The following is a 111403-nucleotide window of genomic DNA, read 5'->3' as shown; positions in this document are numbered from 1 at the left end:
TGGACGGGGTAGTAGCCGGCGGTGCCGAGGCCGACCTGGCCGCCGCTGTAGCTGCTGTCGGTGACCGTGCCGACCGTTGTGCCGTCGATTTTCGCGGTGATGGTGCTGTCCTGGAAGGTCAGGGCCAGGTTGTGCCAGGTGTTGGTGCCGGGCGCGGTCACTGTGCCGCTCGCCAGGGTGGTCCACGTCCAGGAGCTGTTCGACTTCAGCAGCGACCAGGCGCCGGTGTCGGAGAGCCGCAGGTGGTAGGCGTTGAGCCCGCCGTTGTTGGTGGCTTGGGTGCCGACGCGTCCGAGGATCTCTGCGGCGCTGCCGCTCTTCTCCAGCAGCACGTCGGAGCTGACGGTGTAGTTGCTCCAGCCCAGGTCGCCCATGACGGTGTAGGGCTGGGGGCCGGGCTGGTCGACCCAGCTGATCGGCGTGGTGGTGGCCATCTGGCGCAGGCACTGGCCGCTGCGGCCGCCGGCGCAGGCTGCGGCCTGGAAGGCGCCGTTCATGGTGGCGAGGTACTTCGCCTCCTGGCCGGTGCTGTAACTGGCGAAGGAATCCGAGTACGGCAGCGCCAGTTGGGAACGCTGCGGCGGCGTGGTGCTGCCGGCGCCCTGACCGGTGGTGGTGGTCACCGTGTAGACGTGGCCGGGGGCGAGGGTGAGGGTGTAGGTGCCGCCACTGGCTGTCAGGTCGGCGTTCTGCACCATGCGCGGGTTGTCCGCGCTGGGCTGCGAGAGGTCGGTGGACCACACGTGCAGGGTGCCGCTGGGCAGACCGCCCGCGACGTTCAGGGTGACCGTCTGCGACGCGGACGCGTCCATCGTCTCGAAGACCGTGCTCCAGGCGCTCTTGTCGGCCGAGGCGTAGCTGACGTAGCTGCCGTTCGCCCGGTCGCCCCCGAGGTAGCCGCTGGCCGTGTCGAGGTACTGCCAGCCGGGCGACGTGAACTGGGTGGTCTGGGCGATGCCCCACGCGGTGCGGCCCACGCTGTAGTTGCCGGACCACGGCTGGTTCGCGCTGAGCAGACCGGTGGAGTTGAAGGAGAGGTTGTTGTAGATCGACGCGGCGATGGGCCAGTTGACGTAGGCGGTCATCTTGGCGTCGATGTAGCCGCGGTTCAGGGCGCGGGCGACCGGGGCCGCACCGATCTCGGCGCCCTGCGAGCCGTTCTCACTGGCCCAGATCGGCTTGCCGAGGGTTTGGGCGTCGCTGGTGGAGGTGCAGGTGGTCATCGCGGAGATTCCGCCGCACGGGTAGTGGGCGCCGGCGACGTCCACGGCGTCGTAGAGGGCGCTGTCGCTCTTCATGGCGGTGGCGACGGTCCAGGCGTTGGTGCCCCAGTTGTCGCCGCCGACCAGCTTCGTGGAGGTGTAGCCGTTGGAGATCAGGGCGGACTTCAGGCTCTCGTACCAGGAGGCGTTGTAGACGTGCTCGTTCCAGCCGCCGACGTAGTCGATGGTCAGCCCGTGCTGCTTGGCGCAGCCCAGCCAGGATATGTAGTAGTCGACCATGTCCTGGCTGTAGAAGCTGCCGCTGCCGACCCAGCCGGGGGCGCCCCAGGGCATGGCGTAGAGCTTGATGCTGGGGTTGCGGGCCTTGGCCTGCTCCATCAGCCACCACTCGTAACCGGCGTTGCAGTCGATCGTGCCCTTGGTGTGCTGGAAGCTGGCCTCGGCGCCGTCGGTCGAGTTGGTGTCGCCGCCCATCTCCACCTTGAAGATCTGCAGGGACGCGCCGTAGCCGGGCTTGAACAGGTAGTCCAGGATCTCGCTGCGCTGAGTGGCCGGGTAGTCGTACAGCAGGCGGCTGTTGCCGCCCCCGCCGCTGATCGCTCCGATGCCGTCGAAGGTACGACCGCTGCTGGCGCCGTCCACCGTGATCGCGGTGTTGGTGGCGGCGTACGCGGTGGACGGGAACCGCCCGCAGAGCATGGCGAGCACGAGGAACACAGCGGCGGCGGCCGCCATCCGTCTGATGTGTCTGTCGGGCAGACGCAGGATGTCAGGCATGGGTCGGTCCTCCTGGGCGTGGCTCCATCGCCACGGCTTCGGCGCACGAGCGGGTTGGTTGGTGTGAGCGGTGTGGCGGAGATGCGAGGTGCCAGGTGCCGGCAGGCCCGCTCCGCCGCCGGGTACCGGGCGGCAAGCGGTACGGCTGGACGTGTCTTCCGTACGGGACGGCGCCTGGCCGAAGTGGGTCGGGGAACGAGCCGGAGAAGGAGCTGGGGGCCGTGCGCACCGGACGGGCATGGATGGGCCGCGCTTCGGTGCCACGTAGGGCGGGGGGCCTAGGAGCGTTCCACGATGTCGTGTTTTGTTGACAACCTGTCACATTCCTGCCCCCAAAAGGCCGTTCGAGATATAGAACGACACAAAAACGAACGCCTCTGAACGTTTCCGCGCAACATATAGCCACCGGACAGGCGCGACAAGGATCTAGAAAGGTAAAGAACTCCCAAGTCGGCCTCACAGGGCTGACTTGGGGGCGGAGGCCGGCCGGGAGAGCCTCGCCGGCCGGTTCCCGAGGGTGGCCGCTTCATCGCGCCGAACCTGTCCGGCGTCTCGTTCTGCGACTCGGCGGCGGAGCTGAACGTGCCGCTCGGAGCGCGAGACAGGCGGAGGCGGGTGGCACGGTGCTGGTACTGGTGCGTGCGCCGGCGCAGTGGCGGCGGGCGCTTGAGCAGCCGACCAGGGCAGGTGGGTTCGGCGGGTCTATGACCCCGTGGCCGACACAGAAGCCGTCTGAGGTTGAGGATGTACAGGTTGCCCCATTCGTCCCGCCCTCGGTGCAGGTAGCCGGCGCGTTCCGATCTGGGGAATGCGCGTTAGCAGCTGGGTCTGAGCCGCGCATGACAGTGGTGGCGACGCTTCAGTGCAGGTCATGGACATATCGGAGCTCGTTCCCTCGGATCCGAGTAGCGCTCTGCTGAAAGAGGTCGCGTGTCCGTACGTGCAGGTGACCGGCCAGGGGGTATGCGGGCGGTGTCGCGGGCAGGAGCGTGGTGAGTTCATATCGGCTCTTCTGCGCGACGCGGCATGACGCCATGTTGCCCACACGGTGCAGGAGTTCAAGGTGCGTCAGTCCGTCCCCGGCGAAGGTGGTGAAGGCCCAGTCCGTCAGCGCTTGCAGTGCTCGGGGAGCCACTCCCCGGCCACGCGCATGCCCGGCTGTCCAGTAACCGACCTCAGCCGCCGAGACGCCCGGGCGACGTTCTTGAGGACCACGTGGCCCGCCAACCGCCCCTCGATACCAGGAGATTGGGCCTCCACGATGGCGAATCCGAAGCGGTTTCCCGCCTCCCGTCCCCGTTGCTGGTCGTGAACCCGCCGCGCGGCGCCAGCCTCGTCGTTCACGGCTGCTCTCGTCCAGTGGCGTAGCGCTTCATCCTGGTACAGCTCGACCAGGTCGGCAGCGTACGCCCGGCTCCAGGGGCGCAGTATGAGAGATGGGCCTGACGGCGTGGCGTCTGCCTCCAGTCGTGCAGTGATCTTGTCCATCGGGTGAGAGCATGTGCCGACAGTTACTGTTGGCGCCTTGTCTGGCCGTCCGGCGAGGCTGTGAGGCTGCGGCGTCATCGAATCCCACGTATTTGCAGAGCTGCGACGGACCAGTCGATCAGCGGATTCAGGTGTCCCGGGGCCGGCCAGCCGTTGATCCGTGCGAGCAGTCGCAAGTACTGGTCCCAGCGCGGATCGCTGGCGGCTTCCAGGCGGTGAAGCAACCACCGGTGCAGTTCGGGCGTCGGGGTGGCCGTAGGCGAGCGCACACCGGGCGGCGAGCGCCGTGACGACAGGACCGGCCTGCGGCGATTCCGGGCTGATGCCGCACGCAACGGCTTCTCCCACGACATCGCGGGCGATGGCGACCATGTCCGGGCGAGGTCGCGCGCCGACGGTCAGGTCGGATACGTGATCTTCGGCCAGGCGCCGCACACTGGCGTGGAAGTCCGGGTCCAGGGACAGTTTGGCCAGCTCTATTCATGCCCCCGACCTGCTCGTCTGTGGGATCGTCCGGGAGTTCGGGCGTCATGGTGCGCCGGGCTGCGGCATGGTAGGCGCCGCCGTGGGGGCCTTCGAAGACTGCGTCGAGGAAGTCGTCGATCAGGCGTCGGCGTTCTACTTCGGAGAGCGTGGCCAGCTGGTGCATGAGTTCCAACTCCTTGGGCGTGGGCTCGCGTTGCGCGGCGGCCGTCAGCACCGCCCGTCGCAGGCGCGGAATGCTGATCTGTACGTCCAGCGCCGTGGCGTGCTCCGCGGCGACTTCGCTGAGTGTGAGTTCCTGATCCACGACCGGCCGGACGGTGTCGAGGCCGAGTCCCGTGACCCGTGAAAAGAGGATGTGACACAGCTTCTTAAGGAATACCGGAAATCCTCATCCGCCAAGTCCCGGGAACTGCGTCATACGCAACACGCACCGCCCCCCCTCGCCCCGACCCCTCCCACCTCCGCGGCCGACGATCAGCGACCCACTTCGCCGCCCCCACGGCGATCCTTCACGCCCCGGCCCCCTCACGCCCCTCCGCCCGGATGAGCCGCTCGTCCGGGATCACCGCGACCCCCAGGATCTCGATCATCGCCTCCGGCTGCCACAGCGCGGTGGTGCCGATCCCCGCCATCGCTGGATAGACCGGCCCCGCGAGCTCGCGCCAGACCTTCCCGATCTCCTTGCCGTGTGCCTGGTAGTCGGGGATGTCGGTGAGGTAGATGGTCAGGCTCACCAGGTCATCGGGGATACCGCCGGCCGCCCGCAGCGTCGTGAGCACGTTGCCGAACGCCTGCCGGAACTGCTCGACGATGCCGCCGGGGACGATCCGCATGTCCGCGTCCAGGGCCGTCTGTCCGCCCAGGTAGAGCGTGTTGCCGCTCAGGGTGCCGTGCGAGTAGCCGCTCGGTGCGGGGAGCGAGGGCGGGTTCACCGGGATCGGAGTCATTGCTGGTTGCTCCTCGGATGGGTCGGACGGGCGGGACTGGACTGGACTGGCTGACTCAAGCAGCGTAGCCCATCTATTGACTGTTTTCGACGGTCGTGAAAATCTCGCTATACCGAAGTCCGGTCACCGGCCGCCGTCCGACCGCCGCCCCACCCCGAGGGAGTAAGCCCATGAAGCTCGCCACCGTGGCCCACGGAGGCCGCACCACGGCCGCCGTGCTCGACGGCGATCGTTGGCGGGAGCTGCCGGCCTACGACCTCTCCGTGCTCCTGGCGACCACGGCAGCCGACCGCATCGCGAGCCTCGCCGGGGCCGAACTGCCTGGCGCCACCCCCGTGTTGCCCCTGCCGTCGCCGGGCAAAGTCGTCTGCTGCGGTCTCAATTACGCCGACCACATCACCGAGATGGGCCGCGACCTGCCCGCCCACCCCACGCTCTTCGCCAAGTACGCCGACACGCTCACCGGCCCCGAGGACGACCTGGTCCTGCCGCCCGGGCTCGACCTGGACTGGGAGGCGGAGCTCGCCGTCGTCGTGGGGGCGGAGCTCAGCCGCGTGGACCGGGACACGGCCGGGCGAGCCATCGCCGGATACACGGTCGCCAACGACATCAGCGTGCGGGACTGGCAGAAGCGCACGCTGCAGTGGTTCCAGGGCAAGGCATGGGACCGCACCACCCCGCTGGGGCCGGTGGTCGTCACGCCCGACGAGCTCGACCCGGTCGCGGGCGTCGAGGTGATCTGCCGGGTCAACGGCGTCGAGCGGCAGCGCGGAAACACGAGCACGCTGGTGTTCGACGCCGCCGAGCTTCTCGCCTACATCTCCACTTTCACGGTCCTGCGCCCCGGCGACATCGTGCTCACCGGTACCCCCGGTGGCGTGGGGTCGGGCATGAATCCGCCGGTCTTCCTCGCCGACGGCGATCTCGTCGAGACGGAGATCCCCGGTATCGGCACCCTGCGCAACCGCTTCCGCCTCACGGACTCCCCTCCCACCGGCTTTCCCCTCACCGACTCCCGCCTCACCGACTCCAGGAGCTGATCATGGAACCCGATTTCTCCAAGTACGTCCTAGAGGGCGACAACGCGTCGTACGCCAACGAGTCCGGCCTGGTCGTACCGGTCGTGACGCGCGGCGGTCTGGAGGTCGGCGCGACCGGCCAGTCCGCCGGGGCGACCCGGATCTCCGGTGTCTCCGTGCAGCACACGCCGGCCACCAAGCTGTGGTTCGGGAAGGTGAGCAACGAGTCGGGTTATCGCTCGGTGCCGCACCACCACGGTGAGGCGGAGACCGGCGGATATGTCCTCTCGGGACGGGCCCGGATCTATTTCGGCGAACGGTTCGAGGACTACCTCGACCTCGCGGAGGGCGACTGGGTCTTCGTCCCACCCTTCATGCCGCACGTCGAGTGCAACCTCGACCGCAACAACCCGCTGACCTGGATGACGACCCGTACCCCGGAGAACATCGTGGTCAACCTGGACGAGGTGGCCGACGCCGACCTGCGCGACTGGCTGGACCGGCCGTGACCGACTCCCGCGCCACCGGCGCCCGCGTCCGCTCCGTCCCGACCTCGGCGGTCTTCACCGCCGCGATCGCCCTGACCCCCGTGGAGCCCGAGCACTTCGACCTCGCCTTCACCGCGACCACCCAGCCCTGCCCGTGGCCGAAGGCGTACGGCGGTGACATGGTCGCCCAGGCCACGGCCGCCGCGATGCGCTCGGTCGAGGGCAAGACGCTGCACTCGATGCACTCCTACTTCCTGCGGCCGGTCGACATCGGCGCCGAAGTCCGTTACGAGGTCGAGCTGTTGCGCGACGGCCGCGGCTACGCCACCCGGCAGGTCCGCGGCTTCCAGAACGGCAAGCCCGTCTACACCTGCCTCGCCAACTTCGCCGCGGGCGAGCCGGGCGCGACCTTCGCCGCCGAGCCCCCTGTCGGCGTACCGGATCCCACCGAACTGCCCAGCTCCGCCTCGTACTTGCGCGACACCACCGCGCCCCGGGGCACGATGACCGACACCTCCGAGGAGTACTGGAGCGGCGGCCGCAGCTTCGACATGCGACACGTACCCGGACCCGTCTACCTCACGGTCGAGGGTGAGCGCGTGCCCCAACAGGCCGTGTGGGTAAGGCCGTTCGACACCCTGCGTCCCGTCGACGGCCTGACCGACCAGCAGCGCGACCTCGCCGCGCTCGCCTACGTCTGCGACTACACGATCCTCGAACCCGTCCTCCGCGTGCTGGACCTGCCGTGGGCCCTGCCGGGACTCATCACCGCGAGCCTCGACCACGCGATGTGGTTCCACCGGTCCGCCCCCATGGACGGCTGGCTCCTCTACGCCCAGGAAGCCGTCGCCGCCGACGCCGGTCGCGGCCTCGCCGTCGGCCGCTTCTTCACCCCTACCGGTACCCACCTGGCCACCGTCGTCCAGGAAGGCCTGATCCGCAGCTCTTGATTCCCACGCAGCTCCTGATCCCTGCACGGCCCGCCCCCGGCCTGCGGAAAGGACCCTCCCGATGGACCAGTTGGACCAGATGGGCCTCTCGCCCTCCGCCTATCCGGACACGTTCGCCCGTGACCATCTCCCGCCGCGCGCCCAGTGGCCGGTCCTTGAGTTCACCACCGCCGAACTCCAGTACCCGCAGCGCCTCAACGCGGGCACCGAGCTCATCGACGTACCCACCGCCCGCTTCGGCCCCGACCGCCCGGCCCTGCGCACACCGGAGGGCGAGGTGTGGACCTACGGCGAACTGCTGCTCCGCGCCAATCAGATCGCCCACGTCCTCACCGACGACCTCGGCCTGGTCCCCGGCAACCGGGTGCTCCTGCGCTCCCCCAACAACCCCTGGGCCGTGGCCTGTTGGCTCGGCGTCCTCAAGGCCGGCGGCATCGTCGTCACCACCATGGCGGCCCTGCGCGCCCGCGAACTCACCCCCGTCGTCGAGAAGACCCGCCCGGCCGTCGCCCTGGTCGACCACCGCTTCACGGCGGACGTCGAGGCCGTACGCGACACCGTCCTGCCGGACCTCACGATCGTGGCCTACGGCGGCGACGCACCCGACGACCTGACGCGCCAAGTGGCCGCGAAACCAGCCGAGTTCACCGCGGTCGACACCGCCGCCGACGACGTCGCCCTCTTCGGACCCACCTCGGGCAGTACCGGCGTACCGAAGATCACGACCCACTTCCACCGGGACATCCTGTCGATCGACAACACCTTCGGCCAGCACACGCTCCGCCTGCGGCCCGACGATCTGGTGTCGTGCACGGCCCCGCTCGCGTTCACGTTCGGGCTCGGCATCCTGGTCGTCTGTGCCCTGCGGGCCGGTGCGTGCGCGCTGCTGACGGAGGCCGTAGCACCGGAACCGCTTGCCGAGTTGGTCGCCGAGGCGGGGGTCACCGTGCTGGCCACCGCGCCGACGGCGTACCGGCAGATCCTCAAGGCCGGGAAGGCGGACCGGCTGCACGGTCTGCGCAGTGCGGTCAGCGCCGGGGAGCACATACCCGAGGAAGTGTGGGAGCAGCTCCGCGCGGAGACCGGGATCAAGGTCATCGACGGCATCGGCGCCACCGAGATGATCCACATCTTCATCTCCGCCGCCGGTGACGACATCCGGCCCGGTTCGACGGGACGGCCGGTCCCCGGATACCGCGCCACGGTCCTCGACCTGGACGGCGAGGAGGTCGGCCCCGGTGTCGAGGGGCGGCTGGCCGTGATCGGCCCGGTCGGCTGCCGATACCTCGACGACCAGCGCCAGGAGAACTACGTGGTGAACGGCTGGAACGTCACCGGCGACACCTTCGTGCGCGACGAGGACGGCTACTTCTACTACCGCACCCGCACGGACAACATGATCGTGTCCTCCGGCTACAACATCGGTGGTCCCGAGGTGGAGTCCGCGATCAACACCCACCCGGACGTCGTCGAATCGGCCGTGGTCGCCAAGCCCGATCCCGAACGCGGCTCTGTCGTCTGCGCGTTCGTCGTCCTGGTCGAGGGCGTCGTCGGCGACGAGGCCAAGGTCAAGGACATCCAGGACCACGTCAAAGCGCACCTGGCGCCGTACAAGTACCCACGGGCGGTGCGGTTTTGCGACGCGCTGCCCCGCAACACCAGCGGAAAGCTTCAGCACTTCCTGCTGCGTCGGATCGTCGAGAAGGAGAACCAGGCATGAGGATCGCGATCGTGGGCGGCGGGCCTGGTGGGCTGTACCTCGCCGCGCTGATGAAGCAGCTCGACCCCACTCATGAGATCACCGTGTGGGAGCGCAACGCCCCCGACGACACCTTCGGCTTCGGCGTGGTCTTCTCCGACGAGACGCTCGGCGGCATCGAGAACGCGGACACCGTCGTGCACGACGCGATGGAGAGCCGCTTCGCCCGCTGGACCGACATCGACATCGAGTTCGACGGACACCCTTTCACGGTCGGCGGCCAGGGTTTCGCGGCGATGGCCCGCAAGGACCTGCTGCACATCCTCCAGGAGCGGGCCGCCGAACTCGGCGTCACCGTGCACTACCGCACCCTCGCCCCGGAAATAGACGAACTCCGCGGCTCCTACGACCTCGTGGTCGCGGCCGACGGCATCAACTCGGCCGTGCGCACCAAGTACGCCGACGCCTTCGTCCCCTCGCTGGACCAGCGGACGAACAAGTACATGTGGCTGGGCACCGACCGGGTCTTCGAAGCATTCCAATTCCTCGTCAAGCAGACCGAGTTCGGGACCATGCAGATCCACGGCTACCCCTACTCCGACTCCGGCTCGACCTTCATCGTCGAGATGGCCGAGGACGTGTGGCGCAAGGCCGGCCTCGACGCGACGGAGGGCACGCAGTTCCCGCCGGGCGTGAGCGACGAGCGGTCGGTGGACCGGATCCGCGAGATCTTCGCCGACGAGCTCGCCGGGCACAACCTCCTTACCAACAACTCCCGTTGGCTGAACTTCACGACGGTCCGCAACGAGCGCTGGCACCACCACAACGTGGTCCTGCTCGGCGACGCCGCCCACACCGCGCACTTCTCCATCGGCTCCGGTACGAAGCTCGCCATGGAGGACGCCCTCGCGCTCGCCGCATGTCTGCACGAACACCCCACCGTGGACGAGGCGTTGACGGCGTACGAGACCGAGCGCCGCCCGGTGGTGGAGTCCACCCAGCGAGCCGCCCAGGCCTCCCTGGAATGGTTCGAGAACATCGGCCGGTACGCCGACCAGGACCCCGCGCAGTTCTGCTTCAACCTGCTCACCCGGTCCCGCCGGATCACCTTCGACAACCTCAAGGACCGCGACCCGGCCTTCGCCGACCTCATCGAGCGCGGCTTCGCGGAAGCCCAGGGACTCCCCGAGTCGGTCCCGGCGATGTTCCAGCCGTTCGCCATCGGCGGCCTGGAGCTGAAGAACCGGATCATCGTCTCGCCGATGGACATGTATTCCGCGATCGACGGAGTACCGGACGACTTCCACGTCGTCCACCTCGGTTCCAAGGCGCTCGGCGGCGCCGGCCTGGTCATGACCGAGATGGTCTGCGTCTCCCCCGATGGCCGCATCACCCCGGGCTGCACGGGCCTGTGGAACGACACCCAGCGCGACGCGTGGTCCCGGGTCACCGACTTCGTGCACGCCCGCAGCACCGCGAAGATCGGTCTCCAGCTTGGCCATTCGGGCCGCAAGGGCTCAACTCGGTTGATGTGGGAGGGCATTGACGAGCCGCTGACCGAGGGCAACTGGGAGGTCATGGGCCCGTCCCCGCTGCCCTACGGCACGGGCTGCCACACACCGCGCGAGATGACCCGGGCCGACATGGACGCGGTCGTAGCCGACTTCGTGTCCGCCGCCCGCCGGGGCGCCGACGCGGGATTCGACCTGCTCGAAGTACACGCCGCCCACGGCTACTTGCTCTCCTCCTTCCTCTCCCCCATCGCCAACCACCGCACCGACGAGTACGGCGGCGACCTCACGAACCGGCTGCGCTTCCCGCTGGAGGTCTTCGACGCCGTACGGTCCGCGTTCCCCGCCGACCGCCCGGTGACGGTGCGGATCTCCGCCACCGACTGGACCCCCGACGGCAACACCGAGCACGACGCGGTCGAGATCGCGCGGGCGTTCGTCGCGCACGGCGCGGCTGCCGTCGACGTGTCGTCCGGTCAGGTCACCCAGGACGAGAAGCCGGCGTACGGGCGCTCGTACCAGACCCCGTTCGCCGACCGCATCCGGCACGAGGTCGCCGCTCCCGCGGGGGCTGCCGTGATCGCCGTAGGAGCGATCTCGTCGTACGACGACGTCAACTCGATCCTGCTCGCCGGGCGTGCCGACCTGTGCGCGCTCGGCCGTACTCACCTCTACAACCCGCAGTGGACGCTGCAGGCGGCCGCCGAGCAGGAGTACCGCGGCCCGGGTGCCGACTGGCCGACGCAGTTCGCGGCCGGTCGTCGCAAGCCCCCCACCTCACGGACCGACGCGGTCCGCCCGCGCCTCGCGCTGCTGCGCGAGACCCCGCCGGACGCCGTGCACCTGCGCTGGACCCCGGGAAGGGCGGCGGAATGAGCGGCCCCTTCGGTGTTCACCGTGCCCGGGTGGAGTGGATCGACACCGACGCGGCCGGGATCTACCACAACACGACCGTCGTCCGGTTCGCCGAGGCGGCGGAGGCGGAGCTGATGCGCGCGTACGACATCCCGGACTACTTCCCGGTGGCGCCGAGGGTCCGCTACGAAGTGGAGTTCGAGGCGTCGATCCGGTTCGGCGAGGAGGTCGAGACGCGGGTCGAGCTGATCCGCCTCGGCCGGTCCTCGATGACCTTCGGCTTCGAAGTGTGGCGGACCACCGTGGACGGCAAGCCGAACTGCCGTGCCGCCCGGGGCAGTTATGTCACCGTGCACGTCCCCGACAAGGCGACCGGCGGCAGCGCGCCCTGGCCGGCCGCCTGGCGTGCCGCGCTGGGCGGCCGGGCGGAATCCGACGCCGTACGGGCGCACTGAAATACTACGATCGTGACGGCAAGCGATCTCGAAGACGACAGCCCGGGCCAGCCCGCACCGCCGCGATCCCTGATCGTGACGGTGTACGGGCTCTACGCGCGCGAGGTCGGCGGCTGGGTCAGTGTGAGCACTCTGATCCGCCTGCTCGCCGAACTCGACGTCGACGCTCAAGCGGTCCGGTCGTCGATCTCCCGGCTCAAGCGCCGCGAGATCCTGGTGGCCGAGCGCCGGGACGGCCGTGCGGGCTACGCGCTCTCGCCGTACGCCCGTTCCGTCCTGGAGACCGGTGACCGCCGTATCTTCGAACGCCATGCTGTCACCGACGACGGCTGGGTCATCGCCGTCTTCTCGGTGCCGGAGAGCGAGCGCCAGCACCGGCACCAACTCCGGTCCCGGCTGGCCTGGTTGGGCTTCGGCACGGTTTCGTCCGGGATCTGGATCGCCCCGGCCCACGCCCTCGACGACACCCGCGACCACCTGCTCCGGCACGGCCTGGACCAGTATGTCGACCTCTTCCGCGGCGACTACGTGGCCTTCGGTGACCCCGCCGAACAGGTGGGCCGCTGGTGGGACTTGGAGGCACTCCAGAAGCTCTACGACGATTTCGTCGCCGAGTTCACCCCGATGGCCGGACGTTGGTCCGGGCCCGGCAGGAACGGGCTGTCGGACCAGGCCGCGTTCATCGACTACGTCCATGTCCTCACGGCCTGGCGCCGGTTGCCCTATCTCGACCCGGGTCTGCCCAGTTCCCTCCTTCCCGCCACGTGGTCCGGCACAACGGCGGCGGACCTCTTCGCCGCGCTCCGGCACACCCTGGCGGACCCGGCGCACGAGTTCGCCCGGAGCCTGCTGGACGACCCCTCGTGATCGGGCGGGGTCAACTCCCGAACGCCTGGCGGAACTTGGCGATGTCCTCGGGCGAGGCCTCGATCGCGGCGCACATCGGGACGAAGCCGTCCTTGGCGCCCACGATGTAGTGCCCGCCTTCCGTGTACGTCAGCGTCTCCGAGACCTCGGTGTCGCTGGTGAGGACGACCGTCTCCGCATCGCCGCCCTTGAACCACCGGTCCACGCGGAAAGTCGCCGTCGAGCCCTTGACGGACGTGGCCGTTCCTTCGAAGAGGGTCGGGTACTTGCCCAGGGTGTCGACGCCGGGCGGCATGCACTTGCCGGAGCCACCCTCGGCGGTGAGCCGCAGCGCGCCGGCCGGGACCGCGGACTTGGCCGAGGCCGAATGACCGTTGCTGCTGCCGCTGTTGGCCATGATCCCTCCGGCGACACCGCCAAGTACCAGGAGTCCGGCCGCCGCGAGTCCGAAGAGATGGCGGCGTCCCCATCCCGCGGTCGCGATGCCGGCGGCGGTGGTCGCGGACTGAAGCGCGGTGTCGGTGTTCAAGGTGTCCTCCACAAGGCGGTCGATGTCGGGCGGCGGAGCAATTCCGGTCAGCGCCGGGTCCGCGGACTTCAGCCGGGCCAGCAACTCGTCGTCATTCATTGACTGCTCCTTCCTTCATCCCTCTTGTGTCCGGTCGGTTCGGCATCCTTTCGCCCCAGCCGGTCGGCGAGTCTCGCCTTCGCCCGATGGAGCCGGATACTCACCGCGTTGGACGTCATCCCGGTCGCCTCCGCGATCTGCCGCGGCGCCAGCCCCTCCCACGCCCACAGCCGCACCACCTCGCGGTCCAGCGCCCCGAGGGCATCGAGCGCGGCATGCAGCTCGCTGTGATCAGCGGCCCCCGCCGGAGTCTCCTCCTGGCTGCGGACCAGCCGCTCCACGAGCCGGAGCCTGCGCCCGTCGGCCCGGCGGGCGTTGGCCAGGCACCCGCGTGCCACCCCGTAGCACCAGGGCAGCACGTCACCGGGATCGGCCTCGGAGCCCGCCCCCAGCCCGGGGACATCGTCGAGCCGGCGCCACAGCACGAGCATCGTCTCCGACAGGACGTCCTCGACCATGTCGGCGCCCGTCCTCCGCAGCAGATACCGGTGCAGCGGTTCCACCACCAGATGCGCCAGTCCTTCGAAGCGCGCCCGCCGCATCCGGCGCGCCTCCTGTTCCGTCATGGATTCCACAACCCGTACTGTCCGGCAGCCGCCGGTTCCTTTCACCCCGCATCAGCACGCGTCACCCCGCGCATCTTGTTTCAAGCTACACGTAAGTGCATAATGTCGTTATGTATAAGCGGGTTATGGATCCAGCGATGCCAGCGGTCCCCGAAGCCTCACCCGAGGACCTGATCATCGCCGTCGAGCGGATGGTCCGCTACGTCCGGCAGAGCGCCGTCACCGGCGGTCTGAGCATGGCCGCCTCCGCCGTACTCGGACGCCTGGGCCGTGAGGGCCCGTGCCGGCTGACCGATCTGGCCCGGGCAGAGGGCGCGACCCAGCCGAACATGACGCAGCTCGTCACCCGGCTGGAGCGCGCGGACCTGGTACGGCGCACCGCGGACCGCAGTGACGGCCGGGGCGTACTCGTGGAGGTCACCGACACGGGCCTGGAGGTCTCCCGACAGCGGCGCGCCGAACGCGCCCACGCCCTGAACCTGCTCATCGCGGAGTTGAGCGAGCCGGAACAGCAGGCCGTGCGGATCGCCCTACCGGCACTGGCCCGCGCGATCCAGGACCGCCAGGACCGTTCCTGACGTCTCCTCATCCCCCTTCAACTCCTTGGAGGACAAGCACACATGAGCGCACCACACGGAAATGCCGCCAGCCCGTTCCGGCAGCCCAGGGCCGTCTGGGCCGTCGCGTTCGCCTGCGTCATCTCCTTCATGGGCATCGGTCTCGTCGACCCGATCCTGCCCGCGCTGGCCGACAGCCTGCACGCCACGCCGAGCCAGGTCTCCCTGCTGTTCAGCAGCTACCTGATCGTGACGGCGGTGGCGATGCTGTTCGTGGGCTGGTTCTCCAGCCGCTTCGGCGCCAAGCGCACCCTCGTCATAGGCCTGGCGGTCATCGTGGTCTTCGCCGCCCTGGCCGGCACCTCCGGTTCCATCAACGGCATCGTCGGCTTCCGCGCAGGCTGGGGGCTGGGCAACGCCCTGTTCATCGCCACGTCCCTGGCCGTCATCGTGGCCTCGGCCAGCGGCGGCTTCGGTGGCGCGATCATCCTCTACGAGACGGCGCTGGGCCTCGGCATCGCCGTAGGGCCGCTGCTCGGGGGCGAGTTGGGCGGCATCAGCTGGCGCGGCCCGTTCTTCGGCGTCGCCGTCCTCATGGCCATCGCACTCGTCGCCACAGCCGTGTTCGTGCCGGACCTGCCCAAGCCGGAGCGGGTCACCTCGCCGCTCGCGCCGTTGAAGGCGCTGCGTCACCGCGGTCTGCTGACGATGGGCATCATGGCGCTGCTGTACAACTGGGGCTTCTTCACCATGCTGGGCTACGCCCCCTACCCCATGGAACTCAGCGCCCATCAGCTCGGTCTCGTGTTCACCGGGTGGGGACTGCTCGTGGCCGCGTTCAGCGTCTTCTTCGCCCCACGCCTCCAGGCGCGCTACGGCACCGCGCCCGTCCTGTACGTCAATCTGGCCGGTCTCTCCGTGGTGATGGCCGTGATCGCCGCCGGGGTCGCCACGCCGACCGTCGTCATCGTGGCGGTCATCGTCAGCGGCGCCTTCATCGGCATCAACAACACCCTGACCACCCAGGCCGTCATGCTGGTCTCGCCGGTGGAACGGCCGGTCGCCTCGTCCGCGTACGGTTTCCTGCGCTTCATCGGCGGCGGCCTGGCGCCGTACGTGGCGGGCAAGCTCGCCGACGCCACCGATCTGAGCGTCCCGTTCTATCTGGGCGCCGCCACTTTCCTCCTGGCCATTCCGGTCCTGGCCAGCGGCCACAACCTGCTCCACGAGGCCGAACAGCACGCCGCCGAGGGCGAGTCGGTCGCGCCTGCCCTCATCCCGGTCGGCAAGCCCGCGAGCGCGAGCACGCCTCGGGTCGTCGTCGCCGTCTCCGCCCATGACCAGGCCTCCGCCATCGTCGACGCGGCGGCCCGGCTCGCCCGCGACACGCACAGCCCGCTGGAGGTCGTCCACGTCCAACTGACCGCCGTGGTAGAGGAATTGGCCGCCGACACGGAGACGTCCGACCAGGCCCGCGCCGCCGTGACCGCCCACCTCGACCGCCTTGCCGAGCAGGGCGTCCCGGCGACCGGCCAGATCCTGACCAGCGTCGGCGACCACTCCGCGGCCGGCCGTGTACTGGCCCGGCACGCCGCCGACACGGGCGCCCGCGCCATCGCCGTCGGCCGCTCGCCGCACGGCCCCCTGACCCAGTTCGCGGAAGGCAGCTTCACCACCGCCCTCACCCACGCGGCCACCTGCACCGTCGTCCTCGTCGAACCCGACAACGCGCCACGGCAACTGACCTCGGCCGCCCTGCCGGCCCTGCGCGACGGGGCGGCCTGACCGCGACCGCACACCGACGACGCCATGTGGCGGGCCCGACGACCGACGGGCCCGCCACAGTCGCATGCCCTGCTATGCGGTGCGGCCCTGCGTCCTCGTGACAAGCCCTCGAAAGCGCTCGGGACGCGAAGCCGAGGTCAGGTCGCACATTCGCGATTTCTCTGACGGTTCGTCATGAAATAACCGTGTTAACTCGGCGCGCGAACCCTTGCCAAGCAGAGATAGTACGTGCTCGGATTATCTCTGTCGGGCGGTACCCCACCGTCCCGAATCCGCTGCTCAACCATGCACCGCGGGGCCTGTTCACCCTGCCTCCGCGCCCCGTCCCTCCCCCTCGTCCCCTCCCCCTCTCCCTCTCTTCGCTCCCCCTTCCGTCACCGCGCCCGGAGCGTGTCCGCGGCATGCCCGCAGCCCGCCGAAGAGCGCGATCGGTACCCCTCGGCGATACCTGGAGAAGCCCGTGTTCGATCTTTCGTCCGTCGATCTGCTCGACGCCTTCACCCGTGAGCTGCGGCTGTGCAAGCTGCGCAACGACGAGCACGTCGTGGTGCTGTCCGAGCCCGGCAGCCGAGGTGACTACGTCGCCGCCGCCTTCGGCGCCGCCAAGGCGTGCGGAGCGCACGTCATCTCCGCGACCGTGCCGGGCGGCAGTCCCGCGCCGATGCCGAGCACCCACACCGGTGCGGGTCCCGGGCTGGTCTCCGTCCTCAACGACAGCACCGCGCAGGACCTGTTGAAGTCGGCCGACCTGGTCGTCGACCTGACCCGCGAGGGCTTCATCCACGCACCGGTCCAGCAGGAGATCCTGCGTGCCGGCACCCGCATCATCTTCGTCTGCGACGCCCCCGACGTGCTGATCCGCAACCTGCCCAAGGAGGACGACAAAGCGGAGGTGCTGGAGGGCGTCGACCTGCTGAAGCGGTCGTCCGTCATGCGGGTCACCTCGGACGCGGGCACCGACCTCACCGTCCAACTCGCCGGTTCCAAGCCGGAGTTCCAGTGCGGCTTCGCCGACGATCCCGGCCGCTGGGACCACTGGCCCAGCACGATGGTGCTGTGCTGGCCCGAGATCTCCGACGGCCAGATCGTGCTCGCCGAGGGCGACATCCTGCTGCCCTTCAAGGAGTACGTCCGCTCCCCCGTCACCCTGCAGATCGCGGGCGGACACATCGAGAAGGTGTCCGGCGGCGCCGAGGCCGAACTGCTGTCGACGTTCTTCGAGGACGCCCGGGACCAGTGGGCGCGCAGCCTCTCCCACATGGGGTGGGGTCTGATGCGCACGGCCGACTGGTTCGCCACGGCGATGTACGGCAAGGACGACCTGATGGGCATGGACGCCCGCGCCTTCGCCGGCAACTTCCTCTGGTCGACTGGCCCGCACCCGGTCCTCGGACGTGAGTCGTACGCCCATCTCGACATCGCGATGCGCGGCTGCACCGTCACGGTCGACGACGTCGAGGTCGTCACCGCCGGGAAGCTCACCGACGGCTGACCGCGCCGGTCGTCACCCGTGAACCACCCGTACCCGCACGCGAGTTGGAGGAAGTGTGGCGCCCAGCCAGTCGTACGAAGTCACCGTCGTCGGAGGAGGTCTCGGCGGGCTCACCACCGCTTTGGCACTGCGGCAGCGCGGTCTGCGGGTCACCGTCCTGGAGCAGGCGTCCGAACTCGGCGAGGCCGGCGCGGGCATCCAGACAGCGCCCAACGCGAGCCGCGTCCTGATGGGGCTCGGGCTGCGCCCGCAGATGGAGGCCATCCACACCGAGCCGCTCGACCAGGTGCGGCGGCGGTGGAAGGACGGCCGGATCGTCGGGCTGACCTCGCTGGGACAGCGCTGCAAGGACCAGTTCAACGCCCCGTACTGGCACTACCACCGCGCCGATCTCCACCGTGTCCTCCTGGACGCGTGCGTCGACCCCGCCGGCCCCGGCCCCGTCGTGGACGTCCACACCGCGAGCAAGGTCGTCGAACTGGACCGCACCGACCCCGAACGTCCCGTGGCGATCACCGAGGACGGGCGCCGGTACCCCGGTGACGTGCTCGTCGGGGCCGACGGCATCCGCTCGCGGACCCGCGACCTGATGGGCGCACCCGACACCCTGATGTTCTCCGGCGAGATGGCCTACCGGGCGTTGATCCCAGGGGAGTTGATCGCCGCCGACCCAGCGACGCGCTGGCTCGTGGACCGCTTCCAGAGCACCATCTGGTACGGCCCCGACCGGCACCTCGTGCACTACATGATCCGCGGCGGCGAGTACCTCAACGTCGTGGCCTGCGTGCCCTGCACGGACGAGGTCGCCGAGAAGTGGAGCGTCTCCGCGACCGCACAGGACCTCGTGGACGCCTTCCCCGGCTGGGACGACCGCGTACCGGCCATGCTGTCCAAGGCCAAAGAGGACGTCTCCGTCTTCGCTCTCCACCACCGACGCCGCGACCCGGTGTGGACCGACGGCCGGGTCGCCCTCCTCGGCGACGCCTGCCACGCGATGCTCCCCTACCAGGCCCAGGGCGCCTCGCAGGCCATGGAGGACGCCGCCGTACTGGCCGAGGAACTCGGCGCGGTCACGTCCGCCGGAGTCGAGGGAGCCCTGCGCCGCTACGTCGACCGGCGCGCCAAGCACGCCGGCATGGTCCAGGACGCATCGCTGCGCAACAAGACCTTCTACCACCTGCCCGACGGCCCCGAACAGCGGGCCAGGGACGAGAAGTTGAGGAACTTCGACGGGGAGTCCGACCTCTCCTACGACTGGCTGTGGTCGGGCACACCGCTCAACGACCCGGATCTCGGCGCGTTCTCGTACCCGTTCGCCCGCTGAGCCCCTCCCCTTTCAGGAGTGCCCCATCCGGTCCGCACGCCGGAGCCCCGCGAAAAAGCGCGCCCGCAATCGTGCGGCACGTACCAGACACGCAACACCGTGGAGCGAACGTGAAAACAGGCGATCAGATAGTTCAGGAACTTCCATGGAAATGGCCCGTCCAGGGAAAGATCTTCATCATCGGCGGCCTCGGCTACCTCTTCGACGCCTACGACATCGCCCTGAACGGCTTCCTCATGCCGCTGGTGGGTGAGCACTTCGACCTCTCGCTGAGCGATCGCGGGTATGTCGCAACCGCCAACCTCGTCGGCATGGCCGTGGGCGCCGTCGTCTGGGGCTCGGTCGCTGACCGGATCGGCCGGAAGAAGGCCTTCAGCGTCACGCTGCTGATCTTCGCCGTGTTCTCCGTCCTCGGTGCGCTGTCGCCGACGTACCCCGTCTTCCTCGCGCTGCGCTTCCTCGCGGGCATCGGCCTCGGCGGCTGTATCCCCGTGGACTACGCGCTGGTCAGCGAGTTCTCGCCGCGCAAGTACCGGGGCCGGGTGCTGACCGGGCTCGATGTGTGGTGGCCGGTGGGCGTGACGCTGTGCGGGTTCGTGTCGACGGCGCTGCTGTCCGTCGACGGAAACTGGCGCTGGATGCTGACGACGATGGTCGTGCCCGCGCTGCTGCTGTTCTGGGCCCGTCGAGGCATCCCGGAGTCGCCGATCTACCTGGCGAAGAAGGGCCGTGAGGCGGAGGCCAGGCAGGTCATCGACGACCTGGTCGCCCGCACCGGCGCGCCCACCGTGCTGTACACGATCCCGGAGCCCGTCGCCGAGACCGGCCCGCGCGGAGTGGCCGCCGCGGCCGAACAGCTGCGCCGCGTATGGAAGTTCAGCCCGCGCGTCACCTCCGCCGCCTGGCTGCTGTTCGCCACGATCATGCTGGTCTACTACGCGGCGCTGAGCTGGATGCCGACCATCCTCAAGGACGAGGGCCTCGGTGACACGGCGGCCTTCATGAAGACCACCCTGATGAGCGGGGTCGGCATCATCGGTGTGCTGGCGTCCACGGCCCTCGTCGACATCGTCGGCCGCAAGTGGCTCATCGGGATCTCGGCACCGGTCGCCTCCGCCGCGCTCGTCGTGTTCGCGCTGGTGATGAAGATGCCGACCGGATCCGTCGTGGCGATCGCCGTCTTCGGCTTCCTGATCCAGCTCACCATCCCCGCCCTGTACGCGTACGCCTCCGAGCTGTACCCCACCGAACTGCGGGCCAGCGGCTTCGGCTGGGCCTCGTCGGTCAGCCGGGCGCTCACCGGATTCGCCCCGATGCTGTTCGGCTCGCTGATGTGGCCCGCGCTGGGACTGGCGACGACCTTCGCGGTACTCGGGGTCGCGGTCCTGCTGGCCGTCGTATGGATGGCGTTCGCGGCACCGGAGACGAAGGGCCGGGTCCTCGACGCCGACGAGGAGGAGCCGTCGGCCCTCCCGCGGCTGAGCGTCGCGAAGCCGGCTGCCCTCTGAGGCACAGCCTCCCGGACCGCCCTGCACCTTACGGAGGACCATGAAGCCCGCCCCCTTCCAGTACCACCGGGCCCGCGATGTCGACGGCGCCGCACGGCTGCTGGCCGAACTCGGCGACGACGCCAAGGTCATCGCCGGCGGCCAGAGCCTCGTCGCGATGATGAACTACCGGCTGGCCCGGCCGCGCCACCTCGTCGACATAGGCGGTCTGCGCGAACTGGACCGGATGCACCGGGACGCCGACGGCGGACTGCGCATCGGGGCGCTCACCACCCACCACACGGTGGAGACCGACCCGGCCGGGGTGCTGGGGGCGGGCTTCGAGGTCCTGCGGAGGGCCATGACCTGGATCGGACACCTCCCGATCCGCACCCGTGGCACGGTCGGCGGCAGCATGGCGCACGGCGACGCCACCGCCGAGTGGTGCCTGCTCGCGGTGACACTCGGCGCGGAGTTCGTGGCACGCCGGCCGCACGGTGAACGGACCATCCCTGCCGGGGACTTCTTCCACGGCTACTACACGACCGCCCTCGACCCGGACGAGATCCTCGTCGAGATCGTCTTCCCTCGTCCCGCACCGCACGCCGCACTCACCGAATTCGCCGAGCGGCGCGGGGACTTCGCCCTGGTGGCCGCTGCTGTGGACCTGGATGTGGAGGACGGCGAGGTGCGCGGGGGCCGGGTGGCGCTCGGCGGGGTGGCGTCCGCCGCCGTCCAAGTGCCGGAGGCCGAGGCGGTGTTGGCGGGCGGCGGCTCCTTCGAGGCGTGCGCGTCGGCTGCGGCGGAGGCCGTGGAGCCGCCCGCCGACGCGTCGGGCAGCACGCACTACCGCAAGCAACTCGTACGGACCCTGGTCCGGCGCGCCTGCGAGGAGGCGGTGTCCCGATGAGCAACACCTCTTTGCGCGAAGGGAAGTTGGTGGGCAAGGCGGTCCGCCGTCGCGAGGATCCCCGCCTGCTGGCCGGGCGCGGCCGATTCGTCGACGACATCGCACTGCCCGGCATGCTGCACGCCCAGTTCGTACGCAGCACGGTCGCGCACGCGGAGCTGGCCTCGGTGGACGTGTCGGCGGTGCGCGAAGTCCCGGGCGTCGTCGCGGTGTTCACGGCCGAGGACCTGGAACTGGGTGACATTGTCGCTCAACTGGGGCGCCCGCCCTCGGAGTTCGTCCCGACCGCGATGCCGGTCCTGGCGCGCGACAAGGTCCGCTACGTCGGCGAGCCCATCGCGATCGTCGTGGCCCGGGACGCGTACGCGGCGGAGGACGGCCTGGAGGCGGCGAAGATCTCGTACGCCACGCTTCCGCCGGTCATGTCCGAGGAGGCGGCGTTCGCGGCGGACGCCCCGCTCGTCCACGCCGAGGCCGCGCGCAACACCCTGGTGGACGTCTCCCTGTTCGCGACGGAGGGCATCGACGGGATCTTCGACTCGGCACCCTGTGTCGTCGAGGTCGACACCAGGACCGGTCGCCAGAACGCGCTGCCGCTGGAGACCCGGGGCGCCGTGGCGCACTGGGACGACCGCGAGGAACAGCTCGTCGTGCACACCTGCACCCAAATCCCGCACCAGGTAAGGACGGTGGCGTCCCGCTGTCTGCGTCTCGACGAGCGGGCCGTGCGGGTCGTGGTGCCCGACATGGGCGGCGGGTTCGGCCAGAAGTGCGTCGTCGGCCGCGAGGAGATCGCCGCGGCGGCGGCAGCCCTACGGCTCCGGCGGCCGGTGAAGTGGATCGAGGACCGCAAGGACGCCCTGTCCGCGTCGTTCCTCGCCCGCGAGCAGCACTACCGGGCGCGCGCGGCCTTCGACGCCGGGGGTAGGATCCTCGCACTCGACGCTGACGTGGTCTGCGACATGGGTGCCTACTCCTGCTACCCCTTCACGGCCGGCATCGAGCCGCTGATGGCGTCCGCCGAGATGCCCGGCGTCTACCAGCTCCCCGCGTACCGGGTGCGGGGCCGCGCGGTCACCACCAACAAGGCGCCCACCGGGCCGTATCGCGGGGTGAGCCGACCGCAGTACGTCATGGTCATGGAGCGGCTCTTCGAGCGCGCCGCCCGCCAACTCGCCCTGGGTCCGGTCGAGATCCGCCGCCGCAACGTCATCACCGAGTTCCCGTACAAGGGCGTCAACAACATCACCTACGACCCGGGCTCCTACCTGGAGTCGCTCGACCTCTGCGAGCGGCTCGTCCGGGAGGAAGGCTGGTACGAGAAGCAGGCAGCGGCGGCGGCCGAGGGCCGGCACATCGGCATCGGCTACTCGTGCTTCAGCGAGCGCACCGGGTACGGCTCGGCGGCCTTCGCGCAGCGCAAGATGAAGGTGGTGCCCGGCTTCGACATCTCCGAGGTACGGATGGACACCAGCGGCGCGGTCACCTTCACCACCGGCACCATGAACCACGGCCAGAGCCACGAGACGACGATGGCACAGATCGTCGCCGACGAACTCGGCCTGGACATCGCCAAGGTGAGGCTCCATCAGGGCGACACCGACCGCATCACCTACGGCTTCGGCACCTTCGCCAGCCGTTCCATCACCATCGGCGGCAGCGCGGTTCGTCTGGCTGCCGCGAAGCTCGGGGACAAGCTGCGGGCAATAGCCGCCTCCCGTTGGGGAGTTGCTCCGGACGAGGTGGAGTTGGCGGAGGGCGCCGCGCGCCGCCGTAGCGCCCAAGATGTTCTCCCCTACGAGGAGATCGCCGACATCGCCTATCTCCAGGCCCACTTGCTGCCGAAGGACATCGAGCCGGGTCTGTCGGTCACCGCCACCTTCGACGTGTTCAACGACGGGACCTTCTCCAACGCCACTCACGCCTGCGTCGTCGAACTCCACGCGGGCACAGGGCAGGTGCAGATCCTGCGGTACGTGTGCGTCGAGGACTGCGGGGTCGCCATCAACCCGCAGGTCGTGGAGGGGCAGTGCCGGGGCGGTATCGCGCAGGGCATCGCGGGCGCCCTGTTCGAGCAGGTGACGTACGACGCCCAGGGCGAGCCGTCGGCGACCGGCTTCATGGACTACAAGGTGCCCACCGCGCACGAGATCCCCGACGTGCTGATCCACCACCTGGAGACACCCTGCGCGTTCACCGAGACCGGCGCGAAGGGCGCCGGCGAGGGCGGCACGATCGGGGCGCCCGCCGCCGTGCTCAACGCTGTCAACGACGCCCTGCGCCCGACCGGCGTCGAGCTCGACCACACGCCGATCACCCCCGAGACCGTGCACCGCGCGCTGAACGGCGCCCCGAGCCTGGAGTCGTCCTCATGAACACCGACCCCGTGGTGGCCCACCCGGACCTCCAGCTCATCACCCTCGACGTCAACGGCGAGCGGCACGACGTGATCACCGAACCCCGCCGCACCCTCGTCGACGTACTCCGCCACGAACTGCGCCTGACCGGCACTCACGTCGGGTGCGAGCACGGGATCTGCGGCGCCTGCACGGTCCTGGTCGACGAGCGGCCCGTCCGCGCCTGCCTGATGTTCGCGGCGCAGGCCGAGGGGGCGCGGATCCGCACGGTCGAGTCGCTGTCAGAGTCTGGCGGCGGTGAACTCAACGATCTGCAAAGGGCGTTCAGCGAACACCACGCGCTGCAGTGCGGGTTCTGCACGCCCGGGTTCCTGATGCTCGCCGAAGGGTTCCTCGCCGAGCGGCCGGACGCGACGAAGGAGGAGATCCGCGAGGTGGTCGCCTCGAACCTGTGCCGGTGCACCGGCTACCAGACCATCGTCGAGGCGATCGACGCCTGCGCGACGACTCGGCGCCGCACGTGCGCCGGCCCCTGCGACAGCCCCGCCGGCAAGGAGCACTGACGCATGCGACTCACCAACTCCGTGCCGGTCAAGGCCTCCCCCGACGAGGTCTTCGCCCTGATGAACGACGTCGAACGGGTCGCGTCCTGCATGCCGGGTGCCGCGCTCGACGGGCAGGACGGCGACACCTGGCGGGGCCGGGTGAAGATCCGGGTGGGTCCCATCAGCGCCTCCTACGCGGGTACCGTCCGCTTCCTGGAGATCGACGCCGAGCGGCGGCGGCTGCGGGTGCACGCGCGAGGTACGGACACCCACGGCAGCGGGGACGCGGAGGCGGAGGTCACTCTCGACATCCTCGCGGCGCCCGAGGGAGCGCTGCTCCAGCTCTCCACGGACCTGGTGATCCGCGGCAAGATCGTCCAGTTCGGCAAGGGCGCGATCGTCACGGTGTCGGACCGGATCATCCAGCAGTTCGCGCGGAACCTGGGGAGCCTGCTGGATCAGGACCGGGCGACCGGGCCCTCCTCGATCGCGACCACTCCGACCGCTCCCACTGCCCCGCAGCCGGCCATGGCGCCGGACTCGGACCTCGACGGCCTCGCACTGCTGCTGGGCCCGCGGGCCGCCAAGTACGGCCTGGTGGCAGGGGCATTCGCCGTCGGTGTCCTGGAGGGCTGGCTGCTCGGTCGACTCGGCGCCCAGGCACGGGAGTTGCGAGCCCAGCGGAGGACATCATGAGCGACGTTCAATACGGGCGGGAAACGGAACTCACCTACCAGCGGGCCGGGTTCGGCGCGCCCGTGCGCCGTGGCAGCCGCCCCGCGATCGTCGTGGTCGACCTCACCCGCGGCTTCACCGAACCAGGCCTCCCCTCGGGGGCCGACCTCACCGAAGTCGTCGCGGCCACCGGCGAGTTGATCGCGGCTGCGCGGCCGGCCGCCGTACCGGTGGTGTTCACCGCGATCGCCTACACACCGGCCGAGGCGACGGGCGACGCGGTCACCTGGCTGCAGAAGGCGCAGGGCATGCGGAGCCTGGTCGAGGGCAGCGAGGAGGTCGCGCTCGACCCGCGATTGCCTCGGACGCCGCAGGACCATCTGATCGTCAAGAAGGGCGCGTCCGCGTTCTTCGGGACGTCCCTGGCCGCCCTGTTGACCGGACTCGGCCGCGACACGGTACTGGTGTGCGGCGCGACGACGAGCGGTTGTGTACGGGCCACCACCGTGGACGCCGTGCAGTCCGGCTTCTCGGTGCTGGTGCCGAGGGAGTGCGTCGGCGACCGCGCGCCGGGTCCGCACGAGGCGAACCTCTTCGACATCCAGGCCAAGTACGGCGACGTGACCGACCTCAAGGACGCGGTCCGCTATCTCGACGGACTGCCCAGGACAGCGCCGTAACCCCAACTGCCGCTCTGCGTAATTGGAGAACCCCATGCCCCCACCCACGCGCCTGCTCGACCAGTCCGCGCTCGCCGATCTCGCCGACGTCCCCGCCACCAGCCGCTGGATCCGCTCCGGCGGCACGCGCCTGCACGTCCTGGACTACGGCGGTGACGGCGTCCCGCTGGTCGTGCTCCCCGGCATCACCGGTCCGGCCGTCGCGATGGACTTCGTGGCCCGTGAACTGACGCCTCTTGTACGGCCGTTGGTGGTCGACGTCCGTGGGCGCGGGCTGTCCGACGGCGGTGGTTCGTACGGGCTGGAGGAGTACGCCGAGGACACCGAGGCCGTCGTCGCGGGGCTCGGGCTGCACCGGCCGGTGCTCTTCGGGCACTCCATGGGTGCGCGGATCGCGGCCGTGACCGCTGTCCGGGCCAAGGTGGCACTGCGGGGCACCGTGCTCGGCGATCCGCCGATGAGCGGCCCCGGACGCGGGCCGTATCCCACACCCCTGGACGTCTTCCTCGACCAGCTGGCGCAGGCGCGGCGCGGTACCGACGCGGGCGAGGTGGCCCGGGCCTGGCCGCGCTGGCCGCGCCGTGAGCAGGAGCTGCGGGCCCGCTGGCTGGCGAGCTGCGACACGGAGGCCGTCACGGCCACGCATCGCGGCTTCGAGAGCGAGGACTTCTTCGACTGGTGGCCCTCCGTTCCCGGCCCGACGGCACTCCTCTATGGCGCGGACAGCCCGGTCGTCACCGCGGAGGGCGCGGCGGAGGCGGCCCGGCTGCTGCCGTCGGCCGTCATGTCCCTGATCCCGGACGCCGGTCACATGCTGTTCTGGGACAACCCGTCCGCCGCGCTCGCGGCCCTGCGCCAGGTGCTGCGGCCGATGCTGGTGTGACGCCGACGCGCGGGTTCCCGAAGATCGCAGGTCCGGCTGCCGACTCGGTCAAGTGCCGTGCTTAAGTGGGCTCCATGGGTGACGAAACCGCAACCCCGACGTCCACGCCGGCCGGGCCTCCCCCGGCGCTCACCGCCGCGCCCGGCTACCAGGTCCGCCGCCTGTACCAGGCGTATCTCGCGGCCTGGATCCGTGCGGTCGACCCGACGCTCACCGGGCCCCAGTTCGCGGTGCTCCAGGCTGTGGAAGCGGCGCCCGGGAGCGACCAGCGGTCGATGGCGGCCGCTGTCTCCCTGGACACGTCGACGATGGCGGACGTCGCCCGGCGGCTGGAGAACCGGGGACTGATCGTGCGCAGGACGGCCGCGGACGACGGCCGGCGCAAGCTGCTCCACCTCACGGAGGAGGGCGAGCGGACCCTCCACGAAGCGAACCTCCGCGCCCGCCGGCTCGACGAGCGCCTCCTCGCGCCGTTCGGACCGGAGCGGCGCGAGGAAATCATGCATCTGCTCACGTCCCTCGCCGACCACTGGGAGGGACTGGCCGAGGACTCCTGACCGCGAGGCGGCGGTCGGCGGGTCCCCGGTCGCCGACGACCGTACGCAGCCTCGTACGCAGGACACCCGGAGGATCCCGTGACCGATCACCACATCGGCATGATCGTGCCCAGCTCGAATCTGACCATGGAGACGGAGCTGCCGCGCATGATGCGGCAGCGCGAGTCCCTGGTTCCGGAGGACCGGTTCGTCTTCCACAGCAGCCGTATGCGCATGCGGCACGTGACGCCCGAGGAGTTGCGCGCCATGAACGCGCAGACCGGGCGCGCGGCACTCGAACTCGCCGACGCCCGGCCCGACGTGGTCGTCACCGCCTGCCTCGTGGCGATCATGGCGCAGGGCCCGGGGTTCCACTGCACCGCCGAGGACGAGATCACCGGCGTGCTGCGCGCCGAGGGCTCCCGGGCCCCTGTGGCGTCGAGCGCGGGCGCCCTGCTCGACGGCATCAAGGCCCTGGGTGCCCGGCGGGTCGCGATCGTCACGCCGTACATGAAGCCGCTCACGCGGCTGGTGGCGGACTACATCGAGGACGCGGGCGTCGAGGTGGTGGACGCGCTGAGTCTGGAGGTGGCGGACAACCTGGCCGTCGCCCGCCTCGACCCGGCCGACCTGCGCGAGCACTGGCGGCGCCTGGACCTGTCACGGGCCGACGCGCTCGTTCTGTCCGCCTGCGTCCAGATGCCCTCGCTGCCGTCGATCCAGGCGGTGGAGGAGGCGTCGGGCCTGCCGGTGCTCTCGGCGGCGACCGCCACGGCCTACCGCATCCTCGTCGAGCTGGGCCTGCCCGCCGTCGTTCCCGGCGCGGGCAGCCTGCTCAGCGGCCGGATCGAGGCCGGTGGACGGAGAGGGGAAGACCTGGGGCTGCCGCGAGGGACGACAGGACGTCCGTGAACTGCTCGCACATCTCCCGGACTTCAGCCTCGCGGAGTTACCTGCGGGACTGTGCCGCGCCCCCGGGCAGTCACCTGGTCTTCGTCGGCGACCAGCCGGACCGGCGGACGTTCGGAGAGCAGGCTCAGAGGGGTGCCATCTCCAGCTCCCCGAAGACCCGCAGGCCAACCTGTGCCGCCAGCCAAGGAGCCCGTTCGGCCTCGATCTGCTTCACGTGGACGTACACCGTGTGGTTCGGTGCGGGCTCCTCAAGGTCGAGATCGCGGGCGTTCACGCACACTGTCACGTACGCGCCTCTGGGGCGCCCGCAGCCGAGGCCCACTTCGGGAGCCTCGGGCCAACCGCTGAAGTCCCAGCGGACCATGGCCGGGACGTTCCCCACCGCGGCCACGAACTCCTCCACCGCTTCCGGGGCCATGCACCATCTGCGCGAGGAGATCGGAAGGCACTCCGCCGGAGCGCCGCCATCCTCTGAGGAGCCGTGCCGGTCGGCTCCGAAGGGGAACCACTCGGCATCCGGCATCACGCCGCTCAACCGCTCCAGCTCTCCGGGCGTGGAAACCCTTGCCTCGAAGTCGACTTCGAGTTCCGTGGTGTCGGCGAGTTCGAGCAGTCGTCCGACGGCTCGCAGTGTCTCGGCAAGATCCGTCGTCCTCAGCACTGCCTGCGCGTACGAGTTGGCCATGACGAGCAGTCTCCCAAGTCAGGCACCCTCCCTGCCGACCATTAATCGCCGGACTCCGTCGCCCGAAAGACAACGCCAGAGCAACGCCAACCTGTGCGCAGCCTGAGAATTTGTGTGATCCGCGCAGGCGTGGGCAGACGCCGCCGTTATGAGCACCCTGCAGCGGAGCACCGCAGACGAGGCCACGGAGCAGAGCCCTGATGTGCGGGCGGCGGCGCCGCTCGTGCCCGCGGCCGCGGAAGGAGGCAGAGGTGGCGGGCGGGGATTTTCGTCGGCGCTGCGTGGTGGTGGGCGGGTCGCGGGGCTGGACGGACTGCGGACGGTCGCGGTGGTGCTGGTGATCGTCTACCACGTGGAGCCGGACCTGGTGCCGGGCGGTTCGGTGGGCGTGGACGTGTTCTTCACGATCAGTGGTTTCGTCATCACGCGGGTGCTGGTCGGCGAGTACGCCCGTACCGGTGGCATCGGGCTGTGGCCGTTCTACCGGCGTCGGTGGGTGCGCCTGATGCCGGCCCTGCTGGTGATGTGCGCGGTCACCGCCCTGCTGTCCGTGACGTTCGCGCTGCCGCTCTTCCGCGGTGCGTGGGCGGCCGCCGCCCTGGCCGCGGGGTCGGTGGTCAATCTCGTACGGGCCGGGAACGACGGCGCGTACTCCGATCTCACCGCGCCCCTCAGCCACACCTGGTCCCTGGGCGTGGAGGAGCAGTTCTATCTCGCCTGGCCGCTCCTTCTGCTCGTCCTGCTGCGGCACGCGACCGCACGCGCGGTGCTGGCCTGCGTCGCGGTGCTGTGCGTGCTTCCGGTGCTCTGGCGGACGGTGCTCTGGGACCCGACAGCGGCGCACCGTATCTACAACGGCCCCGACACCCGCGCCGACCAGCTCCTCATCGGCGCCCTGCTCGCCCTCGTCCTGGCCCGGCTGCGCGCCGACGACCCACGCCTGGCGTCGCTGCGCTGCTGGGCGGGCCGCCTCTGCTGGCCCGCGCTCGCGGTGCTCGGGCTGATCGCCTGGCAGATCCCGATCACCGAGGTGAGCGGCTGGAATCCCGTCTGGTACACGGTCGGTTTCCTGGCCGCCGCCCTGCTGACGGCCTGCGTGGTCGCCGCGCTGGCACTGTGCCCCCGCTCTTGGCCCACCCGCCTGCTGTCGCTGTCCACGATGGTCTGGATCGGGCGCAACCTCAGTTACGGGATGTACCTGTGGCACTACCCCGTCATCCGGCTGCTGCACGACCTCGGCGTGCGCGGTGACGCCCTGCTCCAGACCGGCCTCGCGGCCACGTTCGCCGCGGCCCTCGCCTCGTACGCCCTCGTCGAACGGCCTCTGCTACGACGGGGCCGGCCCCGCGTGCGCCGGCTTGAGCCGGTTGTCGCCGCGGAACCACGGTCACCGGTCCCGTGACCGACGACCGGCCGCCCCCTGCACGCGCCGCCGGCGCTACACCGGATCCGCCGCCGCGGTGCTCGGCGCCTGCGTGCCCGTGCTGCCGAACCTGATCCCCTTGGCCTCCTTGCCGACGGCGCTCAGCACAATCACCAGGAGCAGGGCGGGAGTCACGGTCCATGCCATCGCCGTCGGATAGCCGTGGTGCTCGGCGATGGCCTCCTGGATCGGCAGGTTGAGGGCGGCGATCAGGTTGCCGAGCTGGTAGGTGACACCGGGGTAGAAACCCCGGATCGTGTCCGGGCTCATCTCCGTGAGGTGGGCGGGGATGACGCCCCAGGCTCCCTGTACGCACAGTTGCATCAGGAAGGAGGACAGCATCAGCCAGCCCACGGCGGTGGACAGCACGAAGAAGGGCACCACGACCAGACCCGCGGCCGCCGCGATCATGATCGTGCGACGGCGCCCCAGCCGCTCGGAGTACGCCCCGAGGACCATGCCGCCGATGATGGCGCCGATGTTGTAGACCACGGCGATGGCGATCGCGGTGTCCGGGGACAGGCCCAGGCCCTTCTTGACGAAGGTCGGATAGATGTCCTGGGTGCCGTGCGACATCCAGTTGAAGGCGGTCATCAGCGCGACCAGGTACACGAACCGCCGTAGGACAGCAGGGTTCTTGAAGACCTGGTAGGCAGGCGTGCGGTTGAGTTTGACGCTCTTCTCCCACACCTGGCTCTCCTCCACCCGGGCGCGCACCCACAGCGAGACGAGGGCGGGTACGAGGCTGAAGGCGAACAACCCCCGCCAGCCGAAGGCGGGTTCGATGACGAAGAACGCCACCGCGGCGAGCAGATAGCCGAGCGAGTAGCCGCTCTGCAGCAGGCCCGACCAGAAACCGCGCCGCTCGGCCGGGATCTTCTCCATGGCGAGCGCGGCGCCCAGGCCCCACTCGCCGCCCATGCCGATGCCGTACAGCAGGCGCAGTACCAGCAGCACGGTGTAGTTCGGTGCGAAGGCGCAGGCGAATCCGACGACCGAGTAGAAGGCCACGTCGACCATGAGCGGGGTGCGGCGGCCTTTGCGGTCCGCCCAGAGGCCGAAGAGGAGGGCGCCGACCGGTCGCATCACCAGGGTGGCCGTGGTGAGGAAGGCCATGTCGGTGAGGGAGACATCGAAGTCGTCGGCGATCTCGCTGTAGACAAGTACGACGAGGAAGTAGTCGAAGGCGTCCATCGCCCAGCCCAAGTAGGCGGCGACGAAGGCGTTGCGCTGATCCTTGGTGAGTCCCGCTGCCTGCTCCCGGACGGTGTTCAGCATGCCAGCCCTCCCTTGGTCCGCAGGTCAGGCTAGGTGCGCACGGTGGGGCGGACAACGCAAGGACCGGCAAAACACCAGCCACAATCGGCCAAAGGGCACGACTGGTTCACAGGCTTCGCGCCAAGTCCTCACAGCAGGGGGAACCGCCCCGGTTTCGACGTCGGATCCGGGCCTGTCCCGGGACGGTTCGTCCTGCTGAACTCACGCGGAGCGAGCGCCTGTTGGCGTCACACCGACAAGTCAGTCGCCGCGCTGCCCGCTCACGAAGCTGTGGTCACCCGGGCCCAGGTTCGACACGGTGACCGTTCCGTCGGCCACGGTCACGTCACGGCTCGACGCCCGCCGCCCGTCCCACAGCGTCCGCCGGCCGGCGCTCACGCGCAGACCGCGCGCGTCACCGGGGAGGACGACCGCGCCCTGGGTGTGCCGGGGCACGTGGACCGTGAGGCGGAAGACGCGAGCACTGTTCTCCCACTCGGCGCCCAAGGGGCCGTGCGGGGTGGGAAGTTGACCCGTCGCCCAGTCGACGTCGCCGGGCTGCGGACGTACCTCCCAGGTGGCGTATCCGGGTGAGGTCGGCCGGGCGCCCAGCAGGTTGTGGGTCAGCGCCGGCAGGACACCGGTGGACCAGCCGTGGGCCATGCTGGTGTAGGCGTCCTCGTACAGCGAACCGTTGGGGCCGATGCCCTCCCAGTGGGTGATGCCGGGGTCGTTCTTGTCCATCCAGCCGTACATACGGCGGATCTGGTCGAGCGCGGATCCGGCCTGCCCGCTGAGGAAGCGGGCCTCGATCTCCGGGTACGACGTGAAGGCGTACACGCGTTGCGACGCCTGGTCGAAGAGCGTGTCGTTGTCCATGAAGGCGTTCCCGTACGGCCGTTGCGTCGTCGCGTCGAGATGCGCGAGGGCCGAGGTGGCGCGGGCCGCGTCGGCGATGCCGGTGACGACTGCGAGGGAGTTGCCGTCCTGCGCGTGCCGTACCGCGCCCGTTCCGGAGTCGAGGTAGGCGCCCGCATCGGCGTCCCACAGAAGGGAGTTGACGGCCTGGGCAACGTTGTCGGCCCGCGTGCTCCAGCGCGTGGCGTCGGCCTTCTGGCCCAGCAGGCGGGCCAACGCGGCGGCGTTCTGGAGGGCTTGGACGTAGAGCGCGTTGTAGTAGGTGACACGGCCCGTGCGACCCAGGAAGGCGTAGTCGCCGTATCCGCCGGTGCCGTTGAGGCCCTTGCTCAGCAGGCCCGCGTCGTCCGTGACGCTCGGGTACCAGGTGTCCAGGACCTTCAGCAGGGTCGGGTAGTAGCGCGTCGCGTACTGGCGGTCGCCGGTGTAGAGGACGTAGTCCCAGCTGCAAGTGACCCAGTACAGCGGGTAGTCGAAGAGCGGGAGGGTGTAGTTGCCGATGGAGGCGGGCGGGATCCAGCCGTCGGCGCGCTGGTGGTCGGCGAGGTCCGCGAGGACGTTGCGGGCCGCCGCCGCGGCGTCGTCGTGGGTCAGGTAGAGGGTGCGCGCGGAGACGGCGAGGTCGCCGACGTACGGGTCGCGGTCGCGCTTGGCGCCGTCCTGGAGGACCAACTTCCCTTCCAGCGTGGCGCTCCACGCGTTGCGGGGGTCGACGTCGTCCTGGCGGAAGGTGTCGGTGACGAGTTCGTTGGTGTACGCGGCGCCGTACCAGTAACGATTCAACTCGTCGTCGGAGCACAGGAACCAGCCGCGGTAGGTGCTCGGGGTACCCACGTACGCGGTGAACTGGAGTGCCACGGAGTCGATTTCGACCGTGCCCCAGGGCTGCGCGGCGGGGCTGTCCGAGGCGAGTGCGTCGAGGCTGATCTTGAGGTAGCGGAATCCGTGCAGGCCGTCCGCGAACACCTTGTCGCCGGCCTGGAAGCCTTTGTGGTCGGTCCAGTTGGCGCCCTTCGCGGGTACGGCGAACTGGTCCGTGCCCCCTCCAGCGCCGCCCGCCTGGTCGGCGCGGGTGAAGTCCGAGCGGTCGGTGAGGAATTGGCGGGTCTCGGAGAACGCCACCCGCACGCCTGGGGAGTTGGCGGAGGCCGACGTGAACTTGATCTGCGGATATCCGACCACGACCTTGCCGAAGTCCACGGTGACGGTCGGTATCGGGATCGGCTCGACCGGTGCGGGCCAGACCTCGTTGATCCGGGTGAAGTTGCCGTGCGAGGTGTCCTGGGCGTGGGTCACCGTGATGCGGACGCGGTCGGTGCTGACCTTCTCCGTGAACGGAACGGCCTTCTGCACTGCGTCGTTGCCGGTGACCGTGGCGGCGGTGTGCCAGTCGCCGTCGCTCCACACGTCGACGGTGTAGTCGGTCGGCACGCCGTCGCTGTTGGAGATCACGGTGACGCCCTGCAAGGACGTGACCTGCGGCGCGGTGATGGTGAGGACGTCGGGGAAGACGCCCAGGGTGTCGTCGTTCCAGAAGGTGTCCGGGTTGCCGTCGATCGCGTTCGTGGCGTCGTAGGTGCGCGGCCGGCCGTCGTTGCCGTTGTTGCCCGCGTGGGCCGAGGATGCCTCGGCCGTGGTGCCGGTGGGCCAGGTCGGCGCCGCCGCGGGCTGCGGGCGCCGCAGGAGGGATCTGGCTCCGCCGGGCTTGAGCAGCGCGTCGGGGTTCTTCACGTCTCCGGTCGACGTGGTGATCCGCACCGGGCGGACCGTTCGCGAGGACGGGCCCTGGACGTAGCGGTGCCAGCCTCCGGAGCGGCGCGACGGGTTGCCGGTGAGGGAAGCGGAGGCTTCCTCTGCTGGGAGTGCCTCCGCTGGGGGGAGTCCGGTGGAGAGGGACACCGCGGTGAGTCCGACGGTGCCGGCTGCTGCGAGAGCCACGCGACGGGAAATGCCTTTGTCCGGTGTGCTGTTCGACGCCATGCTGTCCCCTTGAGCGCAATGGATTGAATCGTTTCACTCGGCAGCTGCGTGGTGACGCTATCTCGAACAGCGGATGCCCGTACAGCGTTGGGACAGAAGTATTCGGCGCTGCGCGCCGTCCGGAACGAGGCGCCGTGCAAGGGGAGGGCCACCAGACGGGACGCTGATCGGTCGCTGACAGGATCTTCATACGGGGACGGCACGTTGACGGCATGTCCTCCTCCATCCCCTCCCCCCGCCGCGGCGTCGTCGCTCCCCTGCTGACCGTCGTCGCCTCGGGTGCGACCCTCGTGATGCTCGCCGCCTGCGGCGGCGGGGGCGGCACCCGCGACGAAGGTGTCGCCTCCATCGCCACCCCTTCCGCGCATGCGGCGACCACGGCCGGCCCGGACGCCGGGCACGTAAGGATCCGTCTCGACGACAGCCAGGAAGACGTCAACAGGCTCTGGGGCGCCTGGAGTCACTGCCTTGAGGAACATGGCCTGCCGTCCGGCACGAAGGCTCTGCCCGACAATCCCGCGGTCAAGGCCTGCGACCCGAAATACCCGCTGCAGCCGGTGGAGATGGACCCGGCGAAGAACCCGCGCTACAGCGACGGCGTGCGCGCCATGGTGCGGTGCATGAACAGCCACGGCATCAAGAGCGCCGTCTCCGACGGGAATTGGAGCTTGGTCAGCGGGGACAGCCTGAATCTGCCCGACTTCGACAAGGACAAGGTCCAGTGCCAGGTCAAGTCCTTCAAGAACGGCGGCTGACGGCCGAGGAAACAGTTCGGGGGAGCCCGTGTGAGAGGCGGACCGTACGACTTTGGTCGTTCGTGGATGCGACGAACGGATGCTGTGCGGGCGGGCATCGATGCATACCGTTGGCGCGTGAACGCGAAGACGATGGCCCTCGATGTCCGGAGCCGACTGGGCGCGGCAGGTATGTGGTCCCGGCGGCAGATCGTCGGCGAGACGGTGCTGGCCGTCGGCCTGGGCCTCGCCATGGCCATGACCCAGACGAACGAGGGCGCTCTGCGGATGGTCGCCGTCGGGGTCGTCGCCGCGGTGATCTCTCTGCTGCGGCGGGCATTCCCTGGCGGCGCCCTGCTCGCCACCGGCGCGGTCTCCGGTGTGCTCGGTGGTTTCGGGTTCGTGCTGATCGTGGTGAGCTGGTCGGCGGGCGCGCGGATCGAGGCACCGCGTCGGGCGCTCGCGTTCTTCACGGCCGCCTACGTCCTCTACGTCGGGCTGTCCGTCCCCAGTCCTTCGCAGCCGCTGTCCGCCGCACAGACGCTGGTGTTCATCACGCTCGCGTTCCTGGTGACGGGGGTCGTGCCCGGCCTGGCCAGCCGCAACCGCGCCCAACGCCGCACGCTGCTGCGCGCGTTGCACGAGCACAACGCCCAACTCCTGCGCGAACGCGAGATGATCGCATCCCACTCGCGCCTGCGCGAACGGCAGCGCATAGCGCAGGACATGCACGACAGCCTCGGCCACCAACTGGCCCTGATCGCCGTCCACACGGGCGCGTTGGAGGTCGACCGCGAGCTGACGGGCGGACAGCGCGAGGTGGTCGGCGTGCTGCGGGAGGCGTCCGTGTCCGCGATGCACGAGCTGCGCGAGGCGGTCGGTATCCTGCGCGACGGCACTCCCGATCAACTGCGGGACAACGAGGGTGAGTTGGAGGCCCAGGCCCAGGCCCGGGGCGTGGCGGGGATCGACGGCCTGGTGGACGCGTCGCGGGGCGCGGGCACGGTCGTAGCGCTGCGGCGTACGGGCCAGGCACGTCCGCTGGCTCCCGCGGCCGACCACGCGGCGTTCCGGATCGTGCAGGAGGCGCTGACCAACGCCCTGAAGCACGCGCAGGGCGCCGGGATCTCCGTCGAACTGCGCTACGAGCCGGACTCCTTGGTCGTCGAGGTCGCCAACGGGCCGGTTCCCGCGCTGACTTCAGCCGTACGGCGGACCGTGGTGAGCGGCGGGCAGGGGCTGACGGGGCTGCAGGAACGGGCCCGGCTGGTCGGCGGCATGGTGCACGCGGGGCCCACGGCGGACGGGGGGTTCCGTATCGCGGGCGTGCTGCCCTACGGTCCCGGGTCGCCGCGCGCATCGGAGAGCAGCCGGTGGCCGGCGGTCCCGGGGCCGGACGGAGCGACCTTCGTCGATGCGGCGAACGACTTCCGGGGGCAGAGCGAGGGGGCGGTGCCCGGCGACGGTGGTGCGGACATCGACTGGTCCGGTGCGCCGGACAGGCAGAAGGAGTTCGACATCGCCATGGGACGCAAGAAGAAGGGCGTCGTGATCGGATGCGGCGCCGCAGTGCTGACCTTCCTGGTTCTCGGGGTGGTTGCCGTCGTGCTGATCATCAACCTGGTGGGGAAGGAGGGCGACAAGCTCATGCTCGATCCGAAGGTCTACGAGTCGGTGAAGGTCGGGGACTCCGAGACGGCCGTACGGGACAAGCTGCCGCACGGAAAGTCGTTCCTGGCCGGGACCTTGGGCGACGAGGCGCCCGCCGAGCCGCGGGGGGCGACCTGCTCGTCGTATCTCTCCACGAAGAACTGGCCGACCGAGGGAGGGGACATGCCCGCCTTCCGCTTCTGCTTCAAGGACGGCAAACTCGTCGAGAAGCGGGCCTTCGCGACCAAGTCGTAGTCTTGGGCCTCCCGTCGCCCCCGTCACACGTCCCGCAGGAGAATCGTGATCAGAGTCCTCGTCGCGGATGACGAACCCCTCATCCGGGCGGGCATCAGGATGATCCTCACCTCCGCCGACGACATCGATGTCGTGGCGGAGGCGGCCAACGGCCGTGAGGCGGTCGACCTGGTCCGCGCACACGTCGTCGACGTGGCCCTGCTCGACATCCAGATGCCGGTGCTGGACGGCCTGTCCGCGCTGGCCGAGCTGCGGCGGGCGGCACCGGCCGTACGCTCGCTGATCCTGACGACGTTCGGCGAGCGGGAGAACGTGCTGCGGGCGCTGAGCCAGGGCGGCGCCGGGTTCCTGCTGAAGGACTCGGCGCCGGCCGAGCTGATCCAGGCGGTACGGGCGGCCGCGGCCGGGGACGCGTATCTGTCACCGGCCGCGACGCGTCACGTGGTCGACCAGCTCGCCTCGGGTCAGGCGGCGGCGCGCGGCGAGGAGGCGCGCCGGCGCCTGGAGTCGCTCAGCACCCGGGAACTGGAGGTCCTCGCACTGCTCGGCGAGGGCCTGTCGAACGCCGACGCGGGCGAGCGGATCCATGTGAGCGAGGCGACGGTGAAGACGTACGTCAGCCGGATCCTGACGAAGCTGCGGTGCGAGAACCGGGTCCAGGCGGCCCTGCTGGCGCGGGACGCGGGGCTGGGACCGAGCTGATCCGCGGATCGTCAGCCGCCGGGCCTGACCCCCAACTGCTCCACGAGGTCACGAGGTTGTCCTCGGCCGCCTGCCAGCTCGTCGTACAGCGCGCGGTCGTCGCCTCCCTGGAGGTGAGGGGGGAGGTGCTACCGCTTCCCGACGGTGTACGTCAGGTGGGTCACCCGGGACGATGTGTCCGTGCGGGTCTGGTTCAGCGTGAGGCGGTCGGGGTCCACGTGGTCGAACAGGCGGATGCCGGTGCCGAACAGCACGGGCGCGAGCGCGATCGAGAACTCGTCGATCAGGCCGCTGTCCAGGTACTGCTGGATCGTCTCGGCGCCGCCGGCGATGCGTACGTCGCGGTCCCCGGCGGCCTCGCGGGCCCGGTCGAGGGCACTCTCGATGCCGTCGTCGACGAAGTGGAAGGTGGTGCCGCCCGGCCGCTCCCACGGGTCACGCGTGGTGTGGGTGAGGACGAACACCGGGGTGTGGAACGGCGCCTCCTCCGGCCAGGCCGGCTCGCCGGCGTCGAACATGCGCCTGCCCATGACGCTCGCGCCGGTGCGCTCGAACGTCTCCCGCGCGATGTCGTTGTCGCGGCCCTCCTCGCCGCCCTCGCCCAGCTTCAGGTTCTCCCGGAAGAACCGCAGCGGGAACACCCACGCCTGCAGCTCCGACCACTTCGCCATCCAGCGCCGGACCCTCGGGTCGTTCTGGCCTTCGGGCGAGAAGACGTCCTCGACGGGCACCTCCTCGGGCGCCATGAAGCCGTCGAGCGACATCGTCACGCTGAAGAACACCTTTCCGGCCATCAGCCCTCAGCTCCCTTCAAGTCGGTCTCGTTCCCGGTGAGTTCGACGACGTAGGCCGCGAGGTTGCTCAGCGTCTGCTCGCCGCCCTCGATCGCGTGGTACTTCTCCACCGCCTCGTCACGGAGTTCCTTGGTGGGGAACACCGTGCGCATCACGATCCGGGTCCCGTCGCCGGCCGGTTCGAAGGACAGGACGGACTCGAAGGCGTTCGGGTCGTCGCGGGACTCGCCGTGCAGCAGCGCGATCCGCTCCGGCGGGACGATCTCCCGCCAGGTGATCCACTCCTGGTAGTCGGTCCCGTCCGGCCCGTGCATCACGAAGTCCCAGGCGCCGCCGACGCGGAACTCGAAGGACCGCGTCGTCGTGCTGAAGCCCTCCGGTCCCCACCACCGCGACAGGTGCCGGACTCGTGTGAACACCTCGAACACCAGCTCCCGGGGCGCGTCGATCACCCGGGAGATCACGACCTCGCGGTCCGCGGTCACAGGTGCGGCCTCGCCGCCGCTACTGGTCATCGCCATCATCCGGTCCTTCCTGCCTTGTCTGCTCCAGTTCCTGCACGTACTCGTCCAGCCGGTCGAAGCTCCCGCTCCAGAACCGCTCGAAGCCGCCCACCCACTCGTGGACCGGCCGCAGCCCGCGGGCGTCCAGGTCGTACAGCCGCTGCTTGCCCGCCCCGCGGACCCGCACCAGCCCGACCTCCCGGAGGACCCGCAGGTGTTTGGAGGCCTGCGGCTGGGTCATCCCCAGGTCCCGCGCCAGGTCGGTCACCGGCCGCTCGCCGCCCCGCAGGAGCAGCAGGATCTCCCGCCGCTGCGGTTCGGCTATCGCGTTGAACGCGTCCGAGGTCGTCGCCGCTCGTGCCATGGCGCCATCGTATGCCTATATAGGCATGTGTCAACGGTCCACCGGACAGAAGGGTCCGGCGCTCCCGCGCGGCCCTGATGGCGGCCGCGGTGCGCCTCGTGTCCGAGCGCGGCACCACGGGCATCCCGGTGACCGATCTCGCCGAGGCGGCGGACGTCAGCCGGCGCCTCGTCTATCTGCAGTTCGGGGATCGCGACACCCTCCGGACGGAAGCCGCGATCGACCTGGTGAGACGCGAGCTGCTCCCCCGGGCCGGAGACGGCGGCGACACCTCCGAGGGAGTGGCCGCGCCGGCGCGGCACTTCGCGGAACACCGCTCCTTCTACCGCCCGATGCTGACCGGCTCCTGCGCCTTCGCCATGACCAGCACCCTCAACAAACTCTTCGGCTCCCTCAACAGGCCCGCCGTCCGCGAGCTGTTCGGCGACCTGGACCAGCAGACGGCGGACGACCTCTCGGAGTTCATCGCGGGCGGAGCCGCCACGCTCGTCAACAACTGGGTGATCGACGGCGCGGACCCCCTCGCCCCCGAGGACCTCACGAACCGTCTGCGCCGCCTCGCACCCAGCCCGCGGCGAGAAGCCGTCCGACCCGGCCCCGGTGCGCCTGTTCGTGATGGGTGAGGACACCTGGCGCGACTTCCCGTCCTGGCCCCCGCCGGGGTACGCCCCGCAGCGCCTCCACCTCCACCCCGCCGGCGCCCTCGCCGTCGGCACACCGGACGAGTCCGCCCCGGACACCTACCGCTACGGCCCGGCCGACCCCACGCCCGCGCTCGGCGGCGTCCGCATGGCCGTCGGCATCAGGTCGGGCCGCGTCGACGACACCGATCTGGAGGCCGCCCGGACGTCCTCACCTGCACAACTCCCGCCCTGGACAAGGACGTCGAGGTCGTCGGAGAGGTGAGCGCCGAGATCTGGTTCCGCTACAGCCTGCCGTACGCCGACGTGTTCGTCCGCCTCTGCGACGTGGACGAGAAGGGCCGCTCCACGAACGTCTGCGACGGCCTGATCAACCTCACCGGCGCCGACGACACGACGTGCGCGAAGGTCCGACTCTGGCCGACGTCCTACCGTTTCCAGCGCGGCCACCGCATCCGCGTCCAGATCTCCAGCGGCGCCTTCCCGCGCTACAACCGCAACCTCGGCACCGGCGAGCCCCAAGCGACCGCCACCACCCTCAACGATCCTGCCGATCGGACCACCGAACTGACCAAACCTGGTGGGCCGTTGGAGCACTAGGGGACATCCCGTAGAACCATTCCCGGTGTTCCGGGCATCCCTTACGACCTCAGGCCGATGTGGCTCAAGGGGCTGGCGGGTTTCAATGGCCCCTATGCCCAGCGAAGTGCCCGAACTACAACCACTCCACGCCGACCACGCCCCGGCGGTCCTGGCCTTCGAGCTGGCCAACCGTGCCTACTTCGCCACGTTGATCTCCGACCGCGGCGACGCCTACTTCGACGGGTTCACCGCCGGCTTCGACGCGTTGCTGGCCGAACAAGAGGCCGGCATCTGCGCCTTCTACGTGCTCGTTGCCGAGGACGGCTCGGTCCTCGGCAGATTCAACCTGGTCGACATCACCGAGGATCACACGGCGACACTCGGCTACCGGGTCGCGCAGCATGTCACCGGTCGCGGCGTGGCGACCGCAACCGTCAAGGAACTGTGCCGGCTTGCGGCCTCACAGCACGCGCTGCGCACGATCAGAGCAGCCACATCCCACGAGAACATCGCATCCCAAAAGGTGCTGACCAAGGCCGGTTTCACCCCGGTCGGCCCCGCCCACCCCTCCGACATCGGCGGCAAGCAAGGCACTTGGTACCAGCGCGACGTCTAGGTCCGGCACCCGCCCAGCAGCACTCACCCCAACAGGGCAAGCAACTGCGCCGCCGGCAAGGGATACCGCGTATGCCCACCCGGCCCCGTTACCCGAGCAGCGGTCAACAGCGCATTGAGAACCGCCTCCTCTACGGCGTCCAGCACGGCGCCGAACAGAGGATCCAGCCCGGCATCGGGCACCACCGCAGGCCCGGCCGGTGTGCCCAGAGGACGGGTGCCCAGGGCAAGGCCGTAGTCGCCACTGCCATTGCTGTAACCGGCGCCGACCCGTGCCAGCGCATAGACGGAGCGACGGGCGAGCCGCGTCAACTGGCGGGCGTCCAGGGGCGCGTCGGTGGCGGTCACGATCATGCAGGAGCCGGTCTCCGGACCGGGACCGGACTCGTCCGCGGGAACGCCCACGTCAGCGGGGGTGACCGTACGGCCCAACACCCGTAGCGTTCCACCGAAGTTGGCCTGCACGAGGACCCCGAGGGTCGCCTCCTGCCCCGCGACCGGCACACGCCGCGACGAGGTGCCGATGCCCGCCTTGAAACCGAGCGCGGTCGTCCCGGTGCCCGCGCCCACCGATCCCTCGGCGACGGGTCCTGCGGACGCCGACTCAAGTGCGGCGCGAACGTGTTCCTCCCGGACCGGACGTGACCGGATGTCGGAGAGGAGCCCGTCGTTGCACTCCCCGACCACCGCATTCACGCTCCGGGCGTCTGCACCCTCGGGCCGTTCCAGGATCCAGCCCACCAGGGCGTCGGCGACCCGGAAGGCGGACAGGGTCGAGGTGAGCAGCACGGGGGTTTCCAGCGCGCCGAGTTCGGCGATCTGCGTGGTGCCGAGGAACTTGCCGTAGCCGTTGCCCGCGAACACCCCGGCGGGCAACGGGCTGCCGGGGCCCACGCCTTCGGGCACGATCGCGGTGACCCCGCTGTGCACGCGGGGCGGGTGGATCAGTGTCGTGTGTCCGACGCGGATGCCGGGCACGTCCGTGATCGCGTTGTGCGTGCCGGTGGGCAAGTCACCGATGCCGAGCCCGAGTTGACGGGCTCGGCGGGGCACGGTGGGCGCGAGCGGATCAGGGCCTGGCGACTCGGGCATGGCCAGACACTACGACACCGGTCGCGCCGGCCCTGACGGTCGACTCGGCTGCGCGGCCGGTCAGCCCGCGGCGAGGAGTTCGAGCGTGTCGATCACACGGTTCGAGAAGCCCCACTCGTTGTCGTACCAGGCGACGACCTTCACATGGCGGCCGTCGACGCGGGTGAGGGCGGAGTCGAAGATCGACGAGGCCGGGTTGCCCGTGATGTCGGAGGAGACGAGCGCGTCGTCGGAGTATTCGAGGACGCCCGCGAGGGGTCCATCGGCCGCGGTGCGGTAGGCGGCGAGCACGTCCTCGCGGGTCACGTCGCGGGCGACGGTGGTGTTGAGTTCGACGATCGAGCCCACCGGCACGGGCACGCGGATCGAGTCGCCCGACAACTTGCCGTCCAGGTTGGGCAGTACGTGGCCGATCGCCTTGGCGGCGCCCGTCGTGGTCGGCACGATGTTGACGGCGGCGGCGCGGGCCCGGCGGGCGTCGCGGTGCGGGCCGTCCTGCAGGTTCTGCTCCTGCGTGTAGGCGTGCACCGTGGTCATGAATCCGTGCTCGATACCGGCGAGTTCGTCGAGCACCGCGGCGAGGGGTGCCAGCGCGTTGGTCGTGCAGGAGGCGTTCGAGACGATCGTGTGCGTGGCCGGGTCGTAGGCGTCGTTGTTGACCCCGAACGCGAGCGTGACGTCGGCGCCGTCCGAGGGCGCGCTGACGAGTACCTTCCGCGCGCCCGCGTCGAGGTGGGCGCGGGCTGCCTTGGCGGAGGTGAAACGGCCTGTGGCCTCCAGCACGAGGTCCACTTCGAGTTCGGCCCAGGGCAGGTCCGCCGGTTCGCGCTCGGCGAGGACCTTGATGCGCCGGCCGTCGACCACAAGGGTGTCGCCGTCGACGGTCACGGGGCGGCCGAGCCGGCCGGACGTCGTGTCGAAGGCGAGCAGCCGCGCCAGAGTGGCCGGCTCCGTGAGGTCGTTGACGGCGACGACCTCCAGGTCGCTGTCGCGTTCGAGCAGGGCGCGCAGCACATTGCGTCCGATGCGGCCGAATCCGTTGATGGCAATGCGAGTCATGAGATAAGTCCCTTCGGTTCCCCACCAGGCTCGCGCGCGGCGACCATCGCGGACAGTGGCGCGATCGCCACGGTTCAAAAGGATCCCGCCACACCCCCGGGGCAGGGCCGGGCTACTCCCCTTGCGCGAAGGTCCGCCGGTATTCGCTCGGCGTCGTACCGAGAAGACGGTGGAAGTGCAGCCGGAGATTCGCACCGGTGCCCAGACCCACGTCGGCGGCGATCTGCTCGACGCTGCGCTCGGAGCGTTCGAGCAGCTCGCGGGCCATGTCGATGCGGGCCCGCATGACCCACTGCATCGGCGTGTAGCCGGTCTCGTCGACGAAGCGCCGCGAGAACGTGCGCGGCGAGACCGCGGCCTGCCGGGCGAGCGTCTCAAGGGTGAGGGGCTCGCCGAGCCGGTGCAGCGCCCACTCGCGGGTCGCGGCGAACCGTTCACCGAGCGGCTCGGGCACACTGCGCGGCACGTACTGCGCCTGACCGCCGCTGCGGTAGGGAGCCGCGACCAGCCGCCGGGCCGCGTGGTTGGACGCGGCCACCCCGAGGTCGCCGCGCAGGATGTGCAGGCACAGGTCGATACCCGAGGCGGCGCCCGCCGAGGTGAGCACGCTGCCCTCGTCGACGAACAGGACGTTCTCGTCGACCTGGACGAGCGGGTACTTCGTCGCGAGTGCCCGCGTGTAGTGCCAGTGCGTCGTGGCGCGCTTGCCGTCGAGCAGGCCCGTGGCGGCGAGCGCGAAGGCCCCGGTCGAGATCGCGGCGAGCCGCGCGCCCCGGTCGTGCGCGGCGATCAACGCGTCCAGGACACCCTGCGGCGGGTCCTCCCGGTCCGGGAACCGATACCCGGGGAGAAAGACGATGTCGGCCCAGGTCACCGCGTCGAGCCCGTCGGCGACGTGGTACGACAGCCCGTCGCCCCCGGTCACCAGGCCGGGCGCCGCACCGCACAACCGCACCTCGTACGGCATGCTCGCCCGCGTCGTGAACACCTGCGCGGGGATTCCGACGTCGAGCGGCTTGGCGCCTTCGAGGACGAGGACGGCGACGCGACGCAGGCGGGCGGTGGACACGGGAACAGCCTACGCAGGGCTGCGGCCGGCCGTTCACGGAGCCGTACCGGTCCGCCGCAGGTCAGACCTTCCAGGAGCGCAACTGGTCGGCGACGGCGAGAACCCCGACCCGCGTGTCCCGGATCTTGCGGACGAGGTCGGAGAGGGCGCCGTAGGGCGGGTCGATGCCTTCGCCGGACTGGCCCATGTACTGGGCGGCGACGAACGCGGCGTAGAGGCTGTTGCGGTGCGGCAGCGGCTCCAGCCGCACGATGGTGTGCATGAGCGCGGCCGCCCGCCAGGCGGCGTCCGGGTCGGCCGCGGCGAGCGTCGGCAGCTTGGTCTTGTGCCGGGACACGGCGGCCACGAGCGCGGAGTAGTCGGAGACCGACATGTCCTCGTGGCCGAGGGCGGCCTCCTGGACGTCGAGCAGCCAGGAGACGTCGATGTACAGGTGCATCAGGCGGCCGCGGCCCCGTCACGCTCCGAAGGCGGCACCTCGTCGGGGAAGGCGTCGTCGAACTCTCCGCGCAGCCGCTCGGCCCACACGGAAGCGCCGGCGACGAACTGACCGCGCTGCATCTCACGCACGCCGAGGTCGTGCAGATACTGCTTGAGGCTCTTCCCCTCGGCTGCGGCGGCCGCGCGCACTCCCTCAAGTTCCTCTTCGGTGAAGGACACATTCAGTGATGGCATGCTGCGATGGTACCTAGTTGGTGCCGCCGGTGCGAGGGCCCCGCCCCGCACAGCGGTCGGGCATGCCGTCGCCGGCCGACCCCGCCGTCCGAACCCGCCACCACCGTAGGGACCGTCATGTACGACAACCGGCTCCAGGACATCGCCGCGATCGGGCGGTGGCCGATCGAGGAGCCGCCTCCTAAGCTGCCGGAATGATCTCTGGCGACTACCTCTCCGAACTGTTCTCGCTCGACGGCCGGATCGCCGTCGTGACAGGCGGCAGCTCCGGCATCGGCCGGGCCGCGGCCGGAGCGCTCGCGCGGGCGGGGGCCGAAGTGGTCGTAGTGGCGCGCAAGGAGCAGGAACTGACCGCCACGGTCGACGAGTTGACGGCGGAGGGTTGCCGGGCGGCTTGGGTGAGCGGTGATCTGGGCACCCGGGACGGCGTCCGGGCGGCGGCGGAAGCGGCAGCCGACGTGTTCGGGGAGCCGGACATCCTCGTGAACAGCGCCGGGATCAACCTGCGCCCGCCGATGGGCGAGTTGAGCGAGGACGTGTGGGACACCACGATGGCCCTGAACCTGGAGGCGCCCTTCCTCCTGGGCCAACGCTTCGGTCCCGGCATGGCCGAACGGGGCTTCGGGCGCATCATCCACATCACCTCCCAGCAGGCGCACCGGGCGTTCGTGCAGAGCGGTGCCTACGGGGTGTCCAAAGGGGCGCTGGAGTCGCTGGCCCGCTCGCAGGCCGAGGCGTGGTCGCCGCACGGCGTCACCTGCAACACCCTGGTCCCGGGCTTCGTGATGACACCGCTCAACGAACGACTGTCGTCCGACCCGGAGAAGGTGGCGGCGCTGGCCGCGCGCACACTGATCGGCCGCAACGGCCTTCCCGAGGACTTCGCGGGCGCGGTGGTGTTCCTGGCGAGCCGCGCCTCCGCTTACGTCACCGGGCAGTCGGTCTTCGTGGACGGCGGATTCTCCGTCCACTAGCCCAAAACCGGCTGCGCCTCGGCCGGTTGGGAAGCCGGCCACCACTACGACACCCCGCTCCCCCGCCGCAGAAAGCGGATCACAGGATGCCCGGGGTCGAGGCCGACCTCGGCGCGGACGCCGTAGACGTCCTTGATGAGGGCCGGGGTGAGGACCTCGGCCGGGGTGCCCTCGGCCACCGTGCGGCCGGTGCCGAGGACGAGCAGGCGGTCGCAGTACATCGCGGCGAGGTTGAGGTCGTGCAGGGCGATCACGGTGGTGACCGGGAGGTCGGCGATCAGGTCGAGGAGGTCCAACTGGTGCTGGATGTCGAGGTGGTTGGTCGGTTCGTCGAGGAGGAGTTCGCGGGGTTCCTGGGCCAACGCGCGGGCGATCTGGGCGCGTTGGCGTTCGCCGCCGGAGAGGGTGTGCCAGGACTGGGCGGCGCGGTCGGTGAGGCCGGTACGTTCCAGGGCCTCGGTGACGGCGCGGGCGTCGGTGGCCGACGCCGGTGACCAGGCGCGGCGGTGCGGGATGCGGCCCAGGGCGACGACCTCGCGGACGGTCAACTCGGTCTGGGTGTGGGTGTGTTGCTCGACCGTGGCGATACGGCGGGCGGTCTCGCGGCGCCCGACTTCGGGGAGCGGGCGCCCGTCCAGGGTGACGACTCCGGTGGAGGCGGGGAGGACTCCGGCCAGTAGACGCAACAGCGTTGATTTTCCTGACCCGTTGGGCCCGAGGAGGCCGACGGTCTCTCCAGGTCGTAGGACGAGTGTGACGCCGTCGACGATGAGCTGGCCGTCGGTGCGGCGGGCGACCCGGTCCGCGTGCAGGCCGGTGTCCGGAGCGGGGGTGCTCATGTCGTCCTCCGGCCCCGGTGCAGCACGACCACGAACGCGGGTACGCCGATCAGTGACGTCACCACCCCCACCGGTACCTCCTGGGGATCGACGACGGTACAGGCGAGGGTGTCCACCCATACCAGGAAGACGGCTCCGGTCAGCGCGGTGACCGGCAGCAGTCGTACATGCCCGGAACCGGTCAACGCGCGGGTGACGTGCGGCAGGACCAGGCCGACGAAGCCGATCGCCCCGGCGCAGCTGACCAGTACGGCGGTGAGCAGCGCCGTGGCGCAAAGCAGGATCAGTCGGGCGCGGGCGACGTTCACGCCCAGGCCTGCGGCCGCCTCCTCTCCGAAGGCGAACGCGTCCAGCGTGGTGGCATGGCCCAGGCATACGACCAGCACGAGCGCCAACGCGCCCGCGCAGAGCAGCACTTGGCCCCAGTCCGCGCCGGAGAGCGAGCCGAGCAGCCAGAACAGCACGCCCTTGGTGGTCTCGGCGTCCGCCGACGTCAGCACCGTGAACGACGTGAGCGCGGAGAAGAGTTGCATGGCGGCCACGCCGGACAGCACCACCCGGTCCATGCTCGCGCCGAGGCTGTGACTGAGCAGCATGACCAGCCCGAAGGAGAGCAGCGCACCGACGAAGGCGCCCGCCGACAGCGACACGGCCCCGCCGCCCACCCCGAGCACGACCACCGCGACCGCCCCCGTGGACGCTCCGGACGAGACGCCGAGCACGAACGGGTCCGCCAGCGGATAGCGCAGCAGGGACTGCATGACGGCGCCGCACAGCGCGAGCCCGGCACCGCAGACGGCGGCGAGCAGCGTGCGGGGCATACGCAGGTTCCAGACGATGCCGTCCCGCAACGGAGCAAGGGCGCTTTCGCCACCGCCGAGGTGGGACGCGACCGACGCCCACACGTCGGCCGTGGAGATGTCGGCGGGCCCGATCGTCACCGCGAAGGCCACGGAGACCAGCAGCGCGACCAGCCCGCCGCCCGTCAACAACAGGGTGCGGACGGTCACTTGGCGAGTCCGAAGTCGCGCAGGCCGGCGGCGACCTGTTCGGTCCCTTCGACGGTGCGGATGGAGGGGTTCATCGCCTGTCCGCTGAGCAGGATGTACCGCTTCTTCTTGACGGCGGTGAGATTGCGGGTGGCGGCGTTGGTCTCCAGGAAGTGGATCTTCGCCTTGGCGGTCTCGGCGGTCTGCGACTTGCGGGTCAGATCGCCCAGGACGATGACGTCGGGGTCGCGGTCGGCGACGGTCTCCCAGTTGATCTGGGGCCACTCGTCGTGGGTGTCGGAGAAGGCGTTCTTTCCACCGACGGCGCGGGTGATGGCACCCGGGGCGCCGCAGCAGCCGGCCAGGTAAGGCGACTGGGAGTTCGCGAACCAGTACATGAGAGAGGTGTCCGAGGCGTCGAGGCCGGTGGTGGCCTTGGTCACCCGTGCCCTCAGCTGAGCCACGAGCTGGTCGCCGCGCGCCTTCACGCCCATCGCACGGGACAGGTCGCGTATCTCGCCGTAGACGCTGTCGAGGGTGAGCGGTGTGCTGCGCGAACCGTCGCCGCCGCTGTCGTTGTCCTTGCCCGCGCAGTCGGACGGCGAGACGTACGTCGGCACGCCCAGCTTCTCGAACTGTTCGCGGGTCGCGACCCCGCCCTTGCCGAGCGTCGAGACGAAGGACGCGGTGACGAAGTCGGGTTCGGCGTCGAGGACCTTCTCGAAGGAGGGCGCGTTGTCGGCGAGGCGCGGCACGGCCGCGTTCGCCTTCTCCAGGCCCTTCAGCACCGGGTCGGTCCAGGTGGCGGTGCCGGCGATGCGGCCGGCGAGGCCGAGGGAGAGCAGGATCTCGGTGGTGCCCTGGTTCAGGGAGACGACCCGCTCGGGGGCCGACTTCAACGTGATCTTGTGCCCGCAGTCGGTGAGGGTGAGCGGGAAGCCCGCGGCCGACTTCTCCGTCTCGCCGTCGGCACTGTCGCCGTCGGATCCACCGCACGCGGTGAGCAGCAGGGCGGGTGCGACGAGGAGGGCCGCAGTACGGCGGCGGAGCGGGACGGGGGCGGTACGGATCACGGGCATGCCTTGCCTGTCGGGGCTCGAACGCGGAGCCTGGCCTACGAACTCCCCCTCGCCGAGGGCGAGAAGGCGCCAGCAGGTCTTCGGACTCGGGTTCGTCCGGACGGGGCGCCTTCCCGGCGCGTCGCACACCGGCTCCTTCGGCCGGCCCGCGTCGCCCCAGTGGCGTCTATTGCCCCGCCCGTCCCCCTAACCGCTGCGCGTCAGTTCCGGATTCCCACCGGATTCCCTGGCCTCGGTTGTGGCACGACTGGCCCGCACAACGTATCAAGATCGCCCGTCGGCTCCCGCCACGGGGTGCGGTGCCGCGCCGAGCCGCGCGAAGCCCGGCGGCCCCATGGCCCAGCGCCTGCACCGCGGACTTTCCTCCGGTTCCGTCCAACCCCTGTGCGGCACGCTCCGCGCGGCGGATCGTGGAGGCCCCGACTCGCTCGCACGGAGGTCCAACGGCCATGCCCCAACTGATCGTTGTCGGTGTCGACGGTTCCGCGGACAGCCGCATCGCGGCCGACTGGGCAGCAGAGGAAGCCGAGTTGCGCGGACTCCCCCTGCGGGTCGTACACGTCTCGACACTCCCGGACGGCCAACTCCTCACCACCTGGCCCTACTTCCGCGAGCCCTCTCCCGACGCCCTCGTCACCTCCCTCACGAAGGACCACCCCGAACTCCGGGCCGACGTGGTCGCGTTCACCGGAGAGGCCGTGCCGGCGCTGCTCCCCCTGACCGCCGAGGCCGACTCCACGGTCCTCGGGCTGCGCGGTACGGGCGGTTTCGCGGGCCTTGCCCTCGGTTCCGTGGCCCACGGGGTCGCCGAGCGCTCCGATGGGCCGGTGGTACTGGTGCCGAGCGGGTTCGCCCGCAGTCGCCGAGGGCGGTCACCGTACGGCGTGACCCTGGGCGTCGATGGCGGCCAACTGCCCGGCGCCGTCGTCGACTTCGCCTTCGACGCCGCCTGCCGTCGCGGCACCGGCCTGCACGTCGTACACGCCTGGCGGCTTCCCTCGCCCGCCGAACACTGGATGCCGTACGCGCCGCCCGAGAAGGACCGCGGGCGCTGGGAGGACCAGGAGACGCAACGCTTCTCGGACGCCTTGCGGCCATGGCGGGAGAAGTATCCGCACGTGGATGTCTACGAGGATCTCCGCCTCCAGAGCCCGGCGGCCGCCCTGGTCCAGGCGTCGGCCACCGCCTCGGCGGAACTGCTGGTGATCGGCCGCGCGGGCCGGACCCTCGGGCCCACCCTGCACGCCGTACTGGAACACACGGCGTGCCCGGTGGCCGTAGTCCCGCACCAAGCATGAACAGCTCTGCCCGTTACACTCGCGGACCTGAACTCACCTCGCGACAACGGCCGTTGGGCACCAGGAGAACCGAAGTGACGGATGCGGGATTCAGCGCGGACGACGTGGACACCAGCAAACCCCAGTCGGCCCGCATCTACGACTACTTCCTGGGCGGCAAGGACAACTACCCCGTCGACTGGGCAGCCGCCGAAAAGGTCATCTCCTTGTTCCCCCACGTCAAGCAGATGGCGCGGGTCAACCGCGACTTCATGCACCGGGCCTCGCGGCTGCTGGCGGAGCGGGGAGTCAGCCAGTTCCTGGACATCGGCACCGGAATACCCACCCGCCCGAACCTTCACCAGGTGGTCCAGGCGATCAACCCCCGTGCTCGCGTGGTCTACGCGGACAACGACCCGATAGTCCTCAGGCACGCCGAGGCCCTTCTTCACAGCACGCCGGAGGGCAGCACCGCCTACATCCAGGCCGACGTGCGCGAGCCGGGAAAGATCCTCGCGGCGGCGAAGGAGCGGCTGGACTTCGAGCAACCGGTCGCCCTGTCCCTGATGGCCCTCCTGCACCTGGTGGCGGACGAGGACGATCCCCATCGCATCGTGGGTGAACTGCTCAACTCCCTGACGTCCGGAAGCTACTTGGCCCTGTCCCACGCGACGGGAGACTTCGACCCGGAGACCTGGGAGCGCGTCGTCGAGGTCTACCGCAAGGGCGGCACACCCGCCCAAGTACGGTCACGCGCCGAATTCACCAGCTTCTTCAAGGGACTTGAGCTGGTCGCCCCCGGCATTGAACTCGCCGCGCACTGGTACCCCGAGCCCGGAGAACAACCCGGCTACACCGACCAGATCCCGTTGTACGTCGGAGTCGCCCGCAAGCCCTGAGAAACGACCGAGCGCGGTGATCGCATCGATCACCGCGCTCGCCGTAGAAGTAGAAGTAGAAGTAGAAGTGGTGGAAGAAGCCGTTACGCCGGGACGGGGTCCGGCTCCTGCGACGGCGTACTGGCGTCCGGGTGCGCGGGGTTGAGGAGGCGTTCGGCGAGGGGGGCGAAGATCAGGCCGAGGGCCGTCCAGAGGACGAGCTGCGCCGCGACCGAGTAGAAGCGGAAGTTGAACAGCACGTCGGCGGGGAAGCCCGGGTAGACGATATTGCCCTTGTCGTCCTTCAGCGGCAGTGGTGTCTCGGTGGCCTGGTTGCCGAAGTTGGCCTTGTTGTACGAGAGATGGCCCAGCTGCGGCAGGAGCAGCATGACGATCCCGATCGCGACGACGAACGCGGCGCCGGCGAGGAGGGTCGCGTTCCAGTTGCCGAAGCGCGCCTGGAGGTGCTTGCCGAGGTAGACGGCTCCCGCGAGAAAGGCGACGGAGCACACGACCATGATCAGGTACAGGGCGCTGCGCTGCTGGATGGTCTCTTCGTGACCGATCGCGGGCGGGTTGGCCGGGTACTTCAGGAACGGCACCAGGTACATGCCGAGGAATCCGCCGCCGGCGACGAGGAGCGCCAGGTTGCGTGCCCGCAGCCCGCCGGTGCGGCCCAGGCAGACGGCGTAGGCCACGGCGAACAGGGCACCCATCGCCATGCCGAAGAAGATCATGCCGACGCCGATACCGACGTTGGCCTGGATGGTCCGGCTGAACAGATCGGGATCGGCGGCCTCGACGGGCAGGCCGGCCGCCTTGTCCAGGGCGTTCTGGGCGGCGTCACGGCCGCTCTCGTAGTCGATGGCCTTGGCGATCTGCGGCTCGGCGAAGATGCGCGCGAACACGAAGGCGAGCAGGCCCGCGACTGCGCCGGCGAGTACGCCGCGCAGTATGAGCTTCTTTTCCATGTCGAGTTGTCCGTACGTCCGGGTGCCGACGGAGGGTCAGTGGCAGGGGAAGCCGAGGAAGTGGCGGGCGTCGTGGACGAACTCGTGGACGTGCATGTCGTTGCCGAACACCGACACGGCGCCCTGGTCGACACCGACGAAGTAGTAGACGGCCAGCGCGATCAGCGCGGTGCCGACCAGCCAGACGATCGACTTCGAGACCGGCAGGACAACCGGCGTGGACACCGGACGGGATGTGGAAATGCTGCTGCTCAAGGTGAGCCCTCCTTCGGGATCGTGCGTCCCTTGCGTGTACGGGCGAGTGAAGGTTCAGTGTCTGACTCGCCCTCCACCTTCCGGCGGCGGGCTCACAGTGGCGCGACCGTGCTGGAATTCCACCAGCTTCCTTATGCCATCACTACAGGGGGAGAGTACGGCGCGTCTCTCCAGGCCGTCAATCAGGCCCGTTCCGCGTACGGCCCCTGACAGAACCGTGTGTGTGCCGGGAGTTGCGTGCCGGCGTCCCTCCCGTCACCGCTTCGTCGTGAGCCTCAGATCGACCTCCTGTTCCTGGTCTCCGGACGCCGTGCCCCGCTCGTCCACGGCGAACGCGACGCTCAGCGCCTCACGCAGCTGGCCGACGGCGACGTAGCCGCCCTGGAGCGTGGCGGAGACCGAGCCCTCCAGAGGGATGGGGTCGGTCGGGATCCATTCCTGCGTCGGCTCGAACTCGGCGGTCCATACGGCGGCGCGGTCGCCCGGCTGTTCCTGGGGCATGTCGTCGTCGGGCCGGTCGGTGGGGAACGCCGTCCGCAGGACGCCGAAGACGGTGGCTGCGTCCTCCTTGGACGCTCCGGTGAGGGACACGGTGGCCATCGGGGTCACTCTCCTTGGGGTCATTGAGCAGGGCGACGGTCGGCCGGATTCAGTAGCCGAGTGCCTTCGCCAGTTGCTGCTTGTTCATCGACGAACGGCCGTCGACACCGCGCTTCTTGGCCTCCGCGTAGAGCTGGTCCTTCGTCGGTCCCTGCGCCCCGCTGTGGGAGCGCTCACCACCGCGCTGCGGGGCGGACTTCGGGTCCCGGGTGGACGTCCTGCTCGCGGTCGCGGACTCACCGGCGCGGGCACGCTCCTTGTTCACGGTGCGCGCTGCGATCTCCTTCGCCCGGCTCTCGGAGACACCTCGTTTCTCGGCGCCTTCCCTGATGTGCTCGTACTGACGCTCGCGCTTCGCGCTGGAACCTCGCGGCACGGCGCTCACCTTCCTTTCCTCTTCCTTTCCTCGCGGGTGCGGTCCGGCTCGGCCGTACCCGACCCGTTGTCCGACGATTTCCCAGGTACCCGCCGTCCGGCGCTTCTCACGCGGCCCCCGGAACGCGCTGATCCCATCTGATCTGCGAGCCGTGCGCGGTGCGAGCAGACAGCCACCGAACGGATGAGCGCGCGGGCCCCGGGAGGCCTCCGGGCCGCCGGCCGGGATCACACGGGTGGCGTACTCGCGTGGCGTGGTGGCGGGCGGCCGCCTAGTAATGGACGGGATCAGCTTGTTCATCGCGCTTCGGGGGGCGATAGCAGCATCACCCTCTTCATGGAGCCGAGCATGACCATCCGCTCTTTCTCGCCCAGCCCGGACCAACCCGACATACCTCACGGCACTGCGGCCCACGCGCTCACGCCCTCCGACGGAGGGCCGGCCGACGGAACGCCGCCGACGTCGCGTCCGACGCAAGAGGGTTCCGCCCGGACCGGCCCCGAGGGCGAGAACGTCGATCCGATGCACCGCCTGGTGCATGCCGCCGTCGCCGACCGGCCGCTCGACGAGGTCCTCCAGCTCATCACCTTGCTGGAGCAGTCACCGAAGTACGCGCAGGCCACTGTCGACGCCCTTCGTGCGGTCGGTGTCGACCGGTCCGTTGAGGACGTCACACGACTCGTGGCCCTGCTGACCCAGCCACCGCGCGATCCCGAGTCCGCCGACGAGGCGATCCGCGCCGCCGCCGAGAACCGGCCCGTGGAGGACGTCACCCGGCTGATGGCCCTGCTGCAGCGGGCTCAGGTGGAGCCGCACTGCGGCGAGGAGGTGGTACGGGCCGCGGCCGGCCGGCCCGTCGAGGAACTCGTCCAGCTGATCGGCCGCCTGGCCGACGAACAGGACGCGTCCGCCCGGGCCCCGGGACCGGTGACAGAGAGGTCTACGGCTCCGCTGTACAAGGCGCCCGGACGGACACCGGCGGACACTCACGAGCCGGAACCCGCGGGTGACCGCCCGGCCGCTCGTCAGCGCCGCGCACGACGTCCGCGTACGACGACCCGCCGCACAACTCCCCCGGTCTGGCCGAGGCTGATCGCGGCGGCGACGCTCATCCTGTGCGGGCTGTCGTACTTCCCGCTGCACCGGGACGGAGCATCCGGCACCGCCTACGGGTTCGCGCTCGGTGTCTCGGTCCTGTGCGTCCTGCTGGCACCGGCGCTGGTCCTCCAGGGCGGCCTGTTCGTGCTGGCCGTGTCCGTGGTGGTGCCGGCCGCGCTGGCCGCCCTCCAGTTGTTCGACGGGCGGTTCCACTCCTCACGCCTCTCCCAGGCGTTGCGGATCACCGCCGCGCCGCCCTGGTTCGCGGGGCTGATCGCCGTACTCGCCGCACTGGCCGCGCTCACGGCACTGCTCGCACTGCTGGCCTCGCGGAGGTTCGGCCGACGGCTGGACCTTTCCGGCCATCCCGATCACCGGGCGCTGGCCGAGGCGAACCAGACGCCTCAGTAGGGTCGGCCGCGCTCAATTCGCGGTGGCGTCGGAGCTGTTCACGGCGTCACCGCTCGCGGACGGCACGCTCGACGCCGAGGCCGCGGGGCTGGAGGCGGCGCTGTGGCTCGGTTCGGTACGGGAGCTGGAGCTGTTCTCCGGCTCCGCGCTCGCGGACGGCGAGGCGGTGCCGTCCGAGTGCGACCCCGCGCCGCTGGACGTGAGCGGGGTGGGTGTCGGGCTGTGAGCGGGGGCGCTCTTTCCGGCCGAACCGCCGCCCAGCGACGTTCCGTTGCCGGATTCGTTCCTGACCGCGGCCGCTATCGGCTTGCCCATGATGAGTTCGCCCGCGGTCACCGTGACCATCGCCAGGGCGAACACCAGGCCTGTCGCCAGCGCGTACTTCTTCCAGCCGATGGACCTCCAGAAGGAACCGGACGTGGACGTGTAGGTGGTCACCGACTCGTCGTCGGAGGAGGCGTCGGACGGTAACGCGGCACCGGCCGACGTGCCGTCCCGTAACGCGAACGCCGCCCGGGCGTCCGCGCGTTGGACTGCTCTCCTCACTCGGCGTCAGCGCCATCGCGACCGACGGCACCCTTCTGCGGATGCCCTCGCCCGTCCGCCGGAAGGCGTGCTGGAAGACCGCCGCGCCGGTGGTGGCGCTGGCACTGACCACGGCGGCGCCGATGATCGTCCCGGCCACCCCAACAGGGACGCGAGCACAAGGTGTCGACTGGTCTGTTGGCGGTGTTTCACCTCAACTGGAAACAACAGGGGCGGACTTCACCGGTGCCGTCAGTCCGACGACTGCCCCGAGAGCGCCTCGGTGAACGGCGTGACAGGGCGCTCCACGATCTCGCCGTCCACGAAGATGTCGACCGCCTCGTTGTAGAAGGCGAGCAGATCCTTTACGGCGCCCACCGCGGGCAGCGGCTCCGGATAGCTCCAGACGATGTTCGGCGGAACACCGGGAACGCCGGCCTCGCCCCGCCACGACCAGTACGCGGCGGTTCCCTTGTAGGGGCACCCGGTGCTGTGGTCGGTCGGTTCGAACAGGTCCAGGCGGACGTCTTCGCGCGGGATGTAGTACCGGGTCGGCAGGCCGGTCTCGAAGAGCAGGACGGGGCGGTGGGTGTCGGCGACGACCGTGCCGTCGATCTCGACCCGGACGTGACGGCTGCTGGGGATGGCGTCGACTCGTTTGTGCGGGTCACGAGGGTGGATGAAGATCTCTTCCTCCTCCTCGTACCAGTGGTCCAGCCCTCGGCCGACCCGCCGGAACCACTCGAAGGCGATGTACCCGGCCAGGTCGTCGGCGGGGTAGGTCCAGGCCGCGTTCGCCACCGACTCGCCGGCGATCTCAAGGTCGTAGAAGACGCGTGATCCCGTGTGTGTGCCGGTCGGCGGGTTCTTCGCCGGGTGGAGCAGGTCCTCGCGGACCTCGTCGTGGGGGAACGCGTACGTCGGTACCGGTACGGCCGGCTCCCAGACGAGGACGGGGTGCCTGCTGTCCACGACGGTGGTGTCGCCCTTGCGGCCGCGTACCCAGCGTGGGCTCGGCTCCCAGAGGAGGCCCTCGGGGGTGGTCCTGACGTCTCGTGCGGTGGGGAAGGTACTCATGACCGTTGCTCCCTGTTCGTAGGTCGTACGGCAGTCGATCGCCCGCGTCAAGGCCGACCCCTTCATCGTGCACCCGGCCGGGCTGATCGAGAATGACCGAAGGGGTGATAGGACGTCCCTTTGGTCGCCGAATCGGATCGGCCCACGACGGAATCCGACGCCCCCTGACCGCGATGTTCAGTGCGCAAAATGACTTTGCATGGAGGGCCGGGACAGCTCAACTGCCCGGCTCTGCACGGTAGTTTCCTTTCGGGCCCAGGGGGACCCGCCCGGGAAAGTGCTCAATCACATTCCCGGGACGAAGCAGACCGACAAGGAAACAACAAATGGGCGAGACAATTGACTGCCCTCCGGGCACGTTCACGGTGGCAGTCTCAATGCAGGGTGACTGGGGCAAGCATGCCAGGTCTTATGGCCTCGCGCTCCCGCCCAGCGCGTGGCCCCTTCCCTTGTCGCACCCGAACTCGCGGCATTGCGCACGCATCACTCCCCCACCGGCGGCTCCCCGTCATCGGCGGTTGATCCGGTGATCGCGGACCTCGGGTTCGCGGCCTTCGCCGAACGGAACCGCCCGCGCTACACGCTCTACGCCAGGGCTCGGCTGTCCGCCGTCGCACGTTCCACGGCTGTCGTGGAAGCCACGCTGGTGTACGCCCACGAACGCTGGGAGTGGCTGATGAGCCGGCCCTGCCCCGCGGCCGAGGTGTGGGAGGAACTCCGCCGTCAGGTCGAGCGGCGGCACGAGCGTGCCGCATCGCAGGACCCGGTCCTGGCCGTGCTGTACCAGCGGCTCCCCAACGCGTGCGCGGACAGCGTGGTGTTGTGCCGCCGGCTGGGATTCCCTCTCGCCGAGGCGGCCGAGTTGATGGGGGTCGAGCCGTCCGCGGTCGAAGCGGGTCTCGCCGCCGCGCGACGGGCCTTCCCCCAACTCATCGGTGCGGAGGCGCCCTTGAGGCACCTCTGACCCCCGCCAGCGCCCCTCTGCCCCCTCCCGGCGTACGCGGTCTCCTTGCGGACGCTCTGATCCGCCGCCTTTCGCCAAGCTGCGCCACGGTTCACCCGAACCAGCGGTGGTGCGGCCGCGTGCCGCCCTCCTATGATGGGCAACTCCACTTCGGATGGGGCGGATTCGGCGAGGGGACGGGCCGTTGGTGGAGCACCATCATGTCGATCTGTCGTTGCCCAGCGCGGCGCGGATGTACGACTGGCTGCTGGGTGGCAGCAACAACTTCGAAGCAGACCGGAACGCGTGTGAGTTGTTGCTGGAGGTGGCACCCACCTCGCGGGAGATCGCGCTGAACAACCGGTGGTTCCTTCAGCGCGTGGTCAGAGTGCTGGCCGAGGAGCACGGAATAAGGCAGTTCGTCGATTTCGGCTCGGGCCTTCCCACGCAGCGCAACGTGCACCAGATCGCCCAGGAGGTCGACCCCGAATCCCACGTCGTCTATATCGACAACGATCCCGTCGTCCTCTCGCTGGGCCAGTCCCTGCTCGACGAGAACGACAACACAGCGATCCTGTCGGTCAACATGACGGACACCGACACCATCTTCGGTCACCCGGACTTCACCCGGCTCATCGACTTCGCCGAGCCGACGGCCGCCCTGTTCATCTCCGTACTGCACTGCCTGCCGGACAGCGCCGGGCCAAAGGCCTTTGTCCAGCGGGTCGTTGACAAGCTCGTCCCGGGCAGTTTCGTCGTCGTGTGCCAGCTCGTGAGCGACGATCCCAAGGTCCGCGACGACGTCACCGAACTCATGCGGGTCCAGACCGGGGGCAATTGGGGCAGAGTCCGGGAGAAGGCGGACGTGGACGAGATCTTCGACAACCTCGTCGTGGAGGACCCGGGACTCGTCGATGTGACCGACTGGCGGCCCGACTCCGAGCTCCAGCAGCGTCAACGCAGCATCGAATGGACGGAGTACGGCGGGCTCGGGAGAGTGCCGCTCCGGCAATAGGGCCATTCCCGGCCCAGCGACAGCGACTAGGAATACCGCTCGACGGCCTCGTCCAGCATGCGTCGGCTCTCCACGGGTGAGGCACACGCCTCGCCCTGGATGCGCAGCAGGAGTTGGAGGTGCCGCTCGAAGTCGTTCTCCTTCGTCGGCCAGGGTTTCGCCCGCTCCTCGGCGCTCAGGGCGGGCTTGTTGTAGTAGTCGGCCTTGCGGTAGCCCTCGACGTAGACGAGGTCGGGCAGGCCGCCGCGGCCGAACTGGAGGTGGGCCATGCCGCCCGCCATCGATGCCTCGTTGCCCGCGATCATCCGGTCGAGGAGCACGAACCGGATGGTGATGTGCGGGAGTCGGGCCATCTCCGCGAGGTGGAGCATCTGGTCGCGCATCACCTGGTCCGAGCCGGCCCGCCGCAGCAGGACGGACTCGTCCATGAGGAACACGCAGCGCGGCGGCTCGGCCTGGCCGAACACCCGCGCCTGCCGCTCCCGCCGCATGGCCACCCGTAACTCCATCTCGGGGCTGTCCCACTCCGTGAGGTGCAGGCCCGTGCGCAGGATGCAACTCGCGTATTCGGGTGTCTGCAGCAGTCCCGACACCAGGCGTACGTCATACGTGGTGAGCCCGATGGCGACGGATTCGAGACCGAGGAGCCGCCGCAGGTAATCGGGGGTGCAGTCGTCGAACCTGTTCTGGAACCATTCCGGTTCCTTGGCACGGGAGAACAGCATCGACAACTTGTTCCGTGCCGGCCCGTCGAGTTTCAGATAGGCCATCACCGCTTCGACCGTGCGCCCCTCGGGCGTGGAATCGGCATTCTCCAGGCGGCTGATGGTCGAGTTCGAAACGTGGGTGGCCTTCGCCAGTTCTTTCTGCGTCAGACCGGCCTCGTCGCGCAAATCCTTGACGGCGAGACCGAGCATGATGGTGGCTGCCGTCTTTGTCGTGTCAGGCCCGGCGGTATGCCGGGCCAGACGATTGATCGGAATGGGATCCGGGGACACGCCTTCTCCTTCAACGGGCAGTCACCTTCACATGATGACACGCCCGGGCCGGAGGCGTTGCCCGAACTTATGCACTCCGAGGCCTAGTTGGGACTCCCGAGGGCGTCGAACTCTCCCCTCTTCGCACCGTCCAGGAATGCGCCCATCTCCTCAGCGGTGAAGATCAGTGCGGGTCCGCCGGGGTCGGTCGAGTTTCGTACGGCCACGCCGCCCCGGGGCAGCGCGGCCAGCTCGACGCACATGCCGTTCGCTTCGGACATGCGGCTCTTCACCCACGTTCCCGGGATGAGGTTGGCGGCCATTCCGTTCGTGAAGTTCTGCATCAGAGGCGAACCCTCTCCGTTCGACAAACCCACTTTTACGACCTTTTCCGTCGCGGCCCCGAAACCGCACAGGTGGAAGCCCCATTGAATCCCGTCATGCAATTGCATGGCTCGACGTGAAGGAAATGCTAGCGGCTCGAAATCGAACAATGCCGTCCCACGTACGGGTGGACGGTGTCCCGCCGGGTGGTACGGGTGGCGCAGGAGCGCGCGATGGTCCGCACCTGGTCGGACCTGACATGAAGCTGTCACAAAGGGACAGGAATCCCCCGCCGGGTCGCCGGGGTTGGCACTGGTACGACCCCGCTTCGAGGCCGGGCCTCGCACGACGAAGGAGCGACGACCATGACCGTTGACCTGACCACGACCGACCTCCAGGCCTTCACCGAGGACTGGCTGGAGTGGTATCGCGGGCAGGAGGAACGCCTCGCCGCTCCGCACGGGTTCCTGGCGATCACCGGGCTGCACTGGCTCGACGACCGGCCGCAGCGCTTCCCGGACGCGCCGGGTGCCTGGTGGACCGACGCCGACGGGGTCGCCGTAGCCCTCGACGAAGGGGAGGAACTCGTCGTGGAGGGGGCGCCGGTGCGGGGTGAGCACCGTTTCGGCGTGCTGCCCGAGCGAGGCGGGGTCAACGCGGTGTGGGGTGATGCCGTGATCGAGGTGGCCAGGCGCGGCGGCAACGACATCGTGCGGCCCCGGCACCCGGACGCGCCGCTGCGCACGGACTTCGCCGGTACGCCCGCCTATGCGCCGGATCCCCGCTGGGTGGTCCGGGGGCGCTATACGGCCTTCGAGACACCGCGTCCTACGACCGTGGGCGCGGCGGTCGAGGGCCTGGAGCACGTGTACGACGCGCCGGGCCGGGTGGAGTTCGAGCTGGACGGGCAGCCGCTGGCCCTGACCGCGTTCCCCGGACGGGGGCCGGGCGGACTGCTGCTGCTCTTCACCGACGCAACGTCCGGGGTGACCACGTACGCCGCGAACCGGGCGCTCGCGCTCGCCGCGCCGGACGCCGACGGCACGGTCGTCCTGGACTTCAACCGTGCGACGAACCTGCCGTGCGCCTACACCGACCTGGCCACGTGCCCGTTGCCGCCGGCGGAGAACCGGCTGCCGGTGTCCGTCGAGGCCGGGCAGAAGACACCCCGTGAGCGGGGCGGGCAGGTCTGATCGTCGCCCCGGCCGCGTCCACGGCACCACCGGGCCGCGGCCGGGCTCGTCGAACCCGGTTACGCGCCGAGACGCGGTATTTGGCCATCCGTTTCTTCCTTTTTTCCTTCGACAACCATGCGCACGCCTCAGTCGTCCCCATTGATGACGCGCTGGTTTTCGCGCGGCCGTACCCCCCACCGACACTGCGCACGGACGACGCGCAGGAAAGAGGCCGTATGCTCCGTATCCACTTCACCTCGCAGGACCTGCAGAGCATCCGGGTGGCCCGTCAGCCTCACGCTCTCTGGGAACTCGTGTGTGGTGTCTGCCGGTTGGACGTGCGGCAAGGGGCGTTGGAGTTCGGGCACTGGCGCCGGTCGGTGCGCGAGGGGCTGGCGAAGGATCCGCGGGCCCGGCGGGCCCTGTTGCCCTTGCAGACGCTGATTCCTCCGGTGGGCTACATCCCCGACTTCCTCACGCCGTCGGTCACGGGCGGCGGTCTGGCCGTCGGCCTCGACCAGGTGCGGAGCACCTCCCGCGCCCGGCTGACCCGTGAGCTGTCCCGACTCGCCGAGGCGCGTCCGCTGCCGTCCTGGGTGTCCACCCTCGACAGACCGGGCGCCAAGACCTTGGGGACGCTGGCGCGAGCCCTGGAACTGTCCTGCAAGACGCTGCTCGAACCGTACTGGCCCCGCATCCAGACGGCCGTCGGCAACGACGTCGAGCTGCGGTCACGCGCGCTCCTCGACGGCGGCACCTCCGCGCTGCTCAACGCGCTGCGCCCGCACGCCCGTTGGCACGCTCCGGTGCTTGAGGTGGACTATCCCGTCGACCGCGAGCTGCATCTGGAGGGGCGCGGCCTGCTGCTCATCCCGTCGTACTTCTGCTGGCGCAGGCCCACCGCGCTCGCGGACCCCACGCTCGGGCCGGTGCTCGTCTACCCGGTCGCCAAACAGCCCCTGGAGATCGTCCGGGCGAGCAGGGATGGCCTGGAGCGGCTGCTGGGCCGTACCCGGACGGTCGTCCTGGTGGATCTGGCCAGCCATGGGGGGCGTACGACGTCCGAGGTGGCCACGGCGGCCAACATCGCGCTGCCCAGCGCCAGTTACCAGCTCGGGGTGCTGCGCGACGGAGGCCTGATCGCCAGTCACCGGGAGGGCCAGTTCGTGCGGCATTCGGCAACTCCGCTGGGCCTGCGCCTCCTTGACGCGCGGTGACCGGGTGCACCTCGCCGGTGCCGATGAGAAGGGTTTCGAATTCATTGCCGTCATGTGCCCCGCACCGCCATCGTTTGTGACGGTCGCCGTGTGCGTCACGGCGGCGCCGGGCGGGGGTGACCCGGGCGCGGTGGCCACCGGACACAGGGGGACGGTGGGCACCGCGTCCGCGGTGTCGGGGGTCAGCCCGCCCGGCGGTGGTCCGTCGTGGTGCGGTGGGTGAGGGGTGCGCGCAGGTTCAGGTGTTCGCGCAGGGTCGTGCCGGAGTACTCGGTGCGGTAGACGCCGCGTTCCTGGAGTGCGGGGACGAGGTGGTCGACGATGTCGTCGAGGCCGTCGGGGATCAGGTACGGCGTGACGTTGAAGCCGTCGACGGCGCCGTGCCGGACGAAGTGGGTGAACTTGTCGGCCAGGCCCTCCGGTGTGCCGACGTGACCGCGCTGGGGGCCGAGGGCGATGACGGTCTCGCGCAGCGACCAGCGGTTCGCGTCGGCCTTCTCCCGCCATTCGGCGACCACGTGGCGGGGATCGGCGATGCGCCGTGCGCCGAAGGAACCGTCGTTCTCGGCGACGACCGGGTCCTCCTTGGGCAACGGCCCGTCGGCGTCGCGGCGGGAGAGGTCGATGCCCCACAGGAGTCCGGCGATGCCCAACGCGGTTGCGGGGGTGACCTGTTGGAGGCGGATCCAGCGCTTTTTCTCCAGGGCCTCCTCCTCCGTCGCGCCGATGATGATCTCGGTGCCCGGGAGGATGCGCAGGTCGTCCTCGGGTCGGCCGACGGCCCGCAGCCGGCGGCGCAGATCGTCGGCGAAGGCGAGCGCGTCGTCGAAGTCGTTGCCGTGCGCGGAGAAGATGACGTCGGCGTTGCGGGCGGCGAAGTCCCGGCCCTCGCCGGAGTCCCCGGCCTGGAAGATCACCGGGTGTCCCTGGACGCTGCGCGGAAGGGTGGGTGCGAGGTCGAGGTCGAACTGCGGTCCTTGGTGGCGGACTTGGCGTACGGCGCCGGGGGCCGCCCAGGCCGGGGCAGCCGCCGAGCCGGACACGGCCGCATCGTCCCAGCTGTCCCAGATCGCGCGGGCGACGGTGAGGAACTCCTCGGCGCGGCGGTAGCGGTCGGCGTGGTCGAGGTAGCCGCCGCGCCGGAAGTTGGCGCCGGTCCAGGCGTTGTCGGTGGTCACCACGTTCCAGCCGGCCCGGCCCTCGGAGAGCAGGTCGAGGCCGGACAGGCGGCGGGCGAGGTCGGCGGGCTCGTTGAAGGTGGTGTTGGACGTGCTGACCAGACCGATCCGGTCCGTTACGGCGGCCAGCGCGGCGAGTTGGGTGATGGCGTCGGGCCGTCCGGCCACGTCGAGGTCGTGGATCTGGCCGTCGACCTCGCGCAGCCGCAGCCCCTCCCCCAGGAAGAACGCGTCGAACAGGCCCCGTTCGGCGGTCTGGGCGACGCGCCGGAAGTTGGCGGGGTCGATCTGCGAACCGCTGGCCGGGTCCGACCACACGGTCCAGTGGTTGACGCCCTGGAAGAAGACACCGAAGTGGAGTTGGGCGTCGGGGCGAGGCACGTCGAGAGGGTCGGTGCGGGTCATCGGGCATCCTCCTGGGCGGCCGCGGCGGCATAGCGGTTGGCGGGGCGGTCGAAGCCCAGGTGGGTGCGCAAGGACGCGCCGGGCAACGGGCGTACGGCGTCCCGTCGTTCGAAGAGTGGGGGCAGGACGAGCCGGGACAGCTCCGGGAGATCCTCGTCCAACACCAGCGGGTGCAGGCGCGCTCCGTCCACGACGCCCGTCAACTCCCGCAGCAGTGCGGCGAGTCCGGCGGCGGAGCCGATGTGGCGCAGGCGTCCCCGGTCGCTCCAGGGCGCGTGCTGTTCGAGGTCGGCGACGCGTCCCTCGGCCGTGGCGTCGGCGGTGTCGAGGGCGACTTCGACCTCGGCGAAAGTACGCGGTGTTCCGGCGGCGGACGCGCTCGCGGTGACGGCGGCAAGGTCGCGGCCCGCGACGAGGGCGACGTCGAGTTGATCGCCGGGTACCCGCTCCGGGCTGCCGAGCACGACGAGTTGGCCCTGCGGTGGACGCGGCACGATCGCCGGGCCCTTCACCGTATAGGTGTCGCCGGTGAAGTCGACGTAGTGCAGCCGGTCGCGGTCGAGGTAGCGGCTGGTGGCGACGGAGCGGATGACCGCGTCGTCCTCCCAGGAGTCCCACAGATCGCGGACGACCTCGACGCCGTCACGGGACTCGCGGGCGCGGGCCGCGGACCCGTCGACGAGCGGGCACCCCCAGACGGAGGCCGCCTCGGGCCGCACCTCCTCACTCACCACCCACCCGGCGCGCCCGACCGAGATGTGGTCCAGCGACGCCAACTGGCTCGATACGTGGAAGGGTTCGGCGTAGGTGAGCGGCACGACCGGCGCGATGCCGACGACACTCGTCGACGCCGCGATGAACGCGGCCCGCTCCACCGCGCCGATCCGGCCGACCACGTCGGGGCCGGCGCCGGGCGGGAGGGCGCCGTCGTCCAGGGTGAGCAGGGTGAACCCGGCGTTCTCTGCGGCGGTGGCGACGCGGGCCACCCGGCGCGGGCTCAGCAGCTGGTCGGGAGAGTGCGCGGCGCGGCGCCAGGCCGCGGGATGGGCGCCGTCGCCGTCGATTTCGAGGGCGAGCCGCAGGGCGGGGCCGGACATGGGGTTCCTTCCGAGAACACGTCGAGACGGCCGGCCCGAGCGGGCCGACATGGGTCAGGGGCGTGCGGAAGGACAGACGGCGGAGGCGGTGCGGCAGTAGTCGACATGCCGCCGGATGATCAGCCACGCGCCCGGGACGGCACCGTGGGGTGCGGCGTCGCGTACGCGCATCGGGGCCTCCACCCGTCCGGGAACGATCACCTCAACCTTGGGCGTCGGCCCGGGAAGATGTCAAGAACATTAGATGTACGCGCATGCAGCAGCGCCGAGGCGGATAAGCGTTGGCCGCGACGACGGCCGGGCTGCTAACTTGCCGTTGGCCGTGACACCGCACGAGGAGGTGAGACCCATGAACGCAGTATCCAGGTGGGTGCTCCCCCTCTTTTCCACGGTTGGGCCAGCGGCATAGGTGTCGCCGGGAGCGCCTCACACCCAGGCGATCCCGAAAGGCAACACCATGGAACTCTCCCAAAAATCCCTGCACTTCACCGCTGAGACATCGTCGAACGGTGTCCTCGTCCGCGACTTCACCGTCGGCGAGGTCAGCGGCGCGCTCTGGTCTCCCGCCTCCGCCCCGTCCGAACGCGCTCCCCTGGTCCTGATGGGCCACGGCGGCGGCAACCACAGCAAGGCGCCGGCCATGGCGGGCCGTGCTGAGCGCCTCGTGAACGGCGGCTGCTTCCACGTCGCCACCATCGACGCCCCCGGCCACGGCGGCCGCCCGCGTACACCGCACGACGAACGCGAAATCGCCCTGATGCAACGGAAGATGGCGGCGGGCGAGCCCGTCGGCGAGATCGTCGTCCGCTACAACGCCCACCTCGCCGAGCGTGCCGTACCGGAGTGGCTGGCGACCCTGGACGCCCTCCAGGAACTCCCGGAGATCGGCACCGAAGGACCCGTCGGCTACTACGGCCTCAACATGGGCACCGCGATCGGCGTACCGCTGACAGCAGCCGAACCCCGCATCACCGCCGCGGTGTTGGGGCTCTTCTGGTACGACGACTCGCTCGCCGAGTCGGCGCGGCGGATCACCGTTCCGATCGAGTTCGCGCTGCAGTGGGACGACGAGCACATCCCGCGCCCGTCCGGTCTCGCGCTGTTCGACGCATTCGCCTCGAAGGAGAAGTCGCTGCACGTCAATTCGGGCTCGCACAAGGAGCTGCCCAGGTTCGAGGCGGACAGCGCGGTCCGGTTCTTCGCCCGGCACCTGACCGTCAGCGGCCCCGCGGAGTAACGCCTCAACGCGGCTGCGGCCCGGCGCCCGCTCCGAAGTCCATGCCCGTCATGAGTTCGGAGAAGGCGCCGGCCGCGGCAGCGGACGTGAAGAGCCGGTCGAGCCGGGCGCGGGCCAAACTGCGGTGAAAGGGACCGGAGTTGGTGGCGTCACCGGCGTCGTGGAGCATGCGGGTCATCCAGTGCGAGAACTCCTGGTCGCTCCAGACGCGGCGCAGGCACCGCTCCGAGTAGGTGCGCAGGGCCGTGTCGTCGTGGTCGTGGACGGCGTCCCGCACGGCTCGGGCGAAGAGATCGGCGTCGTAGAGAGCGAGGTTCATCCCCTTGCCGCCCATCGGCGAGACGATGTGCGCCGCGTCGCCGACAAGGAAGAGGCGGCCGTACTGCATCGGGTCGTGGACCAGGCTGCGGAGCCGGAAGATCTCGCGGTCGGTGATCGGGCCGGAGACGAGGGCCGGGTCGCCGAGCCGGGTGCGCAGCGCGTCCCAGACGCGGGCGTCGGACCACGCGTCGGGGCGATCGTCCGGCGGGCACTGGAGGTAGTAGCGGCTGGCGTACGGGCCGCGCGGGAAGTGCGCGGCGAAGCCCTGCGGGCTGACTGCCAGCAGCGGGTGGGCGGGCGGCGGGGCGTCGGCCATGACCGTCAGCCATCCGATCCCGTGATCGAAGGCGTACGGCGTGAGGGCCCCGTCGGGGACGGCGCTACGGCTGATGCCGTGGTCGCCGTCGCAGCCCGCGACGTAGGAGCAGGTGAGCGTACGGAGGCCGCCGTCCGCGGTGCGGTAGCGGACGGTGGGGCGGTCGCCGGTCAGGTCGTGCAGGGAGACGTCCGCGGCCTCGAAGCGCAGGTCGCCGCCGTCCTCCAGGTACGCGGCGGTGAGCTTCTGGACCAGCATCTGCTGGGGACAGAGGCGGGCCGTGGGGCCCTCGGAGCCGTCGTAGTCGTTCACCAGATGCGTCTCGCCGTCGACCCGGAGCTCCAGGATGCCGTCGTGCGGGACGCCGCCCAGGACGCGGTCGGCCAGCCCCCAGGAGTCGAACATCCGGACGGCGCGGGTCTCGACGATGCCGGCGCGCTGGCGCTGTGCCACGTACTCGCGGGTCTGCCGTTCCAGGACGACACAGTCGACGCCGCTGCGCCGCAACAGGTTCGCGACGGTGAGCCCGGCCGGGCCCGCGCCGATCACCACCACGGTCGTGGAATCCGGAGACTCGCTCAACTCCCGTGTGCTGTCAGCCACTTGGCCACCTCCGGAATCACTCTACCGACGCCCGATGCCCGGCCGACCGATGGCCGGTCACTTCACCTCGATCGTCACCTTCCAGGTCTCGACGAGCAGGGGGCAGAGGCTGCCGGGGTCGGGGACGCAGCGGCGTTGCGCGGTGACGGTGGCGGTGCCGGCGGATGCCGCGTGGAAGACGGTCGTGGCGTCTCCGGACGGGTACGTGGCGTCGGAAGCATGCCCGAGCACCGCGGAGTTACCGGACTCCGGAGCGGTCCAGGTGTAGGTGAATCCGCGCTCGCGGGAGTGGGTGAGCCTGATCTCCACATCGCCACCCGAACTCGCGGGTACGGTCCGGCCGTTGTCCGTGTTGGTGAGGACGACGCGTCCGGCCGGGCGGGCGTGCGGCGTCTGCCCCTGGGCGGTGGCCGATGCCGCGACGGCCACGAGGACCAGCCCCGCGGCTCCAAAAGCCGTGGACCACTTCGTTGCTCCCATGATTTCCTCTCCTCGCACCCGCCGGACCGGCGGTCTCCGAAAGCGGCGAGCGTGCCGCCCAGCGGCACAACGTGGTGGAGGAGGGCGGGTCACAGACAACCACCCGTTCGTGCGGACCTGTGCCGCGACTATGCGTGTGTTATGAATCTTCTCGCATGACCGATATGACAAGACGATAGACAACCGTTCGACCGGCCCCACGGGTGAAGGCCGGTCGGGGTCGCCGATGCCGGGGTCCGCTCCCCGGGCTGCGGTGATCTTCCTTCCCAGGAGGACCTCCCGCATGTTTCGACGTATAGGCAACGGGGTCGTCAGGCATCCCGTCTGGACCATCGTGGCCTGGCTGATCGCCGCGGTGGCGATTGTCGCCACCGCGCCCGGCCTGCCCTCCAACAGTGACGAGAGCAGTTTCCTGCCCAAGAGTTACGAGTCCATCAAAGCGGCGGATCTGCAGGTGAAGGCGTTCCCCAGCGCCTTCACGCCGTCCGCGATCGCGCTGTACCAGCGCACCGACGGCGGCAAATTGACCGCCGCCGACAAGAAAAATGTCGCCCGGATCACGACCGAGCTGGGCAAGAAGCACATCGACCAGGTGCAGAAGGTGGTCCCCGGCCCGCCGTCCAAGGACGGCAGGTACACCATGACCCTGGTCCAGATGGACAGCAAGAACGCCGGTCAGCCGGTGCAGGCTGACGCCGCGAAAGTGTTGCGCGACGACGTCAAGCAGCTGGCCAAGGGCACGGACCTCGACGTCAAGCTCGGCGGTTCCGCCGCGCAGGCCCTCGACCAGCAGGATTCCTCGAAGCGCGGCGAAGCGCTGATCGGCATCGGGACCTTCCTCATCATCCTGGTGACCCTACTGATCATCTTCCGCGCGCCGATCCTCGCCTTCCTCCCGCTGGTCCTGATCGGTGTGGTGGCGTCCATCGCCAACGGGCTGATCGCGTACGCCACCAAGCTGTTCGGCCTCCAGGCCAACAGTTCCGTCTCGTCGATCCTGATCGTCGTGCTGTTCGGCGTGGGCACGGACTACTTCCTGTTCCTGATGTTCCGGTACCGAGAACGTCTGCGGGCGGGTGACGAGCCGAAGCAGGCCATGGTCAACGCGGTCGCCCGGGTCGGCGAGGCCATCGCCTCCGCCGCCGGCGCGGTCATCATCGCGTTCCTCGCGCTGGTGCTGTCCACGCTGGGCTTCCTCAAGCAGATGGGTCCGGCGCTGGCCATCTCGGTCACCGTCACCCTGATCGCGGGCCTGACCCTGATCCCGGCCGTGGTGTCGCTGATCGGGCCGAAGGTCTTCTGGCCCTCCAAGTCCTGGCAACGGGAGCCGGAGAACGCCCGGTTCGCCGCCCTCGGCCGCGGTGTGCGGCGCCGGCCCGCGCTGACAGCCGCGCTCTCCGGGCTCGTCCTCGTCGCGCTGTCGCTGGGCACCCTCGGCTACAAGGCCACCTTCGACCTGGCCTCGGGTTCCATGCCCAAGACCAAGGAGTCGATGGTCGTCCAGGACGAGATGCAGAAGGCGTACTCGGCGGGCGCCGCCGCCCCCACCGACGTCTACCTCTCCAGCACCGACGGCAAGCCGCTCGACAAGTCCGCCTTCACTGCCTACGCGGAGAAACTCGGGGCCGTCGACGGTGTGGCGAACGCCCGTATGAGCCAGGTCAACAAGGACGGCACCACGGCGGACTTCACCGTCACGCTGAAGTACGAGGCGTCCACGGAGAAGGCGATCGACGCCGTGGGCCGGGTGCGGGACGTCGCGCACTCCTCCGCGCCCGACGGCACCGAGGCAGTGGTCGGCGGCATGTCCTCGATCTACAAGGACATCAACAGCGCGGTCAACCACGACTACCGGACCGTCTTCCCCGTCGCCGCCCTGCTGATCATGCTGATCCTGGGACTGCTCCTGCGCAGTGTGGTCGCTCCGTGGTACCTCATCGCCTCGGTGGGTCTCGGCTTCGGCGCCACCCTCGGCGCGACCGTCTGGATCTTCCAGGACGCGCAGGGACACCCGGGGCTGATGTTCATGCTCCCGGTGATCATGTATCTCTTCGTGGTCGCCATCGGCACGGACTACAACATCCTCATGATCGCCCGGCTCCGCGAGGAGGCCCGCGAGGGCCGCGATCCGCGCGAGGCGGCGAGCATGGCGCTCCGGCACGCGGGACCGACCGTGGCCGCGGCCGGTTTCATCCTCGCGGCGACCTTCGCCACGATGATGCTGGCCGGCAACGCGCTGCTCACGGAGATGGGATTCGCCGTCTCCTTCGGCATCGCCGTCGCCGCCTTCGTGATGGCGATGTTCTTCACGCCGAGCCTCACCGCCCTGATCGGCCACGCCGCCTGGTGGCCAGGCCACGCCGACCGCGCCCAGGAAACCCCGGGCGGCACCGGTTCCGACACCTCCGGGCCGGCCTCCGGCACAGGGGACCAGGACTCGATCAGCCAAGGCCCGGCGGGCCGTCGCAACTAGCAACTAGCAACAATGCGGGGCCTGTTCGCCGATCCGTACGACCGGCGAACAGGCCCCGCACCCACATCAGCGGTCGGTGTGCCCGCGCAGGCAGTCGATCAGCGTGTTGAGGGACGCTGGGGGGCGACGGTGTCGCGGCGGGCCTGGATGAGCAGCAGCCCGCCCTGCACGGCGGCGAGCAGCGCGAGGGCGAACCGGTCGGGGTCGATCCGGTCGGCCAGTTCGCCGCGTGCCCGCATCGCGCGCAGCCCCGTCCCGCAGTGCGTGGAGATGAAAGGGCACGCCATCTTTCTGCACGACGATCCCGACGACCGTCCGACCGATCTCTTCGGTGGCGTGACAACCCTGGTCTCCGGCGGCGACGAGTCCTCCTATCTGCTCCTGCCTGTGGTCCCACAGAGCCCGTACCGCATCGAGGGCATGCGCCGCGGCTCGGTCCCCGAACGCGCCTGAACTCCTTGACGGGACAAGGCACATCGCGCGCGGGCCGGATCCGCCTCGGGCCGTACGCCGGGTCTGTTTCGGACCCTGCGGACGGGGCACAAGCGAGCGCAGTCCAGTGCTTCGGCAAGCAGGCACGCTTTCTTTCCGTGCGAGGAGTGTCATCGTGCCCCTTCCCTCTTGTCGCGACCGCGTGTCGACGAGTCCGGGTTCCGCAGAGAACGTGGAGGTCTGACGTGATCGTGCCGAACCCGGCGGTACTGCAACAGGCGGTCGGCCGTTATCTGGCGCTCGCGGCAGACGGGGACATGGCCGCCGCCGTGCCCCTCCAGAACGCCGCGTACACCTTGTGTGTGCTGACCGGCACCCGCACGGTGGAGGAGGCCATGGCGGCCGTACGCCTGCTGGACTTCCCCAGTGCCTCACACCGGCGGCGGACGTTCACCGTCTCCACTGGCGAAACCGCGCCCGGGGAACGGGAGTTGGTGTCGTGACGGAGCGCTCGGGCGGTGTTCCACTGACGGTCGGCACGACCGGGTTCGTGGTGCTGGCGGACGACGAAGGGGCCGTCGTCGCCGCGGAGTTGGTGTACCGGCCGGACGACTGCCTGGCGGTGCGCCTGGTGTTGCTCGGGCCCGACGGCATGGAGGTCACCTGGACCTTCGCCTGGGAACTGCTCGCGCTGGGCCTGATGTTCCCGGCGGGCGACGGGGACATCACCGTACGACCCGCGCCGGGGCCGCTCGCGGGCGTCGAGGTGGCCCTCGTGTCACCGTCCGTCGCACGCGTGTGGCTGCCCGCGGAGAAGGCCGCGGACTTTGTGCGGAAGGTGCGGAAAAGAGTCGGCCGCGACCTCGGTGGAATCGCCCCGGCGCTCGACCTCGAACTGGCCGCGATCACGAGCGGGGCGTAGGAGGCGGCCCGCGACGGCACGTCCTACGCGCTCGGGTCCCAGGCCAGGAGCAGGTCGAAGAGACGTGGGTCGCCGTCCACCTTCAGGGAGTTCACCGGGATACGGCCGTACAGGGCCAGGACCAGTTCACCGGCCGTGCCCCGGAGGGTGGCGCCGGCCGCGTCCTCTCCGGTGCCAGGGGCGGGCGCGGGGAGTTCGGTGACCCGGGTGCCGTCGGCGGAAAGCGCGAGGCGCCAGGAACGGCCCTCCGTAGCGTGGTACTCGACGGCGGCGGGCTCATGCGGCCAGGGGTCCGTCCCGGCGCAGCAGGTGGACAGGAACTCGTCGACACCGTCGACTGCCGCCTCGTCCGGCAGCGGCTGCGGGGCACCGAGGGTGATCTGTGCGTCGTAGGTGTGCACCATGGCCTCCTGGACCTGGTGCCGGGCCACGGCTCCGGAGGTCTGCGGAGACCCCGATCCTCCCCACCATGTCCAGCAGCCGCGATCCTGGCCGAACTCCCGCAGCGCGCCAAGGAGTTGCTCCGTGGACTCGGCCGACCAGGCCAGCAGCGCGGCCCGCTCCTGCGGCGCTTCCGGGACAGTCACGTCGGGGCGGGCGTCGGCCGGCCCCGCGGCGACGATTCCGGCCCAGCGGCGCTGCACCCCGCCCAGGTGCTGCACGAGGTCCCGCAGTGTCCACTCCGGGCAGGTCGGCACCCGCGCGTCGAGGCGCGGCGCGGAGGCGACCGCGGCCCGGAACGCGATCGACCGCTCGTCGATCAGCCGCAGCAGGACCGGGAACTCCAGGATCTCTGTCACGCGGACTGTCTATCACTGTGCCTCGACGAACCGACAGCTGATTTCACGGCCGCTCGACGACCCACTCTCCAACGGTCAGCTGTCGAGGGCCTGTTGGACCGTCGGGTGACAGTCGATGAATCCGTCGATGCCGACGAGTTGGATGATGCGCAGCACGGGTGGGGCAGTACCGGCCAGCCGCAGCCAGCCGCCCGCTTCGGCGAGAGCGGTCTGCGCGGCGATGAGAATGTTGATGCCGCTCGAGTCCATGAAGGTGACCTGGCGCAGGTCGATGACAACGCGCGGTGCGGCGCCCTCCGGCAGCTCCAGCGCCTCCCTCAGTGAGCCGCCTGTCTCCTGGTCGATCTCTCCGGCAACAGCCACGACCAAGGTGCCGTCGACGACGTCGGTCCTGACCGACAACCGCCCCGGCTGCCCCGCGTGTTCGGTGTCCACCATCTGTCCTCATACACGAGTCGGTGAGCGCTACGGATCAGGATTTTCATCCGAAGTGCTGCCCCGCATCGTACGGTTGATGCTTGTGTCCGGTGGAGCTGTCCGACGGAGCCGGCAGAGATTGGCGGAGTGCGCGTTGCTTCACGGGGTATGCGCCGGGCACGCGGAAGGCGGTGAAACGATCCGGATGGAACAGGATTCATCGGAGGACGACGACACGGCGCCGCAGGCCCGGGCCCTGCGCTCCACCGTGGCGTTGGACGGGGACGGCTCGTGCATCGCCGAGGCCCGTCGGCTGGCCGCGACGTTCCTCGCCCGGGCCCAGGCCGAATACGGACTGCCGGTGTCGGACCGGGCCATGGATCTCACGCAGCTGGTCGTCAGCGAGTTGGTCACCAACGCCCGTAAGTACGCGCCCGGCCCGGTGCTGATGGATCTGCGGATCGTCGATGCCCTGGTCGAGGTGGAGGTATAGGACTCCGACCCGGTGCTCCCGGTCGCCCGTGCCGCCGACGCCCAACGGGTGGGGCAGCACGGCCTGGAGATCGTACGGGCGGTGGCGCGAGGCTTCGAGGCCCAGCGCGAGCCCGTCGGCAAACGCATCACCGCCCGCATCCCCCTGACGGATGCCCCGGACGGTGCCGGCACGCAGCAGGCGTGAGCCCTCCGGACGGTCGACGGCAAGTGTCCGACAAGGCAACCCAGTTGGGGCGACTACGACATCGGCGGCACCCGGTAGACGGAGACGTGATCGTGCGACTCTGCGGTGAAGTCACCACCGGACCAGTCCCCGTGCCTGCTCTCCAGCTCGAACCCGGCCAGCTGGGCCATGAGGTCGAGTTCGGCCGGCCAGATGTAGCGGTGGGGGCTGCGGGACAGCCGCGCCTGCTCGGTCTCGTCGAACCGGATGTGGTGCGACACGGCGTGCTGGCGCAGGACGTCGTAGGTGTCCAGGCCGATGTAGTCGGAGTCGGTCCGCCAGACGGTCGCCGTCTGCCCCGGCGGAAGTCTGCGCAGCTCCGGGACCCACAGCTCGATCACGAACCGTCCGCCAGGCGTGAGATGCCGGGCGGCGTTGCGGAAACACTCGACCTGCTCGGCCTGGGTGAGCAGGTTCGAGATCGTGTTGTAGACGAGATAGACCAGGCTGTACGTCCCGGGCGCGACAGTGGTCGCCATGTCCCCGATGATCACCGGGATCGTCGCTTCGTCGGCCTTGGTGCGCAGTCGCTCCACCATCGGCTCCGACAACTCGATACCGGTGACAGGGACTCCGCGCTCGGCGAGCGGCACCGCGACCCGCCCGGTACCGATGGCGAACTCCAACGCGGCCCCGTCCCCGGCGAGATGCGCGAGGCGGTCCACGGTTGGCACCAGAGTGCCGGGGGCGAACATGCCGGTGCCGGGGGTGTCGTACCGCTGGGCGACATCAGCGTCCCAGAGCGTTTCCAGTCGCATTCCGTCAACGTTGGCTGTTGGCCGATGTGTTGTCCAACGAGTTTCCCCGCCGCAGGCCAACTCCGGTGCCTGGGTGGCACATCACGCCTCCCCGACAGGACCCCACCTGTGCCGGCGGTCAGGCTGTCACCGTCTCGACGTAGTGGATGAACTCGCTGATGCGGTCGGCGAGTTCGGGCCACAGTTCGCGTGGGAGGCTGTGGCCCATTCCCTCCACGATCAGCAGGTCGGCACCCGGGACGGCGGTGGCCGTGGCGCGTCCGCCGCTGACGTCGCACACGATGTCGTCGACGCCGTGCACCACCAGTGTGGGCACCCGCAGGGACCGCAGCCGTTCGGTACGGTCACCTGTGGCCGGCACCGCGAGGCCCTGGCGCTGGATGCCGAGGGCGTCGTAGCCCCGGTCGACGACGCGTCCGGCCCGCTCGGCCGCGGCGGTCGCATCGATGGGGAAGCCGGGGGACGCGGCGAGACGCAGGGCGCGCACCTGCCACTCGACGAAGGCCTCCCGGTCCTGCGGCGGTGCCCCCAGTCCCGCGAACACGGAGAAGTCGGCCTCCCCGACGCCGGGCTCGCCGGTCGTGGACATCATCGAGATGAGCGAGCGGACCCGCTCCGGGAAGTCGATCGCGATCATCTGGGCGATCATCCCGCCCATCGAGGAGCCGACGAGGTGGACGCCGGTGAGGCCGAGCGCGTCGAGCAGGCCCACGGTGTCGGCCGCCAGGTCGGAGAGTGTGCGGGACGCCGTGGAAAGGTCGCCGGCCAGGGCCGCCGGGAAGTCCGGTACGGGGGGCGGGGAAATGGGTCGAGCGGCCGGCGTCGCGGGTGTCGAACCGGATTACTTCCAGACCCTGGTCGACCAGCGCCTGGCAGAATCCCTCCGGCCAATTGATCACCTGGGCGCCCGCTCCCATGATCAGCAGGACCGGCGGTGCCCCGGCGTCACCGAAACGTTCGTAGGCCACGGTCTGACGTTTTTCGCCCGACCCCCGGGTTACGGTGAAAGCGGCCGAGGAATTCCCTCGACACGCGGAAGTGCTTGGCCTCCCCTAGAGTGTTGGGGTCGACGTTCTCCTTCCGGTCACCTCTCGCCGCTGACCCTTTTCCGTCGATTCTCCGTGTGACGTACTCAAACAGTTCGATCATTTCGGGAGGAACACGCCATGCCCTTCGCCACCAGCACGGACGGCACGCAGATCTTCTACAAGGACTGGGGATCGGGTCAGCCGGTCGTCTTCTCCCACGGCTGGCCGCTGACCGCCGACGCGTGGGATCCCCAGCTGAAGGTGATGGCCGACAACGGCTTCCGTGCCGTGGCGCACGACCGGCGTGGGGGCGGGCGTTCCGGTCAGCCCTGGGACGGCAACAACCTCGACACGTACGCCGACGATCTCGCGTCGGTCATCGAAGCCCTGGATCTCCGTGACGTGATCCTGGTCGGGCACTCGACCGGCGGCGGTGAGGTCACCCGCTACATCGGCCGGCACGGCTCCGGCCGGGTCGCCAAGGCCGTCCTGGTCGGGGCGATCCCACCGCTCATGCTCAAGACGGACGCGAATCCGGAGGGGCTGCCGATCGAGGTCTTCGACGAGATCCGCAAGGGCGTGGAGACGGACCGTTCGCAGTTCTACAAAGATCTCAGTGCCCCGTTCTACGGCGCCAACCGGGACGACTCGACCGTCACCCAGGGAACCCGTGACGAGTTCTGGCTCTGGAGCATGACCGTGGGAATCAAGGGTGCTTATGACTGCGTCAAGGCATTCTCCGAGACCGATCTCACCGAAGACCTCAAGAAGATCGACGTCCCGACATTGATCGTGCACGGCGACGACGACCAGATCGTTCCCATCGTGGCTTCCGGCGACAAATCGTCGAAGCTCGTCAAGGACGCGATCTACAAGGTCTATCCGGGCGCTCCGCACGGCCTGGCGATGGTGCCGAAATTCGCCGAGCGGTTCAACGCCGATCTTCTTGAATTCGCCCGGAGTTGATCGCACGGTCCTGGTGCCGAATCCACCCGGCGGAGTTTGAGTCCGTGCCCGGCGGCAACCCGAACGGTTGGCTAAAGGGACTGCACATTCCACACAGAGAGAGAAGTTGAAGCGCTGTGACCGCGCGCACCGTCAAGAAGGAAGACTCGCATCTGCCGCCCGAGACCGGTTGGGCGAAGGCCCGTCGCCGTAGCGGGAAGGCCGTACGCACCTGCATCCCGCCCGTCGACGACAACAGCGTGACACCGCCTCCGCAGACACTCACCGAGGGCAACATCGTCCGAGGAGACGACTGACGAGCCGGAGGAAGAGGGACGGGACAACGGGCCGGAGGCCGAGGGCTTCCGGCCCTTGGCATGTCGTCGGGGTGACTTCCGGGGTACCCGACGTAGGTCCGTACCGGACGGACACCCCCACGGGAAGGACCCCGCCCATGTCCACGAAGGTCTCCGACCACCTCCTCCAGCGATTGCGCGAGTGGGACGTCACGCACGTCTTCGCCTACCCGGGCGACGGCATCAACGGCCTGCTCGCCGCCTGGGGCCGCGCGGACGACAGCCCCCGCTTCGTCCAGGCACGGCACGAGGAGATGTCCGCGTTGGAGGCCGTCGGCTACGCCAAGTTCTCCGGCAAGGTCGGTGTCTGCGTCGCCACTTCGGGGCCCGGCGCCATCCATCTTCTCAACGGCCTCTACGACGCGAAGCTCGACCACGTGCCCGTTGTCGCGGTCGTCGGGCAGACCAACCGCAGTGCCATGGGCGGCAGTTACCAGCAGGAGGTCGATCTGCTGAGCCTCTACAAGGACGTCGCCTCCGACTTCTGCGAGATGGTCACCGTCCCGGAGCAGTTGCCCAACGTCATCGACCGTGCCATGCGCACCGCCGTGGCGCGCCGCTCGGTGACCGCGGTGATCATCCCCTTGGACGTCCAGGAACTCGACTACGCGCCGCCGGAGCACGCCTTCAAGATGGTGCCGTCCAGTCTGGGCATGCCGCACTCCACGGTGGTGCCGGACGACGACGATCTGCGACGGGCCGCCGATGTGCTCAACTCCGGTGGAAAGACAGCCGTCTTGATCGGCCAGGGCGCGCGGGGTGCCCGTGCGGAGGTGATGGCTGTCGCCGACCGGCTCGGTGCGGGGGTGGCCAAGGCACTGCTCGGCAAGGACGCGTTGGACGACGACCTGCCCTATGTCACCGGTTCCATCGGGCTGTTGGGCACCCGGCCGTCGTACGAGATGATGCGGGAGTGCGACTCGCTGCTGGTGATCGGGTCGTCGTTCCCCTACGCGCAGTTCCTGCCGAAGTTCGGGAAGGCGCGGGGTGTGCAGATCGACATCGATCCGCACATGGTGGGGATGCGCTATCCCTTCGAGGTGAACCTCGTCGGTGATGCCGCCGCGACGCTGCGCCGGCTGCTGCCGTTGCTGGAGCAGATGGAGGATCCGGCGTGGCGGGTCAAGATCGAGGCCAATGTGGCCCGTTGGTGGGAGGTCATGGAGCGGCGGGCCGCCGTCGAGGCCGATCCGGTCAACCCGGAGTACGTCGTGCACGCGCTCAGCGGGCTGCTGCCGGACAATGTGATCCTGTCCGCCGACTCCGGTTCGGCCGCCAACTGGTATGCCCGGCACCTGAAGTTGAGCGGTGCGATGCGCGGCTCGCTGTCGGGGACGCTCGCCACGATGGGGGCGGGTGTGCCGTATGCCATCGGTGCGAAGTTCGCGCACGGTGACCGGCCGGCCATCGCGCTCGTGGGTGACGGGGCGATGCAGATGAACGGCATGGCCGAGCTGATCACCGTCGCCAAGTACTGGCAGGAATGGGCGGATCCGCGGCTGATCGTCGCCGTGCTGAACAACCGGGATCTGAATCAGGTGACTTGGGAGATGCGGGCCATGGAGGGCGCACCGCGGTTCCTGCCCTCGCAGTCGATCCCGGACGTCGCCTACGCCGACTTCGCCCGTTCCCTGGGCCTGACCGGCATCCGGGTGGAGAAGCCGGACGAGGTGACCGGCGCCTGGGAGAGCGCGCTCGCGGCCGACCGGCCGTGCGTGCTGGACTTCGTGACCGACCCCGCCGTACCGCCGATCCCGCCGCACTCCACCCTGGAGCAGATCGAGGCCGCCGCGTCCTCCGTCCTCAAGGGCGACAGTGATCGCGCCGCCGTGCTCGGGCAGGGCTTCAAGGCGAAGATCCAGGATCTCCTGCCCGGCGGACGGCACTCGGGCCATTCGTGACGTATCGCTCAGCGACGGGATGTCTGACCTCGCCGGACAGGGGCACCCGTGAGCAGGTAAGGAACCGCACGCCCTACCGAATGACCTGAGGTGAACCATGACCAAGGAGATCAAGGACCTGACCCCGAAGTACACCGTTCCCGGTATCCAGCGCGAGGCCGCGGGCCGGCTGATCGGTGTGCTGCGACTGCGGCTCCACTCGCTGAACGATCTCCACCTGACGTTGAAGCACGTGCACTGGAACGTCGTCGGCCCGCACTTCATCGCCGTGCACGAGATGATCGACCCGCAGGTCGACCGGGTGCGCGAGATGGCCGACGACGTGGCCGAGCGCATCGCCGCGCTGGGCGGAGTCGCGCCGGGCACCCCGGGCGCGCTGGTCGCCGAGCGCACCTGGGACGACTACTCCATCGGCCGGGCCGACGCCATCGCCCACCTCGGCGCGCTCAACCTCGTCTACACGGGGCTGATCGAGGACGTCCGGGCCGGGATCAAGGAGGCGGGCGAGATCGACCCCGCCACCGAGGACCTGCTGATCGAGCAGCTGCGCGACCTGGAGCAGTTCCAGTGGTTCGTGCGGGCGCACCTGGAGAGCGCGGGCGGCACGCTCGCCACCGGTGACGCGCACTCCGAGTCCGAGGCGGCGGCCAAGGGCGCCGAACTCGGCTGACCGGCCGGAACCCGCACACAACTTCCCCTGCCCGACCGCACGTCGGCACCGGCACCCGTGAAACTTGCCGTTTGACAACTATGGCCATGAGGCAAGAAAGTAGCGGGTGTCGTCGCAGCAGGGGGAAGGATCTGGGATGTCCCGGTCGGCGGGGGCCACTCCGTGCGTCGGCCACGAACAGCGGGCGGCCGCCGAGCGGTCGGCTGTCGGACGGCTCGGTCAGGCGGTACGGCTGCCGGAGGAGTCGTCGTGGTCGTGGATCTGCGCCGCGGCCACCGCACAGAACGCCTCAAGGCCGGTGAGCAGCGCGCTGCGCCCCGCGGCCGGCATCTGTTCCAGCACCGCCCCGAGCGCCTCCTCACGCCGGGCCCGCAGGTCCGACAGGAAGGACCGCCCCAGGCTGCTGAGGTACAGGCGCACCTCGCGCCGGTCCATGGGGCTCACCTCGCGGTCGACGAAGCCGGCGGCCTGCAGACGGTCGCACAGCCGACTGGTCGACGGCGGGGTCGAGGCCAGGTGGTCGGCGAGGGTGCGCAGGTTGATGCCCTCGTGGTGTTCCAGGATGAACAGGACCCGCAGCTGCGAGGCGGACGCGGGCGCCGTCGAGGCGCGCCCCCACAGGACTTCCAGCAGTTCCGCGGCCGTAGAGGTGACGCGCGCGACCTCGTCGGGTTCGGGGCGGGGGTGGAAGGACGTCACGGTCACACTCTCGCAGGCACAGGGACGGCCCCCAGCCTACTAGGCACACGCAACGGACACGGATGGACGAGACGACACGCGGCGCCTGGGCCGTATAGCCCACCGCAGAGCGGGGCGACGCGTGCCTCGGGTGAGAGATTGGCATACCTACGATCGTGAACAGATTCATGGCTGTCGAGCGGGCGCTGCGCACGGCGGCTCCCCACGAACTGCCGGACGTCGTCGGGCAGTTGCTGGGTCGGCACTACGCGGCGGACTCCGTGGACCTGCTCATGGCCGACTACGGCCTGACCGTGCTGCAGCCCGTGACCGACCTGCCGCACACCCTGCCGCCGGTCTCCGTGCACAACACCCCGGCGGGGCGGGCCTTCGGTGCCCAGGAACCGTTCGTGGAGGGCAACCTCGGCGACGGCAGCGTGCGCGTGCATCTTCCGGTCAGTGTGCGCGGGGACCGTCTCGGCGTGCTCTCGGTGACACTGCCCGGCGGCGACCACGTACGCGAGTGCCTGCCCGAACTGACCGAGCTGGCCGAGGTGTTGGGGCACGAGGTGCTGGTCGCCGAGCGCGACACCGACCTGTATCTGCGGGCCCGGCGCAAGGACCGGCTCACGCTGGCGGCGGAGATGCAGTGGCAGCTGCTGCCCGGCCGTTCGTGCTCCCGCTCCGAGTTCGACCTGGGCGCGCAGCTGGAGCCCGCGTACGCGATCCACGGGGACAACTTCGACTGGTCCGCCACGGCCGACCACCTCACGCTCTACGTCTCGAACGGCATGGGCGAGGGCATAGAGGCATCCCTCCTGACGAACCTGGCGGTCAACGCCCTGCGCAACGCGCGCCGGGCGGGCATCCCCCTCGCCGACCAGGCGGCCCTCGCGGACCAGGCCGTGTACGCGCACTACCAGGGCCGCAGCCATATGTCGGTGTTGATGTTCGACTTCGACCTCACCATCGGGCGGGCGCGGGTGGTGGACGCCGGATCGCCGCAGACGCTGCGGCTGCGCGAGGGGGTGGTGGAGCGGATCGCCTTCGACGCGCAGTTGCCGCTGGGCATGTTCGAGGAGACCGACTACGTCGAGCAGGACTTCCGGATCGAGCCCGGGGACCGGCTCCTCTTCGTCAGCGACGGGGTGTACGCCGTCGCCTCGCCCAAGGGTGAGGCGTACGGGGACGCGGCGCTCGCGCGGGCGATCCAGGGCACGAGGCTGCTGCCCGCCGCCGAGGTGCCGCGCGCCGTGCTGCGGGAGCTGACCGGCCATCGCGGTACGCCCACTCCGGACGACGACGCCTTGGTGGTGTGCCTGGACTGGCGCGGGCGGTGAGGTGCGCCCTGCCGTACCCGCACCCACCCCCACCGGCGTGGCGCTAGTGTGAAGACACTGAGCCGGAAGGGTGAACGCCGTGAGCACCTCTGAGTCGCTCCCGTCCATGGAGAGCGAGTTGCGATCGGCCCCGCCCAACGCTCTGGTGGAAACGACCCGCCGCCTGCTCGGCGAGCGAGCCGGAGCCCGGGACGTCACCGTCCTCCTCGCCGACTACGGCCTGCGCGTGCTGCGTCCGGTGGCCCCGCTGCCGGGCACCGGCGAAGCGCTGTCCGCCTACGACGGCCCGGCGGGACGGGCCTTCACCGTGCAGACGCCTGTCGTCGAACCGGCCGAGGACGCGACGGCCACCGTGTACGTGCCGGTCACCGTGCGCGGCGACCGGCTCGGCGTTCTCTCCGCCCGCCTGCCCGCCGCCGGTGCCGACACCGCCGGGGTGCGCGGGCTCGCCGAGTTCGCGACCGCGCTGGGCCACGAGATCGCGACGGCGGAGCGCGACACCGACCTGTACCTCCTGGCCCGCCGCACCCGGCGCCTCACCCTGGCCGCCGAGATGCAGTGGCAGCTTCTTCCGGGGCGCGGATCCGGGCGCCCGGAGTTCGTGATCGGCGCCCATCTGGAGCCCGCGTACACCGTCGGCGGCGACAACTTCGACTGGAGCACCGACGGCACCCGGCTCACCGTGACGGTGACCGACGGCATGGGCCGCGGCATCGACGCCTCCCTGCTCACCAGCGTCACGGTGGGCGCCCTGCGCAACGCCCGCCGGGCCGGCGTGAGCCTCTCGGACCAGGCCCGCCTCGCCGACCAGGCGGTCTACGCCCAGTTCGGCGGCAAGGTGTACGCCTCGACCCTGCTGCTCCGCTTCGACCTCGCGACCGGCACCGTCCAGGCCGTCGACGCGGGCTCGCCCCGGCTCTACCGCCGCCGCGGCGACACGGTCAAGCAGATCGAACTGGAGGCACAGCTCCCCCTCGGCATGTTCGAGGAGACCGCCTACGAGGAGCAGATCTTCACCGTACGGCCCGGCGACCGGCTCGTGGCGGTGAGCACCGGCGTCCACGGGGCCCGTTCCCCGGAGGGCGCCCTCTTCGGCGAGGACGCGCTGCGCCGGGCCCTCGACGCGGCGCCGACGCGGGCTCCGCAGGAGGTCGCGCGCTCGGTGGTGGCGAGTCTGGTCGAGCACTTCGGCAGCTCCGACCTCACTGCCGACGCGGCCGTGGTCTGCCTGGACTGGAACGGGCGCGGCGCCGCGACCCCGTGATCATCCGCCCTCGCCGGGCGCCCGAACCCGTCGCGCCTCGACGAACGCCCGCAGGCCGTGCTCCAGGGCCGCGCGGTCGTCCGGTTGCATGCCGCGTACGACCTCGGTCAGCGCCCGGGACCTGAGCCCGGCCACCTCGGCGAGCACGTCACGGCCGTGGGCGGTGAGGCGCAGCTGGATTTCCCTGCGGTTGTGCGGTGCGGCCTCCCTGAGCAGCAGCCCGGCCGCCTCCAGCCGGTCGCACAGTCTGCTCACCGTGGGCAGGCCGGCGTCGAGCCGTTCCGCCAGCATGGTCAGGTTGGCGCCCGGGGTGGCCTCCAGGGCGTGCAGGGCGCGCAGTTGATACGGGGAGAGCCGTACGGACGCCTCGGCCGCCGCCGTGGTCCACAGTTCGGCCAGGCCGTCCACAGCATCGGCGATCCGGCCCGCGAGGACGTCCGTGCCGTCCGCCTGCGCCGGTTTCCGGTCCGCCTCCCCGTGCGCTGCCACGCGTTCGACACCTCAGGGAAGTCGGCAGTGTGGTGATTCGCCGCTCATGTGGTTGGCCTACCCGAGATTCCGGCACCCAAGCGGCCCGTCTCCGGGAGCGGGGACGACCGCTCAGTCACGGTCGGGGTAGAGCACGGCCGAGATCCGCTGGTGCAGGTCGTGCTGGGGTCGGCCGGGTGCCGTGGGCGCGGCCTCGCGCACGGACTGGGCCAGCGTGCGGAGTTTGACGTTGGCGTACTGGGAGTGGCGGCGCAGGACGCGCATCGCCACGTCCGCGTCGATGCCGTAGAGGCCCATGAGCACACCGCGCGCGAGGTCGATGTCCTCCTGCGAGACGCGGGCCCGCTCGATGTCGGAGTCGGCGGTGCGCCGTGCCTCCTGCTGTACGGGCTTCGTCACGTCGACGGCGAACCCGCGCAGCACGACCACCTCGCCGTCGTCTCCGGTACGCCCGTCGCCGACCAGGACGACGCTGCGTTCCTCGTCCGGCGTGCCGACCACGCGGAGGTAGCAGCTGAAGGGGAGTCCGGTGGTCCTGCCGCGTTCCAGGGCACTGTCGAGGCCGGTGTGGTCCTCGGTGTGGACGTGGCCGCGCAGCAGCTTGGCGGTGGGCGTGACGGCGTCGGGCTCGTAGCCGAGCAGGCGGAACATCTCCTCCGACCACCACCAGGTGTCCTCCGGCAGCCTGTGCAGGAACACCCCGGTGATCTCGTCGGCTCGGTCGTCCTCCGACATCATGGCCCTCACCAACTCGACGCCCGTTTCACCACCTCGCACCAGAGACCCTAGCCCCTCAGCCGAAGCGGTGGGGCAGCCGGACGACCTGCACGAAGAAGTCGTCGATCTGCCGGACCGCGGCGATGAACTGGTCGAGGTCGACCGGCTTGGTGACATAGGCGTTGGCGTGCAGCTTGTAGCTGCGCAGGATGTCCTCCTCGGCCGAGGATGTGGTCAGGACGACGACGGGGATGTGTGCCAGCTCCGGGTCGGACTTGATCTTCTCCAGGACCTGACGGCCGTCGTACTTCGGCAGGTTGAGGTCGAGGAGGATGAGGTCGGGCTGCGGGGCGTCGGTGTGCTCGCCGCGCTTGTAGAGGAAGTCGAGGGCCTCCTCGCCGTCCCGGACGACGTGCAGGGTGTTGCCGATCTTGTTGTCCTCGAAGGCTTCCCGGGTCATCAGTTCGTCGCCCGGATCATCTTCCACCAGCAGCACGTCGATCGGGGTCGCGTCAGGGAGGGTCATGTCAGGGCCTTCTCGTCTGTGGAGGGGGAGGTGCCGGTCCCGTCGCCCGGTTCGGCCGTCTCGATGGCGTCGATGGCGTCGGTCGCATCGGCGGACGGGAGCGTGAAGCAGAAGCGGGTGCCCTCGCCGACGCGGGACTCGATCCAGATCCGGCCGCCGTGGTGTTCGACGATCTTCTTGCAGAGGGCGAGCCCGATGCCGGTGCCGCCGTAGGCGTCGCGGCTGTGCAGCCGCTGGAAGATGACGAAGACCTTGTCGGTGAACTCCTCGGGGATGCCGATGCCGTTGTCGGCGACGGCCACGCGCCACATGCCGTTGTTCTCGGGGTCGGGGTCGCAGGTGACGGTCACGTGCGGGGCGCGGTCCGGGTGGCGGAACTTCAGGGCGTTGCCCACGAGGTTCTGCCAGAGCATGGTCAGCAGGGTCGGATCGCCGACGATCTCGGGCAGGATCTCGGGCTGGTCGATCCGCGCCTCCGACTCCTCCACGGCCGCCGCGAGGTTCCGCAGTGCCTTGTCCAGCGCCGGGCCGAGGCCGACCAGCTCCCGGGTGTCGTCGAGGCGTCCGACGCGGGAGAAGGTGAGCAGGTCGTTGATGAGGACCTGCATGCGTTTGGCGCCGTCGACGGCGAAGTCGATGTACTGCAGGCCGCGGTCGTCGAGCTTGTCGCCGTACCGCTTCTCCAGGAGCTGGCAGAACGAGGCGACCTTGCGCAGCGGCTCCTGAAGGTCGTGCGAGGCGACGTAGGCGAACTGCTCCAACTCGGCGTTGGACCGGCGCAGTTCGACGGCCTGGGCGTCCAGCTCCACGGCCTGTCGGCTCAGTACCACCTCCTGGTCGCGGGAGGCGTCGAGTTCGGCGACGATCCGTCTGCGCATGCCCTCGACGGCTCCGGCCACCGCGGTGAGGTCGGCCGGGCCGCCGTCCGCGGTGATGCGGTGCGCGAAGTCGCCGCCCGCGACCTGTTCCGACGCCTTGCTCAGCGCCTCGATGGGCCGGGTCACGAGCAGTCGTACGAGGACGGCGAGGCCGATGCCGGTCAGCAGGAAGCCGGCGACCATGGCGCTGAGGACGGTGTCGCGCACCGTCCGCTGGTGGGAGAGGTGGGCCCGGCCCTCCTTCACGGCTTTCGCGAGGTCGGCGTTCTGTTTGGCCCAGAGGGTGCGCAGATGGTCGAACTCGTGCTTGCCGCTGTCCACGGTGGCCTGGTCGACGGCGTGCGGCCGGCCGGGGGTGACGGCGGCGGCGAGGGGCTCGGCGTAGTCTTTCCGCCATGCGGCGGCCCCGCGCTCCACGGCCCGTAGATCGGCGAGCAGGTCGGGCTGGTCACGGAGTTGCGCGCGCAGCCGTGCGGCCGAGCGGGCCTCGTCCTGCTTTCCGTTGGCGTACGGGGTGAGAAACTGCTTGTCGGCGGCGATCGCGTAGCCGCGGATGCCGGTCTCCTGGTTGACCAGGGCGGCCTGCAGTCGGTACGCCTCGGTCTGGGAGGGCTGGACGCGCAGCAGCAGATCGTCGGTGACCCTGGCCGTCTGACTCAGCAGGTTGGCGCCGACCGCGGTGCCGATCACCACCAGCAGCGCCATGAGCGACAGCGCCAGGAAGAACCATCCCTGCACCGTCAGCCGGCGCCCGATCCCTGTTCCGCCCGCCATGCACCTCACCGTTCGTCTCGTTTCGTCACCCCCCGTCCCACCTGCTCATTTCCGGCGCGGTGAATCACGTCCGGGGCGGGTGCTTCATGCCCAGTGCAGGTGCATCACGGCCACGTCGTCCGCCAGACCGCCCTGTGCCTCGGCCAGGCTCTCGGCGCAGGCGATGAGTTCGTCGACGAACGGCTCCGGTGCCAGTGCGGCGCGTTCGCGTGCGAGCCGTAGCAGCCCGTCTTCTCCCAGCCGCTCAGAACCCCGTCCGACGTGCCCCTCGAAGAGGCCGTCGGTGAACAGCACCACGGCGGCGTCCGCCGGTACGGCGAGTTCCTCGACGGGCCAGTCGGCGTGGCCGGGGACCACCCCCAGTGCCGGGCCGCCGGGTACCTCGACCCACTCCACGCGGCCGCCGTCCCGCATCAGCAGCCCGTGGTGCCCGGCCCGCACGACGCGGGCCGTGCGTACGCCGGGTGCGACGACGAGACTGACGAGGGTGGCGAAGACCTCGCTCCGGGCGCGCTCGGCGACCAGGAGTTCCTCCAGGCGGGCCACCTGTTCGGCGCCCGTGACACCGCTGAGGACCAGCGTGCGCCAGGCGATGCGCAGAGCCACACCGAGGGCGGCCTCGTCGGGCCCGTGCCCGGAGACGTCGCCGACCACCGCGTGGACCGTGCCGTCGACGCTCTGCACGATGTCGTAGAAGTCGCCGCCGAGCAGCGCCTGCGCGCGCCCGGGACGGTAGCGGGCCACCGCTTCGACGCCCTCGCCGCGCAGCAGGGGGCGGGGCAGCAGTCCCCGTTCCAGGCGGGCGTTCTCCTGGGCCTGCATGCGGCTGGCCTGCAGGGCGACGGCCGCCCCCTCGGCCTGCTTGCGCTGGATCGCGTAGCGCACGGCCCGTCCGAACAGGCCCGGCTCGACCCGGCCCTTGACCAGGTAGTCCTGTGCGCCGGCGGCGACGGCGGCCAGTCCGGTCTCCTCCTCGGCGAGGCCGGTGAGGACCACGACAGCCGCCCGCTCGGCACCCGCCCGTACCCGGGAGAGCGCCTCAAGCCCCTGTGCGTCCGGCAGATGCAGATCGAGGAGCACGCAGTCCGGTACGTCGGCCGCGAGCGCCTCGGCGGCCTCGGCCATCGACCGCACCCACTGCAGACGTATCTTCAGCGCGCTGTCGGCGACCAGTTCCTCCACCAACAGGGCGTCACCGGCGTCGTCCTCGACCAGCAGGACGGCGGGCTGCCAGGCCACCCAGGTTTCCGGGCCGACCCCTTCGCCACCCACCGACAGCAGGTCGTCGGCCCGCGGCTGTGGCACCACCATGGCCCTGCCCTCCCCACCGCACGATTTCCCGCGACCATAGTTGCCGTCAGACAACAGTCGAGAGCATACCGGTACGCCGGGACGTCCCGTACGCGCTCGCCCCGACCATCAGTGGAACGGCCCAACAGGCCCTGCGTTCCGCGTTGTTGAGGGTACGACGGCCACCTGGGAACCGACGAGGAACCCCCCTCCCTCACCGGCCTGTGACCACGCGAACACAGCGGGCGGACCGCGACGGATCGTCCGGCCGCCGATCCGTGCGACGCGGTGCCCAGTGGGCCGGTTGTTGTTTGAACCGGCCCCAGCCCGGTAGTCCGAAGAGGGTGGCAGGCTGCCCAACCGCTCCCGGGAGGGTTCGGCAGTGAGCCCGCCACCGGCCGCCCCGGGAGCGATCCCGCGGGGCGGCCGGCCTCCCCACCCCGGCACGGCCAGACCCTAGGCGGCGTCGGCCAGTACGCGTTCGCGCACCTGGGCGCAGGAGGTGCTGATCAGCCGGGAGACGTGCATCTGGGAGACGCCGAGGTGCTCCGCTATGCGGCTCTGGGTCATGCCGCGGAAGAAGCGGAGGTAGAGGATGGTGCGTTCGCGTTCGGGGAGTGTCCGCAGGGCGGGCTTGACCGCCTCGCGGTCGACGACCAGGTCGAATCCGGCGTCGCACTCCCCCAGCAGGCCGACGAGCGTCGTCCCCGCGTCCTCGCCCGGCGTCTCGGCGTCCAGCGAGAGCGCGGTGAAGCTGTCCAGCGCTTCCAGACCGGCCTGTACGTCCTCCTCGCTCAGCTGCGCGTACTCGGCGATCTCGGCGACGCTCGGGCGCCGGTCCGACCCCGTCGCGGACAGGTCCCGCAGGGCGACGCGCACCCTGTTGCGGAGTTCCTGGACGCGCCGGGGCACGTGCAGGGCCCACATGTGGTCGCGGAAGTGGCGTTTGATCTCGCCGGTGACGGTCGGCACTGCGTAGCTCTCGAAGGCGTGGCCGCGGTCGGGGTCGTAGCCGTCGACGGCCTTGACGAGACCGAGTGCCGCGACCTGGCGCAGGTCCTCGTAGGGCTCGCCCTTTCCCCGATATCGACCGGCGATGCGTTCGGCCATCGGGAGCCAGACCCGGACGAGTTCGTCGCGCAGGGCGGCCCGTTCGGGTCCGTCCGGCATGTGCGAGAGGCGGGCGAAGGCGGCGGCGGTGCGGGGGGCGTCGTCGTGCGGATGGCGCTTCCGGGTGGTGACTGTGTCCATGGCAGTGCTCACAACTCCCTCAAGGGGTTGTCGAAGGACGGTCCCCATGGGAGCGGGCACGCATCGACCAGGCGCAACACACCCGCGATCCGGCATGCACCGGCTCCCACGGACGTGCCTCCTGTCCGAAGCACTCACCTTGCGCCTTCCCGCGCGAAGAGCCCTGAAACAATTGTCCGACGGCAATGACTCCTGGCCGTCATACCGTGACGAAAGGTGTTCAATCAGCCGCGCGAGTGAGGGGACGTGTCGGCTCCATGGCCCCGGGTAGGCGCCGGACTCCCCCGACAGACATGGAGCAGATCATGGAACGCGGAAGCGACCGACTGAGCGTCCACCGGGACGAGGAGATGAAGCACGAACTGCAGGGGCTGATGCGTTCCGGGCACTCGACCCGGACCGAGGAGTGGAACGACCCGGAGCCCACCGCCGACGACGACCCGGTGATCGCGGGCGGACCGGTGACACCGAGCGGCGCGTCCGTGCCCCTTGAGACGGTCCGGCTGGAACTGGCGAAGATCCTCGGCCGTACGTCGTTCCCCGCGGGCCCCCGCGAACTGGGCGGCGTACTGCGCGAGAAGTACGCGCCGGACAGCCTGGTGGAACCGGTGGAACGGCTGCCGCACGACGCGCGTTACGCCTCGGCGCAGGAACTGGCGAAGGCAGTGGTGGAGGGTGAGTCGACCGGCCGGAGCGGCGCATGACCGACGTATAGACGCGTGGGCGGCGTACGGCCCGACGGGCCACCACCCCTGTCGCGTCACGGCAGTCGAGGTGCCTCCTCAAAGCCTCACACCCAACGCCTCTGTGTTCCACGGTGATTGACGGTCCGTCACAGGTCCGTCGATCACCGGCGACCAAGCACCCCCGCCCCAACTCGGCGAGTCACTCGGCGAGTTCGGAGTCCCGCTCGTCGGCCGGTGCCGTGGACGGGTGCTCGCGCCGATCGTCGTGCTGGGCGACGGTGGAGAGCAGCGCCTCGACGCCGTCCTGCTCCAGATCGGAAATGATCTTCTGTACGGCTCTTTCGGTGAGTCGGCACCGCGCGGCGATGTCGCGGATGCGGGTGCGGTGATCTTCGGCGATCGCGCCCAGCACTCGGGCATGGCTGGTGAGGAACGTCCATCCTGTGTGCGTCTCAGAGGTGGATCCCCCGTCCGCCGCGGCGGATCCCCCCTCGGTCTCCGCCTCCGTGAAGATCGTGACGCGACCGGCCGGTACCCGGACGGTCGTCGTGGTCTCCCGGGAGATCGACATCGACACGGAACATACGGTGCGGCGCGCCCTGCGGCTGGCACTGGCCCGGTCGCCCGAAGGGCTGGACCTCGACCTGGCCGGAGTCGGTTTCTGCGACTGTGCCGGGCTCAACGTCCTGCTGTCCGTCCGCAGGATCGCCCTGGCAGAGGGCAAGGCACTCGGCGTCCGGGCCGCCAGCGCCGGGGTCGAGCGGTTGTTCGCGCTCACCGACGCCTCGTCGCTGTTCAGCCACGCGCCAGGACTCACGGCCGCCGACGGGGCGGTCGACACCTGGCACGAGCATTCCCCCACGACGCACGACCTCATGGAGGAGAACGACGTGTCCGACGAGGCCGAGGAGCTGCGCGTCGAAGTCGTGCAGCTCAAGCGCGCCATGCTGACCCGGCCGGTCATCGACCTGGCCCGCGGAGTCCTGATGGCCTCCTTCGGCCTCAGCCCCGACGACGCCTGGAACGTCCTGGTCGACGTCTCCCAGCACACCAACACCAAACTCCACCAGCTCGCCGAAGACCTCGTCGACTCGGTCAACGGAGCGCCGCTGCCCGAGCCTCTGCAACAGCGGATCTCGACGGAGGTCGCCGAGATCTCACGCCCGGCGTAGGTCGGCGCGGCGCGGATGTCGCCTATCCGCCGGCGGGTCTCGGCTTCGGCACCGGTGCGATCCGCAGGGCGACCGCTCCTGCCGCTTCGGTGTCGTCACTGCGCCGCGTCATCTCCGTCCACCAGGCTCCGCCGTCCTCGATGTACCGCAGCAGGACTCCTTCGCGGATGCCCCAGGGGCAGACGGTGACGGTCTTGATGCCGGTGAGCTTCATGACCGTGTGCCCGACCACGGCTCCGGCCAGGCTCTGCGCGGCCCGCGGTGCCGAGACGCCGGGAAGCAGGGCCCGGTCGGGGGCGGCGAGGGCGGCCAGCCGGTCGAGGCCCACGCGCAGGTCCGCCCGCGCCAACCGCCGTTCCACAAAGGGGCCTTGGCGTCCGGGAGCGGCGCCGCAGAGCCGGGCAAGCTGTTGAAAGGTGCGGGACGTGACGACGGTGGTGCGGGGACCTTCCCAGCGGATCCGTGCGGCCACGTCACGCAGTTGGTGGCGTACCTCGCGACGCAGCGCCTTGACCGCGCGCTCGGGCGGTGGGTCCTGGCCGTAGAGGAAGTCCCGGGTCAGCCGGCCCGCGCCGAGCGGCAGGGACGCGACGAAGTCGGGCAACCGGCCGCGGCCGAAGGCGACTTCGAAGGAACCGCCGCCGATGTCGAAGAGGGCGAGCGGTCCGGCGCGCCAGCCCATCCAGCGGCGGGCGCCGAGGAAGGTCAGCTCGCCCTCGATCTCTCCCGGCAGCGTGCAGAGCCGTACGCCGGTCTCGGCGCGCACCGCGCGGAGAACGTCGAGCCGGTTCGGCGCGCCCCGAACCACCGCCGTGGCAAAGGCGAGTGGGCCTGCCGCGCCCCAGCTGCGGGCGGTGTCCGCGGCGGCCGACACCGCCTTCACGAGGTGGCGTACGGAGTCCTCGGGGATCTCCCCGTACGGCTGACCGACGCGCTCGGAGAGCCGTAGCTTCCACTTGGCCGTGTGCACGGGCAGGGGTACGCCGTCCTCCAGGTCAGCCACCACGAGCCGCACCGTGTTCGAACCGACGTCCACCACACTCATTCGCATGAACCGGTGAGTACCCACAGGCCGATCCGTCAGTCGTCCTGGTTGATCTTCGTTTCGAGGCGTTGGTCACTCAGCCGCGCAGGTCGGCGAGTCGTCGTCCGGCCGGGGCGAGGGAACGTCCCCGACTCGCCAGTCCCGCCCAGGGGTTGGTGCGGGCCTGGTCCACGGCGTCCGTGATGTTCCAGCGGCGGGCGTCGAGGTCCGGGTCGTCGAGTTGGTCCCAGCTGATGGGGACGGCGACCGGGGCTCCGGGTTTCGCGCGGACGGCGTAGGGGGCGACGGCGGTCTGCGCGTAGCCGTTGCGCTGGACGTCGAGGTAGAGGCGGTCACCGCGGTCCTTCTTGCGTGCGGCGGTGGTGAGTCGGCCGGGGTGGGCCTCGGCGAGGTGGTCGGCGACGTCCTTGGCGAAGGCGCGTACCGCGTCGAAGTCCTGCTGTCCGTCGAGGGGCACGACCAGGTGCAGACCGCGTGAGCCGGTGGTCATCGGCGCGGACGGCAGCCGTAGTTCGTCGAGCAACTCCCGCAGGAGCAGGGCGGCTTGGCGTACGGCGGCGAAGCCGTCACCGTCGCCTCCGTTGTCTTCCTTGCCTCCGTCCGACGGGTCGAGGTCGAAGACCAGGCGGTCGGGCCGGTAGAGCCGGCCGGCCCGGGACAGCCAGCGGTGCGGGGTGAGGCAGGCCTGGTCGGCGAGGTACACGAGTGTGGCGGTGTCGTCGCAGACGAGGTGCGTGACCGTGCCGCCCTCCTTGGTCACCTCGACGCGTTTTATCCAGTCCGGGTAGTGCGCCGGGACGTTCTTCTGCATGAACCGGGGGCCGTCGATGCCGTCCGGGTGACGTTCCAGCATCAGCGGGCGTCCGCGCAGATGCGGCAGCATGAAGGGGGCGACCGCCCGGTAGTACGCGACGAGGTCGCCCTTCGTGTACTCCTTGCCGTTCCCGTCGGCGGGGAACAGCACCTTCTCGGGCCGGTGGACGGCGAGGCTGCGGCGCCCCGCTCGCACGGTCCGGGTCTCGCCCGTGGTGCGGGTGCCGGCCATCAGGAACCGCCGGGCCCCTCGTTCCAGCGCGGACGCTCCTGGTTCTCGCTGCGCCGGCTTCCGGAGTGGTGCAGGTCGTGCGGCAGGAGACGCTCGCCGTCGGGGGCGCGCGGCACCTCGTCCGGCTCCCGATGTTCCCGGATCTCCCCGACGGCACCGGATTCCGGCAGCCGGGGCTGCTCGTCCGGCCGCGGCGGCGCCGGTTCCCGCTGCCGCACGTTGATGCCCAACCGGACGGCCCACACCAGCAGCGCGACGATGACGAGTCCACCGGCGAAGGCCACCACCAGGCCCACGGCGGCTCCGGATGCGGCGAGGTCCACGTGTTCGTTCTCGGCGATCATCATGACGGCCGAGTACCCCCGCGCGAAGCGGCCAAGCACGGTGGCCGACCGGCCCCCCGGGGTCCCGGTGTCACATCCGCGAGCCGGCCGGTGTCTTCATGTCGAACCGCCGAACAGGCACACGTACACCACATACAAGGAGAACACCGTGACGCCTCGCGTTCCGAAGGCCGAGCTTCCCGCCGAGCTCCGCGAGAACATGATCAAGCAGCTCGGAGCCGTGCCCGAGCCCGTCGAAGTGCTGTGGAACCAGCCCCGACTCGCCGAGGCCAACCAGGAGTTCACGGCCCAGGTGGGCACGTGGGACGCGGCCGACGCGGGTCTCAAGACGTTCGCGCACATGGCCGTCGCGGCCCAGGTCGGCTGCAGCTGGTGCCTCGACGTCAACTACTTCCACGCGCTGAACCAGAACCTGGACCTGGCCAAGGCGAGCCAGGTGCCGCGCTGGCGGCAGTCGGAGGTGTTCACTCCGCTGGAGCGGGACGTGCTCGCGTACGCGGAGGCCATGACGAACACACCGCCGACCGTCACCGACGAGCTGTCCAAGAGCCTGCTCGACCGGCTCGGCCCGGCCGCGCTCGTCGAACTCACCGTGTTCATCGGCTTCGCCAACATGGCGGCCAGGTGCAACACCGCGCACGGGATCACCTCGCAGGGCTACTCGGACTCGTGCGGGATCCCGCTGGCCTCCCGGGCGGGGCACGCCGGCGCCGACGTAGCGTCGACGGCATGACGGCCGACGGCGTGACCGATGATCCCTTCGTCGCCCACCGCGGCCTCCTGTTCACGGTCGCCTACGAGATGCTCGGGTCGGCCGCCGACGTGGAGGACGTGCTGCAGGAGTCCTGGCTGCGGTGGGCCGACGTCGACCGGTCACAGGTGCGGGACCCGCGGTCCTACCTGATCCGGCTTGTCACCCGGCAGGCGCTCAACCGGCTGCGCACGGTGTCGCGCCGCCGCGAGGAGTACGTGGGCGAGTGGCTGCCGGAACCCTTGCTGACCAGTCCCGATGTCGCCGAGGACGTCGAGCTCGCGGAGAGCGTCTCGATCGCGATGCTGACCGTGCTGGAGACGCTCGGGCCCACCGAGCGGGCGGTGTTCGTGCTGCGCGAGGTCTTCGAGCTGCCGTACGGCGAGATCGCCGAGGTCATCGGGAAGTCCGCGGCCGCGGTGCGGCAGGTCGCGCGGCGGGCGCGGGAGCATGTGGCGGCCCGACGGCCGCGGGTGCGGGTGAGCCGGTCGCAGCAACAGGCCGTGGTGGAACGGTTCTTGAGCGCGTTGCGGACCGGGCAGTTGCAGGAGCTGATGGAGGTGATGGCGCCGGACGTGGTGCTGGTGACCGACGGTGGCGGGGTGGTTCCCGCCGCGCTCGTCCCGATCCACGGCGTCGAGCTGGTGGCGCCGATCCTCGCCCGCGCGCACGCGTTGGTGGCCGCCTTCGACACCGCGCCCGTGTGGCTCAACGGCGAGCCGGCGGGCCGGATCGAGTTCGACGGCGAACCGTCCGCGATCAGTGTCGTGGTGGAGGACGGCCGTGTCTCCCGGATCTACGTGGTGCGCAATCCGCGGAAGCTGACCCAGTTGGACGAGCCGACCGAACTCGTCAGGTGAGGCTGCGGCCGCCCCGAACGTCCCTCTGTACAGGGCGAGTTGAGGCACCAGGGCACTACGGTCGACGCGACTGTACGCATCCGGAACAGCCGCAGCGGGCGGAGAACCGTCCCGTGACCGCGCGCATCGGTACTGGCATGAGGTCGGCCGCACGGCAGGCCGTGGAGGGGGCGACGTCGTGCCGTATGCCGGAGCACTGCGTGTCGGCGGGGCGGCGGCTGTCTGCGGGGGCCTGCTACTGGGGTGCTCGGGCGGTGACGGGGGTTCCGCGTCACCGCCGACGACGTCATCCGGGACGTCCCGGAGCAGTACCGCCGCCTTGCGGCCCACGGCGTCGGCCACCCCTGGGACGGATCCACACAGATCCCAACCCCCTTGACTCTCAGGTCACTTGAGATCCCATAGTGCTGGGTGTGAATGAACCGGAGCTCTACTCCATCGGGGACGTCGCCCGCCGCACCGGCCTGAGCGTGAGCGCGGTCAGGTTCTATGCCGACGAGGGCGTCGTCGCGCCGACCGGTCTCACCGAGGGCGGTTCCCGGCAGTACGACGTGCACGCCATCGTCCGGCTCGAACTCGTGCGCACCCTGCGCGACTTGGGCGCCGGCAAGGCGACCGGCCTCAAGCTGCTCACCAGATACCAGTCCCTGGTGGCCACGGTCAACGGCACGCCCAAGCCGGACGCGGACCGGGCGGCGGCCGTCCGGGAGTGGATGACCGACGGGGTGCGGGGCACGGTCGGCTACGCGGGGTGGACCTGGTGCGTCAACGCCATTCAGCCGAGGACGAGTTGATCGGCGCCCGCGTCGCGTGGGCCGAGCGGGAGTACGCCCACACCTCCGCCCATCGGTCCGCGTTCAAGAGCGCACTGCAGGCTCCCCCGCCCACCGGAAGAATCCGGACTCCGCCACTGCCTCGCAGCTGCAAAACCCGATAAACCCCCACCCGCGACCGCACCGGCCATCTACTGTACGAACACGCGGAGTTACCCACCGCAGTCACCCGAGGAGGATTCCTGTGTCATCGCCCTGCGACCCCGCGCACGCTCCCGTCGGTGATGTCGGTGCGGCGATCATGATGATCGACTCTCGGCTGAAGACCGTTCATGACGGGAAGAGTGCGACCGATCCCGAACAGCAGGCGTTGATGGACCAGTTCATCGCGACGCTGGGGGCCAAGGGGCTCAATGACATGCTGGACGGCACGTGCACGCTGATCTACATGTTCATGACGTGGCTGCGGAAGGCTCACGAGGAGCACGAGAAGGACGTCATCGAGTACGTGGTGCCCAGCCTCGTGGCCACGATGCAGATGATGCCCAGGAGTGTGCGCCCGGAAGCGATCCCGATGATGGCCGGGCTGGCCATCGCCGCGGGCACCGGGCTGAGCCCGAACCTGTGGCGTGCGCAGTACGGGGACTGGACCAAGGAGGAGATGACTCCGCTGGAGGCCACGGCCTTTCTGCTCGCGGAGCACATCAACCGCATCACCGACGACCAGGACTTCGCCACCCGCCTGATCACCGATGCCCTGTCCGTCGCGGACGGGGACCAAGAGGACTGACGGGCCGCGGTCCTCGTCCTCAACTCGGGGCGTCGCGGCCCGACATGGCGTGGGCCAGGCCCCGGCCCGGGTCAGGACAGATGGCGCGCAGAGCGTCCAGCTTCTCCGCGTCCGTCGTCCCGACCGCCGCCGTGTACGTGACGATCCTGAGGTCCGTGCCCGCGGCCATCACGACATCGAGGTCGAGGTCGATGTTCCCCACCCGGGGGTGCTCGACGGTCTTGCGGTCGCCGACGTTGGTGCGGGCGGTGCCGTTGGACCAGAGGCGGGCGAAGCGCGGGCTGTCGTGCAGCATGCGGTCGACGAACGCGGCGAGCCGCGCGTCATGGGGGTGGGCGGCGGCCGTCAGCCGCAGGTCGGCGACGAGGTCCTCCTCCTCGACCTCGTCGCCCGCCCAGGACCGCACCGGCCAGGCCGCGATCGGTTCCCGCCGTCGACCACCGCTGGACCGGAACATGCCGTCGACGAGGTTGAGTTCCCTCCAGCCGTACGTGCGAGGGTCACCGACCGCCTCGTTCCACATCCCGTTCCAGCTGATGAGGGTCCAGTCGGCGGCGAAGACCGCGGTGGGGTTGCCGGCCAACTGCCCCACCAGCCGGTGCACCCTCGCGGGGACGTGCCGGGACACGTTCCCGGCCGGGGGCGGTGCGAGGTGGGCGCAGCGGAACAGGTGGTCGCGCTCGGACGGTTCGAGGCGCAGCGCCCTTGCCAGTGCGGTGACGACCTGGGGCGAGGGGTTCCTGGCGCGGCCCTGTTCCAGCCGGACCACGTAGTCGACCGACAGGCCGGCCAGCCGGGCCAGTTCCTCCCGGCGCAGCCCGGGGATGCGCCGGTCCCCGCCCGCCTCCAGCCCGCTGTCCTGCGGTGACACGCGCTCGCGCCACCCCCGCAGAGCGATGCCGAAGTGGTTCGTCGTAGCCATGGAACACATTGTTGTTCAACTGGCGAGCGACGAACGGGCGTTCAGCCTCCGGACGGCGGAGTCTTTACTCTCCGCCGGTCCGTGCCGTCGTCCCTCCTCCGCCTACGACGAGGCCCCGGTCGGCAGTGCCTCGTCCGGCTTGTCGGTATCGGCGCCGTCGGCCCACCGGGCCCGGATGAAGGCTCCGGCGGCGTCGAGCGCGGCGGCGCCCTCGTCGAGCATCGCGGCGAACGCCTGGAAGACGTGCGGGACTTCGGGCCAGACCTGGAGTTCTACGTGGACGTCGTGCTCGGCGGCGCGCGCGGCCAGTCGTACGGCGTCGTCCAGGAGGATCTCGTACGAGCCGACCTGGATGAACAGCGGCGCCAGGCCGGTCAGATCGGCGAAGACGGGGCTGACGTGCGGGGTGCTCGGGTCCGTGGTGTCGAGGTAGTCGCGGGCACGGGTGCGCAGGCCTTCCGGGGTCAGTGAGGCGTCGACCGCCGCCTTGCTCACCGCACTGTCGCCGGACACGCTCAGGTCGGCCCACGGGGAGAAGACCGCGGCCGAGGAGGGCTGGGGCAGGCCCGCGTCCTTGACGGCGACCAGTGTCGCGGCGACGAGACCGCCGCCCGCGGACTCCCCGACGAAGGCGATCGCGGTACTGGGAATTCCGTCGTCGAGCAGGGCCCGGTACACGGCCAGGGCGTCGTCGACCGCCGCTGGGAAGGGGTGCTCGGGTGCCAGCCGGTAGTCGACGCAGACGGCGCGGGCACCGGTGCGCCGGGAGACCTCGGCGGCCAGACCCGCGGCGTCGGCCGCCGAGCCGATGACGTACGCGCCGCCGTGCAGATACAGCAGGACGCTCGCCGGGTCGTTCCCCGGCGTCTCGACGGTGACGACCGGTACACCGCCCAGTTCGCCCTCGGTGGTGGAGACGTCGGGCGGCAACGGTATGGACGTCATCATGTCGTGGAAGAGGGCGCGCTGTTGGGCCACGTCCCCTCCGAGGTCGAGCGGGCCGTGCCGCAGCATCTCGTCGAGGGCCTGGCGCTGTTGCCGGGACATGGCTGTGCCTTTCGTGGTTCCGGTCGGTGCGATGGTGCGGTGGAGCCCTGGGTCAGCGCGGCGGGCCGACGATGATCTGGCCGTACATGTCGGCGGCCTCGGCCATGATGTCCCGCGAGATCTCGAAGCCCTCGGGGCGCGGGGTCGTGAGGTCACGTCCCGCGTGCCGGAACATGCCCTCGATGCCGCCGGGCGTGCAGATCATCAGCAGGTCGGCGGTGTCGGAGGTGATCCGGTAGCCGTGCGGCACGTTCCGCGGCAGGAAGACGATGCCGCCCTCCGACAGCTCCATCTCCTCGTCGTCACACCACAGCAGCGCACTCCCCTTGATGAGCATGAAGACCTCGTCCTCACGGGTGTGCTTGTGGTACGGCGGCGCCTCGCCCTTGGCGACGGAGAACCGTCCCACGGTCAGCTGTCCGCCGGTGGCCGCGGCGTCGAGGAGTACGGCGAACTCGCCGCCGTCGAGCCATTCGAGTCTCTGCTGCTGCTCGGGCTGTGCGAGGTAGGCCATGGTCATGCGGCTGTCCGTTCTGCGCGATCAGCTGTCTCCGGTCGGGGCCGTGCCCTGTCCGTCCGATGATCCTCTTCCTCGCGCGCCGGCCGCCAGCCGTGCGGGTAGGACCAGCAGTACCACTCCCCCGGCCCGGCCCTCGGTGCCAGGCGCGTCCGAGGGGACCTTCGGCTTGTGGCATTCTCTGCTGCCATGGATGTCTCGACTGATCAAGAACTGCCGTCCGGGAGCGAGGACATGGAGGTCCGCGCGGTCTCCGGCGAGCGCCTCACGTTCTTCGGGGACGCGGTGGTCGCCATCGCGCTCACGCTGCTGGCTCTGGAACTCCCGGTACCGGAGGGAACGACCAACTCCGAGCTGTGGCACTCGGCCACGTCACACCGTGAGAGCTATCTGGCGTTCATGATCAGTTTCGTGGTGATCGCCGCGCACTGGCGCTCCCACCACCGGGTGTTCCGCCACGTCACGGCGACCAACAGCCGGTTGACGGCCCTCACCATGTACTGGCTGCTGATGCTGGTGGTCACCCCGTTCGCCACCGACGTGATCGGCGGCGAGGGAGCGTTCCAGGCGCGGTTCGTCTTCTACGCCGTCGTGCAGTTCCTGGCCTGTCTCCTGTTCATACTGATGGTCCGCGAGGTCCCCCGCGACGGCCTCCAGCGTCCCGGCACCCCGCCCGGACTCTTCACCCGGGCCGTCCGCCGCCTCGGCATGGTGGCACTGGGCTTCCTGGTCTCGATCCCGGTCTCGTTCTTCACCCACTGGGCTTATCTCTGCTGGATCGCGGTGCCGCTCGCCGACTCGGTCGTCGACAGGCGCAGGAACCGTTCCGGGCAGCGGGGCTCCGAGGATTGAGCCGAGGGCCCGCCGACGACAACGACGTCAGTGGTCGGGTGACGGGTCGTCGCCGGGTTCCTACGACACCGGCTTTCCGGTAGCGCTGTCCAGCCGCGCGGACAGGAACGCTCCGGCCCGGTCCAGCGCGACGGCCGCTTCGTCGAGGAGCGGCTGATAGGCCTGGAAGACATGCGGGACCCGAGGCGTGACCTCCAGCGTGACCTCGACGTCCGCGGCGGCGGCCTGCTGGGCGAGGCGTACGGCGTCGTCGAGGAGGACCTCGTGCGTGCCGACCTGGATGATCAGGGGCGGCAGCCCGGCCAGGTCCGCGAAGACGGGGCTGATGAGGCCGAGAGCGGGATCCTGTCCCGCCGTGTAGTCGGTGACCCGGGGTTCGAGGAGCTCCCGGCTGAGCAGCGGGTCGGCCTCGCGCTTGGTCTCGATGCTCGCCCCGGCCAGGGTGAGGTCGACGTACGGCGACATGACGTAGGCCGCGGCGGGCAGGGGCAGTCCGCGGTCACGCGCGTTGACCAGGGTGGCGACGACGAGTCCGCCGCCCGCGGACTCCCCGGCGAGGACGATGTCCGAAGGGGCGGTGCCGTCCTTCAGGAGGGCTTCGTAGGTCGCCAGGGCGTCGTCCACCGCCGCCGGGTACGGGTGCTCGGGGGCGAGCCGGTAGTCGACGGAGTAGACCGTGGCGCTGGTCCGCCGGCCCACTTGCGAGGCCAGGCCCGCGGCGCTCGCGGCGTCGCCCAGAACGTAGACGCCGCCGTGGAAGTACAGGACGACGTGCCGGGGTTCGACTCCGTCGACCGTGATCGCGGCGACGGGGACACCGCCCAGCGTGGTCGACATCATGGTCACGTCGGGAGGCAGGGGCTGCCCCGACGTCAACTCACGGAGCAGGCGCCGCTGTTCGGCGACGTCACTGCCGACGGGAAGGGCCGACTGACGCAGGATCGCGTCGAGAGTGTCCTGCTGCTCGGTGCTCACGGAACGTTCTCCCTTCGGTGGAGGCTGGTCCGGTCGCACGACAGGCCGGACCGAGAGGTCTTGCGGGGGCCGGACTCTGCGTACTTCGAGGAGGTCGAGGCCGAGTGCCTCGACCTCGGCGAGGACGCCGTAGAGCGCCGAGGCGTCCGGCAGCAGCCCGGTGAGCACGGTCTCGGTGCCCTGCTGCTCGGGCGCGAACGCCGGGAACGCCATCAGCAGGGTGGGACCGAGGTGGCCGCAGACCCGGATCTGGTACTGGAGGGGGTCATCACCCATGGCCCCATCGTCGTGGATGCACGGGTGAGTCCGCGTCGCCGGAATCCGGTGATCGTACGGACCTCAGCCGCGGCCGTTCGACAGGAGCCGCAGCTCACGGCCGCGCTGCACCGCCGAGGACCGGTCGCCGGCGCCGAGCTTGGCGTAGATCCGCCGGATGTGGGTGTTGACGGTGTTGAGCGAGACCGAGAGTTCGCCGGCGATCTCGGGGCGGGTGAGGTTCGTCGGCAGGTAGCGCAGGACGCGCAGTTCGCTCGGGCTGAGATGCTCGGTGGGTACCGAGGGCGGCCGGTCCGGTCCGCCGGTGGCGGTGCCGCGGACGACGTCCAGGATGTCGGAGACCAGTGCGGCGTGCGACGTCCGCAGCGGCAGGGACTCCAGCAGCTCCCAGGCGCCGGTCATCGCGAAGGGCAGGATCATCCGGTCCGCTTCGGCGAGATTCAGCGCCTGCTCCACGGCCGTTGCCGCCGCGAGTCTGTCGCCGAGGTCGCGGTAGGCGAGCGCTTCCAGGAGGTGGGCCTCGATCGGGGTGAGGAAGGAGTTGCCGGGGGCGGTGCCGTCGAGGACCGGCCGGAGTTCGCGGCGGGCGCCGGCGGGGTCCTGCTCGGCGAGGCGGATCACCGCGGCAGCGGTACGGATCTCGCCGGTGGCTGCCCGCCGTTCGTCGAGGGCGGCGAGGGTGGCCCGGGCCTGGTCGAGCATGCCGAGGCGGGCCTGGGTGGCCACCGTCCAGCCGATCACCCGGGACCGGAGCCCGTGCTCGCCCCTCATGTGTGACTGCACCTGCTCGACGGCGGTCAACTCGGCCAGGGTCTCCTGGAGTTGACCCCGCGCCGCCGGAAGCATCGCGGAGACCAGATGCACCAGCAGCCGGACACCGGGCTCGCCCTCGGACCGCGTGGCGCGCCGAGCACGCTCCAGCCACTGCTGCCCCTGGTCGAACTCGCCCGAGCAGATCAGCGTCCCGGCGAAGGCCACCTGCGCGGGCACGATCACCGGCTCGGCGCCCCAGCCGTACCGGTCGGCGAGCGCCAGCGCCTCCTCGCAGCGACGCCGGACGAGGGTGAAGGAACGGTTGCCTGAGGCGAATCCGAGGTGGGCGAGGCAGGCCACCTCCAGATAGGGGCGGCCGATGTCGTGGGCGAGCGCGGCGCCCTCCAGAAGATGCCGCTCGCTGTCGTCGAGCCGGAGCGACCAGGCCTCGGTGACGCCCAGGTTCAGCAGGGCGAGGGCTCGTAGGTCGCCGGCGAGCGCGACCTCGGTGGTGGACTGGCCGGCGCTCGCGGACGGCAGGGCGTCGGCCTGCTCGAACACGGCGTCGAAGTGCCCGCGCAGCCGCGCCAGCAGCAGGTCCAGTGACGCGATCGCCATCCGCAGCCGATGCCGCCGGTCGGGCGTCGTCGTCTCGGCGTACGACCGGGCGATGTCGAGGTGGGCCTGGGCCTCGTCCAGGCGGTGCTGGTGCAGATCGGCGTTGGCGTGCACGAGGGCCAGCTCCGGGCGTTCCTCGCCGGTGCGGGCGGGGAAGGCGTGGAGCAGCGCGACGACGGTTCCGGCCTGTCCGTCCAGGGTGAGGCTGACGGCGTGTTCGGCGAGCAGGTGGGCCGCCTCGGCCCAGTCACCGGCGGCCTGCAGATGACGGACGGCGTCGGCGGCCTGGGCGTGTCCGGCGAACCAGCGCGCGGCCAGCCGGTGCAGTTCCGGGATGTTCCCGGGGAGCGTTCGGCGCAGTTCCAGCCGGAGCAGATCACCGAACATGTGGTGGTAGCGGAACCAGGTCCGGCCCGGATCGAGCGCCACGACGAACGCGTTGGCGTCCTCCAGATCCAGCAGGATGCGCTCCGACCCGGTCGCGTCCGTGAGGAGGTCAGCCAGCTCGCCGTTGACCCGGTCGAGCAGCGAAGTACGCAGCAACAGCCTCTGCACATGCGGTGGTTGGCGCTCCAGCATCTCGGCCAGCAGGTACTCGGCGACCGTACGGTGGCTGCCGGAGAACTCGGCGACGAACCGCTCGGGGTCCGGATGCCCGGCCAGCGAGAGCACGGCCAGCCGTAGCCCGGCAGCCCAGCCCTCGGTCCGCTGATGCAGCTTGTCGGCCACCGAGTCGGGCAGCACGATCTTGGCGGCGGCCAGGAGTTCGCGGGTCTCGGCCTCGGTGAAGCGGAGCTGCGCGGCGCGGATCTCGGCGAGTTCGCCGGCCAGCCGCAGCTTGTGCAGGCGCAGCGACGGGTCACGGCGGGTGGCCACGATCGCGTGGACCCCCTGGGGAAGGCTGGTCAGCAGTGTCCCCAACTGCTCGACGGCCGCGGCAGATCCGAGTTCGTGGAGGTCGTCGATGACGAGGAAGAAGGGCTTCCGGGACGCCGTGATCTCGGCCAGCACCTTGTCCCTGACGGCACCGCCGTCGGAGCCGGGAGTCACGGCCGACGGTTCCGCGGCACCCTCACTACCGGCCGCGGTACGGACCGCGTCCAGCAGAGCGAGCCAGAACAACTGCCCGTCCCGCTGGCCCGGCCGTACGGACACGAAGGCGATACGGCGGTCCTGGTCGGGCCGGTCGGCCCACGTGCGCAGCAACGACGTCTTCCCGCTTCCGGCGGGCGCGGAGATCAGCGTCACCTGCTTCTCGGCGGCACGGTCCAGGGCGGCGACGAGGTCACGGCGGCCGATGAGCCCGGGTCGGCCCCGGCCCGCCGAGCGGCCCGAACCCGCTGCGGCCCGCAGGTCGGGAGTCGCGCGATGTCCGTCAGCCACGCGGTCAGCGTAGCCGATGCGCATCACGGCATCCCGGCGGCGAACTGTCGCCTGCACGGCGGTGATCCTGGGCATGAGCTGGGGGCCGTATCCGGTGAAAGATCAAGCGCTGCGACTACTGGCCGCCGTTGGCGGCGCGCAAACGCGTTCGCATAGCCTCGCGGACATGTCAGATGTGTTTGCGGGTGTCCGTCTGCTCGGCCCGCCGGAGACCGACGGCGAGTACATCGCGCTGGGCGAGCACGAGGTGCTGCACCTGCACGAGTACACACGGATCTACGCCGTGCCCGGCCTCTACGAGCATGTCGTCCAGGAGCTGCTCCAGTGCCGATCACCACAGGTCGCGGCAGCGGGCTTTCTGCGCGCGGCCGAGCGCCTCGGGCTGGAGCCGGGCTCGCTGACGGTCCTCGACGTCGGCTCCGGCACGGGACTGGTCGGCGAACTCGTGCGCGGCGGGGGCGTAGCCCGGGTTGTCGGGGTCGACGCGCTGCCGGCGGCGCGCGAGGCGAGTCTGCGCGACCGGCCGGGCGTCTACGCCGACTACGTGGTCGGCGACCTCCTGCACCCCGACGCACTCCGCGAGGCTCTACTCCCGTATGCGCTAGGGGGGTTGGTGTCGGCAGGGGCGTTCGGCGGCACGCACGCCACGCCGCGGGCGCTTGAGAATGCCCTCGCGCTGCTGCCGCCCGGCGCTCCTGTGTCCTTCACGATCGACGAACGGTGGATGGACGAATCGGATCCGGACGGGTTCGGCGCGGCGGTCGAGCGGCTGATGGCCGGCGGGCGTCTCGCGGTGCTGGAACGAACAAGGTTCCAGCACCGCGTGACGACGAGCGGCGAGCCGGTCTTCTACGAGCTCGTCGTGGGCCGGACAGGGTGAGCAGGGTGAGGTGAACGGCCGTACCGGACTGGCGAGTTGTCGGTCACCAGACCTTCATGCCGCCGTCGACGACGAGGTCGACGCCGGTCACATAGGCGCTCTCGTCGGATGCGAGGAACAGGGCCGCGTTCGCCACGTCCTCGGGCCGGCCCACTCGGCCCAGGAGAGTTAGGCCGAGCATCTGGCGGGAGAAGTCGTCGTTCTCCAACTGCTCGCGGGTGGCCCGGCTTTCGATCAGGCCGGGCGAGATCGAGTTGACGCGGATGCCGAACTCGCCTCTCTCCATGGCGTGTTGGCGGGTCATACCGATGATCGCGGCCTTGTTCGTCGTATGGGACAGGGACGGTAGGCCCTTGAAGCCGAGGGAGCCGTTCAGGGAGGCCATGTTCACCACCACGCCCTGGCCGGCCTTCAGTTGGGGCCATGCGGCCCGGGTGAGGTAGAGGACCAGGCCGACCTCGTCCCGGCGCGCATCGTCCCAGTCCTTGTCGGAGACGTCTTCGAGCCAGCTGAAGTGGGCCCTGCCGGCGAGGTTGAACAGGACGTCGATCCGGCCGAATCGATCCACCGCGAAGTCGACGAGCCTGACGGATTCGGCGGGATCATCGAGACGGCACGGCTGCAGCGACACCATCTCGCCGCCCTCGGCTCGCACCGACGCTACGGTCTCTTCCGCCGCCTCGACCGACACGTCGCACCCGACGACCCGGGCACCCTCTCGGGCGAACGCCAGGGCGGTGGCACGCCCCATGCTCCCGCCCGTGCCGGTGACGACACAGACTTTTCCGCCCAGTCGGCCCGGCATCTCAGTGCCCCTTCTGGTGTGTTGCGCTGTGATCACGCATGGACCTGCGAGCCCTGGCCGAGGTCGAGGCGCAGCGATTCGAGGATGATGAACGTCGTGCTGGCCGTGTAGACGTCGGCGGCGGCGAGGACGCCGGTGTATTTCTTGATCACCGGGTCGGCGGCGTAGGCGACTTGAGCGGCCTGGTACTCCTTGACCGCGGCCCACGCGTTGTCCCCGTACTTCGCGAAGTACGGCGCGGGGTCGACCGCCGTCAGCGCCTTCTTGACGTTGTCGACGATGTCGTTCACGTACTGCTGGTAGACGACCATGTCCTGGCGGGTGCCGAGCCGTCCCATGTGGCCGCCGATGTAGTGCTTCCACGGGTACGTCATGGCCTTGGCCGGGGCGGCTATGGAGGCGGGGACGTCCTCGTTCAGGTTGAAGCTGTCGAAGGGGACCCAGCCGGGCAGGTTGACGTCGACCAGCATGAGGGTCTCGTGGTCCGGCAGGTGGATGTAGATGTTGTCGGGCGAGTGGTTGGTGCCGTGCCACGCCAGGTTGATGCGCTCGCCGCCCACGCGCAGGGTGTAGCGGTTCTCGAACGTCACGTCGGGCAGCGGCCGCGTCGGGTCGTTGTCGCGTGCCAGCAGCCGCCTGTTCTCGGCGTGCCCGATCCGCACCACGTGCCGGCCGAACAACGACGAGGCGCCGAGGTGGTCGGCATGGTGGTGGGAGTAGATCAGGTGGGTCACTCTGTTCGAGACGCCGTTGGCGGAGGCGATCTCGTCGATGGCCCGCTGGAGGTTGTGCCCGATGGTGGGAGGCGCGTCGAACAGCACGACACCCTCACGGGTCGTCAGGAACGCCGCCTGGTACGTGCCGTCGGTCACCCAGTACAGATTCCGCTCGACCCGACCGACGTAGTAGCCCTGCGAGTTGACAGCGGGACCGAGCGCGGACGGCGGTATCGGCGCGTAGTCCGGCAGCGTGGGACTGGCGGCGGACGCCTGCCCGGCGAATGCGCCGTCGGCGAGCGCGGCGACTGTGGGTACGGCCGCCAGGACCGCGCTGCGGGCGAGGAACGATCGGCGGTTCGTTGTTGACATGGGAGTTCCCTTCGAGTGGGGGTGATGTGCGTGGGATGGGAATGGAGGCGTAAGGGGGTGGAGGTGTACGGGGTGTGTGACCTGCCCGGGTCACGCGCCGTAGGCCGGCACGATCGCTCCGCTGATGTCCGCGGCGAGGTCGCCGGCGAGGAAGGCGATGACGTTCGCGATCGCCTCCGGCGGGACGGCGTGGGCCAGCGCCTCCCGTGGGAGCACCGCCCGGTTGTGGGCCGTGTCGAGGAGTTGCGGCGCCACGGCGTTCACGCGGATGCCGTCCGGGCGCAGTTCCAGGTCGAGGACGCGGACGAGGTGGTTGAGCGCCGCCTTGCCGAGGCTGTAGGCGGCCATACCGGCGGTCGGCTCGCTCGCCGGCCGGGCGGACACGTGCACGATGGCGCCCCCGCCACGTCGGCGCATGTACGGCGCCACGGCCTGGCTCAGCCACAGCGCGGCGCCGAGGTTGACGTCCAGCATGACCCGCAGGTCCTCGGGGGTCGCGGCGAGCGCGCCTCCCGGGCGGAACGCGCCGAGGGTGTTCACCAGTACCTCGGGAGGCCCGGACTCAGTGGCGATCCGGCCGAGGACGCTCCTGGCCACGGCCGGGTCGGTCGCGTCGCCCACCTCCCGGCGGATGCCGTCGGGCAGTTGCTCCAGCGCCTTCTCCGTACGGTCGACCGCCGTCACGGCGAACCCGGCGTCCGCGAGTACCCGCGCGGTGGCGAGACCCAGGCCACCGCCCGCACCGACCACCACCGCCACACGCTCACTCATGAGACCGCCTCCTCGCCGGGCATCGCCGAAGTCCCTGCACCTCAGGTTTGTCGTAGGGCAGGTGAGCGGTCCTCACCGGATTCCGGTGATCTGTTGGAGGCGGGCAGGTCACGCCGGCGGAGGGACGTGGAGAAGAGGGGGCGATGACGGGCGCGGTACGGCCCGGGCTGATCGGCTGCTGCGGCGTCCTGAACTCATGCCGATTGAACTCGCGCCGTTTGAACTCACGCCGACGGTAAGGGTGTAGAGCGGGTGGTCGTGCACTTCGGGAGCAGCATCGCCTCGGTCAGGCAATACCCGGTCGGATCGCGCGCTCTTTCATTTCACACTCGGCGCAGGCCACTCCCGAGGAGCCCCCAGCAACGTCCTCGCCCCCTCCAGGCACTTCGCCGGATCAATCGGCGCCGCCTGCAACCCCGGCAGCAGCATCATCCACAGATCACTCACCGCTTCCTCGATGTTGCGGCGGTCGTCCAGTGCGTCGGAGACGGTGTGCACCCCGAAGAAGCTGGAGACGAGGACGCGTGCGGCGCGCTCGGCGTCGACGCCGGGGGCGAGCTCGCCCGCCTGCGCGGCGGCGGCCAGCATGTGGGAGGCCACGTCGATCCACCCCACGAAGGGCCGGGGCAGGGAGACGGGGATGCTTCTGCGCTCGCTCCAGAGCCTGTTGCCGGCGCGGACGATCACGTTGTCACGGAATTCCCGGGCCACGGCGAAGCTCAGGCCGACCAACCGGTCGAGTACAGGACCCTCCTGGGATTCCCAACGCTCCACAAATCGAGGCCATTCGGCGAAATGGGCTTCCAGGACACCCCGGGCCAGCCCTTCCTTGCTGCCGAAATGGAAATAGATCGCCCCGCTGGTGTACCCGCTCGTACGCGCCACATCGCTGATGCTCGTACCGACGTACCCATGCTGTTCGAACAGCACCGCGGCCGTCGCCAGAACAGCCCGTCGGGTGGCTTCCGCACGTTCCTGCATATTCTCGGTCGTCCCTGTCCTGCGTGCCAGATCGTCTTTTCCGGTGAATCTAGCCGACAGGCAACCATTTCCCGCACCGATGCCGGGGAACCATAGCTTCTATTATTTAATGACTGAATCACCTTCTCTCGCACCTCCCGAAGCCGAATCGGAAAAGCTGACACTGAGCTGGGACAGTTGCGTGTCCCGGACCCTCGTACACCGGAACGCGGTCGCCGAAGTCCTGCTCACCGACGCCCGAGCGCTGCCCGACGACCGCTACCTCCTCGCCGCGCAGTGGCCGCGCTCGTACGCCACATCCGGCTCCGGTTCCGATCCCGGTTCCGCCGAACGACACGATCCGATGCTGGCCGCCGAGACCATTCGCCAGGTCGGCCTGTACATCTGCCAGCGCTTCCTCGGCGCCCCGAGCACGAGCAGACCCGTCATCAGAAGCGTCGGCTTCCAACTCGACAACGCCACAGAACCGGCCGTCGGCTACGGCGCCACCGACATCCTGTGCCGGGCCGAGGTACACGACGCACGCCGCGTCGACGCCGTCCCCTGGCCGGTCGCGCTGAACGTACGGATCCAATTCTCCGCCGCCGGGCGGGAGTTCGGCTCGGCCTTCGGACGCGTCCGTGTCCTCTCGGAGGAGGAGTACGAGACGCTCCGCGGCCCGAAGGCCGCCGCCGACCCCATTCCGGACAACGTGCACTCGCGCCCCTCGCCCGCCGAGGTGTCGGTCCCCTTCCCCGGCGACGTGATGGTGGTCCGCGCCCACTCCGGAACCTTGCTGGTGGCACCGGCCGACCTACGCCACCCCCGGTTCTTCGACCACCCGAGCGACCACGTACCCGGCATGGTCCTCCTGGAGGCGGCCCGCCAGGCGGCCTGCCTGGCAGGAGCCGCCCCAGGCCGCCTCAACGGCTGCCACATGCAAGCCCTCCGCTTCACCGAGTGGAACGCACCCGTCCATGTCGAGTGCGCGCCGGCCGAGGACGGCTGGGCCTTCCAGATCACACAGAACGCCGATACGACCGCGTCCGGCACGCTGTCGTTCGCGACGAAGGGATAACTCACCCTCTGGATCACGACTTGACGTTCACTCTGCTCAACAGCCCCGCGCTTCCTGACCCGTTGACGGCGCGCGATGGACGCCCGTTCGTTCGAAGAACGGGCGTCCATCCAGGGCCGCCCTGGGCGTCGCCGCGCTCGCCGCCGTAGGCGCATCGGGGTGGATCGACGCGCTCCCGGACGGCGTGGACACCCCGGTCGGCGCCGGAGGCGTCGGTGTCACCCCGCGCCGGACATAGCAACCCGCCCTGGCCCGCGCCTGTTGCTCGACCCCGAGGTGGTCGTCATGGACGAGGCCACGGCGGAGGGCGGCAGCGACACCGTCCTCGACCGGGCGGACGCCGCCTACGTCGTGGTGGTGACGGACAACGCCAGGGTCATCGAGCGAGAGCGCCCCGACGCACTGCAGCCCACAGACGGGCGTAGCCCCCGCACTCCCCCGCGCTGGTCGACGCGATCTTGGAGCCGCATATACTCCATGACCACGACATCAGCCGACCCTGACCTCACATCCCTGCCTGCCCGGCCCGCGCACTCGAGTGCTGGGGACACGGACAACGCGGAAACGGTTGTGGGTGGGGGCGGCGGGCGGAAGCAAACGGCCCAAAGTCTCCTCGCCGGGTCGGGGAGACGGGCGGTTCGGCCACGGCAGAGACCGTATCGCCCGTGCCGCCCCGTAGGCTTCGTGGTGTCTACGGCGTCACATAGCGGGCGCCAAACCACTGGAGGCAACACCGCATGCTGATCGCTCAGCGCCCCTCGTTGACCGAAGAGGTCGTCGACGAGTTCCGCTCCCGGTTCGTGATCGAGCCACTGGAGCCGGGCTTCGGCTACACCCTTGGCAACTCCCTGCGCCGTACGCTCCTCTCCTCGATCCCGGGTGCGGCGGTCACGTCCATCCGTATCGACGGAGTGCTGCACGAGTTCACCACCGTGCCGGGCGTCAAGGAGGATGTCACCGACCTGATCCTCAACATCAAGCAGCTCGTCGTCAGCAGTGAGCAGGACGAGCCTGTCGTGATGTACCTGCGCAAGCAGGGCCCGGGTCTGGTCACCGCCGCCGACATCGCGCCCCCGGCCGGTGTCGAGGTGCACAACCCCGATCTCGTCCTCGCCACGCTCAACGGCAAGGGCAAGCTGGAGATGGAGCTGACCGTCGAGCGCGGCCGCGGTTACGTCTCCGCCGTGCAGAACAAGCAGGTCGGTCAGGAGATCGGGCGCATCCCGGTCGACTCGATCTACTCGCCCGTGCTCAAGGTCACGTACAAGGTCGAGGCGACCCGTGTCGAGCAGCGCACCGACTTCGACAAGCTGATCGTCGACGTCGAGACCAAGCAGGCCATGCGTCCCCGTGACGCCATGGCGTCCGCCGGCAAGACCCTGGTGGAGCTGTTCGGTCTGGCGCGTGAGCTCAACATCGACGCCGAGGGCATCGACATGGGCCCGTCCCCGACGGACGCCGCCCTTGCCGCCGATCTCGCCCTGCCGATCGAGGAGCTTGAGCTCACGGTCCGCTCCTACAACTGCCTCAAGCGCGAGGGCGTCCACTCGGTGGGTGAGCTCCTGGCGCGTTCCGAGGCCGACCTGATGGACATCCGCAACTTCGGTGCGAAGTCCATCGACGAGGTCAAGGAGAAGCTGGCCGGCATGGGCCTCGGCCTGAAGGACAGCCCGCCCGGACTGAACCTGTCCGCCGCTGCCGACACCTACGGTGCCGACGACGACGTGGACGCCGGTTTCGTGGAGACCGAGCAGTACTGATGCCGCGCTGCGCCGGCCGTGGTGACACTTCGCGGCCGGGGACAGGACACCTCCACACTGTCCCCGGCCCGGAGGGAAACCTCGGCCGGCTCCGCGCCGGCCCACAGACCCTGGCGCGACTTTCGAAAGTCCCGCTCAGGGCTCGGGGGTCCATTCCACGGGCGGTGGCGTACGGCTGTAGCGGGCTCCCCTGGTGCCGTAGTGAGCGAGATGGAGCGTCTCACCGTCGACCTGGAGTTCTGCCGGCGGTGGGTTGGGAACGGACATCCGCGGGTGGGCGTAGGGGTGGCCCTCGATGAAGAGCGGCTCCCGGTTGCTGTTGCAGCTGTCCGCCCAGCCCTGGGCCCGCTCACGCGTCCACGGGTTCTGCAGGGTCCGCGGGGCGGACGGGTCGTGCCGGTAGCCGTTGAGGCTGCGGACGAGGGCCTCGCTGTAGACACCCTTGACCCGGAAGGTCTCCAGGTCCTCCGCGCGTACGACCATGTTGACGTACCGGCGGCCGTTCCCTCGGTGCCGGCCCACCGCGGGCCAGCGACCCCAGCCGGGGTCCCAGGGGACGGGCGGGATCCACAGCAGGGCACCTGTGCGGAAGTGCTTCGTGCCGTGCTGGATGTCGAGGCCGCCCTCGCCGTGCGCGGTCTCCCGCGCCACGTTGGCCACCAGGCACCAGCCCAACAGGCCGTCCCGTGTCTCTTCTTCGCTGGGTCCCATGTCCGCCACGCCGAGAATTTTCCGGCACGGGTCGGGCACGGGCAAAGCCTTTGTCAGCTGGGCCCCCGCACCGCCAAGAGGCCCTAATCCCTTGTTGAGGGCGTTCCGAGGGAGCGGTAGTTCCTGGGGGCGTTCGAGTGCTGGACCGCGACTCCTCGTGGCTGCCAGGCGGGCAAT

Annotated in this window: 113 protein-coding genes, 2 pseudogenes and 2 riboswitches (1 of these 117 cut by a window edge); of the genes and pseudogenes, 58 read left to right on the top strand and 57 right to left on the bottom strand. The window is 70.1% G+C overall.

The features are described 5' to 3' along the window. Together ACGFY9_RS35720 and ACGFY9_RS35715 are read right to left on the bottom strand one after the other, a co-directional pair. Positions 1-2000: the 5' portion of an RICIN domain-containing protein gene (locus ACGFY9_RS35720; protein WP_393761189.1), read on the bottom strand. Its footprint begins 469 nt before the window's first position; only the first 2000 of its 2469 coding nucleotides appear in the window; it begins with the start codon at positions 1998-2000; its stop codon lies beyond the left edge, outside the window. 859 nt (positions 2001-2859) lie between these two features. After that, positions 2860-3488 (bottom strand): annotated as a pseudogene (locus ACGFY9_RS35715) (GNAT family N-acetyltransferase). 466 nt (positions 3489-3954) lie between these two features. Here ACGFY9_RS35715 and ACGFY9_RS35710 point away from each other — a divergent pair. Continuing rightward, complete coding sequence (locus tag ACGFY9_RS35710) at positions 3955-4320, top strand: hypothetical protein (protein WP_393761187.1); 366 nt, start codon at positions 3955-3957, stop codon at positions 4318-4320. A 163-nt stretch (positions 4321-4483) separates the two neighbouring features. On the opposite strand, the gene ACGFY9_RS35705 is transcribed toward ACGFY9_RS35710, so the two are convergent. After that, positions 4484-4921: a RidA family protein gene (locus ACGFY9_RS35705; RefSeq protein ID WP_393761185.1), complete on the bottom strand. Its 438-nt coding sequence runs from the start codon at positions 4919-4921 to the stop codon at positions 4484-4486. A 170-nt stretch (positions 4922-5091) separates the two neighbouring features. On the opposite strand from ACGFY9_RS35705, the gene ACGFY9_RS35700 reads away from it, so the two are divergent. The 7 genes from ACGFY9_RS35700 to ACGFY9_RS35670 all read left to right on the top strand — a co-directional run bounded on the left by ACGFY9_RS35700 (position 5092) and on the right by ACGFY9_RS35670 (position 12765). Next, the gene (locus tag ACGFY9_RS35700) at positions 5092-5961 is read left to right on the top strand and encodes a fumarylacetoacetate hydrolase family protein (RefSeq protein ID WP_393761183.1); all 870 of its coding nucleotides are present in this window, start codon (positions 5092-5094) and stop codon (positions 5959-5961) included. A gap of 2 nt (positions 5962-5963) precedes the next feature. Beyond that, the gene (locus ACGFY9_RS35695; RefSeq protein WP_393761181.1) at positions 5964-6449 is read left to right on the top strand and encodes a cupin domain-containing protein; all 486 of its coding nucleotides are present in this window, start codon (positions 5964-5966) and stop codon (positions 6447-6449) included. Next, positions 6446-7378 carry an acyl-CoA thioesterase gene (locus ACGFY9_RS35690; RefSeq protein WP_393761179.1) on the top strand — a complete coding sequence of 311 codons (933 nt, stop codon included), beginning with the start codon at positions 6446-6448 and terminating at the stop codon, positions 7376-7378. The genes ACGFY9_RS35695 and ACGFY9_RS35690 overlap by 4 nt, the downstream gene beginning before the upstream one ends. A 61-nt stretch (positions 7379-7439) precedes the next feature. Further along, the gene (locus tag ACGFY9_RS35685; protein ID WP_393761177.1) at positions 7440-9098 is read left to right on the top strand and encodes an AMP-binding protein; all 1659 of its coding nucleotides are present in this window, start codon (positions 7440-7442) and stop codon (positions 9096-9098) included. Then, positions 9095-11464 (top strand): bifunctional salicylyl-CoA 5-hydroxylase/oxidoreductase, encoded by a 2370-nt coding sequence (locus ACGFY9_RS35680; protein WP_393761175.1) that lies wholly within the window; start codon positions 9095-9097, stop codon positions 11462-11464. Before ACGFY9_RS35685 ends, ACGFY9_RS35680 begins: the two co-directional genes overlap by 4 nt. A gap of 29 nt (positions 11465-11493) precedes the next feature. Then, entirely contained in the window at positions 11494-11898 is a 405-nt protein-coding gene (locus tag ACGFY9_RS35675) for an acyl-CoA thioesterase (RefSeq protein WP_393761173.1), read from the top strand. A 12-nt stretch (positions 11899-11910) separates the two neighbouring features. Next, positions 11911-12765 carry a PaaX family transcriptional regulator C-terminal domain-containing protein gene (locus ACGFY9_RS35670; protein ID WP_393761171.1) on the top strand — a complete coding sequence of 285 codons (855 nt, stop codon included), beginning with the start codon at positions 11911-11913 and terminating at the stop codon, positions 12763-12765. 10 nt (positions 12766-12775) lie between these two features. Here the strand turns inward: ACGFY9_RS35670 and ACGFY9_RS35665 are convergent, their stop codons facing one another. Next, entirely contained in the window at positions 12776-13393 is a 618-nt protein-coding gene (locus ACGFY9_RS35665; protein WP_393761169.1) for a hypothetical protein, read from the bottom strand. Then, the gene (locus ACGFY9_RS35660) at positions 13390-13959 is read right to left on the bottom strand and encodes an RNA polymerase sigma factor (RefSeq protein ID WP_393761167.1); all 570 of its coding nucleotides are present in this window, start codon (positions 13957-13959) and stop codon (positions 13390-13392) included. The genes ACGFY9_RS35665 and ACGFY9_RS35660 overlap by 4 nt, the downstream gene beginning before the upstream one ends. Positions 13960-14096: 137 nt before the next feature. On the opposite strand from ACGFY9_RS35660, the gene ACGFY9_RS35655 reads away from it, so the two are divergent. The 13 genes from ACGFY9_RS35655 to ACGFY9_RS35595 all read left to right on the top strand — a co-directional run bounded on the left by ACGFY9_RS35655 (position 14097) and on the right by ACGFY9_RS35595 (position 28102). After that, entirely contained in the window at positions 14097-14537 is a 441-nt protein-coding gene (locus tag ACGFY9_RS35655) for a MarR family winged helix-turn-helix transcriptional regulator (RefSeq protein ID WP_393761165.1), read from the top strand. Positions 14538-14579: 42 nt separating this feature from the next. Beyond that, positions 14580-16301 (top strand): MFS transporter, encoded by a 1722-nt coding sequence (locus ACGFY9_RS35650; RefSeq protein ID WP_393761163.1) that lies wholly within the window; start codon positions 14580-14582, stop codon positions 16299-16301. Positions 16302-16761: 460 nt separating this feature from the next. Further along, positions 16762-17793, top strand: a complete 1032-nt coding sequence (locus ACGFY9_RS35645) for a hypothetical protein (protein ID WP_393761161.1) — start codon at positions 16762-16764, stop codon at positions 17791-17793. A 55-nt stretch (positions 17794-17848) separates the two neighbouring features. Beyond that, positions 17849-19117: an FAD-dependent oxidoreductase gene (locus ACGFY9_RS35640; protein WP_393761159.1), complete on the top strand. Its 1269-nt coding sequence runs from the start codon at positions 17849-17851 to the stop codon at positions 19115-19117. A gap of 110 nt (positions 19118-19227) precedes the next feature. Continuing rightward, positions 19228-20625 carry an MFS transporter gene (locus ACGFY9_RS35635; RefSeq protein WP_393761157.1) on the top strand — a complete coding sequence of 466 codons (1398 nt, stop codon included), beginning with the start codon at positions 19228-19230 and terminating at the stop codon, positions 20623-20625. Between the two features lie 40 nt (positions 20626-20665). Further along, entirely contained in the window at positions 20666-21514 is an 849-nt protein-coding gene (locus tag ACGFY9_RS35630) for an FAD binding domain-containing protein (RefSeq protein WP_393761155.1), read from the top strand. Then, entirely contained in the window at positions 21511-23889 is a 2379-nt protein-coding gene (locus ACGFY9_RS35625) for a xanthine dehydrogenase family protein molybdopterin-binding subunit (RefSeq protein ID WP_393761153.1), read from the top strand. The genes ACGFY9_RS35630 and ACGFY9_RS35625 overlap by 4 nt, the downstream gene beginning before the upstream one ends. Further along, entirely contained in the window at positions 23886-24434 is a 549-nt protein-coding gene (locus tag ACGFY9_RS35620; RefSeq protein WP_393761151.1) for a (2Fe-2S)-binding protein, read from the top strand. The genes ACGFY9_RS35625 and ACGFY9_RS35620 overlap by 4 nt, the downstream gene beginning before the upstream one ends. A gap of 3 nt (positions 24435-24437) precedes the next feature. After that, positions 24438-25112 carry an SRPBCC family protein gene (locus ACGFY9_RS35615; RefSeq protein WP_393761149.1) on the top strand — a complete coding sequence of 225 codons (675 nt, stop codon included), beginning with the start codon at positions 24438-24440 and terminating at the stop codon, positions 25110-25112. Next, positions 25109-25771 (top strand): isochorismatase family protein, encoded by a 663-nt coding sequence (locus ACGFY9_RS35610; RefSeq protein WP_393761147.1) that lies wholly within the window; start codon positions 25109-25111, stop codon positions 25769-25771. The genes ACGFY9_RS35615 and ACGFY9_RS35610 overlap by 4 nt, the downstream gene beginning before the upstream one ends. A 34-nt stretch (positions 25772-25805) precedes the next feature. Beyond that, positions 25806-26654: an alpha/beta fold hydrolase gene (locus tag ACGFY9_RS35605; protein WP_393761145.1), complete on the top strand. Its 849-nt coding sequence runs from the start codon at positions 25806-25808 to the stop codon at positions 26652-26654. A gap of 74 nt (positions 26655-26728) precedes the next feature. After that, a complete protein-coding gene (locus ACGFY9_RS35600; RefSeq protein WP_393761143.1) occupies positions 26729-27211 on the top strand; it encodes a MarR family winged helix-turn-helix transcriptional regulator in 483 nt (160 codons plus the stop codon). 78 nt (positions 27212-27289) lie between these two features. After that, positions 27290-28102 carry an aspartate/glutamate racemase family protein gene (locus ACGFY9_RS35595; protein WP_393761141.1) on the top strand — a complete coding sequence of 271 codons (813 nt, stop codon included), beginning with the start codon at positions 27290-27292 and terminating at the stop codon, positions 28100-28102. Positions 28103-28226: 124 nt separating this feature from the next. Here ACGFY9_RS35595 and ACGFY9_RS35590 read toward each other — a convergent pair whose 3' ends face one another. Further along, positions 28227-28787, bottom strand: a complete 561-nt coding sequence (locus tag ACGFY9_RS35590; RefSeq protein WP_393761139.1) for a hypothetical protein — start codon at positions 28785-28787, stop codon at positions 28227-28229. A 148-nt stretch (positions 28788-28935) separates the two neighbouring features. On the opposite strand from ACGFY9_RS35590, the gene ACGFY9_RS35585 reads away from it, so the two are divergent. Then, positions 28936-30189: an acyltransferase family protein gene (locus tag ACGFY9_RS35585; protein WP_393761138.1), complete on the top strand. Its 1254-nt coding sequence runs from the start codon at positions 28936-28938 to the stop codon at positions 30187-30189. Positions 30190-30225: 36 nt separating this feature from the next. Here the strand turns inward: ACGFY9_RS35585 and ACGFY9_RS35580 are convergent, their stop codons facing one another. Together ACGFY9_RS35580 and ACGFY9_RS35575 are read right to left on the bottom strand one after the other, a co-directional pair. Then, positions 30226-31488 carry an MFS transporter gene (locus ACGFY9_RS35580; protein WP_393761136.1) on the bottom strand — a complete coding sequence of 421 codons (1263 nt, stop codon included), beginning with the start codon at positions 31486-31488 and terminating at the stop codon, positions 30226-30228. A 240-nt stretch (positions 31489-31728) separates the two neighbouring features. Next, the gene (locus ACGFY9_RS35575) at positions 31729-34323 is read right to left on the bottom strand and encodes an alpha-L-rhamnosidase C-terminal domain-containing protein (protein ID WP_393761134.1); all 2595 of its coding nucleotides are present in this window, start codon (positions 34321-34323) and stop codon (positions 31729-31731) included. A gap of 254 nt (positions 34324-34577) precedes the next feature. Here ACGFY9_RS35575 and ACGFY9_RS35570 point away from each other — a divergent pair, with 254 nt between their 5' ends. The 3 genes from ACGFY9_RS35570 (at position 34578) to ACGFY9_RS35560 (ending at position 37706) form a co-directional block, all read left to right on the top strand. Beyond that, positions 34578-35120 (top strand): hypothetical protein, encoded by a 543-nt coding sequence (locus ACGFY9_RS35570; protein ID WP_393761132.1) that lies wholly within the window; start codon positions 34578-34580, stop codon positions 35118-35120. A 132-nt stretch (positions 35121-35252) separates the two neighbouring features. Continuing rightward, entirely contained in the window at positions 35253-37004 is a 1752-nt protein-coding gene (locus tag ACGFY9_RS35565; protein ID WP_393761461.1) for a sensor histidine kinase, read from the top strand. A gap of 45 nt (positions 37005-37049) precedes the next feature. Further along, positions 37050-37706, top strand: coding sequence for a response regulator (locus tag ACGFY9_RS35560; RefSeq protein WP_393761130.1), 657 nt, complete (start codon positions 37050-37052; stop codon positions 37704-37706). A 128-nt stretch (positions 37707-37834) separates the two neighbouring features. On the opposite strand, the gene ACGFY9_RS35555 is transcribed toward ACGFY9_RS35560, so the two are convergent. Genes ACGFY9_RS35555 through ACGFY9_RS35545 form a run of 3 tightly spaced genes read right to left on the bottom strand, consistent with a single transcriptional unit; the run spans position 37835 to position 39367 of the window. Further along, positions 37835-38500 carry a dihydrofolate reductase family protein gene (locus tag ACGFY9_RS35555; protein WP_393761128.1) on the bottom strand — a complete coding sequence of 222 codons (666 nt, stop codon included), beginning with the start codon at positions 38498-38500 and terminating at the stop codon, positions 37835-37837. Next, positions 38500-39021 (bottom strand): SRPBCC family protein, encoded by a 522-nt coding sequence (locus ACGFY9_RS35550; protein WP_393761126.1) that lies wholly within the window; start codon positions 39019-39021, stop codon positions 38500-38502. Before ACGFY9_RS35550 ends, ACGFY9_RS35555 begins: the two co-directional genes overlap by 1 nt. After that, positions 39005-39367, bottom strand: coding sequence for an ArsR/SmtB family transcription factor (locus ACGFY9_RS35545; RefSeq protein WP_393761125.1), 363 nt, complete (start codon positions 39365-39367; stop codon positions 39005-39007). Before ACGFY9_RS35545 ends, ACGFY9_RS35550 begins: the two co-directional genes overlap by 17 nt. Before the next feature lie 77 nt (positions 39368-39444). Here ACGFY9_RS35545 and ACGFY9_RS35540 point away from each other — a divergent pair, with 77 nt between their 5' ends. The 3 genes from ACGFY9_RS35540 to ACGFY9_RS35530 all read left to right on the top strand — a co-directional run bounded on the left by ACGFY9_RS35540 (position 39445) and on the right by ACGFY9_RS35530 (position 41206). Further along, positions 39445-39990 (top strand): TetR/AcrR family transcriptional regulator, encoded by a 546-nt coding sequence (locus tag ACGFY9_RS35540; protein WP_393761123.1) that lies wholly within the window; start codon positions 39445-39447, stop codon positions 39988-39990. A 6-nt stretch (positions 39991-39996) separates the two neighbouring features. Then, positions 39997-40608 (top strand): CocE/NonD family hydrolase, encoded by a 612-nt coding sequence (locus tag ACGFY9_RS35535; protein ID WP_393761459.1) that lies wholly within the window; start codon positions 39997-39999, stop codon positions 40606-40608. A 106-nt stretch (positions 40609-40714) separates the two neighbouring features. Further along, positions 40715-41206: a GNAT family N-acetyltransferase gene (locus ACGFY9_RS35530; protein ID WP_393761457.1), complete on the top strand. Its 492-nt coding sequence runs from the start codon at positions 40715-40717 to the stop codon at positions 41204-41206. 23 nt (positions 41207-41229) lie between these two features. Here the strand turns inward: ACGFY9_RS35530 and ACGFY9_RS35525 are convergent, their stop codons facing one another. The 5 genes from ACGFY9_RS35525 to ACGFY9_RS35505 form a co-directional block, all read right to left on the bottom strand. Next, complete coding sequence (locus ACGFY9_RS35525; protein WP_393761121.1) at positions 41230-42297, bottom strand: P1 family peptidase; 1068 nt, start codon at positions 42295-42297, stop codon at positions 41230-41232. Between the two features lie 60 nt (positions 42298-42357). Then, on the bottom strand, positions 42358-43356 hold the full coding sequence (gene gap, locus ACGFY9_RS35520) for a type I glyceraldehyde-3-phosphate dehydrogenase (RefSeq protein WP_393761119.1): 999 nt from the start codon (positions 43354-43356) through the stop codon (positions 42358-42360). Between the two features lie 112 nt (positions 43357-43468). Continuing rightward, complete coding sequence (locus ACGFY9_RS35515) at positions 43469-44425, bottom strand: GlxA family transcriptional regulator (RefSeq protein ID WP_393761117.1); 957 nt, start codon at positions 44423-44425, stop codon at positions 43469-43471. 61 nt (positions 44426-44486) lie between these two features. Beyond that, a complete protein-coding gene (locus ACGFY9_RS35510) occupies positions 44487-44864 on the bottom strand; it encodes a toxin Doc (protein ID WP_366492810.1) in 378 nt (125 codons plus the stop codon). After that, positions 44864-45100 carry a hypothetical protein gene (locus ACGFY9_RS35505; RefSeq protein ID WP_366492809.1) on the bottom strand — a complete coding sequence of 79 codons (237 nt, stop codon included), beginning with the start codon at positions 45098-45100 and terminating at the stop codon, positions 44864-44866. The genes ACGFY9_RS35510 and ACGFY9_RS35505 overlap by 1 nt, the downstream gene beginning before the upstream one ends. 194 nt (positions 45101-45294) lie before the next feature. Between ACGFY9_RS35505 and ACGFY9_RS35500 the strand changes: the two genes are divergently transcribed. Further along, entirely contained in the window at positions 45295-46074 is a 780-nt protein-coding gene (locus ACGFY9_RS35500; protein ID WP_393761114.1) for an SDR family NAD(P)-dependent oxidoreductase, read from the top strand. A 44-nt stretch (positions 46075-46118) separates the two neighbouring features. Here the strand turns inward: ACGFY9_RS35500 and ACGFY9_RS35495 are convergent, their stop codons facing one another. The 3 genes from ACGFY9_RS35495 to ACGFY9_RS35485 are packed head-to-tail and all read right to left on the bottom strand — an operon-like array spanning position 46119 to position 48981. Further along, entirely contained in the window at positions 46119-46913 is a 795-nt protein-coding gene (locus ACGFY9_RS35495) for an ABC transporter ATP-binding protein (protein ID WP_393761112.1), read from the bottom strand. Further along, a complete protein-coding gene (locus tag ACGFY9_RS35490) occupies positions 46910-47923 on the bottom strand; it encodes a FecCD family ABC transporter permease (protein WP_393761110.1) in 1014 nt (337 codons plus the stop codon). The genes ACGFY9_RS35495 and ACGFY9_RS35490 overlap by 4 nt, the downstream gene beginning before the upstream one ends. Next, entirely contained in the window at positions 47920-48981 is a 1062-nt protein-coding gene (locus ACGFY9_RS35485; RefSeq protein WP_393761108.1) for an ABC transporter substrate-binding protein, read from the bottom strand. Before ACGFY9_RS35485 ends, ACGFY9_RS35490 begins: the two co-directional genes overlap by 4 nt. Positions 48982-49034: 53 nt before the next feature. After that, a riboswitch (cobalamin riboswitch) is annotated at positions 49035-49248 on the bottom strand. Positions 49249-49430: 182 nt separating this feature from the next. Here ACGFY9_RS35485 and ACGFY9_RS35480 point away from each other — a divergent pair. Together ACGFY9_RS35480 and ACGFY9_RS35475 are read left to right on the top strand one after the other, a co-directional pair. Beyond that, entirely contained in the window at positions 49431-50279 is an 849-nt protein-coding gene (locus ACGFY9_RS35480) for a universal stress protein (protein WP_393761106.1), read from the top strand. Between the two features lie 74 nt (positions 50280-50353). After that, positions 50354-51157 carry an SAM-dependent methyltransferase gene (locus ACGFY9_RS35475; protein WP_393761105.1) on the top strand — a complete coding sequence of 268 codons (804 nt, stop codon included), beginning with the start codon at positions 50354-50356 and terminating at the stop codon, positions 51155-51157. Between the two features lie 83 nt (positions 51158-51240). Here ACGFY9_RS35475 and ACGFY9_RS35470 read toward each other — a convergent pair whose 3' ends face one another. The 4 genes from ACGFY9_RS35470 to ACGFY9_RS35455 form a co-directional block, all read right to left on the bottom strand. Next, positions 51241-52107 carry a CbtA family protein gene (locus tag ACGFY9_RS35470; protein WP_393761103.1) on the bottom strand — a complete coding sequence of 289 codons (867 nt, stop codon included), beginning with the start codon at positions 52105-52107 and terminating at the stop codon, positions 51241-51243. 36 nt (positions 52108-52143) lie between these two features. Further along, the gene (locus ACGFY9_RS35465; RefSeq protein WP_393048529.1) at positions 52144-52362 is read right to left on the bottom strand and encodes a CbtB domain-containing protein; all 219 of its coding nucleotides are present in this window, start codon (positions 52360-52362) and stop codon (positions 52144-52146) included. A gap of 57 nt (positions 52363-52419) precedes the next feature. Then, positions 52420-52493: riboswitch (cobalamin riboswitch) on the bottom strand. A gap of 124 nt (positions 52494-52617) precedes the next feature. After that, positions 52618-52962, bottom strand: coding sequence for a hypothetical protein (locus ACGFY9_RS35460; RefSeq protein ID WP_393761101.1), 345 nt, complete (start codon positions 52960-52962; stop codon positions 52618-52620). Between the two features lie 49 nt (positions 52963-53011). Then, positions 53012-53338 (bottom strand): plasmid stabilization protein, encoded by a 327-nt coding sequence (locus ACGFY9_RS35455; protein WP_393761455.1) that lies wholly within the window; start codon positions 53336-53338, stop codon positions 53012-53014. A gap of 348 nt (positions 53339-53686) precedes the next feature. Here ACGFY9_RS35455 and ACGFY9_RS35450 point away from each other — a divergent pair, with 348 nt between their 5' ends. Beyond that, positions 53687-54847, top strand: a complete 1161-nt coding sequence (locus ACGFY9_RS35450) for a hypothetical protein (protein WP_393761099.1) — start codon at positions 53687-53689, stop codon at positions 54845-54847. Positions 54848-54859: 12 nt separating this feature from the next. Here the strand turns inward: ACGFY9_RS35450 and ACGFY9_RS35445 are convergent, their stop codons facing one another. Together ACGFY9_RS35445 and ACGFY9_RS35440 are read right to left on the bottom strand one after the other, a co-directional pair. Next, positions 54860-55393, bottom strand: coding sequence for a hypothetical protein (locus tag ACGFY9_RS35445; protein WP_393761097.1), 534 nt, complete (start codon positions 55391-55393; stop codon positions 54860-54862). Positions 55394-55624: 231 nt separating this feature from the next. Then, positions 55625-56449, bottom strand: coding sequence for a DUF427 domain-containing protein (locus tag ACGFY9_RS35440; protein WP_393761095.1), 825 nt, complete (start codon positions 56447-56449; stop codon positions 55625-55627). A 436-nt stretch (positions 56450-56885) separates the two neighbouring features. Between ACGFY9_RS35440 and ACGFY9_RS35435 the strand changes: the two genes are divergently transcribed. Together ACGFY9_RS35435 and ACGFY9_RS35430 are read left to right on the top strand one after the other, a co-directional pair. Further along, on the top strand, positions 56886-57413 hold the full coding sequence (locus ACGFY9_RS35435; RefSeq protein ID WP_393761093.1) for a hypothetical protein: 528 nt from the start codon (positions 56886-56888) through the stop codon (positions 57411-57413). A 154-nt stretch (positions 57414-57567) separates the two neighbouring features. Continuing rightward, on the top strand, positions 57568-58407 hold the full coding sequence (locus tag ACGFY9_RS35430) for an SAM-dependent methyltransferase (RefSeq protein ID WP_393761091.1): 840 nt from the start codon (positions 57568-57570) through the stop codon (positions 58405-58407). A 26-nt stretch (positions 58408-58433) separates the two neighbouring features. Here ACGFY9_RS35430 and ACGFY9_RS35425 read toward each other — a convergent pair whose 3' ends face one another. Then, the gene (locus ACGFY9_RS35425; RefSeq protein ID WP_393761089.1) at positions 58434-59405 is read right to left on the bottom strand and encodes a helix-turn-helix domain-containing protein; all 972 of its coding nucleotides are present in this window, start codon (positions 59403-59405) and stop codon (positions 58434-58436) included. A gap of 83 nt (positions 59406-59488) precedes the next feature. Continuing rightward, entirely contained in the window at positions 59489-59728 is a 240-nt protein-coding gene (locus ACGFY9_RS35420) for a DUF397 domain-containing protein (protein WP_393761087.1), read from the bottom strand. A gap of 345 nt (positions 59729-60073) precedes the next feature. On the opposite strand from ACGFY9_RS35420, the gene ACGFY9_RS35415 reads away from it, so the two are divergent. Together ACGFY9_RS35415 and ACGFY9_RS35410 are read left to right on the top strand one after the other, a co-directional pair. Beyond that, positions 60074-60901 carry a DUF1684 domain-containing protein gene (locus ACGFY9_RS35415; protein ID WP_393761085.1) on the top strand — a complete coding sequence of 276 codons (828 nt, stop codon included), beginning with the start codon at positions 60074-60076 and terminating at the stop codon, positions 60899-60901. A gap of 218 nt (positions 60902-61119) precedes the next feature. Then, positions 61120-62100 carry an ArsR/SmtB family transcription factor gene (locus ACGFY9_RS35410; RefSeq protein WP_393761083.1) on the top strand — a complete coding sequence of 327 codons (981 nt, stop codon included), beginning with the start codon at positions 61120-61122 and terminating at the stop codon, positions 62098-62100. 182 nt (positions 62101-62282) lie between these two features. Here the strand turns inward: ACGFY9_RS35410 and ACGFY9_RS35405 are convergent, their stop codons facing one another. Continuing rightward, positions 62283-63683, bottom strand: a complete 1401-nt coding sequence (locus tag ACGFY9_RS35405; RefSeq protein WP_393761081.1) for an NtaA/DmoA family FMN-dependent monooxygenase — start codon at positions 63681-63683, stop codon at positions 62283-62285. Next, on the bottom strand, positions 63680-64780 hold the full coding sequence (locus ACGFY9_RS35400; RefSeq protein WP_393761079.1) for an LLM class flavin-dependent oxidoreductase: 1101 nt from the start codon (positions 64778-64780) through the stop codon (positions 63680-63682). Before ACGFY9_RS35400 ends, ACGFY9_RS35405 begins: the two co-directional genes overlap by 4 nt. 457 nt (positions 64781-65237) lie before the next feature. Between ACGFY9_RS35400 and ACGFY9_RS35395 the strand changes: the two genes are divergently transcribed. Then, complete coding sequence (locus ACGFY9_RS35395) at positions 65238-66017, top strand: alpha/beta hydrolase (protein WP_393761077.1); 780 nt, start codon at positions 65238-65240, stop codon at positions 66015-66017. A gap of 4 nt (positions 66018-66021) precedes the next feature. Here the strand turns inward: ACGFY9_RS35395 and ACGFY9_RS35390 are convergent, their stop codons facing one another. Both ACGFY9_RS35390 and ACGFY9_RS35385 read right to left on the bottom strand, forming a co-directional pair. Continuing rightward, a complete protein-coding gene (locus tag ACGFY9_RS35390) occupies positions 66022-67257 on the bottom strand; it encodes a 4-hydroxybenzoate 3-monooxygenase (protein ID WP_393761075.1) in 1236 nt (411 codons plus the stop codon). Positions 67258-67314: 57 nt separating this feature from the next. After that, the gene (locus tag ACGFY9_RS35385) at positions 67315-67737 is read right to left on the bottom strand and encodes a hypothetical protein (RefSeq protein WP_393761073.1); all 423 of its coding nucleotides are present in this window, start codon (positions 67735-67737) and stop codon (positions 67315-67317) included. 283 nt (positions 67738-68020) lie between these two features. On the opposite strand from ACGFY9_RS35385, the gene ACGFY9_RS35380 reads away from it, so the two are divergent. After that, positions 68021-70210, top strand: a complete 2190-nt coding sequence (locus ACGFY9_RS35380; protein ID WP_393761071.1) for an MMPL family transporter — start codon at positions 68021-68023, stop codon at positions 70208-70210. A gap of 98 nt (positions 70211-70308) precedes the next feature. On the opposite strand, the gene ACGFY9_RS35375 is transcribed toward ACGFY9_RS35380, so the two are convergent. Then, positions 70309-70449 (bottom strand): hypothetical protein, encoded by a 141-nt coding sequence (locus ACGFY9_RS35375; protein ID WP_393761069.1) that lies wholly within the window; start codon positions 70447-70449, stop codon positions 70309-70311. Positions 70450-70480: 31 nt separating this feature from the next. Between ACGFY9_RS35375 and ACGFY9_RS35370 the strand changes: the two genes are divergently transcribed. From ACGFY9_RS35370 to ACGFY9_RS35360, 3 genes are all read left to right on the top strand, one after another. Further along, entirely contained in the window at positions 70481-70663 is a 183-nt protein-coding gene (locus ACGFY9_RS35370) for a hypothetical protein (RefSeq protein WP_393761067.1), read from the top strand. Between the two features lie 224 nt (positions 70664-70887). Continuing rightward, positions 70888-71145 (top strand): DUF5133 domain-containing protein, encoded by a 258-nt coding sequence (locus tag ACGFY9_RS35365; RefSeq protein WP_393761065.1) that lies wholly within the window; start codon positions 70888-70890, stop codon positions 71143-71145. Beyond that, complete coding sequence (locus tag ACGFY9_RS35360) at positions 71142-71564, top strand: SsgA family sporulation/cell division regulator (RefSeq protein ID WP_393761063.1); 423 nt, start codon at positions 71142-71144, stop codon at positions 71562-71564. The genes ACGFY9_RS35365 and ACGFY9_RS35360 overlap by 4 nt, the downstream gene beginning before the upstream one ends. A 23-nt stretch (positions 71565-71587) precedes the next feature. Here ACGFY9_RS35360 and ACGFY9_RS35355 read toward each other — a convergent pair whose 3' ends face one another. Together ACGFY9_RS35355 and ACGFY9_RS35350 are read right to left on the bottom strand one after the other, a co-directional pair. Beyond that, on the bottom strand, positions 71588-72364 hold the full coding sequence (locus tag ACGFY9_RS35355; protein WP_393761061.1) for a maleylpyruvate isomerase family mycothiol-dependent enzyme: 777 nt from the start codon (positions 72362-72364) through the stop codon (positions 71588-71590). 75 nt (positions 72365-72439) lie between these two features. Further along, positions 72440-72802, bottom strand: coding sequence for an STAS domain-containing protein (locus ACGFY9_RS35350; RefSeq protein ID WP_393761059.1), 363 nt, complete (start codon positions 72800-72802; stop codon positions 72440-72442). Positions 72803-72986: 184 nt separating this feature from the next. On the opposite strand from ACGFY9_RS35350, the pseudogene ACGFY9_RS35345 reads away from it, so the two are divergent. Beyond that, a pseudogene (locus tag ACGFY9_RS35345) lies at positions 72987-73460 on the top strand (ATP-binding protein). Positions 73461-73513: 53 nt separating this feature from the next. Here ACGFY9_RS35345 and ACGFY9_RS35340 read toward each other — a convergent pair. Both ACGFY9_RS35340 and ACGFY9_RS35335 read right to left on the bottom strand, forming a co-directional pair. Beyond that, positions 73514-74257 (bottom strand): class I SAM-dependent methyltransferase, encoded by a 744-nt coding sequence (locus ACGFY9_RS35340; RefSeq protein WP_393761058.1) that lies wholly within the window; start codon positions 74255-74257, stop codon positions 73514-73516. A 118-nt stretch (positions 74258-74375) separates the two neighbouring features. Next, positions 74376-74984 (bottom strand): alpha/beta fold hydrolase, encoded by a 609-nt coding sequence (locus tag ACGFY9_RS35335; protein WP_393761453.1) that lies wholly within the window; start codon positions 74982-74984, stop codon positions 74376-74378. Between the two features lie 439 nt (positions 74985-75423). On the opposite strand from ACGFY9_RS35335, the gene ACGFY9_RS35330 reads away from it, so the two are divergent. The 4 genes from ACGFY9_RS35330 to ACGFY9_RS35315 all read left to right on the top strand — a co-directional run bounded on the left by ACGFY9_RS35330 (position 75424) and on the right by ACGFY9_RS35315 (position 79157). Continuing rightward, positions 75424-76251, top strand: coding sequence for an alpha/beta fold hydrolase (locus ACGFY9_RS35330; RefSeq protein ID WP_393761056.1), 828 nt, complete (start codon positions 75424-75426; stop codon positions 76249-76251). A 116-nt stretch (positions 76252-76367) separates the two neighbouring features. Next, positions 76368-76547, top strand: a complete 180-nt coding sequence (locus ACGFY9_RS35325) for a hypothetical protein (RefSeq protein ID WP_393761054.1) — start codon at positions 76368-76370, stop codon at positions 76545-76547. A gap of 137 nt (positions 76548-76684) precedes the next feature. Then, complete coding sequence (locus ACGFY9_RS35320) at positions 76685-78487, top strand: thiamine pyrophosphate-requiring protein (RefSeq protein WP_393761052.1); 1803 nt, start codon at positions 76685-76687, stop codon at positions 78485-78487. Between the two features lie 97 nt (positions 78488-78584). Next, on the top strand, positions 78585-79157 hold the full coding sequence (locus tag ACGFY9_RS35315) for a Dps family protein (protein ID WP_393761050.1): 573 nt from the start codon (positions 78585-78587) through the stop codon (positions 79155-79157). A 219-nt stretch (positions 79158-79376) separates the two neighbouring features. On the opposite strand, the gene ACGFY9_RS35310 is transcribed toward ACGFY9_RS35315, so the two are convergent. Beyond that, positions 79377-79862 (bottom strand): MarR family transcriptional regulator, encoded by a 486-nt coding sequence (locus ACGFY9_RS35310; RefSeq protein ID WP_393761048.1) that lies wholly within the window; start codon positions 79860-79862, stop codon positions 79377-79379. A gap of 161 nt (positions 79863-80023) precedes the next feature. On the opposite strand from ACGFY9_RS35310, the gene ACGFY9_RS35305 reads away from it, so the two are divergent. Continuing rightward, a complete protein-coding gene (locus ACGFY9_RS35305; RefSeq protein ID WP_393761047.1) occupies positions 80024-81175 on the top strand; it encodes a PP2C family protein-serine/threonine phosphatase in 1152 nt (383 codons plus the stop codon). A gap of 70 nt (positions 81176-81245) precedes the next feature. Continuing rightward, a complete protein-coding gene (locus tag ACGFY9_RS35300) occupies positions 81246-82439 on the top strand; it encodes a PP2C family protein-serine/threonine phosphatase (protein ID WP_393761045.1) in 1194 nt (397 codons plus the stop codon). On the opposite strand, the gene ACGFY9_RS35295 is transcribed toward ACGFY9_RS35300, so the two are convergent. The 6 genes from ACGFY9_RS35295 to ACGFY9_RS35270 form a co-directional block, all read right to left on the bottom strand. Next, on the bottom strand, positions 82440-82928 hold the full coding sequence (locus tag ACGFY9_RS35295) for a MarR family winged helix-turn-helix transcriptional regulator (RefSeq protein WP_393761043.1): 489 nt from the start codon (positions 82926-82928) through the stop codon (positions 82440-82442). 111 nt (positions 82929-83039) lie between these two features. Continuing rightward, entirely contained in the window at positions 83040-83666 is a 627-nt protein-coding gene (locus tag ACGFY9_RS35290) for an ANTAR domain-containing protein (protein ID WP_393761041.1), read from the bottom strand. 55 nt (positions 83667-83721) lie between these two features. Continuing rightward, positions 83722-84171: a response regulator gene (locus ACGFY9_RS35285; protein ID WP_393761039.1), complete on the bottom strand. Its 450-nt coding sequence runs from the start codon at positions 84169-84171 to the stop codon at positions 83722-83724. Further along, a complete protein-coding gene (locus tag ACGFY9_RS35280) occupies positions 84168-85823 on the bottom strand; it encodes an ATP-binding protein (RefSeq protein WP_393761037.1) in 1656 nt (551 codons plus the stop codon). Before ACGFY9_RS35280 ends, ACGFY9_RS35285 begins: the two co-directional genes overlap by 4 nt. Positions 85824-85907: 84 nt before the next feature. Beyond that, a complete protein-coding gene (locus ACGFY9_RS35275) occupies positions 85908-87134 on the bottom strand; it encodes a PP2C family protein-serine/threonine phosphatase (RefSeq protein ID WP_393761035.1) in 1227 nt (408 codons plus the stop codon). A 435-nt stretch (positions 87135-87569) separates the two neighbouring features. Next, positions 87570-88364, bottom strand: a complete 795-nt coding sequence (locus ACGFY9_RS35270; RefSeq protein WP_393761033.1) for a SigB/SigF/SigG family RNA polymerase sigma factor — start codon at positions 88362-88364, stop codon at positions 87570-87572. A gap of 305 nt (positions 88365-88669) precedes the next feature. Here ACGFY9_RS35270 and ACGFY9_RS35265 point away from each other — a divergent pair, with 305 nt between their 5' ends. Continuing rightward, on the top strand, positions 88670-89068 hold the full coding sequence (locus ACGFY9_RS35265; RefSeq protein WP_393761031.1) for a DUF2795 domain-containing protein: 399 nt from the start codon (positions 88670-88672) through the stop codon (positions 89066-89068). Positions 89069-89249: 181 nt separating this feature from the next. Here ACGFY9_RS35265 and ACGFY9_RS35260 read toward each other — a convergent pair whose 3' ends face one another. Then, complete coding sequence (locus tag ACGFY9_RS35260) at positions 89250-89621, bottom strand: MarR family transcriptional regulator (RefSeq protein WP_393761029.1); 372 nt, start codon at positions 89619-89621, stop codon at positions 89250-89252. Between ACGFY9_RS35260 and ACGFY9_RS35255 the strand changes: the two genes are divergently transcribed. After that, entirely contained in the window at positions 89599-90222 is a 624-nt protein-coding gene (locus ACGFY9_RS35255; RefSeq protein ID WP_393761027.1) for an ANTAR domain-containing protein, read from the top strand. The genes ACGFY9_RS35260 and ACGFY9_RS35255 overlap by 23 nt on opposite strands. Before the next feature lie 22 nt (positions 90223-90244). Here ACGFY9_RS35255 and ACGFY9_RS35250 read toward each other — a convergent pair whose 3' ends face one another. The 3 genes from ACGFY9_RS35250 to ACGFY9_RS35240 all read right to left on the bottom strand — a co-directional run bounded on the left by ACGFY9_RS35250 (position 90245) and on the right by ACGFY9_RS35240 (position 92659). Further along, entirely contained in the window at positions 90245-91273 is a 1029-nt protein-coding gene (locus tag ACGFY9_RS35250; RefSeq protein ID WP_393761025.1) for a Ppx/GppA family phosphatase, read from the bottom strand. A gap of 70 nt (positions 91274-91343) precedes the next feature. After that, a complete protein-coding gene (gene ligD / locus ACGFY9_RS35245; protein ID WP_393761023.1) occupies positions 91344-92312 on the bottom strand; it encodes a non-homologous end-joining DNA ligase in 969 nt (322 codons plus the stop codon). After that, complete coding sequence (locus ACGFY9_RS35240; RefSeq protein ID WP_393761021.1) at positions 92312-92659, bottom strand: DUF6479 family protein; 348 nt, start codon at positions 92657-92659, stop codon at positions 92312-92314. The genes ligD and ACGFY9_RS35240 overlap by 1 nt, the downstream gene beginning before the upstream one ends. A gap of 145 nt (positions 92660-92804) precedes the next feature. Between ACGFY9_RS35240 and ACGFY9_RS35235 the strand changes: the two genes are divergently transcribed. The 4 genes from ACGFY9_RS35235 to ACGFY9_RS35220 all read left to right on the top strand — a co-directional run bounded on the left by ACGFY9_RS35235 (position 92805) and on the right by ACGFY9_RS35220 (position 95830). Next, positions 92805-93389, top strand: coding sequence for a carboxymuconolactone decarboxylase family protein (locus ACGFY9_RS35235; protein WP_393761020.1), 585 nt, complete (start codon positions 92805-92807; stop codon positions 93387-93389). An 11-nt stretch (positions 93390-93400) separates the two neighbouring features. Next, positions 93401-94267 (top strand): RNA polymerase sigma-70 factor, encoded by an 867-nt coding sequence (locus tag ACGFY9_RS35230; protein ID WP_393761451.1) that lies wholly within the window; start codon positions 93401-93403, stop codon positions 94265-94267. A 413-nt stretch (positions 94268-94680) separates the two neighbouring features. Further along, positions 94681-95061 (top strand): MerR family transcriptional regulator, encoded by a 381-nt coding sequence (locus tag ACGFY9_RS35225; RefSeq protein WP_393761018.1) that lies wholly within the window; start codon positions 94681-94683, stop codon positions 95059-95061. Positions 95062-95284: 223 nt separating this feature from the next. Next, positions 95285-95830: a hypothetical protein gene (locus ACGFY9_RS35220; protein WP_393761016.1), complete on the top strand. Its 546-nt coding sequence runs from the start codon at positions 95285-95287 to the stop codon at positions 95828-95830. Between the two features lie 19 nt (positions 95831-95849). Here the strand turns inward: ACGFY9_RS35220 and ACGFY9_RS35215 are convergent, their stop codons facing one another. From ACGFY9_RS35215 to ACGFY9_RS35205, 3 genes are all read right to left on the bottom strand, one after another. Continuing rightward, positions 95850-96752 carry a helix-turn-helix transcriptional regulator gene (locus ACGFY9_RS35215; protein ID WP_393761014.1) on the bottom strand — a complete coding sequence of 301 codons (903 nt, stop codon included), beginning with the start codon at positions 96750-96752 and terminating at the stop codon, positions 95850-95852. 102 nt (positions 96753-96854) lie between these two features. After that, the gene (locus ACGFY9_RS35210) at positions 96855-97799 is read right to left on the bottom strand and encodes an alpha/beta hydrolase (RefSeq protein ID WP_393761012.1); all 945 of its coding nucleotides are present in this window, start codon (positions 97797-97799) and stop codon (positions 96855-96857) included. Between the two features lie 52 nt (positions 97800-97851). Next, positions 97852-98319 (bottom strand): cupin domain-containing protein, encoded by a 468-nt coding sequence (locus ACGFY9_RS35205; RefSeq protein ID WP_366492747.1) that lies wholly within the window; start codon positions 98317-98319, stop codon positions 97852-97854. Positions 98320-98505: 186 nt separating this feature from the next. Here ACGFY9_RS35205 and ACGFY9_RS35200 point away from each other — a divergent pair, with 186 nt between their 5' ends. After that, positions 98506-99168, top strand: a complete 663-nt coding sequence (locus ACGFY9_RS35200) for a TMEM175 family protein (protein ID WP_393761010.1) — start codon at positions 98506-98508, stop codon at positions 99166-99168. 60 nt (positions 99169-99228) lie between these two features. Here the strand turns inward: ACGFY9_RS35200 and ACGFY9_RS35195 are convergent, their stop codons facing one another. Next, positions 99229-100419 carry an alpha/beta hydrolase gene (locus tag ACGFY9_RS35195; RefSeq protein WP_393761008.1) on the bottom strand — a complete coding sequence of 397 codons (1191 nt, stop codon included), beginning with the start codon at positions 100417-100419 and terminating at the stop codon, positions 99229-99231. A 63-nt stretch (positions 100420-100482) separates the two neighbouring features. Continuing rightward, the gene (locus ACGFY9_RS35190; protein WP_393761006.1) at positions 100483-103173 is read right to left on the bottom strand and encodes an AAA family ATPase; all 2691 of its coding nucleotides are present in this window, start codon (positions 103171-103173) and stop codon (positions 100483-100485) included. A gap of 166 nt (positions 103174-103339) precedes the next feature. Between ACGFY9_RS35190 and ACGFY9_RS35185 the strand changes: the two genes are divergently transcribed. Then, positions 103340-104053, top strand: coding sequence for a hypothetical protein (locus tag ACGFY9_RS35185; protein WP_393761004.1), 714 nt, complete (start codon positions 103340-103342; stop codon positions 104051-104053). Between the two features lie 43 nt (positions 104054-104096). Here the strand turns inward: ACGFY9_RS35185 and ACGFY9_RS35180 are convergent, their stop codons facing one another. The 4 genes from ACGFY9_RS35180 to ACGFY9_RS35165 form a co-directional block, all read right to left on the bottom strand. Continuing rightward, on the bottom strand, positions 104097-104858 hold the full coding sequence (locus ACGFY9_RS35180; RefSeq protein WP_393761002.1) for an SDR family NAD(P)-dependent oxidoreductase: 762 nt from the start codon (positions 104856-104858) through the stop codon (positions 104097-104099). A 32-nt stretch (positions 104859-104890) separates the two neighbouring features. After that, positions 104891-105946 (bottom strand): MBL fold metallo-hydrolase, encoded by a 1056-nt coding sequence (locus ACGFY9_RS35175; protein WP_393761000.1) that lies wholly within the window; start codon positions 105944-105946, stop codon positions 104891-104893. 90 nt (positions 105947-106036) lie between these two features. Beyond that, on the bottom strand, positions 106037-106717 hold the full coding sequence (locus tag ACGFY9_RS35170; RefSeq protein ID WP_393760998.1) for an SDR family NAD(P)-dependent oxidoreductase: 681 nt from the start codon (positions 106715-106717) through the stop codon (positions 106037-106039). A 318-nt stretch (positions 106718-107035) separates the two neighbouring features. After that, positions 107036-107698, bottom strand: a complete 663-nt coding sequence (locus ACGFY9_RS35165; protein ID WP_393760996.1) for a ScbR family autoregulator-binding transcription factor — start codon at positions 107696-107698, stop codon at positions 107036-107038. A gap of 181 nt (positions 107699-107879) precedes the next feature. Between ACGFY9_RS35165 and ACGFY9_RS35160 the strand changes: the two genes are divergently transcribed. Together ACGFY9_RS35160 and ACGFY9_RS35155 are read left to right on the top strand one after the other, a co-directional pair. Continuing rightward, complete coding sequence (locus ACGFY9_RS35160; protein ID WP_393760994.1) at positions 107880-108755, top strand: ScbA/BarX family gamma-butyrolactone biosynthesis protein; 876 nt, start codon at positions 107880-107882, stop codon at positions 108753-108755. 737 nt (positions 108756-109492) lie between these two features. Beyond that, positions 109493-110515, top strand: coding sequence for a DNA-directed RNA polymerase subunit alpha (locus tag ACGFY9_RS35155; protein ID WP_033280953.1), 1023 nt, complete (start codon positions 109493-109495; stop codon positions 110513-110515). 135 nt (positions 110516-110650) lie between these two features. Here ACGFY9_RS35155 and ACGFY9_RS35150 read toward each other — a convergent pair whose 3' ends face one another. Beyond that, positions 110651-111226 (bottom strand): hypothetical protein, encoded by a 576-nt coding sequence (locus tag ACGFY9_RS35150; RefSeq protein WP_393761449.1) that lies wholly within the window; start codon positions 111224-111226, stop codon positions 110651-110653. Positions 111227-111403 lie beyond the last annotated feature (177 nt).

The organism is Streptomyces sp. NPDC048504 (assembly GCF_043200035.1).
Classification (GTDB): Bacteria; Actinomycetota; Actinomycetes; order Streptomycetales; family Streptomycetaceae; genus Streptomyces.
Note: the sequence above shows the minus strand (reverse complement) of the source record. Positions and strands in the feature narration are given on the sequence as shown.

Coding starts and splice junctions, on each gene's coding strand:
- ACGFY9_RS35705 (WP_393761185.1), bottom strand. CDS start 4,921: ATGACTCCGATCCCGGTGAACCCGCCCTCGCTCCCCGCACCGAGCGGC.
- ACGFY9_RS35700 (WP_393761183.1), top strand. CDS start 5,092: ATGAAGCTCGCCACCGTGGCCCACGGAGGCCGCACCACGGCCGCCGTG.
- ACGFY9_RS35695 (WP_393761181.1), top strand. CDS start 5,964: ATGGAACCCGATTTCTCCAAGTACGTCCTAGAGGGCGACAACGCGTCG.
- ACGFY9_RS35685 (WP_393761177.1), top strand. CDS start 7,440: ATGGACCAGTTGGACCAGATGGGCCTCTCGCCCTCCGCCTATCCGGAC.
- ACGFY9_RS35680 (WP_393761175.1), top strand. CDS start 9,095: ATGAGGATCGCGATCGTGGGCGGCGGGCCTGGTGGGCTGTACCTCGCC.
- ACGFY9_RS35665 (WP_393761169.1), bottom strand. CDS start 13,393: ATGAATGACGACGAGTTGCTGGCCCGGCTGAAGTCCGCGGACCCGGCG.
- ACGFY9_RS35660 (WP_393761167.1), bottom strand. CDS start 13,959: ATGACGGAACAGGAGGCGCGCCGGATGCGGCGGGCGCGCTTCGAAGGA.
- ACGFY9_RS35655 (WP_393761165.1), top strand. CDS start 14,097: ATGCCAGCGGTCCCCGAAGCCTCACCCGAGGACCTGATCATCGCCGTC.
- ACGFY9_RS35650 (WP_393761163.1), top strand. CDS start 14,580: ATGAGCGCACCACACGGAAATGCCGCCAGCCCGTTCCGGCAGCCCAGG.
- ACGFY9_RS35630 (WP_393761155.1), top strand. CDS start 20,666: ATGAAGCCCGCCCCCTTCCAGTACCACCGGGCCCGCGATGTCGACGGC.
- ACGFY9_RS35625 (WP_393761153.1), top strand. CDS start 21,511: ATGAGCAACACCTCTTTGCGCGAAGGGAAGTTGGTGGGCAAGGCGGTC.
- ACGFY9_RS35620 (WP_393761151.1), top strand. CDS start 23,886: ATGAACACCGACCCCGTGGTGGCCCACCCGGACCTCCAGCTCATCACC.
- ACGFY9_RS35615 (WP_393761149.1), top strand. CDS start 24,438: ATGCGACTCACCAACTCCGTGCCGGTCAAGGCCTCCCCCGACGAGGTC.
- ACGFY9_RS35610 (WP_393761147.1), top strand. CDS start 25,109: ATGAGCGACGTTCAATACGGGCGGGAAACGGAACTCACCTACCAGCGG.
- ACGFY9_RS35605 (WP_393761145.1), top strand. CDS start 25,806: ATGCCCCCACCCACGCGCCTGCTCGACCAGTCCGCGCTCGCCGATCTC.
- ACGFY9_RS35600 (WP_393761143.1), top strand. CDS start 26,729: ATGGGTGACGAAACCGCAACCCCGACGTCCACGCCGGCCGGGCCTCCC.
- ACGFY9_RS35590 (WP_393761139.1), bottom strand. CDS start 28,787: ATGGCCAACTCGTACGCGCAGGCAGTGCTGAGGACGACGGATCTTGCC.
- ACGFY9_RS35585 (WP_393761138.1), top strand. CDS start 28,936: ATGAGCACCCTGCAGCGGAGCACCGCAGACGAGGCCACGGAGCAGAGC.
- ACGFY9_RS35580 (WP_393761136.1), bottom strand. CDS start 31,488: ATGCTGAACACCGTCCGGGAGCAGGCAGCGGGACTCACCAAGGATCAG.
- ACGFY9_RS35570 (WP_393761132.1), top strand. CDS start 34,578: ATGTCCTCCTCCATCCCCTCCCCCCGCCGCGGCGTCGTCGCTCCCCTG.
- ACGFY9_RS35565 (WP_393761461.1), top strand. CDS start 35,253: ATGGCCCTCGATGTCCGGAGCCGACTGGGCGCGGCAGGTATGTGGTCC.
- ACGFY9_RS35555 (WP_393761128.1), bottom strand. CDS start 38,500: ATGGCCGGAAAGGTGTTCTTCAGCGTGACGATGTCGCTCGACGGCTTC.
- ACGFY9_RS35550 (WP_393761126.1), bottom strand. CDS start 39,021: ATGGCGATGACCAGTAGCGGCGGCGAGGCCGCACCTGTGACCGCGGAC.
- ACGFY9_RS35545 (WP_393761125.1), bottom strand. CDS start 39,367: ATGGCACGAGCGGCGACGACCTCGGACGCGTTCAACGCGATAGCCGAA.
- ACGFY9_RS35540 (WP_393761123.1), top strand. CDS start 39,445: ATGGCGGCCGCGGTGCGCCTCGTGTCCGAGCGCGGCACCACGGGCATC.
- ACGFY9_RS35525 (WP_393761121.1), bottom strand. CDS start 42,297: ATGCCCGAGTCGCCAGGCCCTGATCCGCTCGCGCCCACCGTGCCCCGC.
- gap (WP_393761119.1), bottom strand. CDS start 43,356: ATGACTCGCATTGCCATCAACGGATTCGGCCGCATCGGACGCAATGTG.
- ACGFY9_RS35510 (WP_366492810.1), bottom strand. CDS start 44,864: ATGCACCTGTACATCGACGTCTCCTGGCTGCTCGACGTCCAGGAGGCC.
- ACGFY9_RS35505 (WP_366492809.1), bottom strand. CDS start 45,100: ATGCCATCACTGAATGTGTCCTTCACCGAAGAGGAACTTGAGGGAGTG.
- ACGFY9_RS35500 (WP_393761114.1), top strand. CDS start 45,295: ATGATCTCTGGCGACTACCTCTCCGAACTGTTCTCGCTCGACGGCCGG.
- ACGFY9_RS35495 (WP_393761112.1), bottom strand. CDS start 46,913: ATGAGCACCCCCGCTCCGGACACCGGCCTGCACGCGGACCGGGTCGCC.
- ACGFY9_RS35485 (WP_393761108.1), bottom strand. CDS start 48,981: ATGCCCGTGATCCGTACCGCCCCCGTCCCGCTCCGCCGCCGTACTGCG.
- ACGFY9_RS35480 (WP_393761106.1), top strand. CDS start 49,431: ATGCCCCAACTGATCGTTGTCGGTGTCGACGGTTCCGCGGACAGCCGC.
- ACGFY9_RS35470 (WP_393761103.1), bottom strand. CDS start 52,107: ATGGAAAAGAAGCTCATACTGCGCGGCGTACTCGCCGGCGCAGTCGCG.
- ACGFY9_RS35460 (WP_393761101.1), bottom strand. CDS start 52,962: ATGGCCACCGTGTCCCTCACCGGAGCGTCCAAGGAGGACGCAGCCACC.
- ACGFY9_RS35450 (WP_393761099.1), top strand. CDS start 53,687: ATGACCATCCGCTCTTTCTCGCCCAGCCCGGACCAACCCGACATACCT.
- ACGFY9_RS35440 (WP_393761095.1), bottom strand. CDS start 56,449: ATGAGTACCTTCCCCACCGCACGAGACGTCAGGACCACCCCCGAGGGC.
- ACGFY9_RS35430 (WP_393761091.1), top strand. CDS start 57,568: ATGGGGCGGATTCGGCGAGGGGACGGGCCGTTGGTGGAGCACCATCAT.
- ACGFY9_RS35420 (WP_393761087.1), bottom strand. CDS start 59,728: ATGCAGAACTTCACGAACGGAATGGCCGCCAACCTCATCCCGGGAACG.
- ACGFY9_RS35415 (WP_393761085.1), top strand. CDS start 60,074: ATGACCGTTGACCTGACCACGACCGACCTCCAGGCCTTCACCGAGGAC.
- ACGFY9_RS35410 (WP_393761083.1), top strand. CDS start 61,120: ATGCTCCGTATCCACTTCACCTCGCAGGACCTGCAGAGCATCCGGGTG.
- ACGFY9_RS35405 (WP_393761081.1), bottom strand. CDS start 63,683: ATGACCCGCACCGACCCTCTCGACGTGCCTCGCCCCGACGCCCAACTC.
- ACGFY9_RS35400 (WP_393761079.1), bottom strand. CDS start 64,780: ATGTCCGGCCCCGCCCTGCGGCTCGCCCTCGAAATCGACGGCGACGGC.
- ACGFY9_RS35395 (WP_393761077.1), top strand. CDS start 65,238: ATGGAACTCTCCCAAAAATCCCTGCACTTCACCGCTGAGACATCGTCG.
- ACGFY9_RS35385 (WP_393761073.1), bottom strand. CDS start 67,737: ATGGGAGCAACGAAGTGGTCCACGGCTTTTGGAGCCGCGGGGCTGGTC.
- ACGFY9_RS35380 (WP_393761071.1), top strand. CDS start 68,021: ATGTTTCGACGTATAGGCAACGGGGTCGTCAGGCATCCCGTCTGGACC.
- ACGFY9_RS35375 (WP_393761069.1), bottom strand. CDS start 70,449: ATGCGGGCACGCGGCGAACTGGCCGACCGGATCGACCCCGACCGGTTC.
- ACGFY9_RS35370 (WP_393761067.1), top strand. CDS start 70,481: ATGAAAGGGCACGCCATCTTTCTGCACGACGATCCCGACGACCGTCCG.
- ACGFY9_RS35350 (WP_393761059.1), bottom strand. CDS start 72,802: ATGGTGGACACCGAACACGCGGGGCAGCCGGGGCGGTTGTCGGTCAGG.
- ACGFY9_RS35340 (WP_393761058.1), bottom strand. CDS start 74,257: ATGCGACTGGAAACGCTCTGGGACGCTGATGTCGCCCAGCGGTACGAC.
- ACGFY9_RS35330 (WP_393761056.1), top strand. CDS start 75,424: ATGCCCTTCGCCACCAGCACGGACGGCACGCAGATCTTCTACAAGGAC.
- ACGFY9_RS35320 (WP_393761052.1), top strand. CDS start 76,685: ATGTCCACGAAGGTCTCCGACCACCTCCTCCAGCGATTGCGCGAGTGG.
- ACGFY9_RS35315 (WP_393761050.1), top strand. CDS start 78,585: ATGACCAAGGAGATCAAGGACCTGACCCCGAAGTACACCGTTCCCGGT.
- ACGFY9_RS35305 (WP_393761047.1), top strand. CDS start 80,024: ATGGCTGTCGAGCGGGCGCTGCGCACGGCGGCTCCCCACGAACTGCCG.
- ACGFY9_RS35290 (WP_393761041.1), bottom strand. CDS start 83,666: ATGATGTCGGAGGACGACCGAGCCGACGAGATCACCGGGGTGTTCCTG.
- ACGFY9_RS35285 (WP_393761039.1), bottom strand. CDS start 84,171: ATGACCCTCCCTGACGCGACCCCGATCGACGTGCTGCTGGTGGAAGAT.
- ACGFY9_RS35280 (WP_393761037.1), bottom strand. CDS start 85,823: ATGGCGGGCGGAACAGGGATCGGGCGCCGGCTGACGGTGCAGGGATGG.
- ACGFY9_RS35275 (WP_393761035.1), bottom strand. CDS start 87,134: ATGGTGGTGCCACAGCCGCGGGCCGACGACCTGCTGTCGGTGGGTGGC.
- ACGFY9_RS35270 (WP_393761033.1), bottom strand. CDS start 88,364: ATGGACACAGTCACCACCCGGAAGCGCCATCCGCACGACGACGCCCCC.
- ACGFY9_RS35265 (WP_393761031.1), top strand. CDS start 88,670: ATGGAACGCGGAAGCGACCGACTGAGCGTCCACCGGGACGAGGAGATG.
- ACGFY9_RS35260 (WP_393761029.1), bottom strand. CDS start 89,621: ATGTCGATCTCCCGGGAGACCACGACGACCGTCCGGGTACCGGCCGGT.
- ACGFY9_RS35250 (WP_393761025.1), bottom strand. CDS start 91,273: ATGCGAATGAGTGTGGTGGACGTCGGTTCGAACACGGTGCGGCTCGTG.
- ligD (WP_393761023.1), bottom strand. CDS start 92,312: ATGGCCGGCACCCGCACCACGGGCGAGACCCGGACCGTGCGAGCGGGG.
- ACGFY9_RS35240 (WP_393761021.1), bottom strand. CDS start 92,659: ATGATGATCGCCGAGAACGAACACGTGGACCTCGCCGCATCCGGAGCC.
- ACGFY9_RS35215 (WP_393761014.1), bottom strand. CDS start 96,752: ATGGCTACGACGAACCACTTCGGCATCGCTCTGCGGGGGTGGCGCGAG.
- ACGFY9_RS35210 (WP_393761012.1), bottom strand. CDS start 97,799: ATGTCCCGGCAACAGCGCCAGGCCCTCGACGAGATGCTGCGGCACGGC.
- ACGFY9_RS35205 (WP_366492747.1), bottom strand. CDS start 98,319: ATGACCATGGCCTACCTCGCACAGCCCGAGCAGCAGCAGAGACTCGAA.
- ACGFY9_RS35200 (WP_393761010.1), top strand. CDS start 98,506: ATGGATGTCTCGACTGATCAAGAACTGCCGTCCGGGAGCGAGGACATG.
- ACGFY9_RS35195 (WP_393761008.1), bottom strand. CDS start 100,419: ATGGGTGATGACCCCCTCCAGTACCAGATCCGGGTCTGCGGCCACCTC.
- ACGFY9_RS35185 (WP_393761004.1), top strand. CDS start 103,340: ATGTCAGATGTGTTTGCGGGTGTCCGTCTGCTCGGCCCGCCGGAGACC.
- ACGFY9_RS35180 (WP_393761002.1), bottom strand. CDS start 104,858: ATGCCGGGCCGACTGGGCGGAAAAGTCTGTGTCGTCACCGGCACGGGC.
- ACGFY9_RS35175 (WP_393761000.1), bottom strand. CDS start 105,946: ATGTCAACAACGAACCGCCGATCGTTCCTCGCCCGCAGCGCGGTCCTG.
- ACGFY9_RS35170 (WP_393760998.1), bottom strand. CDS start 106,717: ATGAGTGAGCGTGTGGCGGTGGTGGTCGGTGCGGGCGGTGGCCTGGGT.
- ACGFY9_RS35165 (WP_393760996.1), bottom strand. CDS start 107,698: ATGCAGGAACGTGCGGAAGCCACCCGACGGGCTGTTCTGGCGACGGCC.
- ACGFY9_RS35155 (WP_033280953.1), top strand. CDS start 109,493: ATGCTGATCGCTCAGCGCCCCTCGTTGACCGAAGAGGTCGTCGACGAG.
- ACGFY9_RS35150 (WP_393761449.1), bottom strand. CDS start 111,226: ATGGGACCCAGCGAAGAAGAGACACGGGACGGCCTGTTGGGCTGGTGC.